General features: G+C 61.7%; 113 protein-coding genes and 7 tRNA genes (2 of these 120 cut by a window edge). 61 read left to right on the forward strand and 59 right to left on the reverse strand.

Annotated elements, in window-relative coordinates; translation table 11 throughout:
- Nucleotides 1-869 carry the 3' portion of a FecCD family ABC transporter permease gene (locus CHR90_RS10155; protein ID WP_094408887.1) on the forward strand. 148 nt of this gene lie to the left of the window's left edge, so only the last 869 of its 1017 coding nucleotides appear in the window; its start codon lies beyond the left edge, outside the window; its stop codon occupies nt 867-869.
- Nucleotides 866-1627 (forward strand): ABC transporter ATP-binding protein, encoded by a 762-nt coding sequence (locus tag CHR90_RS10160; RefSeq protein ID WP_094408888.1) that lies wholly within the window; start codon nt 866-868, stop codon nt 1625-1627. The genes CHR90_RS10155 and CHR90_RS10160 overlap by 4 nt, the downstream gene beginning before the upstream one ends.
- A gap of 11 nt (nt 1628-1638) precedes the next feature.
- On the opposite strand, the gene CHR90_RS10165 is transcribed toward CHR90_RS10160, so the two are convergent.
- The 7 genes from CHR90_RS10165 to CHR90_RS10195 all read right to left on the reverse strand — a co-directional run bounded on the left by CHR90_RS10165 (nt 1639) and on the right by CHR90_RS10195 (nt 9792).
- Complete coding sequence (locus tag CHR90_RS10165) at nt 1639-2376, reverse strand: alpha/beta fold hydrolase (RefSeq protein ID WP_094408889.1); 738 nt, start codon at nt 2374-2376, stop codon at nt 1639-1641.
- A 1-nt stretch (nt 2377) separates the two neighbouring features.
- Nucleotides 2378-3865 (reverse strand): M81 family metallopeptidase, encoded by a 1488-nt coding sequence (locus CHR90_RS10170; protein WP_094408890.1) that lies wholly within the window; start codon nt 3863-3865, stop codon nt 2378-2380.
- 5 nt (nt 3866-3870) lie between these two features.
- Complete coding sequence (locus CHR90_RS10175) at nt 3871-6513, reverse strand: valine--tRNA ligase (RefSeq protein WP_094408891.1); 2643 nt, start codon at nt 6511-6513, stop codon at nt 3871-3873.
- A 93-nt stretch (nt 6514-6606) separates the two neighbouring features.
- Nucleotides 6607-7230 (reverse strand): DUF2497 domain-containing protein, encoded by a 624-nt coding sequence (locus CHR90_RS10180; protein ID WP_094408892.1) that lies wholly within the window; start codon nt 7228-7230, stop codon nt 6607-6609.
- A gap of 87 nt (nt 7231-7317) precedes the next feature.
- Nucleotides 7318-8700, reverse strand: a complete 1383-nt coding sequence (locus CHR90_RS10185; RefSeq protein ID WP_094408893.1) for a TolC family outer membrane protein — start codon at nt 8698-8700, stop codon at nt 7318-7320.
- 79 nt (nt 8701-8779) lie between these two features.
- Nucleotides 8780-9109 carry a rhodanese-like domain-containing protein gene (locus tag CHR90_RS10190; protein WP_094408894.1) on the reverse strand — a complete coding sequence of 110 codons (330 nt, stop codon included), beginning with the start codon at nt 9107-9109 and terminating at the stop codon, nt 8780-8782.
- The gene (locus CHR90_RS10195; protein ID WP_094408895.1) at nt 9109-9792 is read right to left on the reverse strand and encodes a protein-L-isoaspartate O-methyltransferase family protein; all 684 of its coding nucleotides are present in this window, start codon (nt 9790-9792) and stop codon (nt 9109-9111) included. The genes CHR90_RS10190 and CHR90_RS10195 overlap by 1 nt, the downstream gene beginning before the upstream one ends.
- Before the next feature lie 203 nt (nt 9793-9995).
- Here CHR90_RS10195 and CHR90_RS10200 point away from each other — a divergent pair.
- The 3 genes from CHR90_RS10200 (at nt 9996) to CHR90_RS10210 (ending at nt 10365) form a co-directional block, all read left to right on the forward strand.
- Nucleotides 9996-10069, forward strand: a tRNA-Cys gene (locus tag CHR90_RS10200).
- A gap of 113 nt (nt 10070-10182) precedes the next feature.
- Nucleotides 10183-10257 (forward strand) — tRNA-Asn (locus CHR90_RS10205).
- Between the two features lie 33 nt (nt 10258-10290).
- Nucleotides 10291-10365: transfer RNA gene (locus CHR90_RS10210), tRNA-Asn, on the forward strand.
- A 28-nt stretch (nt 10366-10393) separates the two neighbouring features.
- Here CHR90_RS10210 and CHR90_RS10215 read toward each other — a convergent pair.
- Both CHR90_RS10215 and CHR90_RS10220 read right to left on the reverse strand, forming a co-directional pair.
- Nucleotides 10394-11191: an SDR family oxidoreductase gene (locus tag CHR90_RS10215; RefSeq protein ID WP_094408896.1), complete on the reverse strand. Its 798-nt coding sequence runs from the start codon at nt 11189-11191 to the stop codon at nt 10394-10396.
- Nucleotides 11188-11520 (reverse strand): nuclear transport factor 2 family protein, encoded by a 333-nt coding sequence (locus CHR90_RS10220; RefSeq protein ID WP_094408897.1) that lies wholly within the window; start codon nt 11518-11520, stop codon nt 11188-11190. The genes CHR90_RS10215 and CHR90_RS10220 overlap by 4 nt, the downstream gene beginning before the upstream one ends.
- Nucleotides 11521-11694: 174 nt before the next feature.
- On the opposite strand from CHR90_RS10220, the gene CHR90_RS10225 reads away from it, so the two are divergent.
- The 3 genes from CHR90_RS10225 (at nt 11695) to CHR90_RS10235 (ending at nt 13116) form a co-directional block, all read left to right on the forward strand.
- On the forward strand, nt 11695-11967 hold the full coding sequence (locus CHR90_RS10225; protein WP_273410963.1) for a winged helix-turn-helix transcriptional regulator: 273 nt from the start codon (nt 11695-11697) through the stop codon (nt 11965-11967).
- Between the two features lie 126 nt (nt 11968-12093).
- Nucleotides 12094-12705 (forward strand): PadR family transcriptional regulator, encoded by a 612-nt coding sequence (locus CHR90_RS10230; RefSeq protein ID WP_229671453.1) that lies wholly within the window; start codon nt 12094-12096, stop codon nt 12703-12705.
- An 81-nt stretch (nt 12706-12786) separates the two neighbouring features.
- Nucleotides 12787-13116, forward strand: a complete 330-nt coding sequence (locus CHR90_RS10235) for a DUF2218 domain-containing protein (protein ID WP_094408899.1) — start codon at nt 12787-12789, stop codon at nt 13114-13116.
- On the opposite strand, the gene CHR90_RS10240 is transcribed toward CHR90_RS10235, so the two are convergent.
- From CHR90_RS10240 to CHR90_RS10250, 3 genes are read right to left on the reverse strand one after another with little or no spacing between them, the layout of a single operon-like run.
- The gene (locus CHR90_RS10240) at nt 13113-13721 is read right to left on the reverse strand and encodes a MarC family protein (protein WP_094408900.1); all 609 of its coding nucleotides are present in this window, start codon (nt 13719-13721) and stop codon (nt 13113-13115) included. The two genes, CHR90_RS10235 and CHR90_RS10240, sit on opposite strands and share 4 nt — an antisense overlap.
- Nucleotides 13718-15043, reverse strand: a complete 1326-nt coding sequence (locus CHR90_RS10245; RefSeq protein ID WP_094408901.1) for a CYTH and CHAD domain-containing protein — start codon at nt 15041-15043, stop codon at nt 13718-13720. The genes CHR90_RS10240 and CHR90_RS10245 overlap by 4 nt, the downstream gene beginning before the upstream one ends.
- Nucleotides 15040-15576 (reverse strand): SixA phosphatase family protein, encoded by a 537-nt coding sequence (locus CHR90_RS10250; protein ID WP_094408902.1) that lies wholly within the window; start codon nt 15574-15576, stop codon nt 15040-15042. Before CHR90_RS10250 ends, CHR90_RS10245 begins: the two co-directional genes overlap by 4 nt.
- Before the next feature lie 71 nt (nt 15577-15647).
- On the opposite strand from CHR90_RS10250, the gene CHR90_RS10255 reads away from it, so the two are divergent.
- The 3 genes from CHR90_RS10255 to CHR90_RS10265 are packed head-to-tail and all read left to right on the forward strand — an operon-like array spanning nt 15648 to nt 17763.
- Nucleotides 15648-16307: an NUDIX domain-containing protein gene (locus CHR90_RS10255; RefSeq protein WP_094408903.1), complete on the forward strand. Its 660-nt coding sequence runs from the start codon at nt 15648-15650 to the stop codon at nt 16305-16307.
- A 23-nt stretch (nt 16308-16330) separates the two neighbouring features.
- Nucleotides 16331-17188, forward strand: coding sequence for a 3-mercaptopyruvate sulfurtransferase (gene sseA / locus CHR90_RS10260; protein ID WP_094408904.1), 858 nt, complete (start codon nt 16331-16333; stop codon nt 17186-17188).
- A complete protein-coding gene (locus CHR90_RS10265; RefSeq protein ID WP_170941370.1) occupies nt 17185-17763 on the forward strand; it encodes a GNAT family N-acetyltransferase in 579 nt (192 codons plus the stop codon). Before sseA ends, CHR90_RS10265 begins: the two co-directional genes overlap by 4 nt.
- Before the next feature lie 7 nt (nt 17764-17770).
- On the opposite strand, the gene CHR90_RS10270 is transcribed toward CHR90_RS10265, so the two are convergent.
- A complete protein-coding gene (locus CHR90_RS10270; RefSeq protein ID WP_094408906.1) occupies nt 17771-18190 on the reverse strand; it encodes a VOC family protein in 420 nt (139 codons plus the stop codon).
- Between the two features lie 117 nt (nt 18191-18307).
- Here CHR90_RS10270 and gcvA (CHR90_RS10275) point away from each other — a divergent pair, with 117 nt between their 5' ends.
- Nucleotides 18308-19225, forward strand: a complete 918-nt coding sequence (gene gcvA / locus CHR90_RS10275; protein WP_094408907.1) for a transcriptional regulator GcvA — start codon at nt 18308-18310, stop codon at nt 19223-19225.
- On the opposite strand, the gene mltG is transcribed toward gcvA (CHR90_RS10275), so the two are convergent.
- The 5 genes from mltG to fabD all read right to left on the reverse strand — a co-directional run bounded on the left by mltG (nt 19222) and on the right by fabD (nt 23778).
- Nucleotides 19222-20202, reverse strand: a complete 981-nt coding sequence (gene mltG, locus CHR90_RS10280; RefSeq protein WP_094408908.1) for an endolytic transglycosylase MltG — start codon at nt 20200-20202, stop codon at nt 19222-19224. The genes gcvA (CHR90_RS10275) and mltG overlap by 4 nt on opposite strands.
- Before the next feature lie 6 nt (nt 20203-20208).
- On the reverse strand, nt 20209-21474 hold the full coding sequence (gene fabF, locus CHR90_RS10285; RefSeq protein WP_094409255.1) for a beta-ketoacyl-ACP synthase II: 1266 nt from the start codon (nt 21472-21474) through the stop codon (nt 20209-20211).
- A gap of 189 nt (nt 21475-21663) precedes the next feature.
- Nucleotides 21664-21900 (reverse strand): acyl carrier protein, encoded by a 237-nt coding sequence (locus CHR90_RS10290; protein ID WP_094408909.1) that lies wholly within the window; start codon nt 21898-21900, stop codon nt 21664-21666.
- Between the two features lie 180 nt (nt 21901-22080).
- A complete protein-coding gene (gene fabG / locus CHR90_RS10295; RefSeq protein ID WP_094408910.1) occupies nt 22081-22821 on the reverse strand; it encodes a 3-oxoacyl-[acyl-carrier-protein] reductase in 741 nt (246 codons plus the stop codon).
- A gap of 12 nt (nt 22822-22833) precedes the next feature.
- Complete coding sequence (gene fabD / locus CHR90_RS10300) at nt 22834-23778, reverse strand: ACP S-malonyltransferase (protein WP_094408911.1); 945 nt, start codon at nt 23776-23778, stop codon at nt 22834-22836.
- Nucleotides 23779-24055: 277 nt separating this feature from the next.
- Between fabD and rpsF the strand changes: the two genes are divergently transcribed.
- The 5 genes from rpsF (at nt 24056) to CHR90_RS10325 (ending at nt 28300) form a co-directional block, all read left to right on the forward strand.
- Nucleotides 24056-24511 carry a 30S ribosomal protein S6 gene (gene rpsF / locus CHR90_RS10305; protein ID WP_094408912.1) on the forward strand — a complete coding sequence of 152 codons (456 nt, stop codon included), beginning with the start codon at nt 24056-24058 and terminating at the stop codon, nt 24509-24511.
- Between the two features lie 5 nt (nt 24512-24516).
- Nucleotides 24517-24753, forward strand: a complete 237-nt coding sequence (rpsR, locus tag CHR90_RS10310) for a 30S ribosomal protein S18 (RefSeq protein WP_094408913.1) — start codon at nt 24517-24519, stop codon at nt 24751-24753.
- 220 nt (nt 24754-24973) lie between these two features.
- A complete protein-coding gene (gene rplI / locus CHR90_RS10315) occupies nt 24974-25546 on the forward strand; it encodes a 50S ribosomal protein L9 (protein ID WP_094409256.1) in 573 nt (190 codons plus the stop codon).
- Between the two features lie 95 nt (nt 25547-25641).
- Nucleotides 25642-27153 carry a replicative DNA helicase gene (locus CHR90_RS10320; protein ID WP_094408914.1) on the forward strand — a complete coding sequence of 504 codons (1512 nt, stop codon included), beginning with the start codon at nt 25642-25644 and terminating at the stop codon, nt 27151-27153.
- Complete coding sequence (locus CHR90_RS10325; protein ID WP_094408915.1) at nt 27143-28300, forward strand: AGE family epimerase/isomerase; 1158 nt, start codon at nt 27143-27145, stop codon at nt 28298-28300. Before CHR90_RS10320 ends, CHR90_RS10325 begins: the two co-directional genes overlap by 11 nt.
- Here CHR90_RS10325 and CHR90_RS10330 read toward each other — a convergent pair.
- Nucleotides 28297-28560 carry a hypothetical protein gene (locus tag CHR90_RS10330; protein WP_094408916.1) on the reverse strand — a complete coding sequence of 88 codons (264 nt, stop codon included), beginning with the start codon at nt 28558-28560 and terminating at the stop codon, nt 28297-28299. The genes CHR90_RS10325 and CHR90_RS10330 overlap by 4 nt on opposite strands.
- A gap of 772 nt (nt 28561-29332) precedes the next feature.
- On the opposite strand from CHR90_RS10330, the gene CHR90_RS10335 reads away from it, so the two are divergent.
- Entirely contained in the window at nt 29333-31423 is a 2091-nt protein-coding gene (locus tag CHR90_RS10335) for a methyl-accepting chemotaxis protein (protein WP_170941371.1), read from the forward strand.
- A gap of 68 nt (nt 31424-31491) precedes the next feature.
- Here the strand turns inward: CHR90_RS10335 and CHR90_RS10340 are convergent, their stop codons facing one another.
- Entirely contained in the window at nt 31492-32589 is a 1098-nt protein-coding gene (locus CHR90_RS10340; protein ID WP_094408918.1) for a TRAP transporter substrate-binding protein, read from the reverse strand.
- A 377-nt stretch (nt 32590-32966) separates the two neighbouring features.
- Here CHR90_RS10340 and CHR90_RS10345 point away from each other — a divergent pair.
- Nucleotides 32967-33042 (forward strand) — tRNA-Lys (locus CHR90_RS10345).
- 63 nt (nt 33043-33105) lie between these two features.
- On the opposite strand, the gene coaD is transcribed toward CHR90_RS10345, so the two are convergent.
- The 4 genes from coaD to ssb all read right to left on the reverse strand — a co-directional run bounded on the left by coaD (nt 33106) and on the right by ssb (nt 37631).
- Nucleotides 33106-33642, reverse strand: a complete 537-nt coding sequence (coaD, locus tag CHR90_RS10350) for a pantetheine-phosphate adenylyltransferase (protein ID WP_229671452.1) — start codon at nt 33640-33642, stop codon at nt 33106-33108.
- 65 nt (nt 33643-33707) lie between these two features.
- Nucleotides 33708-36491, reverse strand: coding sequence for a DNA gyrase subunit A (gyrA, locus tag CHR90_RS10355; RefSeq protein WP_212668667.1), 2784 nt, complete (start codon nt 36489-36491; stop codon nt 33708-33710).
- A gap of 113 nt (nt 36492-36604) precedes the next feature.
- Nucleotides 36605-37042, reverse strand: coding sequence for a VOC family protein (locus CHR90_RS10360; RefSeq protein WP_094408919.1), 438 nt, complete (start codon nt 37040-37042; stop codon nt 36605-36607).
- 13 nt (nt 37043-37055) lie between these two features.
- Complete coding sequence (gene ssb / locus CHR90_RS10365; protein WP_094408920.1) at nt 37056-37631, reverse strand: single-stranded DNA-binding protein; 576 nt, start codon at nt 37629-37631, stop codon at nt 37056-37058.
- 154 nt (nt 37632-37785) lie between these two features.
- On the opposite strand from ssb, the gene uvrA reads away from it, so the two are divergent.
- From uvrA to trmFO, 3 genes are all read left to right on the forward strand, one after another.
- On the forward strand, nt 37786-40647 hold the full coding sequence (uvrA, locus tag CHR90_RS10370) for an excinuclease ABC subunit UvrA (RefSeq protein ID WP_094408921.1): 2862 nt from the start codon (nt 37786-37788) through the stop codon (nt 40645-40647).
- A gap of 153 nt (nt 40648-40800) precedes the next feature.
- On the forward strand, nt 40801-41403 hold the full coding sequence (locus CHR90_RS10375; protein WP_094408922.1) for an ATP-dependent Clp protease proteolytic subunit: 603 nt from the start codon (nt 40801-40803) through the stop codon (nt 41401-41403).
- A 4-nt stretch (nt 41404-41407) separates the two neighbouring features.
- On the forward strand, nt 41408-42772 hold the full coding sequence (trmFO, locus tag CHR90_RS10380; protein ID WP_094408923.1) for a methylenetetrahydrofolate--tRNA-(uracil(54)-C(5))-methyltransferase (FADH(2)-oxidizing) TrmFO: 1365 nt from the start codon (nt 41408-41410) through the stop codon (nt 42770-42772).
- 24 nt (nt 42773-42796) lie between these two features.
- On the opposite strand, the gene CHR90_RS10385 is transcribed toward trmFO, so the two are convergent.
- Both CHR90_RS10385 and CHR90_RS10390 read right to left on the reverse strand, forming a co-directional pair.
- Complete coding sequence (locus tag CHR90_RS10385) at nt 42797-43576, reverse strand: DeoR/GlpR family DNA-binding transcription regulator (RefSeq protein WP_094408924.1); 780 nt, start codon at nt 43574-43576, stop codon at nt 42797-42799.
- Nucleotides 43577-43674: 98 nt separating this feature from the next.
- Nucleotides 43675-43748 (reverse strand) — tRNA-Gln (locus CHR90_RS10390).
- 165 nt (nt 43749-43913) lie between these two features.
- On the opposite strand from CHR90_RS10390, the gene CHR90_RS10395 reads away from it, so the two are divergent.
- Nucleotides 43914-44771 carry a dienelactone hydrolase family protein gene (locus CHR90_RS10395; RefSeq protein WP_094408925.1) on the forward strand — a complete coding sequence of 286 codons (858 nt, stop codon included), beginning with the start codon at nt 43914-43916 and terminating at the stop codon, nt 44769-44771.
- Nucleotides 44772-44778: 7 nt separating this feature from the next.
- Complete coding sequence (locus CHR90_RS10400) at nt 44779-45555, forward strand: SDR family NAD(P)-dependent oxidoreductase (RefSeq protein ID WP_094408926.1); 777 nt, start codon at nt 44779-44781, stop codon at nt 45553-45555.
- Between the two features lies 1 nt (nt 45556).
- Here the strand turns inward: CHR90_RS10400 and CHR90_RS10405 are convergent, their stop codons facing one another.
- The 5 genes from CHR90_RS10405 to CHR90_RS10425 form a co-directional block, all read right to left on the reverse strand.
- The gene (locus CHR90_RS10405; RefSeq protein ID WP_094408927.1) at nt 45557-46117 is read right to left on the reverse strand and encodes a formyl transferase; all 561 of its coding nucleotides are present in this window, start codon (nt 46115-46117) and stop codon (nt 45557-45559) included.
- A 170-nt stretch (nt 46118-46287) separates the two neighbouring features.
- Nucleotides 46288-47067: an amino acid ABC transporter ATP-binding protein gene (locus CHR90_RS10410; RefSeq protein ID WP_094408928.1), complete on the reverse strand. Its 780-nt coding sequence runs from the start codon at nt 47065-47067 to the stop codon at nt 46288-46290.
- A gap of 13 nt (nt 47068-47080) precedes the next feature.
- On the reverse strand, nt 47081-48178 hold the full coding sequence (locus CHR90_RS10415) for an amino acid ABC transporter permease (protein ID WP_094408929.1): 1098 nt from the start codon (nt 48176-48178) through the stop codon (nt 47081-47083).
- A gap of 11 nt (nt 48179-48189) precedes the next feature.
- Entirely contained in the window at nt 48190-49389 is a 1200-nt protein-coding gene (locus CHR90_RS10420; RefSeq protein WP_229671451.1) for an amino acid ABC transporter permease, read from the reverse strand.
- A gap of 208 nt (nt 49390-49597) precedes the next feature.
- Nucleotides 49598-50638: an amino acid ABC transporter substrate-binding protein gene (locus tag CHR90_RS10425; RefSeq protein ID WP_094408931.1), complete on the reverse strand. Its 1041-nt coding sequence runs from the start codon at nt 50636-50638 to the stop codon at nt 49598-49600.
- Nucleotides 50639-51012: 374 nt separating this feature from the next.
- Here CHR90_RS10425 and metC point away from each other — a divergent pair, with 374 nt between their 5' ends.
- Entirely contained in the window at nt 51013-52203 is a 1191-nt protein-coding gene (gene metC / locus CHR90_RS10430; protein WP_094408932.1) for a cystathionine beta-lyase, read from the forward strand.
- A 33-nt stretch (nt 52204-52236) separates the two neighbouring features.
- Here metC and CHR90_RS10435 read toward each other — a convergent pair whose 3' ends face one another.
- The gene (locus CHR90_RS10435; protein WP_276526804.1) at nt 52237-52713 is read right to left on the reverse strand and encodes a Fur family transcriptional regulator; all 477 of its coding nucleotides are present in this window, start codon (nt 52711-52713) and stop codon (nt 52237-52239) included.
- A gap of 61 nt (nt 52714-52774) precedes the next feature.
- Between CHR90_RS10435 and hisI the strand changes: the two genes are divergently transcribed.
- Nucleotides 52775-53191: a phosphoribosyl-AMP cyclohydrolase gene (gene hisI / locus CHR90_RS10440; RefSeq protein ID WP_094408934.1), complete on the forward strand. Its 417-nt coding sequence runs from the start codon at nt 52775-52777 to the stop codon at nt 53189-53191.
- A 20-nt stretch (nt 53192-53211) separates the two neighbouring features.
- The gene (locus tag CHR90_RS10445) at nt 53212-54000 is read left to right on the forward strand and encodes a molybdate ABC transporter substrate-binding protein (protein WP_094408935.1); all 789 of its coding nucleotides are present in this window, start codon (nt 53212-53214) and stop codon (nt 53998-54000) included.
- On the opposite strand, the gene CHR90_RS10450 is transcribed toward CHR90_RS10445, so the two are convergent.
- Nucleotides 53972-54886, reverse strand: coding sequence for a LysR family transcriptional regulator (locus CHR90_RS10450; protein ID WP_094408936.1), 915 nt, complete (start codon nt 54884-54886; stop codon nt 53972-53974). The two genes, CHR90_RS10445 and CHR90_RS10450, sit on opposite strands and share 29 nt — an antisense overlap.
- 114 nt (nt 54887-55000) lie before the next feature.
- On the opposite strand from CHR90_RS10450, the gene CHR90_RS10455 reads away from it, so the two are divergent.
- A complete protein-coding gene (locus tag CHR90_RS10455; protein WP_094408937.1) occupies nt 55001-55480 on the forward strand; it encodes an ester cyclase in 480 nt (159 codons plus the stop codon).
- Nucleotides 55481-55537: 57 nt separating this feature from the next.
- On the opposite strand, the gene CHR90_RS10460 is transcribed toward CHR90_RS10455, so the two are convergent.
- The 6 genes from CHR90_RS10460 to CHR90_RS10485 form a co-directional block, all read right to left on the reverse strand.
- A tRNA-Arg gene (locus tag CHR90_RS10460) sits at nt 55538-55614 on the reverse strand.
- Nucleotides 55615-55635: 21 nt separating this feature from the next.
- Nucleotides 55636-55962: an ETC complex I subunit gene (locus CHR90_RS10465; RefSeq protein ID WP_094408938.1), complete on the reverse strand. Its 327-nt coding sequence runs from the start codon at nt 55960-55962 to the stop codon at nt 55636-55638.
- Nucleotides 55963-56001: 39 nt separating this feature from the next.
- Nucleotides 56002-56078, reverse strand: a tRNA-Pro gene (locus CHR90_RS10470).
- Between the two features lie 63 nt (nt 56079-56141).
- Nucleotides 56142-56627, reverse strand: coding sequence for a DUF192 domain-containing protein (locus tag CHR90_RS10475; protein ID WP_094408939.1), 486 nt, complete (start codon nt 56625-56627; stop codon nt 56142-56144).
- A 27-nt stretch (nt 56628-56654) separates the two neighbouring features.
- Nucleotides 56655-57779: an arginase family protein gene (locus tag CHR90_RS10480; RefSeq protein WP_094408940.1), complete on the reverse strand. Its 1125-nt coding sequence runs from the start codon at nt 57777-57779 to the stop codon at nt 56655-56657.
- Nucleotides 57780-57791: 12 nt separating this feature from the next.
- Entirely contained in the window at nt 57792-59231 is a 1440-nt protein-coding gene (locus tag CHR90_RS10485; RefSeq protein ID WP_094408941.1) for a sodium:proton antiporter, read from the reverse strand.
- 165 nt (nt 59232-59396) lie between these two features.
- Here CHR90_RS10485 and CHR90_RS10490 point away from each other — a divergent pair, with 165 nt between their 5' ends.
- From CHR90_RS10490 to CHR90_RS10550, 14 genes are all read left to right on the forward strand, one after another.
- Nucleotides 59397-60074 carry an SRPBCC family protein gene (locus tag CHR90_RS10490; protein WP_094408942.1) on the forward strand — a complete coding sequence of 226 codons (678 nt, stop codon included), beginning with the start codon at nt 59397-59399 and terminating at the stop codon, nt 60072-60074.
- A gap of 161 nt (nt 60075-60235) precedes the next feature.
- Entirely contained in the window at nt 60236-60727 is a 492-nt protein-coding gene (locus CHR90_RS10495; RefSeq protein WP_229671450.1) for a (2Fe-2S)-binding protein, read from the forward strand.
- A 53-nt stretch (nt 60728-60780) separates the two neighbouring features.
- On the forward strand, nt 60781-63156 hold the full coding sequence (locus CHR90_RS10500) for a xanthine dehydrogenase family protein molybdopterin-binding subunit (protein ID WP_094408943.1): 2376 nt from the start codon (nt 60781-60783) through the stop codon (nt 63154-63156).
- A gap of 12 nt (nt 63157-63168) precedes the next feature.
- Nucleotides 63169-63963 carry an FAD binding domain-containing protein gene (locus tag CHR90_RS10505; protein WP_094408944.1) on the forward strand — a complete coding sequence of 265 codons (795 nt, stop codon included), beginning with the start codon at nt 63169-63171 and terminating at the stop codon, nt 63961-63963.
- Nucleotides 63964-64079: 116 nt separating this feature from the next.
- Nucleotides 64080-64304: a hypothetical protein gene (locus tag CHR90_RS10510; protein WP_141210923.1), complete on the forward strand. Its 225-nt coding sequence runs from the start codon at nt 64080-64082 to the stop codon at nt 64302-64304.
- 60 nt (nt 64305-64364) lie between these two features.
- Complete coding sequence (locus CHR90_RS10515; RefSeq protein ID WP_094408946.1) at nt 64365-65279, forward strand: AAA family ATPase; 915 nt, start codon at nt 64365-64367, stop codon at nt 65277-65279.
- Nucleotides 65279-66451 (forward strand): vWA domain-containing protein, encoded by a 1173-nt coding sequence (locus CHR90_RS10520; protein ID WP_094408947.1) that lies wholly within the window; start codon nt 65279-65281, stop codon nt 66449-66451. The genes CHR90_RS10515 and CHR90_RS10520 overlap by 1 nt, the downstream gene beginning before the upstream one ends.
- A gap of 4 nt (nt 66452-66455) precedes the next feature.
- On the forward strand, nt 66456-66782 hold the full coding sequence (locus tag CHR90_RS10525) for an XdhC family protein (RefSeq protein ID WP_094408948.1): 327 nt from the start codon (nt 66456-66458) through the stop codon (nt 66780-66782).
- 3 nt (nt 66783-66785) lie between these two features.
- Nucleotides 66786-67481 (forward strand): XdhC family protein, encoded by a 696-nt coding sequence (locus tag CHR90_RS10530; RefSeq protein WP_094408949.1) that lies wholly within the window; start codon nt 66786-66788, stop codon nt 67479-67481.
- Nucleotides 67478-69106, forward strand: a complete 1629-nt coding sequence (locus CHR90_RS10535; RefSeq protein WP_094408950.1) for an NTP transferase domain-containing protein — start codon at nt 67478-67480, stop codon at nt 69104-69106. Before CHR90_RS10530 ends, CHR90_RS10535 begins: the two co-directional genes overlap by 4 nt.
- A 67-nt stretch (nt 69107-69173) precedes the next feature.
- Entirely contained in the window at nt 69174-69401 is a 228-nt protein-coding gene (locus CHR90_RS10540; RefSeq protein WP_094408951.1) for a hypothetical protein, read from the forward strand.
- Nucleotides 69402-69483: 82 nt separating this feature from the next.
- A complete protein-coding gene (locus CHR90_RS10545; protein WP_094408952.1) occupies nt 69484-70740 on the forward strand; it encodes an adenylate/guanylate cyclase domain-containing protein in 1257 nt (418 codons plus the stop codon).
- Between the two features lie 110 nt (nt 70741-70850).
- Nucleotides 70851-71066 (forward strand): hypothetical protein, encoded by a 216-nt coding sequence (locus CHR90_RS19220; protein WP_141210924.1) that lies wholly within the window; start codon nt 70851-70853, stop codon nt 71064-71066.
- Between the two features lie 133 nt (nt 71067-71199).
- Complete coding sequence (locus CHR90_RS10550) at nt 71200-71754, forward strand: dihydrofolate reductase family protein (RefSeq protein WP_094408953.1); 555 nt, start codon at nt 71200-71202, stop codon at nt 71752-71754.
- Here CHR90_RS10550 and CHR90_RS10555 read toward each other — a convergent pair.
- Nucleotides 71751-72047 (reverse strand): hypothetical protein, encoded by a 297-nt coding sequence (locus tag CHR90_RS10555; RefSeq protein ID WP_094408954.1) that lies wholly within the window; start codon nt 72045-72047, stop codon nt 71751-71753. The genes CHR90_RS10550 and CHR90_RS10555 overlap by 4 nt on opposite strands.
- Before the next feature lie 257 nt (nt 72048-72304).
- Here CHR90_RS10555 and CHR90_RS10560 point away from each other — a divergent pair, with 257 nt between their 5' ends.
- Nucleotides 72305-73615, forward strand: a complete 1311-nt coding sequence (locus CHR90_RS10560) for a pentapeptide repeat-containing protein (RefSeq protein ID WP_094408955.1) — start codon at nt 72305-72307, stop codon at nt 73613-73615.
- On the opposite strand, the gene dnaE is transcribed toward CHR90_RS10560, so the two are convergent.
- Nucleotides 73616-77095 carry a DNA polymerase III subunit alpha gene (gene dnaE / locus CHR90_RS10565; protein ID WP_094408956.1) on the reverse strand — a complete coding sequence of 1160 codons (3480 nt, stop codon included), beginning with the start codon at nt 77093-77095 and terminating at the stop codon, nt 73616-73618.
- A 172-nt stretch (nt 77096-77267) separates the two neighbouring features.
- Between dnaE and ribA the strand changes: the two genes are divergently transcribed.
- Nucleotides 77268-78407 (forward strand): GTP cyclohydrolase II, encoded by a 1140-nt coding sequence (gene ribA / locus CHR90_RS10570; protein WP_229671449.1) that lies wholly within the window; start codon nt 77268-77270, stop codon nt 78405-78407.
- A 28-nt stretch (nt 78408-78435) separates the two neighbouring features.
- On the opposite strand, the gene CHR90_RS10575 is transcribed toward ribA, so the two are convergent.
- The 3 genes from CHR90_RS10575 to CHR90_RS10585 are packed head-to-tail and all read right to left on the reverse strand — an operon-like array spanning nt 78436 to nt 80059.
- Nucleotides 78436-78837 carry an iron-sulfur cluster assembly scaffold protein gene (locus tag CHR90_RS10575; RefSeq protein ID WP_094408957.1) on the reverse strand — a complete coding sequence of 134 codons (402 nt, stop codon included), beginning with the start codon at nt 78835-78837 and terminating at the stop codon, nt 78436-78438.
- Nucleotides 78818-79264 carry a SufE family protein gene (locus CHR90_RS10580; RefSeq protein WP_094408958.1) on the reverse strand — a complete coding sequence of 149 codons (447 nt, stop codon included), beginning with the start codon at nt 79262-79264 and terminating at the stop codon, nt 78818-78820. Before CHR90_RS10580 ends, CHR90_RS10575 begins: the two co-directional genes overlap by 20 nt.
- A 12-nt stretch (nt 79265-79276) precedes the next feature.
- The gene (locus CHR90_RS10585; protein WP_094408959.1) at nt 79277-80059 is read right to left on the reverse strand and encodes a tetratricopeptide repeat protein; all 783 of its coding nucleotides are present in this window, start codon (nt 80057-80059) and stop codon (nt 79277-79279) included.
- A gap of 45 nt (nt 80060-80104) precedes the next feature.
- On the opposite strand from CHR90_RS10585, the gene CHR90_RS10590 reads away from it, so the two are divergent.
- Entirely contained in the window at nt 80105-80986 is an 882-nt protein-coding gene (locus tag CHR90_RS10590; RefSeq protein WP_094408960.1) for an SDR family oxidoreductase, read from the forward strand.
- A 48-nt stretch (nt 80987-81034) separates the two neighbouring features.
- Nucleotides 81035-81619, forward strand: coding sequence for a hypothetical protein (locus tag CHR90_RS10595; RefSeq protein ID WP_141210925.1), 585 nt, complete (start codon nt 81035-81037; stop codon nt 81617-81619).
- Between the two features lie 5 nt (nt 81620-81624).
- Here CHR90_RS10595 and CHR90_RS10600 read toward each other — a convergent pair whose 3' ends face one another.
- The 7 genes from CHR90_RS10600 to CHR90_RS10630 form a co-directional block, all read right to left on the reverse strand.
- On the reverse strand, nt 81625-82107 hold the full coding sequence (locus CHR90_RS10600) for a thermonuclease family protein (RefSeq protein ID WP_141210926.1): 483 nt from the start codon (nt 82105-82107) through the stop codon (nt 81625-81627).
- Nucleotides 82086-82541: a peptidoglycan-binding domain-containing protein gene (locus CHR90_RS10605; protein WP_094408963.1), complete on the reverse strand. Its 456-nt coding sequence runs from the start codon at nt 82539-82541 to the stop codon at nt 82086-82088. Before CHR90_RS10605 ends, CHR90_RS10600 begins: the two co-directional genes overlap by 22 nt.
- 75 nt (nt 82542-82616) lie before the next feature.
- Nucleotides 82617-83186: a DNA repair protein RecO gene (gene recO / locus CHR90_RS10610; protein ID WP_094408964.1), complete on the reverse strand. Its 570-nt coding sequence runs from the start codon at nt 83184-83186 to the stop codon at nt 82617-82619.
- 10 nt (nt 83187-83196) lie between these two features.
- Nucleotides 83197-84135 (reverse strand): GTPase Era, encoded by a 939-nt coding sequence (era, locus tag CHR90_RS10615; protein ID WP_094408965.1) that lies wholly within the window; start codon nt 84133-84135, stop codon nt 83197-83199.
- Complete coding sequence (gene rnc / locus CHR90_RS10620) at nt 84132-84830, reverse strand: ribonuclease III (RefSeq protein ID WP_094408966.1); 699 nt, start codon at nt 84828-84830, stop codon at nt 84132-84134. The genes era and rnc overlap by 4 nt, the downstream gene beginning before the upstream one ends.
- A gap of 6 nt (nt 84831-84836) precedes the next feature.
- Nucleotides 84837-85580, reverse strand: coding sequence for a signal peptidase I (gene lepB, locus CHR90_RS10625; protein ID WP_229671448.1), 744 nt, complete (start codon nt 85578-85580; stop codon nt 84837-84839).
- 40 nt (nt 85581-85620) lie between these two features.
- On the reverse strand, nt 85621-86514 hold the full coding sequence (locus tag CHR90_RS10630; protein WP_094408968.1) for a DMT family transporter: 894 nt from the start codon (nt 86512-86514) through the stop codon (nt 85621-85623).
- A 226-nt stretch (nt 86515-86740) separates the two neighbouring features.
- Between CHR90_RS10630 and hisN the strand changes: the two genes are divergently transcribed.
- Nucleotides 86741-87523, forward strand: coding sequence for a histidinol-phosphatase (hisN, locus tag CHR90_RS10635; RefSeq protein WP_094408969.1), 783 nt, complete (start codon nt 86741-86743; stop codon nt 87521-87523).
- On the opposite strand, the gene gcvA (CHR90_RS10640) is transcribed toward hisN, so the two are convergent.
- Nucleotides 87520-88398, reverse strand: a complete 879-nt coding sequence (gene gcvA / locus CHR90_RS10640; RefSeq protein ID WP_094408970.1) for a transcriptional regulator GcvA — start codon at nt 88396-88398, stop codon at nt 87520-87522. The genes hisN and gcvA (CHR90_RS10640) overlap by 4 nt on opposite strands.
- A gap of 114 nt (nt 88399-88512) precedes the next feature.
- Between gcvA (CHR90_RS10640) and CHR90_RS10645 the strand changes: the two genes are divergently transcribed.
- Nucleotides 88513-89115 carry a LysE family translocator gene (locus tag CHR90_RS10645; protein ID WP_094408971.1) on the forward strand — a complete coding sequence of 201 codons (603 nt, stop codon included), beginning with the start codon at nt 88513-88515 and terminating at the stop codon, nt 89113-89115.
- On the opposite strand, the gene CHR90_RS10650 is transcribed toward CHR90_RS10645, so the two are convergent.
- Nucleotides 89116-90744 carry a 3-(methylthio)propionyl-CoA ligase gene (locus CHR90_RS10650; RefSeq protein ID WP_094408972.1) on the reverse strand — a complete coding sequence of 543 codons (1629 nt, stop codon included), beginning with the start codon at nt 90742-90744 and terminating at the stop codon, nt 89116-89118.
- Between the two features lie 48 nt (nt 90745-90792).
- Entirely contained in the window at nt 90793-91755 is a 963-nt protein-coding gene (locus tag CHR90_RS10655; RefSeq protein ID WP_094408973.1) for a hypothetical protein, read from the reverse strand.
- A gap of 204 nt (nt 91756-91959) precedes the next feature.
- Between CHR90_RS10655 and CHR90_RS10660 the strand changes: the two genes are divergently transcribed.
- The 9 genes from CHR90_RS10660 (at nt 91960) to CHR90_RS10700 (ending at nt 99270) form a co-directional block, all read left to right on the forward strand.
- A complete protein-coding gene (locus CHR90_RS10660) occupies nt 91960-92784 on the forward strand; it encodes an MBL fold metallo-hydrolase (RefSeq protein ID WP_094408974.1) in 825 nt (274 codons plus the stop codon).
- Complete coding sequence (locus CHR90_RS10665; RefSeq protein ID WP_094408975.1) at nt 92784-93101, forward strand: hypothetical protein; 318 nt, start codon at nt 92784-92786, stop codon at nt 93099-93101. Before CHR90_RS10660 ends, CHR90_RS10665 begins: the two co-directional genes overlap by 1 nt.
- A gap of 45 nt (nt 93102-93146) precedes the next feature.
- Complete coding sequence (locus tag CHR90_RS10670) at nt 93147-93347, forward strand: YdcH family protein (RefSeq protein WP_094408976.1); 201 nt, start codon at nt 93147-93149, stop codon at nt 93345-93347.
- Between the two features lie 39 nt (nt 93348-93386).
- Nucleotides 93387-93590: a DUF2842 domain-containing protein gene (locus tag CHR90_RS19935; RefSeq protein ID WP_094408977.1), complete on the forward strand. Its 204-nt coding sequence runs from the start codon at nt 93387-93389 to the stop codon at nt 93588-93590.
- A gap of 215 nt (nt 93591-93805) precedes the next feature.
- Complete coding sequence (locus CHR90_RS10680; RefSeq protein ID WP_229671447.1) at nt 93806-95398, forward strand: peptide ABC transporter substrate-binding protein; 1593 nt, start codon at nt 93806-93808, stop codon at nt 95396-95398.
- Between the two features lie 93 nt (nt 95399-95491).
- On the forward strand, nt 95492-96409 hold the full coding sequence (locus CHR90_RS10685) for an ABC transporter permease subunit (RefSeq protein WP_094408979.1): 918 nt from the start codon (nt 95492-95494) through the stop codon (nt 96407-96409).
- A complete protein-coding gene (locus tag CHR90_RS10690) occupies nt 96406-97287 on the forward strand; it encodes an ABC transporter permease subunit (RefSeq protein ID WP_094408980.1) in 882 nt (293 codons plus the stop codon). Before CHR90_RS10685 ends, CHR90_RS10690 begins: the two co-directional genes overlap by 4 nt.
- A gap of 1 nt (nt 97288) precedes the next feature.
- Entirely contained in the window at nt 97289-98266 is a 978-nt protein-coding gene (locus CHR90_RS10695; protein WP_094408981.1) for an ABC transporter ATP-binding protein, read from the forward strand.
- Nucleotides 98263-99270, forward strand: a complete 1008-nt coding sequence (locus CHR90_RS10700; RefSeq protein ID WP_094408982.1) for an ABC transporter ATP-binding protein — start codon at nt 98263-98265, stop codon at nt 99268-99270. Before CHR90_RS10695 ends, CHR90_RS10700 begins: the two co-directional genes overlap by 4 nt.
- Nucleotides 99271-99449: 179 nt before the next feature.
- On the opposite strand, the gene CHR90_RS10705 is transcribed toward CHR90_RS10700, so the two are convergent.
- Nucleotides 99450-100931: a DEAD/DEAH box helicase gene (locus CHR90_RS10705; protein WP_094408983.1), complete on the reverse strand. Its 1482-nt coding sequence runs from the start codon at nt 100929-100931 to the stop codon at nt 99450-99452.
- A gap of 196 nt (nt 100932-101127) precedes the next feature.
- Here CHR90_RS10705 and CHR90_RS10710 point away from each other — a divergent pair, with 196 nt between their 5' ends.
- The 3 genes from CHR90_RS10710 to CHR90_RS10720 are packed head-to-tail and all read left to right on the forward strand — an operon-like array spanning nt 101128 to nt 103657.
- On the forward strand, nt 101128-101838 hold the full coding sequence (locus tag CHR90_RS10710) for an alpha/beta fold hydrolase (protein WP_229671446.1): 711 nt from the start codon (nt 101128-101130) through the stop codon (nt 101836-101838).
- The gene (locus tag CHR90_RS10715) at nt 101838-102776 is read left to right on the forward strand and encodes a nucleoside hydrolase (protein WP_094408985.1); all 939 of its coding nucleotides are present in this window, start codon (nt 101838-101840) and stop codon (nt 102774-102776) included. Before CHR90_RS10710 ends, CHR90_RS10715 begins: the two co-directional genes overlap by 1 nt.
- Nucleotides 102777-102778: 2 nt before the next feature.
- Complete coding sequence (locus CHR90_RS10720; protein ID WP_094408986.1) at nt 102779-103657, forward strand: ribokinase; 879 nt, start codon at nt 102779-102781, stop codon at nt 103655-103657.
- A gap of 45 nt (nt 103658-103702) precedes the next feature.
- On the opposite strand, the gene CHR90_RS10725 is transcribed toward CHR90_RS10720, so the two are convergent.
- Nucleotides 103703-104863, reverse strand: a complete 1161-nt coding sequence (locus tag CHR90_RS10725) for an iron-containing alcohol dehydrogenase (protein ID WP_094409261.1) — start codon at nt 104861-104863, stop codon at nt 103703-103705.
- A gap of 249 nt (nt 104864-105112) precedes the next feature.
- Here CHR90_RS10725 and CHR90_RS10730 point away from each other — a divergent pair, with 249 nt between their 5' ends.
- The gene (locus CHR90_RS10730) at nt 105113-105433 is read left to right on the forward strand and encodes a hypothetical protein (RefSeq protein WP_094408987.1); all 321 of its coding nucleotides are present in this window, start codon (nt 105113-105115) and stop codon (nt 105431-105433) included.
- A 66-nt stretch (nt 105434-105499) separates the two neighbouring features.
- Here the strand turns inward: CHR90_RS10730 and alaS are convergent, their stop codons facing one another.
- The 3 genes from alaS to CHR90_RS10745 form a co-directional block, all read right to left on the reverse strand.
- On the reverse strand, nt 105500-108151 hold the full coding sequence (gene alaS / locus CHR90_RS10735) for an alanine--tRNA ligase (RefSeq protein WP_094408988.1): 2652 nt from the start codon (nt 108149-108151) through the stop codon (nt 105500-105502).
- Nucleotides 108152-108292: 141 nt separating this feature from the next.
- Nucleotides 108293-109357, reverse strand: coding sequence for a recombinase RecA (gene recA, locus CHR90_RS10740; RefSeq protein ID WP_094408989.1), 1065 nt, complete (start codon nt 109355-109357; stop codon nt 108293-108295).
- A 141-nt stretch (nt 109358-109498) separates the two neighbouring features.
- Nucleotides 109499-110241, reverse strand: partial view of an ATP-binding protein gene (locus tag CHR90_RS10745; RefSeq protein WP_094408990.1) — the end only. Its footprint extends 817 nt past the window's final position; only the last 743 of its 1560 coding nucleotides appear in the window; its start codon lies off the right edge, out of view; its stop codon occupies nt 109499-109501.

Here is a 110241-nt window from a genome sequence, read left to right on the forward strand (position 1 = left end):
TTGCGCTGAACCGCATTCACGCGACCGTCATTTGGGATTACCGCCTCAGCCGTGCCTTGGTCGCCGCCTTATGCGGCGCCGGGCTGGCGCTCTGCGGGGCGGTGATGCAGGCGCTGCTGCGCAATCCGCTGGCCGAACCCTATGTGCTGGGGATTTCCGCCGGGGCTTCCACCGGGGCGGTGGCGATTGTCATTCTCGGGCTCGGCGCTGGGGCGGTCTCGCTGTCGGCCGGGGCGTTCGTTGGCGCTTTTGCGGCCTTCCTTTTTGTCGCCCTATTGTCGAACGGAACGCGCGCCGGGGCGGATCGCACAATCCTGGCGGGGGTTGCCGCCTCGCAATTGTTCAACGCCGCAACCTCCTATGTCGTTACCACCACGGGTAATGCCCAGCAGGCCCGCGACGTGATGTTCTGGCTGCTCGGCAGTTTCGGCGGGGTCCGTTGGCCGGAATTCACCCTGGTTGCCCTGATCGTCGGCGGCGGGCTTATCGCCTGCCTGCTCTATGCCCGCTGTCTCGACGCCTTCGCCTTTGGCGACGAGGTGGCTGCCGCCCTGGGGGTGAATGTGGCACGGGCGCGGATCGCCCTGTTTGCCCTGACCGCGCTGATGACGGCAACGATTGTCAGCATGGTCGGATCGATTGGCTTTGTCGGCCTCGTCGTCCCGCACGCCGCCCGCTTTCTGGTCGGGCCGCTGCATGTTCGCCTGCTCCCAGCCTGCGCGGCACTTGGTGCGATTTTTATGGTTTTGGCCGATATTGCGGCGCGCGTGCTGATCCCCCAGCAAGTTCTGCCGATCGGCGTGGTCACCGCCCTGGTCGGCGTGCCGTTTTTCTCGGTCATCCTCTACCGGCTGCAGCGGGCATCATGAGCATTACGGCGGAAAACCTATCGTGGGCTATCGGCGCCAAGCCGATTCTAAGGGGCGTGTCGCTGACCGTTCCGCCGGGGCAAACCCTCGGGTTGCTGGGGCCAAACGGATCGGGCAAAACCTCGCTGCTGCGCCTGCTGGCGGGCTTGAAACGACCGAATGCCGGGCGGGTGCTGCTGGAGGGGGCGGATATCACCACCCTGACCCGCCGCACCCTCGCCCGCCGCGTTGCCTTTGTCGAACAGCATGCGGCGACAACGGCAGACTTGCGCGTCGTCGATGTCGTGAAGCTCGGGCGCTTTCCCCATCGCTCGATCTTTGCGGGGTGGACGGCGGCCGATGAAACCGCCGTCCAGCAAGCGATGGCGCGCGCGGGCATCGCCGCAAAAAGCACCGCGCGCTGGCAAACCCTCTCGGGCGGGGAAAGGCAACGCACTCATATCGCCCGCGCCTTAGCGCAAAACCCGTCCGAGCTTCTGCTCGACGAGCCGACCAATCATCTCGATATCCAGCATCAGATCGGCCTGTTGCGGCTGATCACTAGCCTATCGCTGACCAGCGTGATCGCCCTCCACGATCTCAACCATGCCGCCATGTTCTGTGACCGGCTGATCGTGATGCAGGCCGGGCAGATTATTGCCGCCGGTGACCCGGCGAGCGTGCTAACGGAAGCGCTGCTGAAGGATATTTTCGCGGTGGAGGCCCGGGTCGAAACCTCCCCCCACCACGGCAAACCGCATATTCATTATTTGCGCTAAAGGGGGCCCGCTTAAGCCGCCTGCCAAAAAAGCTTTAAGGCCTGGGCGAAGGCTTCCGGTTGTTCAGCCATCATTAGATGGCCCGTCTCCGGAATAATCGTAACCGCCTTGGCACCGGCTTCGGCCCAATCCGGTACGTCCCACCCGGCGCGGGACCTCGCCCCCGCGACGAGATGCACGGGCTTCTCCACCAAAATCTTCCGCCAAAGGTCAAGATAATTGGGCTGTTCCGTCGCCGCAACGACGGCTTGGGCTTGGCGCTGTACCGTCTCGGCGGTCTGATGGGCCAGCCAACTTTCCGCCAATGCCAGGGTGGTTTCGGTCAGAGGAACCCCTGCACCAACGATCCAAGCACCCGGGTCGGCACGATAGCCTTCAATGATCGGCTCGACCTCCGCTAACGGCATTCGAGCGATTTTACCTGACCAAAAAGCATCTTTCAGCGTGAAGTTTCCTTCAACGCTGGTCAGAGTTTCCACTAGAGCCGGGAAGCGTGCCGTGAGCAGGGCGGCAACTGCCCCGCCAACCGAATGGCCAACAAGATGGACTTTCGTAATCCCGGCGGACCGTATAGCCGCCGCAACATGATCGGCTTGCTCGCTAAGGCTCCAGGCCGCCAGCGGTGCAACGGTGGGACCATAACCAATCAGGTCCGGTGCCAAGACAGAATATTCGACCAACCCAGCCGTTAAGCGGACATCTCGCAGATGACCGAACAAACCATGCACAAAAACAACGGGAAACGCCATTTTACCCCTCATGCGGTGTCGGCCTTAGCCGGACACCGTCGCGAATTTCTCTGTAAGGTAGATCGGCGGGATTGGCGGTTACGAGTCCTGGCGCGACAACCACCAGGATTTCGGACGCAATCGGCTGAAAGGCGGCGCGGAAATGCACCGAGCTTTTCAGCACCAGCACCGGGCAATCCTGGGGGGTAATGCCAAGATGGGTGAAAATCGCCTGGGTGGACGGTTGCTGGCGGGCCGACCCCAGCGCGATGCGCGTGCCCTCAACCTCGATCAACGCCATCGGGCCGAGGTTGAGCGTGCCGCCCTCCCACATCGGTCCGGTCCCCGGAAACGTGCCGGAGCCAAGGGCCAGAACTTTCCCGGTAACCGGCACGGGCTGATCGCCCGGCGTGCCCCGCCCACCGAGATCGACCGAGATGACCGCGCCCACACCTGCCGCCGTCGCAGTCAGCACCGCCGCCGGATCGTAAAACAGGCCGACGGTGACGCCCGGCAGCTTGCGCGCCAGAATCTCGCGCAGCAGACCCGTGGTATCGCCCGAGCCGCCGCCACCAGGATTATCCTGCGTATCGGCCAGGATGATCGGGCCAGATTGCCCGCCCTGCTGCACCTGCCGCGCCGTGTGATCGAGCGCGTCGGCGATGGTCCATAGGCCCGCCTCGGCATAGGCGCCCTCGGCGTCGAGTAAGGCTTGGAACAGCCGATCCGCCGCCGCGTCGGCGTCGGCCTGCGTTTTGGCGTAAGCGAGGATCGTCGGGCCGGTTTCCGGCGAATCGGAGAGCGGGAAGCCGGGGCAATAGGATAAATCCGCCCCGGTTTCGGCCTCGATCTGTTCTAGCAATCGGAACAGCCCTGCAGTGGGTTCGGCAAAACTACATTGCGCCGTGATCGGGATCAGATAGGGCGACGCCCGCAGCGCTTTACCGCCCCAGCCGCGCGTTTCCAATAACCGGGCTGCCGTGCGGGCACCGGTTTCCAGCATATCGACGTGGGGATAGGTACGGAACGCGGTCAGGAAATCCGACTGTTCCACCATCAAGCGGGTCACATTGGCATGTAGATCGAGGCACCCAACCAGCAGCGCCGCAGGCCCAATCACCGCCCGGATGCGGCGCAGGAGTTCGCCCTCGCCGTCCGGAAAGCTCTCGGTCACCATCGCGCCGTGCAGATCGAGGAACACGGCATCGACCGGGCCTTGCGCGATCAGATCGTTGATCATCTGCGCCGAAATTCGCTCGAAAGCGTCGGCCGTGACCGGGCCGGACGGTTCTGTGACCGTCCACAGCAGCGGGATGAGCGCCGCCCGGCGCTTCAGCGCTTCGCGGATGAAGCCCGCAATCGGCACCATCTCGCTGCCCACGGTGTCGAACAGCGCATCGCCACGGGTCAGCGCGGGCCAGCCGGTCGCCGTCAGGAAATCCTGATAGGTGGCCCGGCTGGGGGCAAAGCTATTGGTCTCGTGTTGGAAACCGCCGATAGCAATGCGCATGGCGATTACAGCGCTGCCAACCGGGCGAGCGCAGTATCGAGCCGGGCGATCAGTGCTTGAGCGTCTGCCAACCGTTCCCGGTTTTCTTCGATGACGGCGGGATCGGCCTTGGCGATGAAATCGGCATTGCCGAGTTTCTTCTCGATCTTCCCAGCCTCCTGCTCCGCCTTGCCTTTTTCCTTGGTCAAGCGGGCGCGTTCGGCGGCGGGGTCGATGGCCCCCGCCAGATCAAGCGCGAGGGTGGCCTGACCTTCGACAACCTGCACCGAGGTCGCGGTCGCCGTCCCGTTGCCAAGACCGGCGACGCGGGCGAGTCGCTGGATCACCGGCTTATGGGTTTCCGCCCAGCGCGCAGTTTCGCCCGACAAATCGGTGAAGAGGGCCGCAAGCTCGGTCCCCGGTGGCACGTTCATTTCCGCCCGCAGACCCCGGATTTGCGAAATGAGACCGATCACCCAGGTCATTTCCGCTGCGGCAGCCGGATCGATTAAGCTTTGCGGCAGGTCGGGCCAGCGAGCGACCAGCAGCTTTTCGCCGCTGCCGCCGGACAGATGCTCCCACAGCGCTTCGGTCAGGAAGGGCATAAAGGGATGCAGCAGGCGGGCGATCTGTTCCAGTGCCCACGCCGTCGTTGCCTTAGTTTCGGCGATCAACGCCGCGTCCTCGCCGGTCAAAATCGGCTTGGTAAACTCGACGTACCAGTCGCAGAAGCTGCCCCAAGCGGTGGAATAGAGCAGGTTCGCGGCATCGTTGAAGCGATAAGCGGCAATCGCCTCGTCCAGCTTCGCGCGCAGCCCGGCAAGCTCACCGATGATCCAGCGGTTAACCGTGCCCTTCGCTGCCGCCGGATCGAAATCCGCCACGCGGGCGCAGCCGTTCATCTCGGCAAAGCGCGTGGCGTTCCACAGCTTCGTCGCGAAATTGCGATAACCTTCAACGCGCTGCGTGGACATCTTCACGTCGCGCCCCGGCGCCGCCATCGCCGCCAGGGTGAAGCGCAGGGCATCGCAGCCGTATTTGTCGATCAGGTCGAGCGGGTCGATGACATTGCCCTTCGACTTCGACATTTTCTGGCCCTTTTCGTCGCGGACCAGCGCGTGAATATAGACCGTGCGGAAGGGCACATCGCCCATAAAGTGCATGCCCATCATCATCATGCGGGCAACCCAAAAGAAGATGATGTCAAACCCCGTCACCAGCACGTCGCCGGGGTAATAGCGCGCTAAATCGGCCGTCTTCTCCGGCCAACCGAGGGTGGAAAACGGGAAAAGCGCCGAGCTGAACCAGGTATCCAGCACGTCGGTATCGCGGGTTAAGGCCGTTGCGGTCCCGTAATGAGCATCGGCTTCGGCTTGGGCTTCCGCTTCGGTTTCCGCAACGAAAATCTTACCGTCCGGGCCGTACCAAGCCGGAATCTGATGCCCCCACCAGAGTTGGCGCGAGATACACCAGGGCTGGATGTTCCGCATCCATTGGTAATAGGTATTCGTCCATTGCTCCGGCACGAATTTGGTGCGGCCAGTTTCAACGGCTTCTAGGGCGGGTTTCGCCAGGGTCACGGCGTCGCAATACCATTGGTCGGTCAGCCAGGGTTCGATGACCACACCCGAGCGGTCACCGTGCGGCACCATATGAGTGTGCGGTTCCACTTTGACCAAAACACCCAACTCTTCAAACTCTTGCACCAGTTTCTTACGGGCTTCGAACCGGTCCATGCCGCGATAGGCTTCCGGCGCGTTATCATTCAGCCGCGCATCGCGGTCGAAGATATTGATTAAGGCCAGCGCATGGCGCCGACCAACCTCGAAATCATTGAAATCATGGGCCGGGGTCAGCTTGACCGCGCCGGTGCCCTTTTCCGGATCGGAATACTCATCGGCCACGATCGGAATGCGGCGCCCGACCAGCGGCAGGACGACATACTTGCCGATAAAATCCTTATAGCGCTCATCCTCGGGATGCACCGCCACACCGGTATCGCCGAACATGGTTTCCGGGCGCGTCGTCGCGACCGTGATAAATTGATCCGTCCCCTCAATCGGATACTGAAGGTGCCAGAGATTGCCCTTCACTTCCTTGGGTTCGACTTCAAGGTCCGAGATGGCCGTATGCAGCTTCGGGTCCCAGTTCACCAGGCGCTTATCGCGGTAGATCAGCCCGTCGCGGTAAAGATCAACGAAGACCTTGCGGACGGCGGCCGACATGCCCTCGTCCATCGTAAACCGTTCGCGCGCCCAGTCGGCGGACGCCCCAAGACGGCGCAGTTGATGGACGATGGTGCCGCCCGATTCTTCCTTCCAGTCCCAGACCTTCGCGATGAAAGCGTCACGCCCCATCTCTACCCGGCGCTTGCCCTCGGCTTCCAGCTTCCGTTCGACCACCATCTGCGTCGCAATCCCGGCGTGATCGGTGCCCGGTTGCCACAGCGCATCAAAGCCGCGCGCCCGGTGGTAGCGGATCAGAATATCCTGCAAGGTGAAGGTCAGCGCGTGGCCCATATGCAGGCTGCCGGTTACGTTCGGCGGCGGCATCATGATGGTATAGGGCGTCTGGTTCCCGTTCCCCGTTGCCGCAAACCCGCCGCTTTGCTCCCACATCGGATAGAAACGGCTTTCGAGATCGGCGGGCGTATAGGTTTTTTCGAGCATCGGGGAACCTTCGTGTATCGGGATCAAGACGGCAAAACGGCCGCAGAGCTTACGCCCGCGCGGCCGTTGCACCTTAAAGATAAGCGGTAAGACTTAGCGGCGGCGACCGGTCGCGGCGAGGCGTTGGATTTCCTCGCGGACCATCGTTTCCACCATCGGCGGCAGGTTGCGGTCCAGCCATTCGCGCAAGACCGGCTTCAGGGCCTCGCGCACCAGTTCATCGAGCGTCGGATTGCCGCCACCCGACGCGCGCATGACGGCGGCGGCCGGCGATTCATCCTCGTCCATGTCCTGCAATTTTGCGAAGGCGCGGCTGGCGGCGCTCGCCGTATCGGGGGACATCAGCGCATCGTCATCAAAGCTCATGCTCGCTGCCTTTTTGCCGCTATCGAACATCGGGGCCACGGCCACCGGGGCATCATCATCCTTGGCCGAGGGTGTTGGAACATCGTCGAAGTCCATCGAGAAGGTCGGCTTCGGGGTTTCAGCAGCTTCCATACCGAGACTCCGCGCGACTTCCAGATCGTCTTCGTCCTCATCCATGTCAGCGCGCTGCGTCAGGGTGAACACATCGGCGGACATCGTTCCAGCAGCCGGAGCCTCGGCGTCATCCGCCGCAGCATCCTGACCACTCTCCCCATCTTCCGATATGATACGGCGGATGGAGGCGAGGATTTCCTCCATCGACGGTTCTTGATGGGGTTTCGGGTCGCTCATCGCTTCCTCATGCCAAGCAAACACTTATGGCAGTGACTTTAGTCAAAGCTTTGACCGTTTGCCAATCGGAAGAATCGAATTTTGCGTTTATTCCTGGCCGATATCGGTACCAAGCCACTTCCCGTCGACCGCGCGGAAGTTTTCTTCCGCGTCATACAGCGGGACTGCCAAGCCTAATTGACGCGCCGTCAGACGCCCGGTGGACAGCAGCAGCGTATAGGCCGCCACCTGCTCGTCACGCTGCGAGCGGACCATGCTGACGCGGGCGTTCAGCAGTTCTTGTTCGGCGTTCAATACATCGAGCGTCGTGCGCGACCCGACCACTGCTTCCTGACGCACGCCTTCAAGGGCGATTTCATTGGCGCGAATCTGCGCGGCCAGCGATTCGATACGCGCCCGGGCCGACATCATCTGTTCGAAGGCCTGGGTGGCCTGTTCGACCGCCGAGCGGCGCTGCACGTCGATATCGGTCTTGCGCTGCCCTGCCGTCTGTTTGGCGGCACGAACGCGGGAATAGGTGCTGCCGCCTTCGTAAAGTGGCGCCTGCACTTGCAGAGTTAGGCTGGCCGATGCGGTCCGATCAACGCCGATCTGCTGATTGTGGCGACGGCTGATATCCCCAACCAGGCTGACGGTCGGCAGCAGTTCGCCGCGTACTTCGTCCACCGTCAGCTTGGCCGCGCCTTCGTCATATTGCGCCGCAGTAATCGCCGGATTGCTGGACTGCGCCAGTTCCCGAGCTTCGGCCAAGGTCGTCGGCAGCAGTTGCTGCGGCACGGTCGGCGGCGTCAGATTGGTCGGCTCTAGCCCGGTCGAGCGTGCAAAGCTGGCCTTGGAGGAGCGAAGCTGGCCTTCTGCCGCCTGCTTATCGGCAATCACGCTGGCCAGACGGGCTTCGGCTTGGCTCACGTCGGTACGCGTGACTTCGCCAACGCGGAAGCGGTCTTGCGCCGCTTGAAGCTGCTGCCGAAGCACCAACTCGTTGTTAGAATTCAGCTCAACCACCGCCTGATCGCGGATAACATTCAGGTAGAAGGTCGCCGTATCGAGAAAAATCTGCTGCTCGGCACCGATCAGGCGCTGGCGCTCGGCCTGGATTTCATTCTTCGCCCGTTCGGTCCCCGCTTCGGTACGGCCGCCGCGATAGAGCGGCTGCGACACCGACAAGCCGTAGCTCTTGGGCGTTAGGGTTTCCTTATTGGTGCGGGTCGAAACCTGTTCGGTCCGCAAGCGCCCCACGGCGGCATTGGTCGACACCTGGGGGCGCCAGCCCGCCTGCGCCTGCGGCAGGCGTTCGTCGGTCGCACGCAACCGGGCGCGGGCCGACAGAAGCTGCGGATTGGTCTGATAAGACTGGATAAACGCCTGATCCAGCGTTTGCGCCATAGCGGGGGCGGCCCCCATCGTTCCAGCCAATAAAGCGGCGGACAGGCTAGCAAACAGAAAACCGCGACGCGCAGAGAACAGCATTTTCGACCTCTCCGATCCGAACCCCGCCCTCTCTTAGGCAGGGTTTCAGGCGACCATAAACCGTAATAGCGGTTACAGATTAGTAGCGCGGAAGGCTCGGGTCAATCTCAATGGCCCACCGATCAATCCCGCCCGCAACATTAACCGCGTTATCGTACCCTAATTCCCGCAGAAAACGGGTCGCCTGTAAAGAGCGACCACCGTGATGGCAGAGAAGCGCCACCACTCCTACGCGCGGCACGGCATCAACCTGCGTTGGCAAGGTGCCGAGTGGAATAAGGCGAGAGGATGGCAGCGCCACCAAATTAGCCTCCCACGCCTCGCGCACGTCGATCACGGTCACTTCGTCCCCGGCGTCCAGCCAAGCCGCCAGGGTTGCGACGTCGATCTGGAGGGGAAGCGCGGTCATCAGAAGACGAACTGCGGCTTTGGGGCAAACTCGGGCAGCAGCGGGGTTGCGGAGTCGAACAGGATGCGCGGCGCAACAACGCCCCCCTGCTTCACGTAGAGCACGGCCTTGCCCATCGGCTGTACCCCGCCCCCAGCGACTTCCGACTTTTCGACCGCAACCAAACGGCCCCCCTCGGCCAACAGATCAAGCAACGCCGCCGGAACCTGCGGCACGGCGCCCGATACGAGAATGACATCGAAACCGCCCGATGCCAGCCCTTCGGTCTGCGAGAGCACCCCATCCAGCGGCGCTTCGACAAAAGTCACCGGCACGTTCGCCGAGGCCAGGGCCCGGCGCGCGAGATCCAGCAGACTGGCGCGGCTATCGACCGCCGTGACCGATCCCGCGAGATGGGTCAGCAAGGCCGCGCCATAGCCGGTGCCCGTGGCAAAATCGAGTGCCCGATCCGTTTTCTTCACATCGGCGGACTGCAGCAGCCGCCCGATGATCATCGGCTCCAGCAGATAGCGGCCCGGCGCGACGGTCAGATCTTCGTCGATATAGGCGACCGGGCGCAGCGCTTCCGGCACGAAAGCTTCGCGCGGCACGGTGCCCAGGGCAGCGATCACAGACGGGTCGATCACCTTATTGGTGCGCACTTGGCATTCGATCATGTTTGCGCGAGCGGCTGCGTAATCCATCGGCCTCAAATCCAATCTCGAACCGCCAAACGGGGCGGCATCCCGATAGCGTTATAGGCCCGCCCCCTCGCTTGTGCAACGCAAAGCCGCGTGAATAAAGAGGGTTCCTGTCACCTCTTCCAGCCGAAACCCCCTTGACCAGAAAGAACCTTCGGGCTACACCGCGCATCCGCATCGGTTCGACCGGACGGGCGCACCCAGAGGGCCGGGTGGCAGAGTGGTCATGCAGGGGACTGCAAATCCCCGTACAGCGGTTCGATTCCGCTCTCGGCCTCCAAATGCGCCAGTTCAGACGAGCCGGACAAGACCGGAAGGGCACCGATGAAAATCGGCCTTGGCAGACCGAAAAGGGTTTGCTACACACCCCGGACTTGACGCAATGGCGCCTTATCCCAGGTAGCTCAGCGGTAGAGCAGGCGGCTGTTAACCGCCTGGCCGGGGGTTCGAATCCCTCCCTGGGAGCCATCGCATGAATGCGTCGCGTATGCACTGGGTTGATCCCAGGTAGCTCAGCGGTAGAGCAGGCGGCTGTTAACCGCCTGGCCGGGGGTTCGAATCCCTCCCTGGGAGCCAGTGCACACCCCCAAAAAATCAAGTGATGCTATATCGTCGCGATGGTTCCGCCGTCGATGATATATTCTGTGCCGTGGAGTGATGCCGCACGATCACTGACGAGGAACCCGACAAGTTCGGCTACCTCCTCGGGCCAGGCGGGACGGCCAATCGGAATTCCGCCCAAAGCATCCAGAATAGTCTGCCGCGCGGCCTCAGGCCGAATATCGCGGCGCGCCGCAATCTCCTGCACCATCGCATCCGCCGCGCTCGTATAGATCCAGCCGGGCGCGACAGAGAGAACGCGAACACCCTGCGGCCCCATTTCCTTTGACAATGCTTTCGAGTAGGTCGTCAGGGCTGCCTTTGCCGCTGCGTAAGCCGTTGTTGCATCGGGAAGGGGCAAGCGGCGCTGGATGCTGGAGATGTGGAGAACAACCCCACGGCGGCGTGCAGCCATTGTCGGCACCAGTGCCCGGTCAAGCCGAACGGCGGGAAGAAGATTGAGGCCAAAGGCTTCCTGCCAATGCGCGTCTGTAAGGACGGAAAAACCGCCCCCCGGTGCGCTCGATCCCCCAAGATTATGAACCAGAATATCGACCGAGCCCCCCTGCTGTGAAAGCCGTGTGACGAGGGTTTCCACACCCGCCGCCGTCGAAAGGTCCGCCAGAATGACCTCGGTGGCCATCGCCTCGGTTGGCATCGTGCGCGCAGAAACGATCACCGAAGCCCCAGCCGCCGCCAGCTTCCGCGCAATCGCCGCCCCCGCCCCTTTTGTACCGCCGGTCACCAAGGCGCATTTCCCTAACAGCTCGCGCGGATCGGACGAGAACTGCGGCCTCATCATTGTCCAATCTCCAGCCGGTCGATCAACCCATCCACCAACCCGAACCGGAACGTCAAATCAATCGGGCTTCCAGGGAAATTGCCGCTCACTAAGGCGGTTAACAACACGCTACCATCGACCGACAGCAGGCCCTTCGGGGTTATCGTGGCGCTGTAGCGGTCTAGCGCCATCTGCTTCCAAACCTGAATAGCGGTACGGCCCCGTATGTCCTGCCCGTCGTCCTTGACGCATGCCGTCGCGGTAAACTGCAGGGCTGCGATCTCGGCGTTGCCTGCATTATTAGCCGAAAGATACGCGGCGACAGCCGGGGGAAGCGTTATACTGGTCATTGCACAGTTTTCCTTTATTTAAGACAGTCAAAAATCGGCAATCTTCTAAGAAGAATGTGGAGACAGGAGCGTCCTATGACAAGAACGCACAAAAAAGTTGGGGACTTACCTCAAAGTAAGCGCCCTGAATACACGCATCATAGCGCCGCCACGGGTGTAGAAGCTGCCTTACGGGTGCTCGACGGCCGCTGGAAACTGCTTATTCTCTTCAATCTGTTCGGTGGGAAGACCTTGCGGTTTTCAGAGCTAGAGCGCGCCATCCCCGGCATATCGCAAAAAATGCTGACGCAGCACCTGCGCCAGCTGGAAGCCGATGCCATCCTAACCCGCCACGTTCATCCCGAAGTGCCGCCGCGCGTTGAGTATCAGTTGACCGACTGGGGCCAAGCGCTCTGTCCGGCGCTCGACGAAATTCTGCGGTGGATCGAAGCCAAGCCCGCAGACTAAGCGGCGGCGCCTCCTCGCCCCTCCCTCCAAGCCACCTCGCGCCGTTCTGGCAATGCGCAGACCATCTTGACAAAAGATATCTAAGATATATCTTGATAGCACTAAGACACTCACTGGAGACATGAGATGCATTTTTTTGAACGGATGCGCGACCATTTCGAGCGCGGGCACCATTTTGGTCCCGGCGGCTTCGGGCGGCATGGCTTTGGCCGGGGCGGGCGCGGCGGCTTCTGGGATTGGGGCGGGGACGAGGGCGATCATGGCCGCGGTGGCCGGCGCCGGGTTCTCGACGCCGCCGAATTACGCACGGTGCTGTTGAAGCTGATCGCCGATCAACCCCGGCATGGCTACGACCTAATCCGCGCGATTGAAGAATTGACCGGCGGGAGCTACGCCCCCAGCCCCGGCGTCGTTTACCCCGCCCTGGCCCTTCTGCAAGACCAAGGCTTTATTGTCGAAAATAGCAGTGAGGGCACGCGCAAGGCCTTTGCCGCCACGGAAGAGGGCATGACCCATTTGGCCGAAAATGCCGAAACGGTCACCGCCCTTTTCGCCCGCCTAACTGACATGGCGGCCCCGCAGGACCGCGCCGACGGTATTCCCATCCGCCGGGCCATGCATAATCTGCGCGCTGTGCTAAAGCACCGGCTATTCCGCGAGGAAACCGACCCGGAAACCTTACACGCCATCGTCGATATTCTCGATGACGCGGCCCGCAAAATCGAACGGCTACCGTGAGGGCCTCGCGGTTAACCCGTCTTCGGAAGCGGCTTGGCTTTACCGCCCCGCTTCCGCCCTCCCATCAGGATCAAGAGAATAATGACCCAATACCACAGCACGGCCCGGTTGGAGACGACCAACGGCAGCCGTTACCTCCAGCAACTATGCAAACATTGGAGCCATAATCTGACCGTTAGCTTTACGCCAACGGAAGGGTCCGTGATCTTCCCCCGGAACGCGCGCGGTGCCGATTGGCCGGGGGATGCAACGCTGCGCCTCGCCGCCAACGAAACGGGCCTTGAGTGTCATCTCGACGCCAGTTCCGCCGATCAACTGGCCGCCTTGAAAGGCGCGGTTGAACGGCACCTTGATCGGTTCGCCTTCCGGGAAGCGCCGCTGCGCTTTGACTGGGCCGGCCAGCCGTCTTAACCGAAGGTCAGCTTCAGCCCGTCCAAGATTGACTGGGCCGATAGGGCGGCCAACAGCAGCCCCATCACGCGGCTGACGACCAGAATCCCCGTTCGCCCCAAGGCCCGGCGCAACAGCGTGCCGAATAGCATCACGATCAGGGTAAGGCCGAGCACGGCGGCGATCACGGTCGCCACGCGAAGCTCATCAAGCCACCCGGCGTTGCCGCTGCCCATCAACATCACCGCCAGGATCGACCCCGGCCCGGCAATCCCCGGCATCGCGACCGGGAAGACCGCCACCTCACTAACGATAACCGCCCGTTCCTCGTTCGGCACATCTTCATGCCCATCGAAGATCATCTTCAGCGCGACGAGAAACAGGATGACGCCGCCCGCAATGCGAAAGGCGGGGAAGCCGATGCCAAGCTGGGTCAACAACGCCTGGCCGATCACGAGAAATAGGATCAAGACCCCGCAAGAAATCGCCACCGACAGCCGCGCCACCCGGCGGCTGTCGGCGCTATTCATCCCGGCAATCGCCGCCAAATAGATCGGCAGCACGCCGATCGGATCAATCACCACAAAGAGGGTGATGAAATCCGCTATCCAGGCAGAGAGAGTCATGTCGACGCCTCCCAAAACAGTGGCAGGTCCGCGACCTCCGCCCAGAGTTTGCCGATGCGGTTGCGATGCCGCAGGGTTCGCCCGTCCGACCAAGCGATCAACAAACCTGCGGCGAAGGCCCCGTCCTTCTCAAGGGTCGGCATCATGCCATGAATAAGGCCCCGGGCGGTAACGCCGTCGTTTAGCGTCCCAAGGGCATCTTGCAGAGCGCCCAGATGATTTTCCCAGGCTAAAACTTGCTTCTCATCGAAAATAGTCTTCGTAAAATCAATTAAATATCGAAGTTTCTTAACCTTAATTCTCAGATCATGGAGGCCGGGGACATCGATCCGATCCAGCCGGTTCCCCTGGCGGGATACCCGGCGCCACCGGTCGGCGAGCAGGGTGCGCGCAACCTCTGTCGCCGCCGGGCCGGAAGGGAGCATCGCCGCCGCTTCGTCCCGCCAGCGTAAAACATCGAGCAAAAACGCGGTGGTTTCCCAATTGGTGATCGTGCCGCCCAATAGCCCCGCCTCATGCATCCGGCGGGCGGTGGCGACGGCGGCCAAGTTCGCCCAACCCGGCTCGAGCGGAAAATCCCGCTCCGCCCGCACCAGGGTTTCGGCGCGGAAAACATCCAGATCGCGGACGCCCCCCAACCGCCGAGCCAGATCGCCCGCCCGCCGCCGCAAATCTTCCGCCCGCTCCGGCGCACCGACCCCAGCGCCGAATAACGGCAGTGCCGCCCGAAGGCGCCGTAGCGCAACGCGGGCCTGATGGATCGCCACCGTCTCCTGCTGCCACGCAACAGCCGGCAGATGCAGCAGCAACGCCTCAATCACCGTATCGAGGATCGCCGCCAAGACCCGCCCAGCCGTCATGTCGGGGGTTAGACGCAGTTTTTCAGGCTTGGGAAGAGGGTCTCCCCCTAAACGGCGATACCCTTCCGCCACCGGATCGAAATCCGGCAGCGGGATCGGGTCGGCCCGTCGCGCCTCGCCGTGCAAGGCCTCGACATCCCAACGCGCTTCAATGGCCCCGACCGGGACGCGGAGACGCACCGCCGCGTCCGTTCGCCCATCAGGAAACTGCCAGAACACATGCTCCAGCAGCAGCGGCCCATCGTGCCAGCGCGTTCGGGTCAGGTCGAACAGCGGCATCAGCCCTGCCGCCACCGTCTGCCGGGGCGAGAGCAGCAGCGGCGCCCCCCGATGCTGCTGGTCGGGCGTATCGACGACGCACCAGGTTTCCGGTGCCCCGACCTTGCGGAACCGCCGCCAGGCCGGACGCTTCAAAATCTCGTCCAGCGCTGCCGCCTTCAACCCAAGCCAGAGCGTGCTCATGCCCCCGTCTCCTCACCCTCGTCCCGGGGATAGCGCAAATGGGTCAAGCGGTTGTGATGCCACACGACTTGCTGCCAACTCTCCACAGGGCACTCGAAGACGGCCAGGGCCGCCGTGGGAAACTTCAGCGATAGTTTATCGCGCAACGCAAGATCGGTCGCCTCGCTGACGAGGCCGAGGGCGAATTCGTGCAGCCCGTCGTTATGGCCGATAACCAGCAAGGTTTCCGCGGCCTCGCCTTCCTGTTTTACAACGGCCAACAGCCGGTCGGGATCGGCGAGGTAGAGGTCTTTGAAGTAGCGCGCGCCGGGCACCCCCGCCCCAAGCCCTTCGGTCAAGAGATCCCAAGTTTCGCGGGTGCGGGTTGCGGTGGAACAGAGAACCCGGTCCGGCACAAGGCTAAGAGCGCGAAACACGTCGCCAAGCTGCCGGGCGGCGCGCTGGCCGCGGAGGTTCAGCGGGCGCGCATGATCCGATTGGCTAAGATCATCCCAGGATGATTTCGCATGCCGCAGAAGGACCAATCGGCGCATTGCCCGTTCTCCTTACGATACCGCTGCCGGACGGGGTTCCGGCACGCACTTTGATTGGGTAGGGTTCTAGCATGAAGAGAGACATTCGCCAGCCCATGCCGCACCCGGACGTGATCGTCGAAAAGCGCGATGCAGTCTTCCAAGGCTATTTCCAGGTCGATCGCTGGCAGTTGCGCCATCGCATCGACGGCCACGCCTGGTCGCCGCCGCTGGTGCGCGAAGTTTTCGAACGCGGCCATGCGGTTGCCGTTCTGCCTTATGATCCGGTGAAAGAGAAAATCGTGGTGATCGAACAGTTCCGCATGGGATCGCTGGCCGCCGGGCGGGATCCATGGATGCTGGAAATCGTTGCCGGGATTATCGAACCCGATGAAATCGCCGATCCCGTGGCCGTCGCCGCCCGCGAATGCTGGGAGGAGATCGGCACCGAGGTTAGGGATCTCTTCGAAGTTCTCACCTACCTGCCCTCGCCCGGCGCCGTGTCGGAAACCGTGACGCTTTATTGTGGCCGAGTGGATAGCGACCTCTTGCCACAGGCCGCCGGAAATACCGACGAGGGGGAATATATCCGCATCCTTACCTTATCGTTCGAGGAGGTTGACGCGGCGCTTGCCGCCGGGCGGTTCGAAAATTCCCTGATGCTGATCGCCGCACAATGGTTGCTGCTGAACCGGAAAAAGGTTCAAGATCATTGGCGGGTGCCGGAGAGCGCCCCGGACAAGCAAGCCTAAGGACTGGCAGGAGGACCGGGCACATGACAACGCGATCGGCTTTCGTATCGACCGGCTGGCTGGCGGAGCATCTTTCCGATCCGACGCTGCGGATTTTGGATGCCACCTATTTCCTGCCAGGCGTGCCGCGCAATGCCGAGGCGGAGTTTTTGGAACGCCATATTCCCGGCGCCCAGTTCTTCGATATCGACGGGCACAAGGATTTCGAAAGCGACCTGCCCCATATGCTGCCCGACCCCGATAGTTTTGCCGAAGCGATGACCGATATGGGCATCGGCAATGACTGCACAGTCGTTTGCTACGACAGCCACGGTTTGATGAGCGCGGCCCGCCCCTGGTGGATGTTCCGCACCTTCGGGCACGATAAGGTCTTCGTGCTCGATGGCGGGTTGAAGAAATGGCTGGCGGAAGGCCGCCCGACCGAGAGCGGGCCGGTCACCCCGCCCACGGGCCGGTTTCACGCCCGTTTTCGCCCGGAACTGGTCAGCGACCGCGATGCCGTCTTGACCGCCCTCGACATGCCCGCCGTGCAGATCATCGACGCCCGAAGCGCCGGGCGCTTCGCCGCGACCGAACCCGAACCGCGCGCCGGTCTAGCCGGGGGCCATATGCCCGGGGCGCGCAATGTTCCGTCGGGGACGCTGGTCAATCCCGACACCGGCGAGATTCTCTCGAAAACCGACCTTACCGCGCGTTTTATCGCCGCCGGGGTGGATTTGAAACGCCCGATCATCACCTCCTGCGGGTCGGGCGTCACCGCTTGCCTGCTGGCCATTGGCCTGTACGAACTTGGGCGGGCCGATGTTTCGGTTTACGATGGGTCATGGTCGGAATGGGGCAGCTATCCGGGCCTGCCGATTGCCACGGGGGATGCGGCGTGAACCTTGCCTCGGTCGGCGATCCGGGGGAGATCGACGTCAAGATCACCCATCTCGAAATGCTCGCACCCCCGGCAGGCACGGCACTGCCGCAACCGGTTCTGCCGCTGCCTTTGGTGCTAATGGCGGCGCGCAAGCCCAATTTGCGCTTTTATCGGTTTCTCTACGGCAGCGTTGGTGACCCCTGGCTGTGGTACGAACGCCGCAAGATGCCCGATGATCAGCTCGCGGCGATCCTGACCGATCCGGCCGTTGAAGTGACCGTCGCCTATATCGGCGGGGTTCCCGCTGGCTATTTCGAGCTCGACTCCCGCAAGAGTGGGGAGGTGGAGCTTGCCTATTTCGGGCTGGTGCCGGAGTTTATTGGCCTAAAACTCGGCCCTTATCTGTTGGATTGTGCCGTGCGCAAAGCCTGGGCAAAGGGGCCGAAACGGGTCTGGGTGCATACGTGCAGCCTTGATCATCCCAAGGCTCTCAGCCTGTATCAGAGAGCCGGGTTCGTTCCCTTCGCTGAAGAATCGCACCGTATTCCCAATCCCGCCGCGCTGATCGCCGCCGGGCGCCAGCGCGGGGACTGAAGGCCGCCTATTTCGCGAAAAGCTGGCCCATATCGCGGAAAGATTTGAATTCCAGCGCGTTGCCTGCGGGATCAAGGAAGAACATGGTGGCCTGTTCGCCAACCTGCCCCTTAAAGCGGATGTAAGGTTCGATCACGAACTTAATGCCCGCCGCTTTCAGCTTGTCAGCAAAGGTTTGAAACGTCTCCCACTCAAGCACGACGCCGAAATGCGGCACGGGTACATCGTGACCATCGACCGGGTTATGGTGCTTATCCGCCCTTTCCGGCGCGAGATGGGCGACGATCTGATGCCCGAACAGATCAAAATCAATCCATTGATCGCTCGACCGCCCTTCTGGGCACCCCAGGACCGTACCATAGAACTGCCGAGCAGCCGCCAGATCATCGACCGGGAAAGCGATATGGAAGGGGGTAACTTTTGTCATGAAGCCTCTCCTAAAACGGGGCGCGGTGCCGCCTACCCTGCTTGTTTCCCGTGATTCCAATGGGTGTGCAAACGAGTTTTTGGTGGTCTATCCTTCTAAAAACTCATAGCGTTGACTATGCGTTTGCGCCGCCTGCCCTCCCTCAATGGGCTTCGAACCTTCGAAGTCGCCGCCCGGTTAGGGTCTTTCACTCTGGCGGCCGAAGAGTTGCGCGTCACCCAAAGCGCCGTAAGCCGCATGGTCGCCAGCTTGGAGGCAGACCTCGGCATCCCCTTATTCGAACGGCAAGGGCCGCGTTTGACCGTTACCCCGGCGGGGATCGACTATCAGCATGCTATTGCCGCCGCGCTTAGCGATCTTGAAACCGCCACCGAGCGGCTGCGCTATGGCGAGGAGGGCGGGCCGATTGCTGTTAGCACGCTGCATACCCTCGCCTTCCGCTGGCTGGTGCCGCGCTTACAGCGGTTCGAGGCCGCCCATCCAGGCCTAAGCATCGATATAAGCACCGGCGACCGGCTGGCGAATTTCGCGACGGAGCCGGTGGATATCGGCATCCGCTATGGTTATGGCGATTGGCCGGGCTGCACAGTGCATTTCCTAATGCCGGAAACCGTTAGCCTCTTTTGCGCCCCAAGCCTGCCTACCCGCCGGGGCGGGCTGACGCAGCCCGATGATCTGCGTCATCATCGGCTGCTCTATCATTCGACCCGGCCGCAGGCGTGGCCGGATTTCTTTGCCGCCCTCGGCCTGCCGCCGCCGCTGGTGCCGCCATCGGGCCCGGGGTTCGAGCATTTTTTTATGATCATCGAAGCCGCCGTCGCCGGGATGGGGATTGCCCTTTTGCCGGAGTTTCTGGTGCAGGATGATTTAGTCCAGGGACGCTTGATCCGGGCCTTGCCGGTCAGTGTCCGCAATCCGCGCGCCTATTATCTGGTTCATGCTAAAGGGGCCGAGCGCCGTGCGAAGGTTGCGGCCTTCCGCAATTGGCTGCTGGACGAAGCGGCGCCCTATCGGTCAGAAACCCCAGCGCCTTAGGGCTTTCGGCTCTTCTCGATTTGCCGCCATTTGGCGACATTGCGGTTATGCTCGTCCAAGGTCTTGGCGAAGGCATGCCCGCCGGTGCCATCGGCAACGAAGTAAAGGTCTTCCGTCACCATCGGCTTTGCCGCCGCCATCAGCGCCGCACGACCGGGATTGGTGATCGGCCCCGCCGGAAGCCCAGCGCGGGTATAGGTGTTCCACGGCGTATCGGTATCAAGATCGGCCCGGGTTAGCGTCTTCGTTGCCCCGCCGCCGCCGACCACCCCGTAGAGCACCGTCGGGTCCGACTGAAGCTTCATACCCTTCCGCAGCCGATTGATGAAAACGCCCGAAATCCGTTCCCGCTCCGCCGCGACCCCGGTTTCCTTTTCGATCATTGAGGCGAGAACCAACAATTCTTCCGGGGTGCGCAAGGGAACCGATAGATTGCGACTGTTCCATGCCTCAGAAAGTGCTGCCTGCATCGCCGTTTGCAGGCGTTTGACCATCTCGGCCCGCCGGTCGCCGCGCTGATAATGATAGGTTTCGGGCAGCAGTGTCCCCTCCGGCAAACTATCAGCCATGCCGCCCTCCAGACCATCCGCCGTGCGGATCAGGTCTAGGATTTGGGCAGAGGTCAGCCCCTCGGGCACCGTCAGGCGCCGCACCACCGTTTTACCCGCACGCAACTGTTCAAGAATGGCTGCCAGACTAGCCCCGGCGGGAATCTCATATTCGCCCGAACGCAGGGCACGCGGATCGCGCCGTAATTGGGTTGCCGCCATCAACAACCAGGGTTTTTCGATAAACCCCTGTTCCAACAGCATTTGACCTATGGCGTCTGATCCCAGCCCGCGCGGGATATAGATAACCTTCGCCCCTTGGGTCGGCCCCGGGCGGTCGATCTCGCCCTGCACCCAATTGAAGGCGAAAGCCAAAAGGGCGCCCGTAAAAACGAGCGCCCCCAGCAGGATCGATAATAGCCTGAGCAAGCTGCTTTACACGCCCGGCCCGAAGACCAGCGACGCATTGGTGCCGCCGAAACCGAAGGAGTTCGAGAGCGCATAGCGCACGTCCCGCTTCTTCGCCTTATGGGGCACCAGGTCGATATCGCAGCCTTCAGACGGGCTATCGAGGTTAAGCGTCGGCGGCACGATCTGATCACGCAGGGCAAGGATCGAGAAAATCGCTTCCACAGCCCCCGCCGCCCCGAGCAGATGGCCGATGGCCGATTTGGTCGAGGACATGGAGAGGTTATAGGCGTGATCGCCGAACAGACGCTTCACGGCGCCGAGTTCGATTTCATCCCCCAGCGGCGTCGAAGTGCCGTGGGCGTTGATATAATCGATCTTATCCGGCGACAGGCCCGCCCATTTGAGGGCCGACTGCATCGCGCGGAAGCCGCCGTTCCCGTCCGGCGCCGGGGCCGTGATGTGATAGGCATCGCCCGACATGCCGAAGCCCAGGACTTCCGCATAAATCTTCGCACCGCGTGCCTTGGCGTGCTCCAGGCTTTCGAGGACGACGACGCCCGACCCTTCGCCCATGACGAAACCGTCGCGGTCCTTGTCCCACGGGCGGGATGCTTTGGTCGGTTCGTCATTGAAGCTGGTGGACATCGCACGCGAGGCGGCGAAACCGGCAAAGCCGATGCGCGACATCGCCGCTTCCGTACCGCCGGCGACCATCACCTCGGCATCGCCCAACGCGATCAGCCGAGCCGCATCGCCGATGGCGTGCGCGCCGGTCGAGCAGGCCGTCACAACGGCGTGGTTCGGCCCCTTGAAGCCCCACCGCATCGAGATATGCCCCGAGGCGAGGTTGATCAAATTGGCCGGAATATAGAAGGGGCTGAGGCGGGTTGCACCGCGCTCGTTCACCAGCAGCGCGCCTTCGGTAATCCCGATCAGACCACCGATGCCGGAGCCGACCATGACGCCGGTGGCTTCACGGTCCGCATCGGTTTCAGGCTTCCAGCCCGAATCTTCAATGGCTTCCTGCGCTGCCGCCATCGCGTAGATGATAAAGTCGCTCATGCGGCGCCGGTCTTTAACCGGCACCACGGCGTCGATATCGAAATCGCCAGGGCCGCCGTTGCCGCGCGGAATGATGCCGCCCACTTTGGCGGGAATATCGCTGACGTCGAAATGCTCGTCGACGCGCTTTAGGCCCGACTGACCATCGAGCAGCTTCGACCAGACGTGGCTGACGCCGGTACCGAGCGGGGTCACCATGCCGAGGCCGGTCACCACCACGCGTTTCAGGGAGATTTGCTTTTCAGTGCTCACGTGCGTTCTTCGCCTTTCGCCGTCGAAACTGGGTCGGTTATCGAACCGCCCCCTGGCGCCCCTTGAGGTAAGAGCCGCTTTCGGAGGTCCGAAACCGGCTCTTGTCTAACTCTGGCCGCTCATGCGCCGTGCAGGCTTGAAAGCGTTCCGGAAAACCGGAAGGCCTTAGGCGTTCTGCTTTTCGATGAAGTCGATGGCGTCCTTCACCGTCAGGATCTTTTCGGCGGCATCATCCGGGATTTCGACGCCGAATTCTTCTTCGAACGCCATGACCAGTTCCACCGTGTCCAGGCTGTCCGCGCCGAGATCGTCGATGAAGCTGGCATTGTCGGTGACCTTGGCTTCGTCCACGCCCAGATGCTCGATGACGATCTTCTTAACGCGTTCGGCGACAGTGCTCATTGCGAATTATCCTCAACAGTAACCAATGATCGTTCCGTGTAGCCGGTCTGGGCAGGCCCGACAAGCCCTTCCGTACCGCGCCGCACGTGGGGCGTTTTCGGTCCGAAAGCCGCCCCGTGTAACACACTTCCGCCCCCCACGCCAGTGCTTCCCGGCACCGATAGCGGGCAGAAAAGCGGCTTAAAGCATCGCCATCCCGCCGTTTACGTGCAGGGTTTCGCCGGTGACATACCCGGCTTCCGGCGAGGCGAGATACACGACGGCCGAGGCGATTTCCTCCCCCGTTCCCATCCGCCCGAGCGGAATAGCGCCCAGCAGTTTCTGCTTCTGGTCGTCCGGCAGAACCTCGGTCATCGCGGTTTCGATGAAGCCCGGCGCCACGCAGTTGACGGTAACATTGCGGCTGGCAACTTCCTGGGCCAGCGACTTAGAAAAGCCGACCAAGGCCGCCTTGGAGGCCGCATAATTGGTCTGCCCAGCGTTGCCGGTAGCGCCGACGATGGAAGTAATGGAGATGATGCGCCCGAAGCGCTTCTTCATCATCCCGCGCAGCACGGCGCGCGACAGGCGCATGGCGGCGGTCAGGTTCACGTCGAGCACCGTCTGCCAATCGGCATCCTTGAGACGCAGTAACAGTTGGTCGCGCGTCAGCCCGGCGTTGTTCACCAGAATATCAACCCCGCCCGTCGCCGCTTCGGCGGCTTTGATCAGCGTATCGGCGGCGTCCGGCTGCGATAAGTCGGCGGTCAACACATGGGTACGCTCGCCGCCCAAGCCCGCCGCTACCTCGGCCAGAACAGCTTCGCGGGTACCAGTCAGAATAACGGTTGCCCCTTGCTTGTGCAGGGCCGCCGCGATGGCGCGGCCAATGCCGCCGCTCGCACCTGTGACGAGGGCGGTTTTGCCGGTGAGATCGAACATTGTTCTTCTTTCTTAGAGCGTCTTCAGGAAGGCATCGACGTCCGCCGGGCCGTTCACAGCCACACCGGTCGCATCCTTAGCGATGCGCTTGACAAGGCCGGTGAGCACTTTGCCCGAGCCAAGCTCGACGAACTCGCGGATGCCCATACTATTCGCCATATGTAGAATGCTCTCGCTCCAGCGCACACGGCCCGTCACTTGTTCGACAAGGCTTTGGCGGAGCTTGGCGGGGTCTTGCTCTGGCCGGGCGGTAACATTGATCACCACCGGTAGGCTGGGGGCGAGGAAAGCGACCTCGGCCAGGGCATCGGCCATGGTATCGGCGGCGGGCTGCATCAGACGGCAGTGGAAGGGCGCCGATACCGGCAGCGGCAGGGCGCGCTTCACGCCTTTTGTCGGCGCAAAGGCAACGGCGCGGGCAATCGCGCCCGCCGTTCCCGACAAGACGATCTGCCCGCCGCCATTATCATTGGCGATGTCGCAAACTTCGCCTTCGGCAGCCGCATCGGCGATTTCTTGCGCGACCGACAGTTCAACGCCGAGCAGCGCCGCCATCGCCCCGGTCCCCAGCGGAACGGCCTTCTGCATCGCCTGCCCCCGGCGCTTCAGCAGCCGGGCGGTATCGGCAACGGTCAGGGCGCCAACGGCGGCCAGCGCCGAATATTCGCCCAAGGAATGCCCGGCGACGGCGACGCCAAGGTCGGCCAAGCGTTTGCCGGTTTCGGCTTCGAGCACGCGGGCGACCGCCAGCGAGGTCGCCATCAGCGCGGGCTGAGCGTTCTCGGTCAGCGTCAGCTCCCCTTCTGGCCCCTCCCACATCAAGCGGGAAAGGTTCTGCGACAGGGCGGCATCCACCTCGTCGAACACAGCACGGGCGACGGGGAAAGCCTCCGCCAGATCCTTCCCCATGCCAACAACTTGGCTGCCCTGCCCTGGAAACAGAAAGGCTCTGGTCATGATCGGGCGTATCCTCGCGGTTCTTAATGTCGCGCGTTTGTCATACTTCATCCTGACCTGTCAAGAATTCGCTGATCATTACGGTTTTTTTGTGCAGGGATTCGCTTGCATCGCGGACGGAAGACGCTATAGTCCGCGCTCCCTCGCCGGACCCTCTTTTGGACTCCGGCAGGCTCCTTGCTGATCTGTTTCGGCAGGTCAGCTGGGCGCGGGGAGGCCCGGAGGCTTAGGCCAACGGGGGAATCCGCGCCGAATCAGCCATAAGGAGAGCAGGTTTATGCCTTTGTATGAAAGCGTGTTTATCGCACGTCAGGATATCTCCGCCGCCCAGGTGGAAACGCTGGCCGCTACGTTTGCTGGCATCGTCACCGCCGAAGGCGGCGCGGTTGCTAAGCAAGAATATTGGGGTCTGCGCAATCTCGCCTTCAAGATCCGTAAGAACCGCAAGGGTCATTACGTGCTGTTCAATCTCGATGCCCCGGCTCCCGCCGTGCTCGAAATGGAACGCAACATGCGGATCAACGAAGACGTCATCCGGTTCATGACCGTGCGCGTCGATGAACTGGAAGAAGGTCCGTCGGCCGTTCTGTCGAACCGTGGCGAACGCAGCGAGCGGGGCGAACGCGGTGAACGGGGCGAGCGCGGTGATCGCGGCGACCGTTACGAACGCGGCCCGCGCCGCCGGGATGATGATGACCGCGGCCGTGGCGCCGACGATCAGGTTGGGGAGTAAGACTAATGCAAGCTGGTGGTCGTCGTCCGTTTTTCCGTCGCCGCAAGTCCTGCCCGTTCTCCGGCCCGAATGCGCCGAAGATCGACTATAAGGACATCAAGCTGCTGCAGCGCTTCCTGTCGGAACGCGGCAAGATCGTCCCGTCGCGCATCACCGCCGTGTCGGTGAAGAAGCAGCGCGAACTCGCTCAGGCGATCAAGCGCGCCCGCTTCCTTGGGTTGCTGCCGTATCTGATCGGCTAAGTCGCGACTAAAGCCTTCCGGCCGGGCTGGTTTTCCAGTCCGGCCGCCGCGCTGCCCCGCCTTGCGGACAGCAAGCCCTGATCGAAGGGCGCAGTAGCCGGTTTTGCGGCGGCTCTGCGGTACGGTTTCCGAGGGAAACCCATCCGTGGGGCATAGCCGCTGGAAGGGTTCATCATCTCCCCGCCCCTGCGCGGGTTTGGAAATCGTAAAGGAAACCATCATGGTTGCTCTCGTTCTGCTCGAACGTGTCGAAAACCTCGGCCAGATCGGCGATGTCGTCAACGTTCGCCCGGGCTATGCCCGTAACTATCTGCTGCCGCAGAAAAAGGCCCTCCGCGCCACGAAGGCGAACCTGGAAGCCTTCGAAGCCCGCAAGGCCCAGATCTTCGCCGACAATCTGAAGCGCAAGGAAGAAGCCGAAGCCGCCGCTGCCAAGATGGAAGGGCTGAAGCTCGCCCTGGTCCGTCAGGCCGGTGAAAGCGGTCAGCTTTACGGTTCGGTCAATGGCCGCGACGTGTCGGAAGCCACCACCGAAGCCGGTTTCACCATCCATCGCAACCAGGTTGTGATCGACACCCCGATCAAGACGACGGGCGTGCATTCGGTGCGCATCACCCTGCATCCGGAAGTTTCGGTCGGCGTGATCATCGCCGTCGCCCAGACCCGCGAAGAAGCCGATGCGCTGCTGGCTGGCCGCGACCTGCGCGCTGAAGCCGCCGCTGACGAAGCCGCTGACGAAGCCGCGTTGGCCGCTGAATTGGCCTCGGCGGCTGCGGCCCGCGAAGCCGAATAATTTCGGTTTCACGGCGCGAGCCTTTAAGGCCGCCTCGGTTTTTGCCGGGGCGGCTTTTTTGCTATTGAAGGGGCGCTTAGGTATAGTACCGCATCATGGATGATTATCCGCTACCCGACGACTATCCGACCGACGCCGCCCCAGGGTCTGGCCTGCCTGCCGTTCAAACCGAACGGCTCGGCCTGCCCATCCGCCTGCCGCCCCATAATGATGAGGCGGAAATGGCGCTGCTGGGCGCCATTCTGCACAATAATCGCGCTTTTGAACGGGTGATCGAGTTCCTGCGGCCGGAGCATTTTGCCAACCGCGTCCACGGTAAGATTTTCGAAGCGGTCGGCAAGCTGATCGACCGAGGGCAGATCGCCGACCCGATTACCCTGAAGCAATATTTCGAAGCCCATCAGGATTTGGCCGAGATCGGCGGGTTTCAATATCTGATGACCTTGGCCTCCTCCCTCGTCTCGGTCATCAATGCCGAAGATTATGGCCGGGTCGTCTATGAGCTCTTTATCCGCCGCCAGTTGATTGAGATTGGCGAGGAGGCGGTTAATCTCGCCTTCAGCCCAGCGCCCGATCAGGACGCGCGCAAGCAGATCGAAATCGTCGAACAGCAGCTCTTCAACCTCGCGACCATCGGCGATATCGAAAGCGGCTTCCAGCCCTTCCATCAGGCGATCACCGCGTCCCTGCGCATGGCCGAAGCGGCTTTCCGGCGCGACGGCAAGCTCGCGGGTGTACCGAGCGGGCTGCGTGATTTGGACCGGCTGCTCGGCGGGCTGCATAATTCCGATCTGGTCATCCTCGCCGCACGCCCGTCGATGGGGAAAACCGCGCTGGCCACCAATATCGCCTATAATGCCGCCCGCGTTGTGAAGGACGAGGAGACGCAGCGGAAACATTCGGTGGCGTTCTTCAGCCTCGAAATGTCGTCCGAGCAGCTTGCCACCCGTGTTCTGGCCGATGTGGCGCAAATTCAATCGCACCGCATCCAGCGCGGCGAATTGCAGCCCGACGATTTCGAACGGTTGGTTATCGCCAGCCAGCAGCTCGAACGGCTTAGCCTCTTTATCGACGACACCCCCGCCCTGTCGATTACCGCCGTCCGTACCCGCGCGCGGCGCTTGAAGCGGCAATCGGGCCTTGATCTGATCGTCGTCGATTACCTGCAACTGCTGCGCGGGTCGGACAGCCGCAGCGACAACCGCGTGCAGGAAGTCTCGGAAATCACGCGCGGCCTGAAGGCCATCGCTAAAGAACTCGATGTTCCCGTCATCGCCCTGTCGCAGCTTTCGCGTCAGGTCGAAAACCGCGAAGACAAGCGCCCGCAATTGGCCGACCTGCGCGAATCCGGCTCCATCGAGCAGGATGCCGACGTGGTGATGTTCATTTACCGCGAAGAATATTATCTGGCGCGCAAGGAACCCGCCGAAGGCACCGCCGAACATGACGCCTGGCAGGCGGAAATGGAGCGCTTTCACAATCGCGCCGAAATTATTATCGCTAAACAGCGCCACGGCCCTATCGGTCGCGTCGTCGTCCATTTCGACGGCAATACCACGCGCTTCAGCGATCTTGCCGAAAGCGGACATCTACCCGATGAATATTAAATCGACCGCCCAGGATTGGGCCGACCGCTGCCGGGCATGGCTGCGAGACGCGCATCTGCCTCTCTGGGCCAAGTACGGGGTTGACCGGGCGGGCTGGGGCTTCCACGAACGGCTCGACGCGGCAACCCTTGCGCCGACCGGCCCCGATCAGCGCCGGTCGATGGTCTGCGCCCGGCAGCTCTACCTGTGGAGCGCCGCCAGCCGGGCCTTTGGGCTTGCCGAACACCGCGCCCTTGCAGAGCGGGCCTATCAAACCCTGGTCGAACGGTTCCCCGACCGGGAAAATGGCGGCTGGGTTTTTAGCCTAAAATCCGACGGCAGCCTGCTGGACGGTCGCAAGGATTTTTACGCCCACGCCTTCATTCTCTTCGCTCTAGGGCATTACGCCCCCATCGGCGCGCAAGGGACGGAAGCCTTAATGCTCGCTCGGGTCACCTGGGGGCTCCTGCAAAAGAAGCTCATGCGCCCGCAAGGCTGGCTCGCCGCCGAGGCATCAAGCCATTGGCATATCGGTAGCGACCGGCTGGTGCAGAACCCGCACATGCACTTGTTCGAAGCGCTGCTAACCCTAGCCGAGGTTGACCCCACAGGGGGCTACGATCGCGGGGCGCAGCATTTGATCACCCTCTTCGAAACCCGGCTTTTCGATGGGACGCTCGGCGAGTTTTTCGACGCCGATGGTCGAGCGAGTGGTGCAGAAGGCCAGATTTTAGAACCCGGCCACCATTTCGAATGGGCGTGGCTGCTGCGCGACGCCGCGCGGGTTCTCGGCGAACCCCGCCTTGTGCCTCTCGCTGACCGCCTAACCCATTGGGCCGAGAGTACCGGAACCGATACTACCCACGGCGGCACTTATGACCAGATCAGCCGGACGGGCGATATTCTACAGCCCGATAAGCGCATTTGGCCGCAGTCGGAAGCGGTTAAAACCTATGCAACAGCCTATGCCGCAGCCCCGTCCGCCGAGACGCTTGCGCCGCTACTCGCGCGCCTTAGCTTTCTCTTTGATTACTATCTGCTGCCGGACGGGCGTTGGCACGAGCATCTTCGCGCCGATTTAACCCCCATCGCACCCTATTTGCCCGCCAGCACCCCCTATCACATCGCCTTCGCGCTGCTGGAAGCCCTGAAAGCCCTCGAAGCCTAAGTGCTTTCCGGTGTGGGCGCCGACCAAACGAGATTGGGGCGACTGAACGGCTTTAGGTCCATCCGATAGGCACGCGCTTCTTCCTCCGCCAGATGGGCGGCGGCTTCGATGAAGCTGGCAACGGCGCCTAATCCCGCCTGATCGGCTTCTTCGGCCAAGGAATTGAGGCATGCCGCAATCGCCGCCGCCGTGCGGGCGGTGTGATGCGCGCTCATGCCCACTAAAGCTGGGCCGCTGCCCTGATCGGAATGGTCATACATCGTACACCTCCTGTCCCGGACAGGAATTAAACCGGTAAAATCATCAAAAGCCAATAGAATTTATCCCGAATATATATGTATTCAATCATCGTCTTGTAACATTAAATTAAATTTCCCTGTTATAACAAATATAAATCGACCAATCCGTCGATGTACTCGCCAACAGCGGGTGAAAGTTTACACTTGCGGCATCAGAATCCCCTCCCCTCCTTACACGCCGTTACAGTGCAATCAAAGTCTATAAACACTTTTTAGTTGATTATAAGAACGCCGGAGCGTCTTTAAAAAACTTTTGCGGCGGCCAGTTCGAATATCCCGATAGGTGGGAGCAAACGCTAGGACTTACACGGGCTTTTCCCTATTTTCGATCTGGGGTACGGGCTGCGACGATCCGTCTCCGCAACAGGGTATCGCAGGCTTGGGTTTCGCAGACAAAATACGCATGTTATCGCTATAATATTCAAAAGAATTTGACCAGAAAGTCAGATCATCCGTGCAGAAGATCAACGATAATATCTGCCTCAGGCGCATCAAAATTATCTGTTACTTAAGGATTTAATTTCAAAATTTTATTCCAAAGTAAGACCTGTTGGAGAAATTTGGTCTTTTTTTTGCTTAGGGAATGCCAACGCACGCGAAGAAGCGATGACAAGCCTGTGATAGGCTTGTTACAGTTTCCGTAACTTAGCTTACAGTTGCATCGGCGGGCGATGCGGTCGGGAGGCCCATTCAACGCCGGATTAAAGGGGGACACATGGCTCGTGGGGGAGTTATGGGGATCCGAGGCCGGTTGATTACCGGTTTCGCCGCCATTGGGGTTGTTTTTGCGGGAATGGTGGCCTTCACCATTCAACGGACGGAAACGAACCGCAGCGTCGTCGATCAGATGGTGCGAAGCCGCGTTCCATCGGCATTGGCGGGGCAGAAGCTGGCCGCGTCGGTTTACGGTAGCCTTGAAAGTCTAAGGGCCTATATGGCCCTGCGCGAGCGGAACCGGCTTCTAGCCTGGCAAGCCGCCTGGGTTCGTATCGCCAACGAGCGTGAAGCAATTGCCGAGCAATTGACCCAAGCCCATCTGACCGATGGCGAGCGCGCCGACTGGGATCGGCTAACCGCCGCGCTGACCCCGCTCGAAGCCGCCCAGAAGGAGGTCGTCGCCCTCCTCGGCACGCCCGAGGAAACCAAGGGGATGACGCTGTTTACCGAAGAAGCGCAGCCGCAGATCGCCCGTGCCATCGCTATGGCCCGCACGCTGATCGAAGACGAAGCGCGCACCCCAGAAGGCGGGCCGCGTAAGGCGCTGCTGGAAACCTTCGCCCATATTCGCGGGGAAGCGGTCCAAGTTCTCGCCTCGCTACAAACCTATCTGATGACGGGCAGCCCCGAGTATAAGCAACAGTATGAAAGCGTCTGGCAGAGCTTATCCGCCCGAATTCAAAGCCTGGATCGTCAGCAGGAGTTGATGACCGGCAGCCAGCGGATGGCAGGCGCGTCGCTGAAGCAGCTTATGCTGCAAATTCAGCCTCTCGCGACCGAGTTGATCGAGCTGCGCCAGCAGGCGGCCTGGAATCAGGCCGATTATCTGCTCAATACCAAAGTCACGCCGCTGATCGATAAGTTGATGGATCAATTGGAGGGGCGGCAGGATGCCATGGGCCTGCGGTCCGGTGGTTTTATCACGGTGCAAAGCCGAATGGTGGAGCTAGAGGCGGATACGGTCGCCGACTCGGCCCAGGAGTTGCGCCAAACCCTAATCTTGCTGCTGATCGGCACCCTTTTGCTGACTGTGCTGATTGTGATCGCCACGCAGCGCGGCATCGTTCCCCCGTTGACGCAGATGACCGAGGCGATGACCCAGCTCGCCAATGGCGTGCTGAATATCAAAATCCCCGCCCTGGGACGGCGGGACGAAGTGGGCCGCATGGCCGCCGCGGTCCAAGTTTTCAAAGAAAACGCCGAGCGCGTTCAAGCGATGGAGCAAGAAGCCGAAGCCCAAGCCCGCCGGGTCGAGGAGGAAAAACAGGCGGCGATGGCGGCAATGGCAACCGAGTTCGAGAACTCCGTCGCGGCCATCGTCACCAGCGTCTCTTCAGCAGCAGATCACATGCGCGCCAGCGCCGAATCCCTCTCCGATACGGCGGCACAAGCGCTAACCCAAACCCATACGGTCGCCGAAGCCGCCGAACAGGGCAGCCATAATGTTCAAACCGTCGCCAGCGCGGCGGAAGAACTGACGGCCTCAATCCAGGAAATCGCCCGCCAAGTGACCGAAGCAAATCGCGTCGCCCAGCAGGCGGTTGATGAAGCCGGAACGACGAATAATGGTGTGCAGCAGCTTGCTATTGCTGCCGTGCGGATTGATGACGTCGTCCGCCTCATTCAAGCGATCGCCGAGCAAACCAACCTCTTAGCCCTGAATGCGACGATCGAGGCCGCGCGGGCGGGCGACGCAGGGAAGGGTTTTGCCGTCGTGGCGAATGAGGTGAAGGCATTGGCCAGCCAAACCGCCAAGGCCACCGAGGATATTCAGGCACAGATTGGCGCCATTCAGCGGGAAAGCAGCCAATCGGCCAAAGCGATCCAGTCGGTTGCCGGAATCATCGGCTCGATCAGCCATATCACCGCTACCGTCGCTGCAGCCGTGGAGCAACAAGGGGCCGCAACGCGGGAGATTACGCGCAATGTTCAGGAAGCCGCCGACGGCACGCGGCTGGTATCCGATAATATTATGGCCGTGCGATCAACGGCGGAAGCCACCGGGGCCTCGGCCTCGCAAGTTCTAAGCGTTGCGGGCAACCTATCGCAGCAGGCGGGTATTCTAAGGTCGGCGGTGCAGGACTTTGTTGCCCGTGTCCGGGCCTAGAGCAGTTCGCACAGCTGCGATCCAAGAAAAAAGGCGGGGAAATTTTCCCCGCCTTTCGTACCTTCAGCCTATTTTTTCGGCGGCTGGCCGCCACCGGAATAGACGAAGTTATCAAAGGTGTTTTCAGCGACCCGGAACCAAGCGTATTGGTCTTCGCGGAACGCTTTCCACGGTTCGTAGATCTTCTTGAACTTTTCGTTCTTGCTCGCGACTTCCTCGTAAAGATCGAACGCCGCTTTATAGCAGGCCGCCATCACTTCACGCGGGAACGGACGCAGCAGCGCGCCACTGCCGACCAGCTTGCGCAGGGCCAGCGGGTTTGCGGCGTCGTACTTTGCCAGCATGTAATTGTTGCCATCGGCGCACGCCGTTTCCAGCGCCTGCTGATAATGCTTCGGCAGGGCCTGGAACTGGGCATCATTCACCAGCATCGACAACTGGGCGCCACCTTCCCACCAGCCCGGATAGTAGTAATACTTGGCGACCTTGTAGAAGCCGAGCTTTTCATCGTCATATGGGCCGATCCATTCGGCGGCGTCGATAGTGCCCTTTTCCAGCGCCGGATAAATATCACCGCCCGGGATTTGCTGCGGCACAGCGCCAAGCTTTGCCAAGACCTGCCCGGCGAACCCGCCGATGCGCATCTTGAGACCCGACAGGTCTTGCACGGTCTTGATTTCCTTACGGAACCAGCCGCCCATCTGCGCGCCCGTATGCCCCAGCGGGATATTGTAGACGTTATAGCCCTTAAAGAAGTCGCGCAGCAGTTCAAGCCCGCCGCCCTGATACTGCCACGCCATTTGCTGGCGGGTGTTCAGACCGAAGGGGACGGCCGTATCGAACGCAAAGGTCGGGTCCTTCCCAACGTAATAATAGCTGGCGGTATGGCCGCATTCGACCGTATTGGCCTGCACCGCATCCAACACCTGCAACGCCGGAACCAGCTCGCCGCCCGCGAACACGCGGATCTGGAACTTACCATCGGTCATTTCGGCAACGCGCTTCGCGGTATGTTCCGCCGCCCCGAAGATCGTATCCAAGCTCTTCGGAAAGCTCGAGGCGCAACGCCACTTCACTTCGGGGTAGCTCTGCGCAATCGCGGGCGCAGCAATCGTCGTTGCAGCCGCCCCAATCCCTGCGGCCTTCAGAAACTTACGTCGTTCCATAGATCTCTCTCCCCAAAGCTCTCTTTATCTGTTGGTCTTCTCTATCGGTCCGGCTTTGCACCGTTACCATCCCGGCCTGGCCACCCTTTGCGACGCGATCGTCGGGTCATCTGCAAATCGCATGGCACCTATGCCGAGACAGACCCTAACACCGGGACTGTGAAAAACACAAGATTCGTTTCACTTAAGGACGATTGCAGCAATCCTCTTAGTCTCACCCCCTAAGTGCCACCATCAACAGTGATAACCATGTTGGAATTTACGAGTGTTCCCCTGATCTACCCTGCGCCCCAGGCCCTAAGGAGGGCTGATTCATTCGCCCCCTAGCAAGGCTTGACCCCTCGCCCGCCCCCGCTTATGGTGCGCCACCCCAAAGGGAGCTCGTAGCTCAGCCGGTAGAGCACGTGACTTTTAATCATGGGGTCCCGGGTTCGAATCCCGGCGAGCTCACCATTGGGTTAAAGCAAATCGCCCCGCGTTCATATGGACGCGGGGCGATGCTTTTTATGGTCTTGATTAGTCGGCTTGTTCAGCGAACCGGGTCTTAAGCGCTTCCACGATGCGTGGGCTGACGAAACGGGAAATATCGCCGCCCAATTTGCCGATTTCTTTGACGAAGCGGGAGGAGACGAACTGTTGCCCGTCTGCCGCCATCAAGAAGACCGTCTCAACCGCCGGATTCAGCTTGGCATTCATCCCCGCCATCTGAAACTCATATTCGAAGTCCGAGACGGCGCGCAGACCGCGCACGATCTGATTAGCACCATGTTCGACGGCAAAATTGATCAACAGACCTTCAAAGGGCACCACCGTGATCCGATGGCCTTCGGGGAGGGCCGCCACTTCACTGCTCAGCAGATCCACCCGCTCGGTCAGGGAAAAGAGCGGGCCTTTCCCGGCATTCTTAGCGACACCGACAATCAGCCGATCACAAATGCGCGCGGCCCGGCGGATGATGTCGATATGACCAGAGGTAACGGGGTCAAACGTCCCCGGATAAACAGCGGTGCGCAGGCCTTCGTCGGCGCTGGGCGTGGTCGATGCCGAAGTCACTGGGTCCCCTCCCCAAAAAAGGCTGCCAGTCCCCACCGGCAGCCTTTGCTTCTGCTGAAAGACGGTTAAACCAGCAAGGACGGCGGTGCCCCGTCGGCGGGCGGAGCATCACTGCCCTCGCCGTCTTCAGTTTCTTCGCCGGTATCGTCGAGACGGGTGACGGACACCACCCGTTCGGCGGTTTCGACCTTGAATAGGGTCACGCCCTGGGTCTTGCGCCCAGCGATGCGGATACCCGCCACCGGAATGCGGATCAGCTGCCCGCCGTCCGTCACCAGCATAATCTGATCGCTTTCGCTGACTGGGAAAGCCCCGACCACCGGCCCGTTCTTCTGGGTAATATCCATCCCAGCGATCCCCTGACCGCCGCGCCCGGTTTTGCGGTATTCGTAAGCCGAACTGCGCTTGCCAAAGCCGCGCTCCGTGACCGTTAGCAGGAATTGCTCCACGGCTTGCAGTTCCTGGAAGCGGTCGTCGGTCAGATTGACCTGTTCGGCCAGAAGATCGGCTTCATCATCCACGCTGGTTTCGACAGCGGCATCATCCCCCGCAGCCCGGCGGAGCGCCGCGGCCCGGCGCAGGTACGCATCACGCTCTTCCACGGTCGCCTGCACGGCATCGAGCACGGCCATCGAGATAACGGCATCCTCATAGGCCAAGCGGATACCGCGCACCCCGGTCGAGGCCCGCGATTGGAAGACGCGGATATCATCGACCGAGAAGCGGATCGCTTTGCCAAGGCGGGTCGAGAGCAAGACGTCTTGATCGTCGCGCGCCACGGAGACGCCGATGAGGTCGCCCAGGCTATTGCCGTCCTCATCCTCTAGCTTCATGGCAATCTTGCCGTTCGACTTGATATTGAGGAAGTCGGACAGAGCATTGCGGCGCACTTCGCCCTTGGAGGTGGCGAAGAGGATGGTCAGGCCTTCGCGTTCTTCCACATCCGGCAGCGGCAGGACGGTAGCGATGCGCTCGCCCGGCTGCAACGCGGGCAGCAGATTCACCATCGGCTTACCCCGGCCCTGCGGGGTGCTTTCCGGCAAGCGCCACACTTTGGTTTCGAACGCGCGGCCCTTGGTGGTGAAGAACAGCACCGGCGTATGGGTATTGGCGACGAAGACCCGTTCGACGAAATCTTCCTCGCGCGTCGCCATCCCGGCGCGGCCCTTGCCACCCCGGCGCTGCGACCGGTAGGAGGACAAGGCCACGCGCTTGATGTACCCAGCGTGGCTGACGGTTACGACCATATCTTCGCGCTGGATCAGCGCTTCGATGTCGTAATCGACTTCCGAATCGTCGATCTGGGTTTTACGCGGCGTGGCGAATTCGGTTTTGATCGCCGTCATTTCGCCGCGGATGATGTCGAGCACGCGCGAACGGTTGGCGAGAATATCGAGGTAATCCTTGATCTGCTCGCCGAGATCGCCGAGTTCGGCCGCGATCTTATCGCGTTCCAGCCCGGTCAGGCGTTGCAGGCGCAGGTCCAGAATAGCGCGGGCCTGGGTTTCCGACAGGCGGTAGGTGCCGTTATCGGCAACCTTATGATCGGGATCGTCGATCAACGCGATCAGCGGCGCCACATCCTTGGCGGGCCAATCGCGCGCCATCAACTGTTCGCGCGCCACCACAGGATCGGGCGCGGTGCGGATCAGATGGATCACATCGTCGATATTGGCGACGGCGATGGCCAGACCGGCCAAAACATGGCCGCGTTCGCGCGCCTTGCGCAGCTCATAGGCCGTGCGACGCTGCACCACTTCCTCGCGGAAGGCGCAGAAGGCGACGATGACCTCTTTGAGGCTCATCATCTCCGGGCGGCCGCCGTTGATCGCCAGCATATTGACGCCGAAGCTCGATTGCAGCGGCGTATGGCGATAAAGCTGGTTTAGCACCACGTCTGACGAGGCATCGCGCTTCAACTCGATAACGACGCGCACCCCGTCGCGGTCGCTTTCGTCGCGCAGGTCCGAGATGCCTTCGATGGTCTTGGCATTGACCAGTTCGGCAATCTTTTCCAGCATCTTGGCCTTGTTCACCTGATACGGAACTTCCGTAACGATGATGGCCTGCCGGTCCTTCTTGAAGGTCTCGATTTCGGTTTTCGCGCGCATCACGATGCTGCCGCGCCCAGAGCGATAGGCATCCATGATGCCGCCACGCCCTAGGATGATGCCGCCGGTTGGGAAATCCGGCCCCGGCATAATCTGCATCAGCGCTTCCACCGGAATATCCGGGGCGTCGAGATAAGCGATGCAGGCGTCGATCACTTCCCCAAGGTTATGGGGCGGGATATTGGTCGCCATCCCGACCGCAATACCGCCCGCGCCATTCACCAGCAAATTCGGAAATTCTGCCGGCAGAACTGTGGGTTCAACCTCGGTATTATCATAGTTCGCCTGGAAGGATACCGTATCGCGGTCGATATCGCGCAGCAGATGATCAGCGGGTTTTGACAGGCGCGCTTCCGTGTAGCGCATCGCCGCCGCCCGGTCGCCGTCCATCGAACCGAAGTTGCCCTGGCCGTCGATCAGCGTCAGGCGCATGGAAAAATCCTGCGCCATACGCACCATCGCGTCGTAAATCGCTACGTCGCCGTGCGGATGGTATTTACCGATCACATCCCCGACGATGCGGGCGGATTTGCGGTAGCCCTTATTCCAATCGTAGCCCTGTTCCTTCATCGAAAACAGGATGCGGCGATGCACCGGCTTCAACCCATCGCGCACATCGGGAAGGGCGCGCGCCACGATCACGCTCATGGCGTAATCGAGGTAGGAGCGACGCATTTCCTCTTCGATCGTGACGGGGACGATATCGAAACTCGGCGGTAGCAGCGGCGGATTGGTCAAAACTTACTTCCCTAATCGCTTACGCGGCCCTCTGGGCCTAAAGTCGGTGCGCACCCTAGCAAGTCTTGCGGCTGCGAACAATCGTTCCGCCCGCATGCCCCTGCCCGTGGCCCCTATGACAAAAAACGCTCAGCGTCTTCAACGGTGAAGGCCACTTGCTGACCGTAGGCAAGCTCCAACGTATTGCCGTCCGGATCGACGAGCATCGCCCAATAACCGACCGGCGGGCCGGAGTCCTGCGGCGGACGACGCAGGCACCCCGCCGCTTGCGCCTGGGCGCACAGGCGATCCACCTCAGCCCGCGAAGCGCACGCAACACCGAGATGCCCGAAGGGGCCGAGCGGCGTATCCCTGGTTTTCGGCGATTCGACCAGCACGATGACGAACGGTCGGGTGAGATCGGACAGCCAGGCAACCGCTCGACCGCTCTCCGCGTCGATCCTGTGATGCACGACGGCCATCGCCGCATAGGTTTGATAGAACGCCACGCTGGCCGCCAGATCGCGCACGGCGAAGGCGACATGGGTTAGCCCGAGATCGTGGCGTTCCATTTATCTTGTTGGCTTAGAACGGAATTTCGTCGTCGATGTCGCCGCCGCGCCCAAAGCCGCCGCCCGACGAAGAACCGCCGCCGAAACCACCCCCAGAGGATGAACCGCCGGAAGAACCGCCCCGCCCGCCGCCATAACCGCCACCCGAGGAGGAGCCGCCGCCGTAGCCGCTGTCGCCGCCCCCGAAGTCACCGCCCGAGGAGCCGCCACCGTACCCGCCTTCACCGCCGCCCTCGCCGCGCCCGTCGAGCATGGTCAATTCGCCACGGTACTGCTGAAGCACGATTTCGGTCGTATATTTTTCCTGGCCGCTCTGATCGGTCCACTTGCGCGTCTGCAACTGGCCTTCCAGATAGACCTTGGCGCCTTTCTTCAGGAAGCGTTCGGCGACATCGGCCAAGCGGTCGTTAAAGATCACCACCCGGTGCCATTCGGACTTTTCGCGCCGTTCCCCGGTCGCACGGTCGCGCCAGCTTTCCGACGTGGCGACGGAAAGTTGGACGATTTTGCGCCCATCCTGCATGCTGCGCACTTCGGGATCGCGCCCCAGATTGCCGACCAGAATGACCTTGTTGACGCTGCCCGCCATACCGACCTCACATAAATTCCGTACTGCGGTCTTGCCGCTCTCGGCGGTCAGCCTATAGACGAATCCCAGGGCTGTCATTACCCGCAAGTTTCGGAGTCTTATAGCCCAGTTTTGCGCTTGCGCGTACTTTTTTTGTTCTGTTATATGGGTTCCCATGCACCAGAAAATCTCTGTGCGCGGCGCGCGCGAACATAACCTTAAGAATATCGACGTGGATATTCCGCGCGATAGCCTCACCGTTATCACGGGCCTGTCGGGGTCGGGGAAATCCTCCCTGGCCTTCGATACGATCTATGCGGAAGGCCAGCGGCGCTATGTGGAAAGCCTGTCGGCCTATGCCCGGCAGTTTCTGGAACTCATGTCTAAACCCGATGTCGATCTGATCGAAGGCCTATCGCCCGCGATCTCCATCGAACAGAAGACCACCAGCCGCAACCCGCGTTCCACGGTCGGCACGGTGACGGAGATTTACGATTATCTCCGCCTGCTCTTCGCCCGCGTCGGTATTCCCTATTCGCCTGCGACCGGCCTGCCCATCGAAAGCCAGACCGTCAGCCAGATGGTGGACCGCATTCTGGCGATGCCGGAAGGCACCCGCCTCTACCTCCTCGCCCCGGTCGTGCGCGGCCGCAAGGGTGAGTATAAAAAGGAGATGCAGGAATATCAGAAGCGCGGCTTCCAACGCGTGAAGGTCGATGGCGAAGTCTATGATATCGATTCGGTTCCGGCGCTCAATAAGAAGCTGAAGCACGATATCGAGGTAATGGTGGACCGCGTGGTCGTGCGCCGCGAACAAGAGGATCTGCCGACCCGTCTCGCCGATTCCATCGAAACCGCGCTGGAACTGGCGGACGGGTTGCTCTACGCGGAAAATGCCGACGATCAAAGCCGCACGGTTTTTTCGGCGAAATTCGCCTGCCCGGTGTCCGGTTTCACCATCGACGAGATCGAACCGCGCCTCTTTTCCTTCAATAATCCCTTCGGCGCCTGCCCGACCTGCGACGGTTTGGGCGTGAAGATGCAGTTCGAAGCGGCACTCGTCATCCCGGATGAGGAGTTGACCCTTGCCACCGGCGCGGTCGCGCCCTGGGCCAATTCCACGTCGCAATATTATACGCAAACGCTGGAAAGCCTCGCCCGCCACTTCAAGGTATCGCTGGCAACCCCTTGGAAAGATTTACCGGATGCGGTGCGTAATACCATCCTACACGGCAGCGGCAAGGAAGCGATCCCCCTGCGGTTTTCCGATGGTAACCGCACCTATGAAACCAATAAGCCTTTCGAAGGCCTATTGCCGAACTTGGAGCGGCGCTGGAAAGAAACCGAAAGCGCCTGGGTGCGCGAGGAGTTGGAGCGCTTCCAAGGCTCCCAACCCTGCGAAAGCTGCGGCGGTTTCCGCCTGAAGCCGGAAGCGCTGGCGGTGAAGATCAACAGCCGCCATATCGGTGAAATCACGGCGCTTTCCATCGCCGAAGCAGGGCGCTGGTTCAGCGGATTAGCCGAACATCTGACGCCGAAGCAGCAGGAAATCGCCGCGCGTATCCTGCGTGAGATCAACGACCGCCTGGGCTTTCTCAACAACGTCGGGCTGGAATACCTCACGCTCTCGCGCAATTCCGGCACCCTGTCGGGCGGCGAAAGCCAGCGCATCCGCTTGGCGTCGCAGATCGGTTCCGGCCTCACCGGCGTGCTCTATGTACTGGACGAACCGTCCATCGGGCTGCACCAGCGCGACAACGACCGGCTGTTGGCCACCCTGCGGCGGCTGCGCGACCTCGGCAATACCGTGGTCGTGGTGGAGCATGACGAAGACGCCATCCGGGCTGCCGATTATCTGATCGATATGGGACCCGGCGCCGGGGTGCATGGCGGCGAGGTAATCGCCGCTGGGACACCGGCCGAGGTGATGGCGAATGAAAAAAGCGTGACGGGACAATATCTTGCCGGTCTTCGCGCAATTGAAATTCCCAGCGAACGCCGTAAGGGGCGCAAGGGCGAAAAGCTGGTGCTGCGCGGCGCGCGGGGCAATAACCTTCAGAACGTAACGGCAGAAATTCCGCTCGGCACCTTCACCTGCGTCACCGGCGTATCGGGCGGCGGTAAATCAACACTCATCATCGAAACGCTCTATAAGGCTTTGGCGCGCAAGCTGAACGGCGCGCGTGACCTGCCCGCTGACCATGACGGGATCGACGGGATCGAGTTCATCGATAAGATCGTCGATATCGACCAATCGCCGATTGGGCGCACTCCCCGCTCGAACCCGGCCACCTATACCGGTGCCTTCACGCCGATCCGCGATTGGTTCGCGGGCTTGCCAGAGGCCAAATCGCGCGGTTATGGGCCGGGGCGCTTTTCCTTCAACGTCAAAGGCGGACGCTGCGAAGCCTGCCAAGGTGACGGGCTGATCAAGATCGAAATGCACTTCCTGCCCGATATTTTCGTGCAGTGCGACAGTTGCAAGGGCCAGCGCTACAACCGCGAAACCCTGGATGTGCGCTTTCGCGGCAAATCCATCGCCGATGTGCTGGCGATGACGGTGGAGGAAGGGGCGGAGTTCTTTAAGGCCGTTCCCTCCGTCCGCGATAAGCTGCTGACGCTAGAGCGCGTTGGGCTTGGCTACGTTCAAGTCGGCCAGCAGGCGACCACATTGTCGGGCGGCGAAGCGCAGCGGGTGAAACTCTCGAAAGAACTCTCCCGCCGCTCGACGGGCCGCACGCTCTATATCCTCGACGAACCAACCACCGGCCTGCATTTCGAAGACGTGCGTAAGCTCTTGGAAGTGCTGCACGCCCTAGTCGAACAGGGCAATACGGTCTTGGTGATCGAACATAATCTCGAGGTCATCAAAACCGCCGACTGGGTGCTCGACCTTGGGCCAGAAGGCGGGTCCGGCGGCGGACGGATCGTCGCTAAAGGCACGCCGGAGCAGGTGGCCGCGAACCCGGATAGCCATACGGGCCGCTATCTCGCCCCCTATCTTGCGACCAAAGCCGCCAAGAAGAAGCGGGCCTAACTGTCAGCAATCCTCAGCGTCGGTCGTTTTCCCGGCGCGGCAGCCTTATGTTTGAAAGACTTCCCGGCACTGCCGGATAAAAACGAGGATGACCCGCCGTCCCTACCCCGCTAGGCTGGCGGCCAGGATCATCCGGGTGCGCGGAGCAGAGATATGCAATTTGCCTTTGGACTGGACGACGAAAAAGACCCGAAGAAGCCGGAAGAGGCCAAACCCTCCGAGGCGATGGAAGAGCGGCTGTTTAAGGCCCGCTCCGTCTTTATCTTCGGTCAGATCGATATGAAGCTGGCCAATGCCGTGACCGCGAAGATGATCGCCCTGGCGCAGGATGGTAAGGACGAAATTCGCGTCTTCATCAACTCGCCGGGTGGGCATCTCGAATCGGGCGATACCATTCACGACATTATCAAATTCGTCGATTGCCCGGTGAAGATCATCGGCACCGGCTGGGTTGGCAGTGCGGCGGCCCATATCTATCTGTCGGCCCCGAAGGAAAACCGCCTAGCCCTGCCGAATACCCGCTTCCTGCTGCATCAGCCGAGCGGCGGCGCGGGCGGCCAGGCCAGCGACATTGCAATCCAGGCCAAGGAAATCATTAAGGCCAAGGCCCGCATTCAGAAAGTGATCGCCGAAGCGACCGGGCAACCGCTCGAAAAGGTGATCAAGGATACCGAGCGCGACCATTGGATGCCCGCCGACGAAGCGGTGGAGTATGGTGTGGTTGGCCGCATCATCACCAGTATGGGCGCGATCTAACGGGATGAGCCTATCGCCTGTTCATGTGATTGGGGGGGGCCTCGCCGGGTCGGAAGCCGCGTGGCAATTGGCCGAAGCCGGGGTGCCGGTGGTGCTGCACGAAATGCGGCCCCTCCGGCGCACCGACGCCCATCAGACCGACCATTTGGCGGAGTTGGTCTGTTCCAACTCCTTCCGATCGGACGATGCCGAGTATAATGCAGTCGGTGTGCTGCACGCCGAACTGCGGCAAGCGGGATCGCTAATCTTCCGGGCCGCGGACGCCCATCAGGTACCCGCAGGCGGCGCGCTGGCCGTGGATCGCGACGGGTTTTCCGCCGCCGTGACGGAGGCGATTGCCGCGCACCCGCTGATCACGCTGGAACGGGGGGAAGTCACCGGTCTGCCGCCCGCCGACTGGCAGGATGTGATCATCGCGACCGGGCCGCTCACCTCGGCCCCCTTGGCTGAGGCCATCCGGGCGCTGACCGGGGAAGAAAGCCTCGCCTTCTTCGATGCCATCGCCCCCATCGTCCATAAGGACAGTATTAACTTCGAGATCGCTTGGTTTCAGTCCCGCTATAATAAAGAGGGGCCGGGCGGTACGGGGTCGGATTATATCAACTGCCCGCTTAATAAAGAAGAATATGAGGCTTTTCTCGCCGCCGTTCTAGCGGGGGATAAGACCGACTTCAAAGAGTGGGAAAAGGATACACCCTATTTTGATGGTTGCTTGCCCATCGAGGTGATGGCAGCACGCGGGCCGGAAACCCTGCGCTTCGGGCCCATGAAGCCGGTCGGTCTCGATGATCCGCGCACCGGGCGCTGGCCCTATGCCGTGGTGCAACTGCGCCAGGATAACAAACTCGGCACGCTCTATAATATTGTCGGTTTCCAGACCAAGCTGAAATATGCCGAGCAAGCGCGCGTGTTTCGGATGATTCCGGGGTTGGAGAATGCCGAATTTGCCCGCTTGGGCGGGCTGCACCGCAATACTTTCCTCAATTCCCCGCGCGTGCTCGACGGCCAATTGCGCCTGAAGGCCGATCCGCGCCTGCGCTTTGCCGGGCAGGTCACGGGGGTTGAGGGCTATGTGGAAAGCACGGCCATCGGTTTGCTGGCGGGCCGGTTTCTGGCGGCGGAAAAGCTGGGCCGTCCGGTCCTGCCGCCGCCGCCAACCACCGCGCTAGGGGCTTTGCTGACCCATATCACCGGCGGCGCGAATGCTGAAACTTTTCAGCCCATGAACATCAATTTCGGCTTATTTGCCGATCTACCCGCCGACCCCAACGTCAAGAAGCAGCCGAAGGGCCGCGAGCGTAAAGCCGCTTTCGCCCGCCGCGCGCTGGCCGATTGCGCGGCTTGGTTAGGCGCTAGAAACGCAGCGTGAGAGAGGCCGGGGACTGCTCCCGGCCTATTCTTCCCCTTCGCTATCCGTTTCGATCACCGTCACGCCTTCCGCCTCGCAGCGGGCGCGCAGCGGCCCCGACAGCAGCCGGTCGGTTACGAAAGTATCGATCTGCCCGATGTGGCCGATGCGCACCGGCGCGCTGCGCTCCAGCTTTAACTGATCGGCGACCAGAATAACCTTGCGGGCATTGGTCATGATTTCCTGGCTCACCCGGACTTCGCGGTAATCGAAGTCCAGCAGCGCGCCATCATCGTCGATGGCGGAACAGCCGATGACCGCTACATCAACCTTGAACTGGCGGATGAGCTCGACGGTAGTATCGCCGATGACTGCGCCATCGGCCCGGCGCACCGCGCCGCCCGCGACAATGACGTCGATCCCGGTGGACGGGTACAGCATCGCGGCCACGGTCAGATTGTTAGTGATCACCAGCAGCCCGGACCGATGGGTCAAACAGCGCGCCACTTCCTCTGTCGTCGTGCCGATGGTGATGAACAGCGAGGATTTATCCGGGATCAGCGCCGCCGCCGCTGCGCCAATGGCGCGCTTCTGATCGGCGGCTACCAGCCGCCGGGCCTGATAGCCAAGGTTTTCCACCCCGGACGCCAGCATCGCCCCCCCGTGGACGCGCATCAGCAGCCGGGCTTCACACAGATCGTTGAGATCTTTGCGGATGGTCTGCGGCGAAACGTCGAACCGGGCCGCCAGTTCCTCCACACTCACCCGCCCGTTGGTCTGGGCTTGGGTCAGAATTTCATTTTGCCGCGTGGACAGGGACACCATGACGCCCAAACTCCCAAATGCGCACCCAAATAGCTTTACACCCCCGGGTATATGCGCCGAGAGTGCTTCATAAACTATTGAATTTTATTAGTAAATTTTGGCTGGGGGACCAGGACTCGAACCTGGATTGACGGAGTCAGAATCCGCTGTCCTACCATTAGACGATCCCCCAGCAGCACGCTGCCGATGCGCCGCATCACGCGGTGGCGGGTAACTAGCATGGGTTTAGCGGCTGTGCCAAGAAAAAATCGTTTATCACTGCTAAGGTGTCATCCACCCTGGTAAAACTACCGTACTGACAGAAGAAGCTAATTTCGGCTTCGCAAGGGAGGCCCCAATGGACGATGTTAAGCTGGTAACGCCGAAAACTGATGTTAGCCGCCGAGGATTCGTTGTCATGAGTAGCCTTGCCGCCGGGTTCGCCCTGGCCGTTCAGCCGGTTCAGGCACAGACCCAGATTACGACCGATACGAACGGGCTTGAGGCGGGGGAAGTGTCGATCCCGACCGGAACCGGCCCGATCCCGGCCTATCGCGCCCAACCCCAAGGTGGGAAGAACTTGCCGCTGGTGCTGGTCGTACAAGAAATTTTTGGCGTGCATGAGCATATTAAAGACGTCTGCCGCCGTCTGGCGAAACTCGGGTATTGCGCCATCGCGGTCGAACTGTTCGCCCGCCAAGGCAATGTTGCGAATGCTGCGATGGAGCAGATCCGCCCCATCGTCGCCGCCGTTCCCGACGCCCAGGTCATGAGCGACCTCGATGCCGCCGTGGCCTTCGCAAAAGCCAGCGGCGCTGTGGATACCAGCAAGCTCGCGATTACCGGTTTCTGCTGGGGCGGTCGCATCACGTGGCTCTACGCTGCCCACAACCCCGGGGTAAAGGCCGGCATTGCCTGGTATGGCCGGGTGGTGGGCGATAAGACGGCCTTGCAGCCGGCCAATCCCATCGATGTTGCCGACAAGATTAAAGCCCCGGTCCTGGGCCTCTATGGCGGGGCCGATCAGGGCATTCCGGTTGCCAGCCTCGATCAATTGAAGGCCGCTCTCGGGCCGAGCACGAAGTCGGAATTCGTCGTTTATCCCGATGCGCCGCACGCCTTCCATGCCGATTATCGCCCGAGCTATCGGGAAGCGGCGGCAAAAGATGGGTGGGGCCGCCTTCTCGCCTGGTTGAAAGCCAACGGGGTTGCCTAAGGGCATCATGACGCGCGGGGGGCCAGTCCCCCCGCGTTGCCTGCTGATCACCGGCGCCTCTAGCGGGATTGGCGCCGCCTTGGCCGAAGCCTATGCCGCCCCCGGGGTAACGCTGCGGCTGACCGGGCGAGACGCCACCCGGCTCGCGCAGGTTGCTTATCAGTGTACCGCTGCCGGGGCTGTTGTAGAAACGACCGTGCTCGACGTGACCGACGCGGCCGCAATGGCAGCGACCGTGCTGGATTGGGATGCTGCGGTGCCCTTCGATCTGGTCATCGCGAATGCTGGAATTTCTGCCGGATCTGGGGCCGGACTTGAGTCTGAAGCCGATTTGCGGCAGGTCACCGACATTAATGTCATCGGCACGATCAATACCCTTGCCCCGCTTCTGCCCCGGCTGACTGCACGCCAACAGGGGCACGTTGCTGTGATGGCCTCCTTGGCGGGATATCGCGGTCTTGCGGGGGCCGCCGCCTATTGCGCGTCGAAAGCCTGGGTGAAAGCCTATGGCGAAGCCCTGCGGCTAACCCTGGCCCCACTCGGCGTGCGGGTTTCGGTGATTTGTCCAGGCTTCGTTAAAAGCCGCATCACGGACCAGAACAAGTTTCCGATGCCGTTCCTCATGCCCGCGCCCCGCGCTGCGCAGATTATAAAGAGCGCCCTCGCCGCCAATCGCGCCCGCATCGCGTTTCCCTGGCCGATGGCCGCCGCCATCCACCTGATTGCCGCCCTGCCCGCCGCGTGGGCCGACAGGCTGCTGCAGCGCCTCCCCCAAAAAACCTAGATCAGCCGACCAACTGGGGGCGTTTAAGCGCTTCGGCCTGCCGCCGGGTGCGGCGCGGTCCCTGCCATTGTTGCCAACGCGCAACCGGAATATTGGGCAAGGCAGCAAGATCCGGGGCGAACCGTTGCAAGAGCGCCCAAGCCGCGCCATAAGCCAGCTTTTCGAAAGCATGCTGCTCGTAAGGGGCTTGGGTCCGCTTCAGCTCGGTCCCAAGGATAGGACCGGCATCAACCTGGGCCGTCATCCCATGCAAAGTTGCCCCAAAAACGGGCGCGCGATCTTCTGCGGCAAAAAGCGCGGGCGCCCAGCCCGGATACGCCGGGCTTCCCGGATGCAGATTGAAAGCGCCATATCCCGTTGTGGCCAAAAGCGTTTCTGGGACGATGTCGGGAAACTCGAAACTGATGATCCGGGCTTTCGCGAGGGTCCGACCCGAGAGTTTTGACAGCGCACGTTTATGAATACAATGAGAGAAATGAAGAGATGGATTCCATTCCTGAAGCAGCTTGCGGATCAAGCGCGCCTCTAACTCAGGACAGAGCAGGATAAGGGAATCAAACATGGTTAATTTTCTTTCTCCCAGGCTCTATTTTATGCAGATGCACGGAAAAAGACTCAACTGTTGAGAATCACAGCCCAATATCATTCTATTTTAATCGGTTTTTAGTTAAGTGCAGAAAAACAAAAAAGGGCGCTGAAACAGCGCCCTTTCAGATAGAAATCAGATTACTCTTAATGGTTGAGAATCTGACTCAGGAACAATTTCGTGCGATCCGACTGCGGGTTGTTGAAGAATTCGTCGGGCTGGTTCTGCTCGATGATTTCCCCACGATCCATAAAGATTACCCGGTCGGCCACCGATTTTGCGAAGCCCATTTCGTGGGTGACGCACAGCATCGTCATGCCTTCTTCGGCGAGCGAAATCATAACGTCCAGCACTTCCTTGACCATTTCAGGATCAAGGGCCGACGTCGGCTCATCGAACAGCATGATTTTCGGGGACATGCAGAGCGACCGCGCAATGGCGACGCGCTGCTGCTGCCCGCCAGAGAGCTGCCCCGGGTATTTATGGGCCTGATCTGGAATGCGCACCCGCTCCAGATACTTCATGGCAATGGCTTCGGCATCCTTCTTGGGCATTTTCTTAACCCAAATCGGCGCGAGGGTGCAGTTTTCCAGCACCGTCAGATGCGGGAATAGGTTGAACTGCTGAAACACCATGCCGACTTCGCGCCGAATAACCTCGATGTTCTTCACATCATTGGTTAATTCGGTGCCATCGACGATGATATTGCCCTTTTGATGCTCTTCCAGCCGGTTGATGCAGCGGATCAGCGTCGATTTACCCGACCCCGAAGGGCCGCAAATGACAATCCGCTCGCCCTTGGTGACCGACAGGTTGACGTCACGGAGCACGTGGAACTCGCCATACCACTTATGAACGTGGCTGACTTCGATGATGGTCGGCGCCGACGACAGAAGCTCGCGCCGCGCTTGGCGTTGAGGGGTCATTGCATATCCTCGATCAACGGCTGGTGGCTTTGCTCAGGTCGCGTTCCAGCCGCTGGCTGAATTTCGACATGGTAAAGCAGAAAGCGAAGTAGATCAGCGCGATATAGACGTACATTTCCACATAGAAACTACGCCACGGCGGATCGTTTACCGCGATCTTGCCTGCATTCAGCAAATCGACAAGACCAATGATGATGACCAGCGACGTATCCTTAAACGTCGAAATGAAGCTGTTCACCATCGGCGGAATGACGAGACGCAGCGCTTGCGGCAACACGATCAGGCGCATCTTGGCCCAATAGCCAAGGCCGAGCGCATCCGCCGCCTCATACTGGCCCTTGGGAATGGCCTGCAACCCCGCGCGCACCACTTCGGCCAGATAGGCGGCCAGGAACATGGTGAAACCGATCTGCGCCCGCAGCAGCTTATCCACCGTCACCCCTTCCGGGAAGAACAGCGGGATCATGACCGAGGCCATGAACAGCACCGAGATCAGCGGCACGCCACGGATCAGTTCGATGTAAGCAACGCAGAGGCTGCGGGCGACCGGCATATCCGACCGCCGCCCCAGCGCCAGCACAATCCCGATGGGATAAGCGACGACGATGGCGACGACGGACATCATCAGGGTCAGCGGCAGGCCGCCCCATTGTTCGTGGCTGACAAACTTGAGGCCAAGAACACCGCCCCACATCAGGATGGCCCAGATAAAGACTTGAGAAACCCAAGCCCAAATCAGCGCCTTACCCCAGAAGCGGCGGAAGCAGCTAAGCCCAATCAGCCCGAGAAACAGCAGAATGGCGACTGCCGGGCGCCATTGTTCGTCGTAGGTATACCGACCGAACAGCGTAAAGCGGTTCTTTTCGGAAACGACCGCCCAGCAGGCGCCAACGCCTTCCACTTGGCAATCCTTCGGCGTACCGCTCCAGACAGCCTTAAAAAGGGCCCAAGGCAGGATAGCCTGCAGGATATAGACGATGAGCGCGAAACAGGCGATCGTCAGAACGGAATTGAACGGTGAATTGAACAGATTGGCGCGCAGCCAGCCGATAACCCCTACTTCGGTAACGGGCGGCTTTTCGATGGGCGCACTGGTCGTTTGAACACTCATGGCGGCCCCCCTTAGCGCTCAATCAGCGCAATGCGCTTGTTGTACCAATTCATGAACGCCGAGATCGACAGGCTAACGGTCAAATAGGCGGCCATGATCAGGGCAACACCCTCGATCCCCTGCCCGGTCTGATTGATCGTCGTATTGAGGATCGAGACAAGGTCCGGGTAGCCGATAGCAACCGCCAGCGAGCTGTTCTTGGTCAAATTCAGATACTGGCTAGTCATCGGCGGCACGATCACCCGCAGCGCCTGCGGCAGAATGATCAGACGCAGGGCACGACCGTTCGGCAACCCAAGGGCGCGCGACGCCTCCCACTGGCCTTTCGGCACCGAGAGGATACCGGCACGTACATTTTCGGCGATAAAGGACGCGGTATACGTGACAAGGCCAATCAGCAGGGCGATCATTTCCGGCGATAGCGTCCCGCCGCCCCGGAAATCGAAGCCCCGCAGTTCCGGCTTCTCAAGGGTCAACGGAGCGCCCGTCACCAGCCACAGCAGCGCCGCAGGACCGATCAGCAGACCAACCGTCGGCCAGAAGACCGGACGAAGCTTACCCGTGGCTTCCTGATGCCTTGCCGCTGCTCGCCGCCACAGGAAGGCGCCAATGATCCCCACTAGGACCAACAACCCCATCCAGCCGTATATCGCGTGATCGACGATGTGCGGGACCCGCAGCCCCTTCTGACTCAGAAAGACATAATCGGGCACTAGCTTTAGGGCCTGCCGTACGGGCGGTAGCGCCTCGCTAACCAGCGAGTACCAAAAGAAAAGCTGCAAAAGCAGCGGAATATTGCGCAACCCTTCCACGTAAACCGATGCCAACCGGGCAACAAGCCAATTGGTCGATAAGCGTGCAACGCCAATAACGGTGCCAAGGACGGTCGCCAAGGCAATCCCGATCACCGAGACCAGCAAGGTATTGATGATACCGACCCAAATTGCGTGCAGGTAAGTGTCCGCAGCGGAATAAGGGATGAGCGATTCACCGATGGAGAACCCTGCTTCCCGGCCTAGAAAGCTGAAACCGGTCGCGATCTTGCGCTGTTCCAGATTGGCCAGCGTGTTGTGAACAAGGTACCAGCCAACGGCTAGAACCCCGAGAACGATCAAAATTTGAAAAATGACTGCGCGAACGTCGCGGTCGTTCCAGAAAGCCGTTTTAGGCTTTTCCGTCACCGCGGTTGCTCCGCTTCGCCGATCCGTCATGGACATCTCCCCGGCGTCAGCTTTTGGTGTTCATCGAACGGCCCGATGATTGTATGCGCCCATACAGACTGCATACAAACAATCATGCAATTCACATGCCGAAAGGACTGAATAGACGAAAGGCGCCAGACCCGAACCTGCGCAGCGCGCGGACCCAGATCGGCGCCCTTCTTGTGACCGAAGCCCTTAGGCTTCGGGGGGCGCGTGCTTAGCGCACCGGAATGGCGTACTGCAGACCACCCTTAGTCCACAGCGCGTTCAGGCCGCGTTCCAGCTTCAGCGGGGTGGCCTTACCGACGTTGCGTTCAAACACTTCGCCGTAGTTACCGACCTGCTTGACGACGTTATAAGCCCATTCTTCCGACAGATTCAGGTTCTTGCCCATGCCCGGCGTAACGCCGAGGAAGCGCTTGATCGCCGGATTGTCGGACTTCTTCAGATCGTCGGCATTGCTCTGAGTAACGCCGAGTTCTTCGGCTTCAACCAGCGAGGTCACCGACCAGAAGACGATATTGTACCATTCGTCATCGCCCTGACGGACGGCCGGGGCCAGCGGTTCCTTCGACACGAGTTCCGGCAGGATCACGTAATCATCGGCATTGGCGGCACGGGCGGCGCGGGTCGAGGCGAGGCCCGAGGCGTCGGTGGTGTAAACATCGCAACGACCGGCGAAGAAGGCGGCTTCCACTTCGGCCAGTTCCTGAATGACGACCGGCTTGAAGTCCATCTTATTGGCGCGGAAATAATCCGCGAGATTGAGTTCGGTCGTCGTGCCCGGCTGCACGCAAACGGTGGCGCCGTTCAGTTCCTTAGCGCTCTTCACGCCGAGCTTCTTCGAGACCATGAAGCCCTGACCGTCGTAATAGGTCACCGGACCGAAGTTAAGGCCCAGCGACGTATCGCGGGTCAGGGTCCAGGTGGTGTTACGGGCCAGCAGGTCGATTTCGCCCGACTGCAGAGCGGCGAAACGCTGCTGCGCGTTCAGCGGGAAATACTTCACCTTCTTGGCATCGCCGAGCACTGCGGCGGCAACCGCCTTACAAGTGTCGACATCAAGGCCGGTCCAATTGCCCTGGGCATCCGGGGTCGAGAAACCCGGCAGGCTGGTGTTCACGCCGCAGTTGACGACGCCGCGCTGCTTCACAGCAGCCAGAGTGCCGCCCGTCTGGGCCTGGGCTGCGCCCGCTGCCAGCAGCGCAACCGCACCGGCGGCCAGAACGTTGGCGAACGTGAAGGTCTTGTTGCTCATTCCCTCAACTCCTCATTCCCGACTTGCGGGGCCTGTTCACGAAAAACTGGTGTCTTTAACCGGGTCACCGACCGAAACCGTCCCCTTCCCTACGAGTCCGATCTTCTGTCGGCGCTGGCGTTAGCCGCCAAAGCACCTAGGAAGGTTTTTTCCAGAATATCGAGGTTCGGTCAATCATCTTTAGACAGATTGCGAAAAATTTCTGACACATTTCGCCGCAGGCTGAATCACACTTAGTTTCAGGGGAAAATAACAGGGGCTTGGCGACGCGGCTCGCCTGTGTCTCTATCAAGATAGACTAAAACCACGGGCTTGGGAAATCGTGGATTCGCTGGCTATTCTTGAAAAGATAGTCACTATAACTGAGGGTTATAATGTCGGACTCCAAAAACTTCCGGGATGCAACGCGCCTAACCACCTTGGGACGCGATCCCGCCGCCTATGATGGGGTTGTCAGCCTGCCGGTCCATCGGGCATCGACCATTTTGTTCCCGACGCTGGCAGATTTTGAAAAGAGCGCCCTTGCTCCCACTGAAACCGGGCGGACCACCTATGGGCTGAACGGCACGCCGACAACCTTTGCGGTCGAAACTGCGGTGGCCGAGCTTGAGGGCGCACACGGCGCCTGCGTCGTCCCCTCCGGCCTTGCCGCGATTACGGCGACGCTGCTGGCGGTTTTGAAGGCGGGTGACCATCTGCTGATCACCGATAGCGCCTATGGCCCCGGGCGGCGCTTTTCCAATCATGTGCTGAAGCGCTTCGGCGTCGAGGTCGATTATTATGATCCGCTGATCGGCGGCGACATAGCCCGCCTGTTCAAGCCGAACACCAAGGCGATCCTGACCGAATCCCCCGGTTCCTACACGTTTGAAATTCAGGATATTCCGGCGATTGCCGCCGCCGCCCATCAGCACGGCGTGCTGGTGTTGATGGATAATACCTGGGCCACGCCGCTTTATTTCAAACCCTTCGCACATGGGGTCGATATCTCGATCCAAGCGGCGACGAAATATATGTCGGGCCATTCGGACCTGCTGGCGGGCACCATCACCTTTACGAAAGAATGTGAGCCGCTGATCCGCCAGACGGTGCGCGATCTCGGTATTTCTCTCGCGCCAGATGATTGCTATCTGCTGCTGCGCGGCATGCGGTCGATGGCGGTGCGCCTGAAGCATCAGGAACAGGTCGCCCTCGCCCTCGCTGATTGGCTGGCAGGCCGACCGGAAGTGAAGCAGGTTCTCCACCCCGCCCGCCCTGACTGCGCCGGTCACGCCCTCTGGAAGCGCGATTTCACCGGCGCCAGCGGCCTGTTTAGCATCATCCTGCATCCGATTGAAAAACCGGCGCTTGCCGCCTTCCTCGATCATCTCACAATCTTTGGGATGGGCTTTAGCTGGGGCGGGTTCGAAAGCCTGATCGTGCCCTGCGACCCGCGCCCGATCCGCACTGCATCGGCTTGGACCGAGCCGGGGCAGTTGATCCGCATCAGCGTTGGGTTAGAGCATATCGACGATTTGAAAGATGATTTGGCCGCCGGGTTTGCCCGCATGGCGGCGGCCCGCTAAACGATGCGGGGGCGGGTCGCGCCGCCCCCTGCGTCACGCCGCCGATTGGGCCGTCTGGCAGGTTTGGCAGAGGCCGGTTAGTTCCAAGGTTCGCCCGATAATCCGAAAACCGCTTTGCTGCGCGAGATCGGCCAGAGCAGCCGTCAGCGCTGGGGTTTCCTCCCGCTCCTCTACCGTTCCGCATTGGGTGCATATCAAATAAAGCGCCTGATGCGGATGGTCGGGCGACGGGCAGCCAATGAAGGCATTGCGCGACTCGAGCCGATGGATCAGCCCCTGTTCGGTCAGAAACTCCAGCGCACGATAAACCGTTGGCGGCTGAGCGTTAAACCCCTCCAACCGCAGCACGTCGAGCATCGCATAGGCGCCAACCGGCTCGTGACTGCGCCAGATCAGTTCCAGCACGCGGCGGCGGACGGGGGTCAGGCGCACGCCGCGCTGCGCGCACAGGCTTTCCGCCCGGGTCATCGCGGTAGCGATACACTTGCCGTGATCGTGATCGGTTGCCAAACCCTGCGCCCCTCTGCCACTCTCTTGCGCTATCATAGTGAGACTTAAGGAAACTGCCTATATGTCCGCCGCCGAAATTGCGCCCTTACTCGATGCCATAACCTTCGACGCCAATGGACTGGTGCCCGTGATCGCCCAAGCGCACGGCAGCGGCGAAATTTTGATGATGGCCTGGATGAACCGTGATGCAGTGGCCGAAACCCTAACAACCGGGCGGGTCTGCTATTGGTCGCGCTCGCGCCAAAGCCTATGGCGCAAGGGCGAAACCTCCGGCCAAGTGCAGCAGTTGATCGAACTGCGGCTCGACTGCGATGGCGATTGTCTCTTGGCAGTCGTGGTACAAGAGGGGGTGGCCTGCCATACCGGGCGGCGGTCATGCTTTTTCAACAAGGCCAACCCGGAAACCGGCGCCTGGGACGTGACCAGCCAGCCCCTAATTTCGCCACAAGATCTCTATAAACACGGCACGTCGCACTAAGAAGAAGAAAGGGATTTCGGATGGTTGGGATTGCGCGCCGCGCCGTTCTTGGCGGGCTGACCGCGCTGGCCCTCGGCACTGCCGTGCCGGTGTTCGCGCAAGGCAAGCCCGCCCCGCGCCCCGCCGGACAGGTTATCTTGGCGCCGTTTCAATTGATCGAACCGATCAAAGAAATCCTGTCCCAAACCGCGCCAAAGCGCCCGATTACGGTCAAACCCGCCAGCGCGGGTGATTTGATGGCGCTGTTGGATACCGAGGCCGCCGCCGATCTCGTCCTGACCGACGATCCCGACCAGCGTCGCACGTTGCTAGAAGCCGGACGCCTTGATCTTGCTGGGGAAACCAACTTTGCCCGCGACCGGATCGTGCTGCTCGCGCGCAGCGAACGGGCAACCCCGATCCGCCTGCGCCCGGGCGTCAATCTGGTGGTGCCGCTGGAAGGCAATCTCATCGGGGTGATGACAGGGGCCAACGATGCGTTATCTCGCCAGACCCAGGCTTTCCTGGACCGTTTGAAGCTCGACGCGCCCTCGGTCGCGCTGCTGCAATCCTTCCCGTCGCTGGCCGATTTGGCCTTGGCACTGGATGACGGGCAAATCCCAGCAGCCTTTGTCCCGGCGAGCTTGCTGACCCACCGCCCCCACCTCGAACTCTCCGGCACGGCCCCCGCCGATATCGAAGAAACGATCCGCTATAGTCTCGATATCGTCGCCGGGCGTGACCGCCCCGAAACCCGCGCCCTACGCGATGCGCTCACTGGCCCGTTGGCCGTCAGCCTGCTCACCCGGCACGGGTTGATGAAGCCTTAAGCCGCTTTCCTTCTTCAGCAGCAATAAACTCGATGAAACGACGGGTCAGGCTGCCCTGGGATGCGTTAGACGGCCAAACCGCGTAAAGGCCGAGTGGGTTAGCCTGCCAATCTGGAAGAATTCGCCGCATCCGGCCCACCGCCACATCGGCCTCCCCCAGAAAATCGGGCAACAGCACAATCCCAGCCCCAGCACGGGCAAGGTGATAGAGCGCGGTTGCACTGCTGGCCCGGGCACGGGGCACAATCACCAGGTCGACGTCACCATAGGCTGGATGGAATAACCGGCCCGGTTGCACCACCCCCTGCAAGGTCAGCCAATCCCACGCAGCGAGGTCATTCGGATGGGTTGGTTGCGGCCACCGGGCCGCATAGACATCCGAGGCATAGAGGTGCCGGTTCACCATCCCGAGCTTCTGGGCCTTCAGGCTGCTGTCGGCAAGCGATCCGAGACGCAGGGCAAGATCAAACCCCTCGTCAATCAAACGGACCCGCTGATCACTGAAATCAAGCGCCAGGGATACTTTGGGAAAGCTGCGGATAAACATCCCAATATGATCAATCCAAGGGCTGAGGGCCAAAATTGCTGGCACGGCAATGGTTAGGGAGCCGACCGGTTCCTCGGCATCGCTGGCAAGACCATCCAGGCCGCGCTCTGCCGCCACAAGCATGGCTTTGGCCGCCTCCAGCAAGGCCTGCCCCTGTGCCGTCAAGCGTAAGCTACGGGTCGTTCGATAAAAAAGCGCGACACCGTAACGCTGTTCAAGCCGCTGAATATGATGGCTTACGACCGAGGGAGATAAACCGAGCGCGAGGCCAGCGGCACGAAACGATCCCAGTTCTGCAGCGCGAGCGAAAACGGCCAGGGCCCGGAGTTGATCAAGCATCTATTTTGTCGACCAATCAATTCGAATTAGCTCAGATTATCGAATAATATGTCTTCGGGCAAACTCTCCACTAAAGCGCGCCACGGGGGCGTGCCTGATAAGGGAGTTTTCAGAATGCGCTCAGTAAAAGCCGTTTTTGCCGCCGCAGGCCTAGCGGCCGGACTTGCCGCGACGCCGGTCGAGGCGAATGATCGTGCCGCCGTTGACGGTTTCTATCAGCTTCTCAACAGTCTTTCCGCCGGAAACATCGCGGCCCGTGCCGAAGCCGTCCTTGCCCCCGATTGGCAGAGCATCGGCGACTACTCGGGCACGTCGAAGTCACGCGATCAGATTGTTGGTCAGTTTGGCAGCTTTGCAACCCTGATGCCCGATCTTAAATGGGACGTCAAAGAAGTTCTACAAAGCGGCAATCGCTACATCGTGCGCAGCCAAGCAACGGCCACGCCCGCCGGACCGTTCATGGGGGTTCCGGTCAGCGGTAAATCCTTTAACATCATGGCGATCGACATTCATACCGTCGAGAACGGTAAAATTAAACAATCCTACCATGTGGAAGATTGGGCCTCGGCCCTGCGTCAGCTCTCGGCCAAATAGCATCGGGTTTAGGGGGACCGTCTCGCTCCTGCCTGAAACTTTGGCAGGGGCGAGAGTTGGCGCGCCCGGAGGGAATCGAACCCCCAACCAACCGGGTAGAAGCCGGTTGCTCTATCCTGTTGAGCTACGGGCGCCCTGCCCTTTCGGGAGGATTACTACCAGCGGATGCGACCGGGGCGGAAGTTATCGGCGTAGGAGCGGATTTTCAAGCTCGGCGCTTGCGGCTCGGTAATCGTCGCCGCAAGACCATTGCGCTGGGCATAGGCCACCGCCTCTTCTTTGCTGGCGAAGGTCAGCTTCACCTGCGCCTGCGTATCGGCCCCCGACACCCACCCCATCAAGGGTTCCGGCACGCGCGCGGCGCCGGGTTCGAATTCCAGCACCCAGGATTTCGTGCGGGCCTTACCCGATTGCATGGCATTCTTCGCCGGACGGTAGATACGCGCAGCGGGACGGGCGGTGGCGACGACGGGCAAAGACATGGGCTTCGGCTCTTCCGCAAAAGTGGGCCGCCTGCCGGTTGGTCGGGGCGAGAGGATTTGAACCCCCGACATCCTGCTCCCAAAGCAGGCGCGCTACCAGACTGCGCTACGCCCCGACGACCGGCAAGGCCGCTGGGGGTTTTGTAACGGGTCAATTCTTCCGGTGCAACCTCGGAAAGTTAGGGCGTACCCAAGCCCGGATAAACGACAAGGTCGCCCGGCTTGATCCCGAGGCGCGCGGCACTGCCGCCTTGCAGTTCCAAAACCGCCTTCACCCGCCCGCCGGAACTGATCGTCGTTTCGGACAAAGGCACCGCCCGTTCTTGAATGCGATGGATGCGGCCATCGGCTTTGATGAACAGCATATCGAGCGGAATCAAGGTATTGGCCATCCACATAGCGAGTTCCTGTTCCTGCGGGTGCAGGAACAGCATCCCGGCATCGGACGCTAGGTTGCGACGATACATCAGCCCCTGCTGCATTTGCGCGGGGGTGAGGGCGAGTTCGACGGTGAAGCGCAAATCGCGCCCCTGGGTGCGGATGGTCAGCGGCGCTTTTTCGAAGCTCTGGGTTCCCTGGGCCACCAAAGTTTCCGCCGCGACGGGCGCCGGAACCGCAGCCACTGCTAGCGCCACACCGAGAATCGCCCCGAAAATCACGCGCATCGTCTGTCTCCTGTCAGCCTGCCTTCCCTATAGCCCAGCGCGCTGGGCCTCCGCCAGCAGCCAGTCGATGCCCTGGGAGATCTCCGGGCGGATGGGGCCGGGGCGCGGCGGATCGGCGAGCGTGGTAAACCAATCCTCCGGCGGATTACGGCCCATGCGATGATCCCAAAACAGACCGCGCATCAGCGTTTCGGCAGCGGGCGGCAGGCGGTCGGGTACGGAATACCCATTGAGCGTCCCCCACAGGCCCGTCCAAGCGCGCGTGACCGACCAAGGATTATACCCGCCACCGCCCAGAATCACGGCCCGAGGCGCCAACCCCCGCCCCGCCGCCACCGCCCGCCAGAGTGCGCCGTTGGAGAGGCTGAGACGGCTCAGCGGGTCTTCGGTCAACGCATCCGCCCCGGCCTGGATAACGACGACCTGCGGCGCAAAGGCCTCGCCGAGCGGCAGCACGAGCCGTGCAACAATGGCGTCAAGCTCGCTATCGTTAAACCCTTCGGGCACCGGTAGATTGAAGGCCGATCCCTCTGCCCGGTCGGTCAGCGCGCCGGTGAAAGGCCAGCGCTTATCCTCATGGATGGAGAGGCACAGCACGCGCGGCTCACCGGTAAACGCCACTTCAACCCCATCGCCGTGGTGGGCGTCGAAATCAAGATAGAGCAGCCGACTAAACCCAAGATCGAGCAGCCGCAGCAGCGTTAGGACCGGATCGTTGAAATAGCAAAAGCCGCTCGCCTGCGCTGCCCGCCCATGATGGGTGCCCCCGGCAGGGGAATGAATGCAGCGCGCCCCCTGGGCAATCAGGTCGGCGGCAGTGATCCCCGCCCCCGCGGCCGTTGCCGGGCGGCGAAACATCTCTGGGAAAATCGGATTGCCCGCCCGGCCAATGTTAAAGCGCTCCCGCACGTCCACTGGAGCGGCTTGGGCGGCTTCGGCGCTTTGAACGGCGGCGATATACTCGGGATCGTGAAAACGGGCGAGTTGTTCCGGCGTTGCCTGCGGCGAATCGATATAGCGCGCCGGATCAAACCAGCCGAGCGCCTTGATGAGATCGAGGGTGGAGGAGACCCGGGGAATGGCCAGCGGGTGCCGCCGACCATAGCTTGAGTCCCGGTAAATCTCCCCCGCAATCAGGATCGGCTGATCCATGCCCCCTCGGCGTCAATGGTTGAAGAAAATCAACGTCACGACGATGAAGGTAGGAATGAGCAGGATGGTTGACCAGGCCATGTAACCAAAGAAACTCGGCATCTTGACGCCACGATGCTCCACCACCGCCTTCACCATGAAGTTCGGGGCATTGCCGATATAGCTATTGGCCCCCATGAAGACCGCCCCGGCGGAAATGGCGGTCAGCGTCGTCGCCATCGGCCCCATCAACTGCACGGGATCGCCGCCCGCGAGGTTGAAGAACACAAGGAAGGTCGGCGCATTATCGAGGAAGCTCGACAAGATGCCCGTCAGCCAGAAATAGCGCCCATCGTTCGGTACCCCGCCCGGCTGGGCAAAGGCTACCAAATCGGCCAAGGCCCCATCGGCCCCGGCGCGCAGAATCGCAATGGCGGGAATAATCGTGATGAAGATGCCGATGAAGAGTTTCGCCACCTCCGCCATAGGCCCCCAATTGAAGTGATTTTCCTCGCGGATACCGTGGCGGGTGTACTTTAGCGAAGCAAAAATCACGGCCAGCAGCGCCGCATCGCGCAGCAGTTGCTGCCCCGAAATCGGCACATGGAAAATCGTAATGGCGGTGCCGAGGTTATAGAGGCCCGACAATAGCACCGCCGCGACGATTGCCATCAACAGCGCAATATTGCGCAGGCCCTGGATGGTCAGATTATCCCGCTCATGATCGCCCGCCGCGTGAACCTCCGGCGCTTCTTTGCGATAGGCCAGCGTATCAAGCAGGTAGAAGACCACCAGCAGGATCCCCCCGGCCACCGCCATCGGCGCCAGCATATGTTCGGTGAACCAGAAGAAGCTAACGCCCTTGAGGAACCCTAGGAACAAAGGCGGATCACCTAGCGGGGTCAGCGAGCCGCCGATATTGGCCACTAGGAAGATGAAAAACACGAACACATGGGTTTTATGTTGGCGCTTGGCGTTGGCGTGCAGCAATGGGCGGATCAGCAGCATCGCCGCGCCGGTGGTTCCCATAAAGCCCGCAATCAGCGTTCCGAATGCCAGCAATGCCGTATTCGATCCCGGCGTGCCGACAAAGCCGCCGCGTAGACGCACCCCGCCCGCGACGGTGAAGAGGGCCGTCAGCAAAATGATGAACGGCACGAAATCGAGCAACAGCACATGCAGCAGCTCATAGGCCGCCACCGGCACGCCGATGAACCCAGCGCAGGGAATCAGGAAAAGTGCGGCCCAACCGGCGGCAATCTTGCCGTGGTGATGGTGCCATAGGTCCGGCGTTAACAATGGGCAAAGGGCGATCGACAGAAGAATTCCGGCAAAAGGCAAGGCCCAGAGGCCCGATAGGCCCGCGCCGGACAGGGTGGGCGCCCCGTCTGCGGCGAGGGCAGGCGCCGTTACGATCATCGTGGCCATAAGCACCGCAAGCCCGAAGCGGCGGTTCGCCGTGCGGCTGAGCATTCCTCTTCCTCCCTGTTTTCTCGTTCTTGGAGACGATTGCATAGATTTCCCTTGGGCCATAGCGGATGCCGCCGCCCGGATCAACGGAACTTAAGGCTCAGCCCCCCTTGAAGCGGCTAGCCCCGAAAGCTAGGCTGAAGGCCGATCGTTTCAGCGGAGAATAAAATGGACCTAACCGGCGAAACCATCATTGCGGCCCCGCGCGCGCGGGTGTGGCAGGCCCTGAACGACCCCGAGATTCTGAAGCAGGCCATCCCCGGCTGCGAAAGCGTCGATAAACAGTCGGATACAGAATTCGCCGCCAAGGTAACGGCGAAGATCGGCCCGGTAAAAGCCAGCTTTACCGGGCAAGTGACGCTGCTTGATCTCGACCCGCCCAACGGCTACCGCATTCAGGGCGAGGGCAAAGGCGGCCCGGCGGGCTTTGCCAAGGGTGGCGCCACCGTGCGGCTGGAGGATGTGCCGGAGGGAACCAAGCTGCTCTATACCGTCGATGCGCAAATCGGCGGCAAGCTGGCGCAAATCGGCTCCCGCCTCATCGACGGGGCGGCCAAGAGCCTTGCCGGGGAGTTTTTTCAGAAATTCAATAGCTTGGTCAGCGCCGCCGCGCCGGCCGTCGCCGATGCTGAAGAGGCTGGCGAGGCGGCAGCCGATGATGGGGCTATCGACGACGTGCCGCCGCCGCCCGCCGAAACCGCCTCCCCCGCCACCGCCGACGAAGCCAAAGCCATGGATGAAGTGGCTGAAATCGTCGATGAGGAAGTGAAAGCCCTCGCGCCCTGGTTGTGGATTAGCGGGTTGCTGCTGATCCTAGCCGCGCTGCTTGTCGCGGTTGTGGCTTGAAATCGTAACATAAAGAAACCACAGTAGTTTTCGACATCGGGCGGCGAGAAGGCGGGCATCGGATAATATTGCACCGCACAACCGATAATAGGCAGCGCAGCACAAATTATTGCGCTGCCGTTCTCGGGCCGCCGATAACCTCGGGAAGGGAGGGTTTGGGTGTGACCACTGTTTCTGTGACCTTGACGGTAAACGGCAAGAAGGTCAGCGCCGCCGTCGAACCGCGCACGCTGCTGGTGCAGTTTTTGCGCGAGCATCTGCATCTGACCGGCACGCACGTCGGCTGCGATACCAGCCAATGCGGCGCTTGCACGGTGCATGTTAACGGCGACTCGGTTAAAAGCTGCACGATGCTGGTGGCGCAGGCCGATGGCGCCGATATTCGTACCATCGAAGGCATGGCTTCCCCCGGGACACTGCACGCCGTGCAAGAAGCCTTCCGCGAGCATCATGGGCTGCAATGCGGCTTCTGCACACCGGGTATGGTGATGAGTTCGGCGGATCTGCTGACGAAAAACCCGAACCCCAGCGAACATGAGATTCGCACTTGGCTGGAAGGCAATATCTGCCGCTGCACCGGCTATCACAATATCGTCAAAGCGGTGCAACACGCCGCCGCGACCCTGCGCCAAACCGCGCACGCTGCTGAATAATCAATCTAACAATAACCAGCAGCTTGAATCAGTCCGAGTTTAGGGAGGACGGAATGTCTGTTTCCACCATCGGCGCGTCGGTGAAGCGGCGCGAGGACAAGCGGTTTCTAACCGGCAAAGGCAATTATACCGACGATATGAACCGACCGGGGCAGGCCTACGCCTATATTCTGCGCTCGCCCCATGCCTATGCGCAGATCAACGGAATTGATCTTACGGCGGCCAAGGCCGCGCCGGGCGTCGTGGCGATTTTTACCGGCGAGGATATGAAGGTCGGCTCCATCCCGTGCGGCTGGCAGGTCCATTCCAAGGACGGCAGCCCGATGAAGGAGCCACCGCACCCGGCGTTGGCGCAGGGGTTTGTGCGCTATGTGGGCGATCAGGTGGCGGTTGTCATTGCCGAAACCTATACCGAAGCCAAAGACGCCGCCGAATTGATCGATGTGGACTATGCGCCACTTCCGGCGGTCGCGGACGGAAAGAAGGCCGTCGAAGCGGGCGCGCCCGCCGTTTGGCCGGATGTTGCGCCCGATAACGTCTGCTTCGATTGGCATATTGGCGATAAAGCGGCCACCGACGCCGCCTTTGCCCAAGCCAAATGGGTGGCAAAGCTCGATCTGGTGAATAACCGCCTGATCCCGAATGCGATGGAGCCGCGCGCCGCCATCGGCGATTACGATGCGTCGACCGATCAGCATACGCTCTACACCACCTCCCAGAACCCGCACGTCATTCGCCTGCTGATGGGCGCCTTCGTGCTGGGGATTCCCGAAGCAAAGCTGCGCGTCGTCGCCCCCGATGTCGGCGGCGGGTTCGGGTCGAAGATTTTTCATTATGCCGAAGAAGCCATCGTTACCTGGGCGGCCAAGCAGTTGGAACGTCCGGTGAAATGGACGGCGGAACGGTCGGAAAGCTTCATGACCGACGCCCACGGTCGCGACCATCATTCCCATGCCGAATTGGCGCTGGATGCGAGCGGTAAATTCATCGGCCTGCGCGTGGCGACCATCGCTAATATGGGCGCCTATCTCTCCACCTTCGCACCTGCCGTACCGACCTATCTGTCGGGCACGCTGATGGCTGGGGTCTATACGACGCCTGCCATTTACTGCGAGGTGAAAGCCGTCTTCACCCATACCGTGCCGGTCGATGCCTATCGCGGCGCGGGCCGCCCGGAAACCACCTTCCTGCTGGAACGGTTGGTCGACGTGGCGGCAGAAGTCACCGGAATCGACCGGGTGGAGTTGCGCCGCCGTAACTTCATTCCGGCGGATGCCTTCCCGTATCAGACCCCCGTCGCCCTGCAATATGACAGCGGCGATTACGCGGGCTGCCTCGACAAAGCGCTGGAGAAAGCCGATTGGGCGGGCTTCCCGGCCCGCAAGGCGGAAGCTGCGGCACGCGGCAAACTGCGCGGGATCGGCATTTCCACCTATCTTGAAGCCTGCGGCATCGCTCCCTCGGCGGTTGTCGGCAGCCTGGGGGCGCGGGCGGCGCTCTATGAGGTTGGCAGCGTGCGCGTGCATCCCACCGGCTCCGTCACCGTCTTTACTGGCACCCATTCGCACGGCCAGGGCCACGAAACCACCTTTGCCCAATTGGTCGCCGATCAACTGGGGATTCCGATTGAAAGCGTCGATATTTCCCACGGCGATACGGACAAGGTGCCGTTCGGTATGGGCACCTATGGGTCGCGCAGTCTCGCGGTCGGCGGGTCGGCCATCGTCAAGGCGGTCGATAAGGTGATCGCTAAGGGCAAGCGGATCGCCGCCCATCTGCTCGAAGCTGCCGAGGCCGATATTGTTTTCGAAGACGGCAAGTTCACCGTCGCCGGGACCGACCGCAGCAAGGCCTTCGGCGAAATCGCCCTCGCCGCCTATGTGCCGCATAATTACCCCATCGAGACGGAAGAGCCGGGGCTGGAAGAAACCGCGTTCTACGACCCGAAGAACTTCACCTACCCCGGCGGCACCCATATCTGCGAAGTGGAAATCGACCCGGATACCGGCGTGACCCAGGTGGTGAAATTCACCGCCGTCGATGATGTGGGCCGGGTGATCAACCCGATGATCGTCGAAGGTCAGGTGCAGGGCGGCGTCGTCCAGGGCATCGGGCAAGCGCTGCTCGAAACCTGCGTCTATGGCGACGATGGACAGCTTCTGACCGGCTCTTTCATGGACTATTGCATGCCGCGCGCCGACGATGTGCCGTTCATTACGGTCGATCACCACACTACCCTCTGCACCCATAACCCCTTGGGGGTGAAAGGCTGCGGCGAGGTTGGGGCCATCGGGTCGCCCCCGGCGGTAATCAATGCCGTGGTCGATGCCCTAAAGCCCTATGGCGTCAGCCATATTGATATGCCCGCAACGCCGGAGAAAGTTTGGCGGCTGATCCAGGCGGCCCAGCCCGCCGCAGCAGCGGAATAAGGAGAGAGACGCATGTACGCTTTCGATTTCACCCGTCCCGCCTCCGTCGCCGATGCGGTTGCCGCGCTGAAGGGCGATGCGGACGCTAAACCCTTGGCGGGCGGCATGACGCTGATCCCGACGCTCAAGCAACGTCTCGCCCAGCCGACGGCCTTGATCGATCTCGGCGCACTGCCCGATCTAAAAGGCATCCGGCGCGAGGGGGATACGCTGATCATCGGGGCGATGACCCGGCATGCCGATGTTGCCGCCTCCGATGTCGTCAAGGCCGCGCTACCGGCCCTAGCCGCCCTGGCGGATGGGATTGGCGACGCCCAAGTGCGCCATCGCGGCACACTGGGCGGCTCGATCGTCAACCATGACCCGGCGGCGGATTACCCCTCTGCCGTCCTCGGCCTCGGCGCAACCGTCGTGACCGACCGGCGGCAGATCGCGGCGGATGATTTCTTCACCGGCCTGTTCGCTACCGCGCTGGACGAGGGGGAAATCGTCACCGAAGTCCGCTTCCCGCTGCCGAAACGCGCGGCTTACGTGAAGTTCCCCAATCCGGCATCGCGCTATGCCGTGGTCGGGGTTTTCGTTGCGGAAACCGCAGGCGGCGTCCGCGTCGCCGTGACCGGGGCTGGGCCGGGCGTGTTCCGGGCGACGAATTTTGAGGCGGCCTTAAACGGCTCCCTCACTGCCGCCGCGCTCAACGGGGTCACCTGGCCCGCCGACGACCTCAACAGCGACATTCACGCCAGCGCGGAATACCGTGCCCATCTGATCGGCGTGCTGGCGAAACGCGCCGTGGCCGCCTTAGGGTAAGGATGGTTGGGGGGCGGTGCGCCCCCCTTTTTTCCTGACGCTAGAATTTCTCCCGCTGAAAAGCGCATACTCCGATCCAATGTATGGTGGGTGCCACTCAGCAGCGGATAGCCAAAATGTCCAATGTCACCAACGAGCTTATTCTGGAGCATCTCAAGGCTATTCAGGGAAAGCTGAGCACAATGGCTGACGATCTAACCGATCTTAAGACCGACGTGCGGGGCCTCAAAACCCATATGGCTGGGTTCATGCAGTCGGAAGTCGCCCAAGACAGCGCGCTCGCTTCGATCCGGCTGCGGCTGGAGCGCATCGAACGGCGCCTCGATATTTCGGATACTTAAAAAAGTGCAGGGGTAAAATCCCCACTCCCACGCAGCGAACAAGACGAACCGGAGCCTTTTGTGACCTCTCCCACCCCGCTGCCGTCGTCCGTCGATGATGCCCTCGCCTTTCTAACCGATCAGAGCTACGTCGCGGACCGCGCGCTGGCGACGGTGCTATTCCTGGCCCTGCGGCTGGGGCGGCCCTTGCTGCTGGAGGGGGAAGCCGGGGTCGGCAAGACGGAGATTGCCAAGGTTCTGGCCGCTGGCCTCGGGCGGCGGTTGATCCGGCTGCAATGCTATGACGGGCTGGACCTCGGTAGCGCCTTTTACGAATGGAACTACCCGAAGCAGCTTCTCGCAATCCGGCAAGCCGAAGCCTTAGGCGACGCGCCCACGCTCTATTCCGAAGCGTTCCTGATCCGCCGCCCGCTTCTGGAGGCCCTGTCGCCGCAACCGGGCGGCGCGCCGGTGCTATTAATCGACGAGCTCGACCGTGCCGACGAGCCGTTCGAGGCGTTTTTGCTGGAGCTTCTGTCGGATTTCCAGGCGACCATCCCGGAACTTGGCACGCTCCGGGCACCGGAACCGCCCTTGGTCATCGTCACCTCCAACCGCACGCGGGAAATTCACGACGCGCTGAAGCGCCGCTGCCTCTACCATTGGGTCGATTATCCCAGCGCCGAGCGCGAGATTGCCATTTTGAGGGCCAAGGCCGGCGGGATTGCTGAGGCGCTCGCCGCGCAGATCGTCGGGTTTGTGCAGCGCTTGCGCGGGCTTGACCTGTTCAAATCCCCGGGCGTCGCCGAAACCCTCGATTGGGCGCAGGCGCTGGTACAACTCGATGCTATCGCCTTGACGCCGGAGGTGATCGACCAGACCCTCGGCGTGCTGCTGAAATATCAGGATGACATCGCCCGACTGCGCGGGTCGGAGGCGATGCGCCTGCTGACCGATTTGCAAGCCGAACTGTCGCAAAAGCCGCTGGGGCGCTGATGGCCGGGCAAATCGGCGTCACCCTCCTCAATTTTGTTCGCCTGCTGCGCCGTGCGGGACTGCCGGTCGGCCCGGCCCATGCGCTCGCCGCCGTCGAGGCCGCCGCTGCGGTAGGGCCGGACCGGCGCGAGGATCTTTATTGGGCGCTGCACGCCACCCTCGTGCGCAAGCGGGAGGAAACGGCGATCTTCGATCAGGCCTTTCACCTCTTCTGGCGCAATCCCCGGCTGCTTGAAAAAATGATGGGCCTGCTGTTGCCCAACCTTCAGTTAGAGGGCGGCGGCACCCCGCCCCCCGATTTGGCGGCCCGATTGGCGGAAGCCTTTTCCCATCAGCCGCCGCGGGAAACCGAAACGACCCCCGATGAGCGGGAGGAAATCAGCGCCAGCCTCTCCGCCTCCACTCAAGAAGATTTGCGCCCCCGCGATTTCGAGACCATGACCCTGGCCGAACTCGACGCGGCGAAAGCCGCGATGACGCGGCTTAGGCTCAGCTTTCCGCCGACCCGCTCCCGCCGGATGCGGCGCGATCCGCGCGGCGGGCGGTTCGATGGGCGGGCCACCTTGCGCGCGGCGGCCCGTAGCGGCGGCGATCTGCTGCTGCCGAAATTTACCCGCCGCCGCTGGCAACCGACACCGATTGTCGTGCTCTGCGATATTTCCGGCTCGATGGAGCGCTACGCCCGCGTGCTGCTGCATTTTGTGCACGGGCTAAGCCAGGATCACGACCGTGTTTCGGCCTTCGTCTTCGGCACGCGCCTAACCAATATCACCCGTGCCCTACAGCACCGCGACGTCGATGAGGCCGTGACCGCCGCCGCCCACAGCGTTGTTGATTGGTCGGGCGGCACGCGCATTGGCGCGGCGCTAGAACGCTTCAACAAGGATTGGGCGCGGCGGGTGCTGGGGCGGGGCGCAATCGTGCTGCTAATCACCGATGGGCTGGAGCGCGACGATCCCGGCCTGCTGGCCGCCGAGGCCGCGCGCTTGCGTCGCTCCTGCCGCTGGTTGATCTGGCTGAACCCTCTGCTACGGTATGAGGGCTTTGCGCCGCGCGCCCAAGGGGTGCGGGCGCTACTGCCGAATACCGACGAGATGCGCCCGGTTCACTCCCTCGATAGTCTCGCCGCCCTTGCCGACGCCCTGACCCGCCCGATCCCAACCCGGAGGTGACCCCATGAGCCTTGATCCCGAAGACGTGCTGACCCAAGCCGCCACCTGGGCAAAGGCCGGGGAGGGTGTGGCCCTGGCCACGGTCATCGCCACCTGGGGTTCGTCCCCGCGCCCGGCGGGCAGCCATCTCGCCATCGCCGCCGATGGCCGGTTCATCGGCTCGGTCTCCGGCGGCTGCGTTGAGGGCAGCGTTATCGAGCAGGGGCTTGAAACCATTGCCGATGGCGAACCGCGCCTCCTTACCTTCGGGGTTAGCGACGAGGCGGCTTGGTCGGTTGGCCTCGCCTGTGGCGGTACGGTGAAAATCTACGTCGAGCGGATCGAGGTCTAACCCATGCGCCTGTCGCTTTTGGAAAAACTACTGACCGCCCGCGCCGAAAACCGGCCCGTGGCCCTGGTGACCGATCTCGCCACCGGACTGCAAACCCTGGTGCACGAGAAAGTCGTGGAGGGCGATTTCGGCGTTACCGCCGAGGAAAGCGAGGCGATTGCCGACCTTATCGCCACCGAAAGCAGCGCCCTGGTCGGCGATTCGCATTTTGTGCAGAGTTTCGCGCCCCCCGCCCGACTGGTGTTGGTCGGGGCCGTCCATATCGCCCAAGCACTGATTCCGATGGCGCAGGCGCTGGGGTACGGCGTCACCGTCATCGACCCGCGCCAAGCTTTCGCGACGCCGGAACGCTTTCCCGCCATAGCCCTATCGACCGACTGGCCCGACGAAGCTTTGGAAACGTTGATGCCCGATAGCCGCACCGCTATCGTCACCCTTACCCACGATCCGAAGCTCGACGATCCCGCCTTGCAGGCGGCCTTGAAATCCGATGCGTTCTACATCGGCGCGCTGGGGAGCCGGAAGACCCATGCCAGCCGCGTACAACGCTTGACGGAGGCGGGCTTCACCGACGCGGACATTGCGCGCATCCAAGGCCCGGTCGGGCTGCCGATCGGCGCGAAGACGCAAGCCGAAATCGCCCTGTCGATCCTGGCGCAGATCACGGCGGCCCGGCGGCTGGGAAAGACTGTTCTGTGATCTTCGGCCCGCGCCCGACCCTGGACTGTTCTGGCGCCTTGCTCGCCCATGCCGTGCCGCCGTTCAAGAAAGGCCACCGGCTGACGGCGACAGATTGCGCCCAGCTCAGCGATGCAGGGCATGACAGGCTGATCGTCGCCACCCTGGCCCCCGGCGATTTGCACGAGGATGAGGCCGCCGCCGCGATTGCCAACAGCATTACCGGGCCGGGTCTGCGCGCCGATCCGGCCTTTACCGGGCGGGTTAATCTGTTCGCCGAAACGGATGGGCTGCTGCGGGTGGATCGGGCGGCCATCGATGGGTTCAACGCCCGTGATGAACGGCTGACCCTGGCAACGCTCGCCGATTTTGCCCCGGTTCGGGCGGGCGATATGGTCGCCACCGCGAAAATCATTCCTTTCGCCGTCCCGGAGCGGCTGGTCGGCACGGCCCTCGCCGCTTTGCCGTCGGAGGCCCTGCGCCTCGCACGGTTCCAGCCGATGCGCCCCCTGCTGCTGCATACGCTATTGCCGGATACGAAACCCAGTCTCGCCGAAAAAGCCCATCGGGTGACCGAAGCGCGGCTGCTCGCCCTCGGGTCCGCCCTGCCCCCCGTCCGCACCCTGCCGCACCGACCGGAGGCGGTGGCGGCGGCCGTAAAGCAGGCGGCGGCGGAGGGGTTTGATCCCATCCTGATCATGGGCGCCAGCGCCGTCGCCGACCGGGCCGATGTGCTGCCTGCCGGGATCACGGCAGCGGGCGGTACGGTTCTGCACGTCGGCATGCCGGTTGATCCAGGCAATCTGCTAATCTTGGCCGAGATTGGCGGCACGCGGGTTCTGGGGCTGCCGGGCTGTGCCCGCTCCCCCAAGCTGAATGGGTTCGACTGGATTTTGCAGCGTTTCGCGGCGGGGGTCAGCGTCGGGCCGGGGGACATCCGGGCATTGGGCGTCGGCGGGCTGCTGATGGAAATCCAAAGCCGCCCGCAGCCGCGCGCCGCAGAACTACCTGCAAAAGCTGCCCCGCGCCTCGGGGCACTGCTGCTCGCCGCCGGTCAATCGCGGCGCATGGGGACCGACAGTAAATTGCTGCTGCCCTTCCCCGACCGGCCGATGGTGGCGGTAACAGCGGAACGCCTACGCGCAGCGGGGATTTTTGATCCGATCCTGATCGTGACCGGTCATCGCGGGGCAGAGGTCCGGGCCGCCGTCGACGCCGACGATGCGGGGCCGATCCAATGGGTCACTGCGCCCGACTATACCGAGGGCCTGAGCCGCTCGCTGATCGCCGGGGTGACGGAGGCGCTGCGCTTGCCGCTCGACGGGCTGCTGATCGCGTTGGCCGATATGCCGCTGATCGATACCGATGACCTGCGCGCCTTGGCGGCGGCCTTCGCCCCTGATCAAGGCCGATCGATCATCATTCCCACGGTCGAGGGTCAACGCGGCAACCCCACCCTATGGGCGCGCCACCTGCTGCCGGAGATGCTGGGCCTTGACGGCGATCAGGGGGCCAAGCGGCTGATGCAGACTTTCGCCGACCAGGTGGTGGGCGTGCCGCGTGCCAATCCCGGTCTGCTGGTTGATCTTGATACGCCGGAAGCCTATCGAATCGCCCTGGCCGGGTTACGGGTGCCTACACCGTAATGCGAAGGAATTTGCAGTTTCTTTAGAATTGGTTATAGTAAGTTTATCAAATAGAGGATGAACGCGCATGGCCGAGCGTATTCAAGGACCGATTACCGAACGCGGACTGCAGCTTGATACGCGCGTCGGCGGCCTACGCACGCCCGAAAAGGTCGAAAAGACCAACGAACGCGATAAACGCCGTTGGCGCCCAAAGATCCCGACGATGGAAGAGTTGCAATCGATCTTCATCGACGGGCAAATCCTGCTGCCCCTGCGGTATTTTCGCGGCCACTATCTGGATATTCTCGTTTAACCTCCCTATCTGTCGGAACGCCGCGTTAGCGTAACACTGTTAAGCGGCGCCGGTCGTTGAGACAAGATGGGATGACGCCGCCATGGGTTCCGCCAGCAACGGCATTGCCGAACTTTTTTGTTCCCGCGAAAAACTGCTGGGACCGGACGATGGCTGGAGCCTCGCCCCTGTCGCCGAATGGCTGCTCACCGAAGGGCAGCGCGCCGATAATGCCGAAGGGCTGGTCGCCGGGTTAACCGATCGGTTGCTGGCCGTTGGTTTTGCCTTCGACCGGCTGCGCGTTTCCGTCGAGACCCTTCATCCGCAGTTGATCGCCTGGTCCGTTTCGTGGTTTGCGGGGCAAGGCACCAGTATTTTCCTGGCGCCCCACGGTATTAGCCTGCGCCAGGATTTCTCCGGTAGCCCCATTCAACACATTAGGGCCGGGGGCGATGAAGTGCGCTACCGCCCCCGTCACGGGCTGCAGCCGGGTAATCAGGCCGAGTTTATGGCCGATCTGGTGCAGGAGCAGATTTCTGATTATATCGCGCTGCCGATGGTGTTTTCCAACGGCATGCGTAATTTCATCAGTTTCGGTACCAAAGCGGCAAGCGGGTTTAGCGACACGGATCTCGCCAAACTGCGCGCCCTGACCCTGTTCCTGGCCCCGCTGTTTGAAACGCTGGAACTGCGCTTCCTCTCAAAAACCCTGCTGGAAACCTATGTTGGCCCGCGGACCGCCGATAAAGTGCTGGCAGGATCGATCAAACGCGGCGATAGCGAGGTCATCCAGGCGGCCATCTGGTATTCCGACCTGCGAAACTTCACTGGCCTGACCGAAAGCCTGCCCCCAGCGAAGCTGATCGAGCTTTTGAACGAATATTGCGAACATGTCGCCGCCGCCGCCGAACCGCGCGGTGGGGAAATCTTGCAGTTCATCGGCGATGCCATCCTGATCGTCTTCGCGGCGGATGGGCAAGACACCCTGCGTACCGCCGCCAATAATGCCATCGACGCTGCGATTGATGCGTTCAACGGTCTGGCCGTCGTCAATCACCGGCGGCAGCGGCGGCAGGAACCGTCGATCCGCTTCGGGGTTGGGTTACACGTCGGCACCGTTACCCACGGCAATATCGGCTCTCCCAGCCGTCTGGCGTTTAACGTCGTCGGTAGCGCCGTCAATCGCGCCGCCCGGCTGGAAGCGAAGACTAAGGACTTCAATACACCGCTGCTGTTTTCGGACGATATGGCGGCGCTGCTCGCCCATCCGACGCGCAAGCTGGGCGATGTGCCGATGCGCGGGATTGCCGGGCTTCAGCCGGTCCATACCCTCGATCCACCGATTGATGCAGAGGTTTAAGAAAACCTCGTAATACACTGTTTTTAATCAAAATATATTGACGAAAGATATAGCAAGGCGCAGTGTTTCCCCACGGCAGCCGGATCGGCTGCCCCGCCACGGAGGAAAACATGGCTGAGCATATCGTCTACACTGTCGAAGCGCGCAGCCGGTCTGGAGCGGATAAGCGATTTGGGGTTTTCATGGACCGGCGGACAGCAGAATGCTGGACCAAAAAGCTGGGCGAAGAAGTCGATGTCGTGATTACCGAGTCCTATCTGTGGGACCGACGCCATAATCACAATCTGGGTGCGGGACTGGCAGCCGCCGCCCCGATCCAAATGTAATCATCCGGTTTCGGGGCCATCGCCCCGGCACCAATCGGGGCCTTTCGCGAATGGGATTTCACTCCCTGCCCCGGTCTAAGCGGGCCGATCCTGTGATCGGTCCGCTTTCTTCACTTTGGATAGGGGGATTGCCATGCCGCCCCGGCCCCAGGTTTCTGTCTTTATCGCCACGAGCCTCGATGGGTTCATCGCCCGGCCCGATGGTAGCCTGGACTGGTTAGAGGCAGCTAATCGCAGCATTCCCCCGGGGGAAGATTGCGGCTATGGCGCTTTCATGGCGGGGGTGGACACGCTGGTGATGGGGCGGAAGACCTTCGAAACCGTCAGCGGCTTTCCCGAGTGGCCCTATCCTGGGAAGCGCGTCATCGTTCTGTCAACGCAAGCAGACGCTGTACCAGCCGCCTTCACCGACCGCGCGACCCGCCGCGCCGCTGCGCCCGAGGCCCTACTGGCGGAGTTAGCGATCACCGGGGCGCGGCATATTTACCTCGACGGCGGCGTGACGATCCAAAACTTCTTGCGGGCCGGATTGGTGGACGACATCACGATCACCCTGATCCCACTGCTGCTCGGCGCGGGCCGTCCGCTCTTCGGGGGGCTCGAAGCCATCCAAGCGCTGACTTTGACCGCAAGCCGCGCTTACCCCTTCGGGTTCGTCCAAAACAGCTACCGCGTGATCCGGGATTAAGACGCCAGCCTAAGCGCGGTGATCGTCGTGGTGCTCGGGTCTTTGACAAGACCATCGACGACAAGATTGACCCCAAGTTCGGCAATCGAGCCCACCCCGTTCGAGGTGGCGAGCTTTTCCATTTTCTCTTTGAGATTGATGGCCGCCGACGCCTGATTGGCGTGGGCAATGGCGCGATGTTCGCCTGCCGAGGTCTTCAGGAAAATTTCGACAACATCTTTTCCATCCGAGCCGATGCGGGCGCGGATTTCCTTGATTGTGCCTGTGATGCTGTGATGCTCGACGCCGGTCAAGTCGCAGCCCTTCCCTGAATCTTCCAGAGAACAGAATAGCGTAACTTTCAGAAGTTCCTAGCAAAACTTACGCTGCCCCCCTGCGTAACGTTTGCACAACGCAGCGCACAAAATTAAGTTGCGCTTCCCTTCCAGAGACCGTTAAGAGAGATATAATCGCCAAGGGCCGAAGAAGGGCTGGACAGCCCCCCGGGTTTCGGGTGTGCTGAAAGCCGTGCCCGTTGAACAAACAGGTTTTTTCAGGTTGAGAGATTAAGATGGCCGCCCCCCTTCAGCGTCGGGTCTTCGACCAAGCGACCCTTAATCACTTCCTCGATCTTTACGAGCGGTCAACGCGCGGTCCCGCCTTTGCCGAACGGCCTAGCTTTCTTGCCTGTGATTTCTCCGGGCTCGATTTCTCGGGCCGCGATCTGACCAATTTCAGCGCTATCGGCTGCCGCTTTGTGAATGCCGACCTATCGCGCGCGAACCTTAGTTTCGCCAACCTCTACGCGGCAGATTTGCGCGGCGCGATTCTGAAAAATGTCGATTTCACCCGCGCTGATCTGCGCGGCGCATGCCTGCGGTCCGCCGATCTGGGCGGCGCCAATCTGCAGGAAGCGTCGCTGGAACGCGGGGCCTTGTTCTTCGCCTCCATCGACGGCGGCTTCCGCGATACCGCCGTGCCGGTGAAAAGCGCCTACTACCGCCAAATCCACCATCTAGCGCCAGAACCGATCCGCGATACCGATATGCGCGGCGTTATTCTGGAACATGCGGATATTTCGGATAGCGATCTATCGTTCACCGACCTCACCGGTGCCAATCTGATCGGCGCTAACCTCACCCGCTCTAACCTGACCGGCGCGCGCTTTTTCGGCGCTAACCTGACGGGGGCGAAGCTCCAAGGCGCTAAACTGCGCCAGACGAATTTCGTTACGGCGATCTATGAGCCGTCGCAGTTCAAGGATTGCGATATCTCCGGCACGGTTTTCCCGCGGGAAATGCCACAGTTCGACGCCGAATTTCCGCGCATGCTGGCCCGCCATACCCGCTGGGTGCAGTCGCTTGGGTCGGAAGGCGAGCGGCTCGATTTCACGATGATCGACCTGCGCGGCAAGAAGTTCGATGGGCTGGACCTGTCGGCTGCGGTCTTTACCCTGTCGCTGCTCGACGAAGCTAGTTTCGTCGGCTGCTATATGGCGATGGCGGAATTGAACGGCGTCAGCGCCCGCAAAGCGCGCTTCGACAAAGCCGACTTGCGCGGCTCGAACCTGACGCGCGGTAATTTCACCCAGGCTAACTTTCAGGGGGCGAACCTTGGCATGATGGATATTGCCGGGATGCACCCGATGAGCGTGCCGACGCGGCTAACCCAATCCTGCATCATGGCGGCTAATTTCGATGGGGCGATCCTAACCGGCGCCGATCTGGAGCTGGCCGACGCGACCGAAGCCCGCTTCACCTCCGCCAATCTGGCGGGCGCCGTGCTGATCAATACCTATTGCTACGGCGCCAATTTTCGCGGCACGAATTTCGATAATGCCGTGCTGACCCATGTGCGCGGGTTGGAATTCTCGCTAACCTAATCAAAGCTCCTCGACATCGACAACGCCGGGCAACGATTTTACCATCGCCCGCAAGGCCGGGGTAACCGCGAACCCACCGGTCAGCGGAATTTCGACGTCGCACTCTTCCAAATCCAGCAACAATGAAATCCGTCCGCGCCCCCGGAACTGGTCACCGCTGTCGCGTAGGATTTTCTTGAGGTCCGCCACCGGGCTTTCATCGGCCAGATAGATGCGCATGCCGGAGACGGTATTTTCCGTCGCCGCATCCAAAAGCCCGACCTGCTGGGCCAGCAGCTTGACCCCCTCGCCCTCCAACCGCGCTTCGACATGCAATAACAGAGGCTTATTAGCGTCCAACATCTCCCGCGATACGGCCAGAACTTCCGAAAACAACGTCACCTCATAGGAGCCGCTGGCGTCGGAAAGCTGGACGAAAGCCACCCGGCTACCGCGCGCCGTGGTGATTTCCCGCCGCCCCAGCACGATCCCGGCCACTTTTACCCGCTGCGGTTCACCTGGACGAATCTTATGGGTGAAATCGGCGGCGCGGGTAATCCCAAGGCGCTTCAAGGCCCGCTCGTACACATCCAACGGATGGGCCGATAGGTAAAAGCCGACCGCATCAAACTCTTTCTGCAAGCGTTCGTGCGGCGGAAAATCGAGCACATTCGGCAGCGGCAGCGGCGGCGCTTCTACCGCCCCGGCCCCGCCGCCGAACAGGCTAACCTGATTGCTGGCTTTCTCTTCCGTCAGCAACTGGGCGTGGCGCATCACCGCCTCCGCCGCCCCGAAAACACGCGCCCGGTTTTTATCCAGCGAGTCGAAAGCGCCCGCCAACGACAGGTTTTCAATCTGGCGCTTATTCAGCGTTTTTGGGTCGAGTCGGGCGGCGAAATCCTGCAAGGATTTGAACGGTCCGCCCTTGGCCCGTTCCGCCACCAGCGCCTTCATCGCCTGATCGCCCACATTCTTTACCGCCGCCAGGGCGTAGCGCACAGCAAGTTTACCATCGGCCAGGGTTTCGACACTGAAATCCGGGGCGGAGGCGTTGACATCCGGCCCGAGCAGCGGAATGCCGAGGCGGCTGAGTTCCTGACGAAAGACATTGAGCTTATCCGTATTGCTCATATCGTACGTCATAGAAGCGGCGAAAAATTCAACCGGGTAGTTCGCCTTCAGGTAAGCCGTTTGGTACGACACCAAGGCATAGGCTGCCGCATGGCTTTTATTGAAGCCGTAGCCCGCGAATTTTTCGACCTGATCGAAGATCATCGAGGCTTGCTTGGGATCGACGCCATTCGCCTTGGCCCCAGCGCAGAAAGTTTCGCGCTGGGCGTCCATTTCGGCCTTGATCTTCTTGCCCATCGCCCGGCGCAACAGATCGGCGCCGCCGAGCGTATAGCCCGATAGCGCCTGGGCGATCTGCATCACCTGTTCCTGGTAGATGGCAATCCCGAAGGTTTCCTTCAGAATGCCTTCCAGCAGCGGATGCAGGTAATCCGGCGTCTCCCGCCCGTGTTTGCGGTTGATATAGCTTGGAATATTATCCATCGGACCGGGACGATAGAGCGCCACGACGGCGATCAGATCTTCCACACGGTCAGGGCGAAGGTTGCGCAGCACGTCGCGCATCCCCGAACTTTCAAGCTGGAACACGCCGGTAGCGTCGCCCCGGCTCAGCATCTTATAGGTCGCCGCATCATCCAGTGGGATTTGGGCGAGGTCGATGGTAATCCCGCGCTGGGCGATCAGTTCCACCGCCCGCACCAAAACCGTCAGCGTCTTAAGACCGAGGAAGTCGAACTTCACCAAGCCCGCCTGTTCAACGAACTTCATGTTGAACTGGGTGACCGGCATAGTGGAGCGCGGATCGCGATACAGCGGCACCAATTGGTCCAACGGCCGGTCGCCGATCACAACGCCCGCCGCGTGGGTAGAGGCGTGACGGTATAGGCCTTCCAGCTTTTGGCCGATGGCGAGCAGGCGGGCTACCTGCTCATCCGAATCGCGCATCTGCTGAAGCTGGGCCTCGCCCTTGATCGCCTCCTCCAGCGTGACTGGATTCGCCGGGTTGTTCGGCACCATTTTACAGATACGGTCGACCTGACCATAGGGCATGCCCAACACGCGCCCAACGTCACGCAGCACGGCGCGCGCCTGGAGCTTCCCAAAGGTGATAATCTGGGCCACCCGGTCGTGCCCATATTTCTCCTGCACATAGCGGATCACCTGATCGCGGCGGTCCTGGCAGAAGTCGATATCAAAGTCCGGCATCGATACGCGCTCGGGGTTCAAAAACCGCTCGAACAGCAGCCCGAAACGTAGGGGGTCGAGATCGGTAATCGTCAAAGCCCAGGCAACCGCCGATCCAGCGCCCGACCCACGGCCCGGCCCGACCGGAATCCCCTGGTCCTTCGCCCATTGGATGAAGTCGGCCACGATCAGAAAGTAGCCGGGAAAGCCCATTTTGATGATGACGTCCAGTTCGAACGCCAGTCGGTCCCAATAGGGTTTCGCCGCCGCCTCCCGCGCCGCCGCGTCCATTTCGGGCGTAAAGACCCCCGACTCCAGGCGCTTGCGCAGCCCCTCTTCGGCCATCACCCGCAGCTCAGACGGTTCGTCCCGGCCCTGGCCACTATCGAAGGCGGGCAGGATCGGTTTGCGCAACGGCGCCGAAACGGCGCAGCGCTGGGCGATGACGGCGGTATTGAGGATCGCCTCTGGCAGATCGGCGAACAGCGCCCCCATCTGCTCCCCGGTCTTAAAATAATGCTCCGGCGTTAGGCGGCGGCGGTCGGAATGTTCCAACGTCACCCCATCGGCGATGCACAGCAGCACATCATGCGCCTCGTACATGCCCGGAGTGGCGAAATAAACGTCATTGGTCGCCACCAAGGGAATATCGTGGGCATAGGCGAAATCGACCACCCCCGGCTCCACCAGCGCCTCGCGCGGGTCGCCGTGGCGCTGGAGTTCAAGATAGAGCCGGTCGCCGAAAATCTCCTTCAGCCGCAGAACCGCCGCTTCCGCCGCGTCGCGTTGGCCGTCGTGCAGCAGCCGCCCGATCCAGCCGCCAACCCCGCCGGTCAGCGCGATCAGCCCCTCAGCATGCTGCGCCACCAACGCCAGCGACACCTGGGGCGTCTCGTGGCTTTCAGTTTCAAGAAAAGCGTGGGAGACGAGCTTCAGCAGATTCTCATAGCCGCCCATATCCTGGCACAGCAGCAGCAGCGGGTCGGGCGGCAGCGGAAGGCCGGGCCGCGTTACCCCATCGGTACGCCGCACGTGCAGGATCGCCCCCAGGATCGGCTGAACGCCAACATCGGCCGCCGCCTGCGAGAATTCAATCGCCCCAAACAGGTTGCCGGTATCGGTCACCGCGACGGCGGGCATTTTGGCCCCAGCGGCGAGCTTCACCAGCTCCTTCATCTTGATCGCCCCTTCCGAGAGCGAATACGCCGAATGGGTGCGGAGGTGAACAAAAGGGCTATGAGACATGCGCCCATTGTAATCCAGCCGCCCTGCATCCGCGTAGAGGATTTGCAAGTAGATCGGCTAGCAGCCCTTGTTGATGCCGGTCGGGCTTGTTATCTGTCTCTCAGGGGTTACCGCCGTTCAGTCCCGGTTAGGCTCGGCGGCGGGCTTGCCCCACCGGAAAGGAAACGCGAAAGTGCAGCGCATCCTGCTTGCCGATATCGAAGGAATGATGACCGATACCGCCCGCCCCGATCTTAGTGCTTCGCTTGCGGATCGGCTGACGGTCGAACGCGCGGTTTCTGACCTGCGACGCTCCACGCCGGTGATCATCACCGAAAACGCCCAGGCTTGGCTGGTTCTGCCAACCGAAGCGGCGACGGCGGGGGCGATGATCGAATTGCTGCCCGACGGTGCCCCGCTAACCCTGGTGCTGACCGCCAACCGCGCCGAGGCGTTGGGATTGATGGGCGACGACGCCCTGATCGCCCGCCGCCTGCGCTCCCCCTATGAAGCCGGTCTGGCCGATCCGACCCATCCGGCGGGGTCGGGCGCCCCAGGGGCAATGCCGCTGACCATCGAAGCGCCGCTACCGGCCATTGCCGATGCCGCGATCCGGCTGATGAAGGCCGCGCAACTGCTGCCCGCCGCGCTGATCGTCCCGCTCCCCGCACCGATTTCGGGCTTGATGAGCCTGCCACGGTCCTTGGTTCTCGAAGCCACTTTGCAGGGCGACCCGCGCCTGCGCCGCTTGTCTGACGCGCGGGTGCCACTCACGGGGGCGGAGAAGACGCGCATCGTCTCCTTCCGCGACCAAGTGACCGGCATTGACCATCTCGCCCTGCTGATTGGGGAACCTTTGGGGCAAGACGCGCCGTTGGTGCGCCTGCATTCCTCCTGCATCACCGGTGACCTGCTGGGGTCGCTGCGCTGCGACTGCGGCGAACAATTGCGCGGCGCCATTACGGCAATGAACGACGCTGGGGGCGGTATCCTTCTCTACCTGCAACAGGAAGGCCGGGGCATCGGCATCGTCAATAAGTTGCGGGCCTATGCCTTGCAGGACGATGGCCTCGATACGGTCGATGCCAATACCGCCCTTGGGTTCGAAAATGACGAACGCGATTTCGCCATCGCGGCGGAGATGCTGCGGCAGTTGGACGTGCCCGCCATCCGCCTGCTGACCAATAACCCCCGCAAGGTCGGCCATCTCGCCGGGTTCGGCGTGGAAGTGCGGGAACGGGTTCAGCACGCCTTCCCCGGCAATCCGCACAATCGCAACTACCTCGCCGCCAAAGCGCGCAAAGCAGGGCATCTGCTACCGGTTGAGGAATAAACTAAATCCCAGCAGGGGCAATCGCCTTCTAAAACGCCTTTTGAAAGACCCGCAGCGGCAATAAAACCGAGCCGTGCCGCTGTGGAACCGCCCGTGCCGGGATCAAAGGCGCCAGCCAATCATAGGCGTCCGGCAACGGATCGGCTGATTTCAGAAGTGTTTCAAGCACTTGAGCCGTCTCGTTAATCTCCGTAGCCCCCCAACCGACCACCCGCTTGCCGATCAGGGCGGCGCTGGCCTGCCCTAGGGCGCAAGCCTCCACCTCCCAGGCAAACCGCTCGACCCGGCCCGCTGCAAGCCGTACTGACAGCGTAATCCGGCTGCCGCAGACGGGGCTAACCGCCGTCACCGTAAGCGCGGGCGGCGGCAGGTGGCCAAGATGGGGAATCTCGGTTGAAAGTTGAAAGATTTCAGCCGTGTAGGGAAGCATTCTCACCCAGGGCGGCTTGGGCCGTATCGAAAATCCGCCGCACCATCGACAGTAACCCGTTGCTGCGGCTGGGGCTGAGATGCTGGGCGAGGCCAATGGCCTTGATGAAATCCGGCGGGGTTTGCAGAATTTCCTGTGGGGTGCGGTCGTTATAGACCGACAGCAGCACGGCAATCAGACCGGCGGTAATCACCGCATCACTGCCCGCCTGAAAATGCAGCCGCCCGTCGCGGACATCGGGAACGATCCAGACTTGGCTTTGGCAACCGCGCACCTTATGGGCCTCGGTCTGAAACTCGGACGGCAACGGCGGCAAACCCTGCCCAAGCTCGATGATATATTGATAGCGCTCCTGCCAATCGGGCAGCGCCTCGAAGGTTTCGATCAGTTCGGCCTGCGCCTCAGAAATTGGCAGAAGATGCGTCATTTCAGTTAGTTCCTACGGCTTCTTCACGTCGATTTGTTCCAGCCCGGCGCGGGCTTGATCCCCGGCGGCGCTCTCGGGCGCCAGCGCCAGCACGCGCAGCCAATCGGCGCGCGCCCCCGGCTTATCGCCCTTCATCGCCTTCACCGCCCCGCGTTCCGCCAGCGCGTCGGGCGCATCGGGCCGCAGCGTGAGCGCGCGAGCGATATCTTCTTCCGCCAAGTCTGCCGTACCGATTTGGCGGTAGGCAGCAGCACGAAAAACCAGCGCCTCGCTGCGCCGGGGGGCAACCTCGAGCGCCAGATTAAGATCGTCCACCGCTTCCCACGGCTGTTTCAAATCCAGACGGACCATCGCCCGGTCGATCAAGAAATCGGCATCACGGGGGCGGCGTTTCAAGGCCTCGGTCTGCAAGGACAGCGCGCGGTTCGGATCGCGCGCCAGCAGCCATGCCTGCGCCGCCTGGGCATAGAGATCGGGCGCCAGATCGGCCCGCCGCGCGGCCGCCTCATGGGCCAAAGCTTCGAGATCGGGGGCGGCATAGTCCGGGCGGCCATAGCGGATCATCGCGACAGCGGCGCAATGCCGGGCCGCCAAACCGCCGCCCTGTTCGGCCCAAGTACGCGCTATTTCATGGGCTTGCAGCGGATCGCTGGCGGTCGTGCGCAGGCAATTTTCATAGCGCGCCGCCTCCGCCCCCCCCAGCGCCAAGGGCCGTTGCGCGGGCTTCTGCGTTGCCGCCTGGGCGCCCGCTGCCAGCAGAAGAAGGCCGAGAGAGACTTTCGCCGCAAAATGCACGATTGCTTCCTTGGGATTTGAACCATCGCAGCCTATATAGGCCTCATGACCGAGGCTCAAGATGCTTTGCCCCCGCTTTTCTGTTTTGGCTACGGCTTTTCTGCCCAGGCTGCCGCGCGTTTATGGCAAAGCCGGGGGGGCCGGGTCATCGGTACAACGCGCGACGCCAGCAAGCTGAAGGCGATGCGGGCGGAGAATATCGAAGCCCTGTTGTTCGATACGGTGCCCGCCGATAGCCTGCTAACGGCTGGGGCCATACTCTCCTCTGTCGCGCCGTTGGACGATGGCAGCGACCCGGTGCTGGCGCGTTATGGCAGCGTGCTGGCCGCGAGTGCGGCGCGCTGGATCGGCTATCTCTCCACCACCGGCGTCTATGGCGAGGCGGAGGGCGGTTGGATCGATGAAACCGCCCCGCGCGCGCCAACGACCGACCGGGGCCGCCGCCGCGTGCAGGCAGAAGATAGTTGGCTGGCCCTGCACCACGACCACGGGCTGCCGGTACACCTGTTCCGCCTTAGCGGCATTTATGGGCCGGGCCGCTCGGCCCTACAAACCGTGCTGTCAGGCCGGGCGCAACGGATCGACAAACCTGGGCAAGTGTTTAATCGCATCCATGTCGAGGATATTGCGACAACCCTTTGGGTTTCTTGGGAAAAACCCAATCCGGGGTGCGCCTATAATCTCGCAGACGATGAACCCGCCCCGCCGCAGGATGTGATCGCTTTCGCCTGTGACCTTGCTGGGGTGCCCCTACCGCCGCTAGTGCCCTTTGAAGCGGCGCAACTCTCGCCGATGGCGCGCAGCTTCTATGCGGAAAACAAGCGTTTAAAAAACGCGAAAATTAAGGCGGAATTAGGCGTTAGCCTGCGCTTCCCCACCTACCGCGAGGGGCTGACGGCGGAATGGCAGACCCGCGCCAAAGGTTGAGCAGTTTCGCTTGCAGCCGGGCCGCTGGATGGCCATATGGGTACCATCATGATAAGCAAGAAGAAACTGATCCCGGCCCTCGCCGCAGCACTTCTGCTGCTGCCGAGTTGTGCCCCCTCGGGCATGTCGCGCGTCAGTCAGACCGATATTAGCAGCGCCTATACCCGCACCGATCTGTCGGTCGCGGCGGCCCGTGGTCCCGTGCCGGTGATTTTCAGCGGAACCATTCCTGCCACCGATCAAAGCAAGGCAGAAGCGGCACTGCTGGCCGCCCTACCGCGCTATTATGTTGCGGGTCTCACCTGGCGCCCCGCTACGGCCAACGACGCTGGCACCCGGCTGGTTTTCGCCTTCGGGGCCGAACCGATTTTCCCGCCGGACCGCCTGTGCGGCCTGGCGCCGCGCCTCACCCTGACGCCCCCCTCGGCCAGCACGCCAATCCAGGTGGCAGCCGCCTATTGCCGGGGACCGTCGGCCCTCTCCTCGACCGTTGGCGATGTGATCGATCCAGCGGGTATAACAGGGGAGCGCGCTGCCAACCTGATCAGCGGCATGGCCAATGCGCTGTTGCCGCTGCATACCCCGGGCGACGATGATTTTCGCCGCCCGCTGTTCCTGCGCACGGGCAGCTAAGCTTTTTAGCCCTTTTTTGTGGCTTTCTTCGGGACTGATCCGCACGACGCAGGCACAGGCACCCGTTCGGCCATTTTGAACCCCGCCGCCTCCGCCCGCTGCTGCTGCACCTGATAGCGGCCTTTGCTGCGGGCGGGGCAATCAATGGCCATTCCCGCCTCCACCAACAAGGCTGAAACGTCTAGCCCCTCGATCTCGCAGACGCCGGGGCGGGCGTTCTCCTGCTTCTCAGCAGTCGGATCAAAGTGGCAATAGACCCGGCGCGCCGCGATGCGGCGGTGCAACCAGCCGCGCGCTTCAATTTCGACTGGGCTGCCGAGCGGTGCCGTCGCGATCCCATGCAGGCGGATCGTCTCCACCCCAATCCGCACGGTCGCCGCGCCGACAATTTCGGGGAAGCCTTCTACCGTCTCCGGCGAAACGGCCGCCGGGGCACAGCCTGCCATCAGTGCGAGCGCCAGCGCCACTAGGATTGCAGGCGTTGCCATTGGTCCGCCGTCACTTTGCCAGTAGCCGGTGCCCCGACCGAGGATTGCCAGGCTTCCACTGCCCGCCGCGTCTTGCTGCCCATCTTGCCATCCAGCGGCCCGGGATCAAAACCACGCGCCTTCAAGGCCGACTGCAATTGACGGACCGAAGGGACCACCGCAACCGTCTGGCCGCCGCCGCCCGGCATCGCCCCGGGGGTATTGATCAGCGACATGGCAGGGGTTCCCGCGCATTTCGCCGCTAGGATTGAACAGTTCCAGAAATACCCCGGCGGTTTGCCGGTCATCGTCCCGCCCGCCGAATATTCGCAGGTACAGGTGGTTTCCGCCTGACAGGCGCGGGCGCCGAGCGTGCTGGGACTACAGGTCTGCGCCTGCGCCGTGCCCGCCGCCAGCCCCAAAACGACGCCAGCCAACAATTGGGTGAACCGCATAAAAGCCTCCCCCGAAGAGCAATCTCGCGGCGAGTGTAGCGCGGTGTATCACAGGCTTGGAGAGGCAGTGTTTGCCTAGCGCAAGCGCGGCTGCAAGGCGCTGATCAGCAGCGTGCGCGCCACCGGTAGCGGTTTGCCGAGGCTTTTGGCGGCCTCGGTCAGCGCCGGGCCGATGCGATTGAGCCGGTCAAGCCCTTCGCCGAAGTCCCCGCCGGGATGCAGGCCGGTTTCGCGCAGCAGACACTCTTCAAGCCGCCCATAATGTTCCAGCCATTCATTGCCGCCCAGCCCGTCGATGAACAGTAGCGCCGCTTCATAAACCTCCGGCACGGGCATGCGTTCGGGCAGCAGACCATCGAGCAAGGCCGTCGCGGCGGAAATCGCCAGCAGTTTCGGCGGCGCGCCGAAATGGCGCAAGGCCGGGGCTTCGGCAGGCTCCAGCGCCCAATAGCCAAGACCGCCCTCGCTGCGGCTATTCCATCCGGCAATCACCCGGGTTCCCGGCTGGCGCCAAGGTGCCTTCGCCCCCGACCCGCGATGAAAACCGAGGTGCCGCCCATATCCATCGGTCAGCACGCTCAGCACGACGCCGGACTCGCCCTGGGGCCGGAGCGATAGGATAATCCCCTCATCGCGCCAGCGCATCGCCCGGGCCTCAGGCTTTGAAGTTCAGGCCGATGGCAGAATAGATCGACCGGTCTTCGGTCCAATTTTCCCGCACTTTCACGTGCAGGAACAGATGCACCGTGCGCTCGAAATGCTTCATCATCTCGCGCCGGGCAGCTTGGCCGATGGCTTTGATCTTCTGTCCATTGGCGCCGATGACGATCATTTTCTGGCCGGGCCGCTCCAGCGTGATCGTCTGTTCGATGCGCACTGACCCATCGGGGCGTTCCTGCCACTGATCGGTCTGCACCACCAACGCGTAAGGCAGCTCGTCCTGCAATTGCAGGAACAATTGTTCGCGCGTCAGCTCCGCCGCGATCAGGCGCAGCGACGTATCGGCAAGCTGATCTTCGGGATAATGCCACGGCCCGGCGGGCACGCGCTTGGCCAAGTCTTGCAACAGATCCTTAACGCCCGACCCCGACAGGGCCGAGACCATGAAGGTCGCGGCAAAATGCACCCGCTCGTTAATCATTTTTGCGAGGTCGAGCAGTTTCGGGCGCTCAACCAGATCGACCTTGTTCAGCACCAGCAGCAGCGGCGCCTTGGCTTTCGACAGTCCCTCGAGGATCGCTTCCTGTTCGGCGTTGAGGCCCTTGCGCGCGTCGATGAGATAAAGGATCGCATCGACATCCTGCGTGCTATCCCACGCCGCCGAGATCATCGACCGTTCCAGCCGCCGCTTGGCGCCGGAGAAAATGCCCGGCGTATCGACCAGCACGATCTGCGCCTCGCCCGACATGGCAATCCCCAGGGTGCGGGCGCGCGTAGTTTGCGCTTTCGGCGTGACGATGGAGATTTTAGCGCCGACCAGAGCATTCAGTAGCGTCGATTTCCCGGCGTTCGGCGACCCGACGAGCGAGACGAACCCGCAGCGGGCATTTTCGGGGCCGGTATCCCCGGTGGTCAGCGGCGGCACATCGGTCATTTCGAAACTTTACTCAGCATGGCCGCGGCGGCTCCTTGTTCGGCAACTTTCTTCGACGGTCCGCGCCCGGTGGCCGTGCCGTGGCCTTCAATGCGCACAGCAACGTCGAAGACGGGGGCATGGGGCGGCCCATCCTGGGCGACAACATCATAGGCGGGCAACGGCAAACCGCGCCCCAGCGCCCATTCCTGAAGTTTGGTTTTATTATCGGTCGGCGGCGCCGACCGAACGGTCAGCAAATCCTGCCAGAAATGTTGAATGAACCCGCGCGCCGCCGGAAGCCCGCCGTCAAGATAGAGCGCGGCAATCACCGCCTCCATCGCATCGGCGAGAATATTGGCGTTCAGCCGATGGTTATCTTTCTGATCGTTCTTAGCGAAAACGATATAATCGCCCAAGCTCAGTTTCTTGGCGATGTCCGCCAGCGCGTCGCGCTTAACCAGATGGGCGAGGCGACGGGCGAGATCGCCTTCCGCCTCGTTGCGGGCATGGAACAGGGTTTCGGCGATGATCAGGCCGAGCACCCGGTCGCCCAAGAACTCCAGCCGCTCATTCCCCCGGTCATTGCGGCCGACCGCCGAGGCGTGAATCAGCGCCTGCGCCAAAAACTCCGGGTTCTGAAAACGATAGCCAATCGCCTCCATCAGCCGCGTTTGCGGCAGATTGGGGGCGGTCATCCGGGCGCGGGACGTCATGAAGGCTTAGTCCATCCCCTGCCCGATGCGACCGAAGCGCAGGGTCCACGGCAGTTCCCAGAAGCGGAACAGCGACCCATCGACCGACAGCCAAATGATCTGCGCCTTGCCGACGAGATTTTCGACCGGGACATAGCCGACCGACGCGCGACTATCTTCCGACCCGTCGCGATTGTCGCCCATCATAAAGAGATGACCCGCCGGAACTTCGAAAACGCGGGTATTATCCATCGGACCATTGTCCGACTGTTCGATGATGATGTGCTTCGTCCCGGTGCCCGGCAGGGTTTCTTCGTACCGGCGGGTGCGGACGGTATAGCCGGATTCGGTGCGGTAGACGTAATCATCGAGATAGCGGCGCTCGACCACCTTATCGTTGATATACAGCCGCCCTTCGCGCATCTGAATCTTATCGCCGGGCAAGCCGATCACACGCTTGATATAATCGGTCTTATTGTCCTGCGGCGTCTTGAAGACGGCAACATCGCCACGCGCGGGCAGCGTGTCGGACGTGCGGCCGGAGAAAATCGGCGGGCTAAGCGGGAAAGAATGGCGGCTATAGCCATAAGAATATTTGGTGACGAACACATAATCGCCGACCAGCAGCGTTGGGATCATCGAGCCGGACGGGATATTGAACGGTTCCGCCAGAAAGGAGCGAATCCCAAGGGCGATCACCACGGCAATCGTCACCTGACGGATAACATCCCACCAGCCGCCGCTTTTGCTGGCCGCCGAATTCTTGGACACGCCTTGGTTCATCGCTTCTCAATCCACCGTAGGAGTGGCCTTATTTGGCCACCCGGGCTTCGCGATACAAGATATAGAGTCCGCTGGCAATAACGATCGCGCTGCCCGTCACCACCGCTTGGGTCGGCAGAACGCCCAAAACGACCGCCTCGATCCCCACGGCCCATAGCATCGCCGTATAATCGAACGGGCCAACAACCGAAACCGGGGCTAACGTAAAAGCCCGCGTCATCAAAACCTGCGCGACCCCGCCAATGAGCCCAACGCCGACCATCACGGCGACATCGTGAAAACTGGTCGGCCAAATTCCGATAAACGGCAGGGACGCCGCGCCAAGCAGGGTCGTGAAGCTGGTAAAATAGAAAACCGTTACCACCGACGGCTCGCTATTGCCGATCCGCCGGATCAAGACGCTGACGATCGCATAGGTAAAAGCGCCAATAACGGGCAGCAGCGACCAGAGCGTAAAACTATCGCCGCCCGGCTGGACGATATAGAGCACCCCGGCAAAGCCTGCAGAAACGGCCAACCAATGGACAAGCCGCACCTTATCCCCGCCCAAAACCCCTGATAGCGCCGTCATAAAGAGCGGTGCGGAAAAGCCGAGCGCGACGACGCCCGAGACCGGCAAATATTTGTAGGCGGTGAAGAAGCAGATCATCGAAATCGTGCCAAACAGGCAGCGCAGCACATGCAGCTTCGGGTTACGGGTGCGCAGAATGCGGAACCCCCCAGCGCGCTGCAAAATCCATAAAACCGGGATCAGGGCAAAAAGACTGCGGGCAAACAGAATCTGAAACGTGTGATAGCCCGAGGTCGCCATCACTTTGATCAGAAAATCCATAATGGTGAACAGCCCCGCCGCCCCGCACATGCAGGCAATGCCGGTTAATACCGCCTCGCGCGACGATTGCGCCGAAAGCGCCTGGGTCATACCGCACCATTCCGTGTGAAAGAGGAGGAGAGCAAAAGTGCCGCAGGGGGTGCCCTAGGCGCCGATTTTCTGCTTTTTCCCAACCATGATGCGTGTATCGTGCGCTGCGATTGGTTGCAGCGTCAATCATCAAAAGCCGCTTGTTGATGCAGGGATTGCACATCTGATGAGCAGGCTTGCGGGATCGACGTTCTTGTTTTATTCTAAGCATCGTTCCGAGGATTCCATGTCCCTGCCCGCCGTTCTACCCGCCTGGCTTGAAACCGCTGTTGCGTTGGCCGATGCTGCCCGCCCGATTGCCAACCATTATTTCCGCTCGCGCCTGTCGGTGAACAGCAAGGCCGATCAATCGCCGGTCACCATTGCCGACCAGCAGATCGAAGCGGTAATGCGGGAGATTCTGGCCAAAGCCCACCCGGATCACGGTATTCTGGGGGAAGAACATGGGCCGGACCGCACCGATGCCGATTTCGTCTGGGTGCTCGATCCCATCGACGGTACCCGCGCATTCATCTGCGGGGTGCCGACCTTCGGAACGCTGATCGCGCTGTGCTATCGGGGGCAGCCGATCCTCGGGGTCGTCGATCACCCGGCCCTCGGCGAACGCTGGGTCGGCGGCACGGGTCTGCCGACCACCTGGAACGGCGAACCGTGCCAGACCCGCGCCTGCACGCGCTTGGCCGACGCCTATCTGTTCGCGACCAGCCCGGATATGTTCAAGGGCGCCGACGCCGATAGCTTCACCCGGCTCACCAGCCGCGCCAAGGAACGCCGCTACGGTCTCGATTGCTTTGCCGCCGGGTTGATCGCGGGCGGCCATATCGATGCGATGGTCGAAACCTCGCTGCAACCCTATGATTACTGTGCCCTGGCGCCGGTGATCGAGCAGGCGGGCGGCAAGATCAGCGATTGGACCGGAAAGCCGCTGACCATCCATAGCGATGGCCGCATCGCCGTCGCCGCCACCGCCGCGCTGCACGGGGAAATCCTGGCGGCACTGGCTGGTTAAGACCCGAAACTGCTGCGCGCCTCGGCAAGGAGCCAGTCCCGAAACAGCGGGGCGCTCGGGTGCTCGCGGGCGCGCGCCTTCCACACCAACCAATAGCTATAGTCGCTTGGCAGATCGGGGATGAAGGGCGTCACCAGCCGCCCGTCGGCCAGCGCATCGGCAGCAAGACTGCGGCGAACCAGGGCGACGCAGCCGCCCTGCACTGCGTCTTGGATCACCAAGGCCGCATCGTCATAGACCGTGGGCGACAGGCTCGGTATCGTCTGCCCAGCCACCGCGAACCAGCGGCGCCAATTCTGCTTTGGGGTGTCGGACACCAGCCGAACCCGCGTAAGGTCGGCGGGCGTCTGAAGCGTGGCCGCAACAGCGGGCGTGCAAGCCGGAACTAGGCTTTCGCCCCCCAACCGAACTGCCTCGGCCCCCGGCCAGCCCCCAAGGCCGGAGCGCAGGGCGAGATCGAAGCGGTCGTCGGTAAAATCCCACAAGGCCACCGCCGAGGTCACGCGCACATCGACCCCCGGCACCGCTGCATAGAAGCGCGGCAGGCGCGGCAGCAACCAGCAGGCTGCCAGCGACGGCAGCACGGTGAGATGCAGCGGGCCTGCCTCTGGGGCGCGGACCTCGGCCGTCGCCGCGCCGATCAGATCCAGCGCGTCGGCGATCCGGTCCCGGTAGCGCCGCCCCGCCGCCGTTAGGGTTAACGCATGGCCCCGCCGTTCGAAGAGAGGGGCACCGAGCGCGGTTTCGAGCTGGCGAACCTGATGGCTGATCGCCGCCTGGGTTACATGAAGCTCCTGGGCCGCAAGCGTAAAATTCAAATGCCGCGCCCCGGCCTCGAAGGCCCGCAAAGCGCCCATCGGCGGCAAGCGGCGCATGGATCTTCCCCTAATATTCCTTATCGAGAGACTTAAAATAACCCGTTTTGCGAAACGGCGGAACCGGCCTTTAGTGGGGCTATCCCCGCCCCTTTTTACGAATGGATGATCCCCATGCTTGGCCTTGAAACCGCCGCCCTGCTGACCGGTTATGCCGCGCCGCTGATCGTCAGCCCCGGCCCCGGCAATACATTATTGACCAGCGCCGGGGCACGTTTAGGGGTTTCCGGCGCGGCGCGCTTCTGGATCGGCTTTGAGATCGGCAATCTGCTGCTCTGTCTACTGTACGGCCTAGGCTTCGGTACGCTGTTACACGGCGCCCCCGGCGTCCACCTAGCCCTAAAATGGGCCGGAACCGCCTATTTGCTGTATCTCGCTTGGGGGTTCGCCCGGGCGGCCTTGGCCCGAGATGCGATGGCGGAGGCGACCGCCATTCCGTTCACGCTGACGCGCGGCATCGCCAGCGTTCTGATCAACCCGAAAATCCATTCGATGATCGCGGTCATGATGGCGCAATTCCTCGATCCGCAGGCACCGTTGGTCGGCCAGACCGTGCTGATCGGGCTACTGTTCACCGCCATCAGCATCCCCTGCCACTTTCTATGGCTCTTCGCGGGGCAAGCGATCCTGCGGCGCTTTACCTCGCGCCGGGCGAGGATCGTGCAGAATGGCGCTTTCGCCCTCTGCATGATCCTCGTGGCGATTGGTCTTCAGTAATCAGGCCGTCGCCGCCGCGAAATAATGCTGGGCGAAGTCTTCGCGCAGTTTCGTCTTCAGCAGCTTGCCCGTCGCCGTATGCGGCAGTTCGGTCACGAAGACCACATCGTCCGGCAGCCACCATTTGGCGATCTTACCGTCGAAGGCGGCCAGCACCTCGTCCCGCGTCAGGCTGCTGTCGGGCTTGCGGACACAGATCAGCAAGGGCCGCTCGTCCCATTTCGGGTGCTTAAGCCCAACGGCAGCGGCCTCGGCGATCCCCGGTAGGCTGGCGGCGATATTCTCAAGCTCGATGGTGCTGATCCATTCGCCGCCCGATTTGATCACATCCTTGCTGCGATCAACGATCTGCATGCGGCCATCAGGATCGATGGTGGCGACATCGCCGGTCATAAACCAGCCATCGCGGAAAGCCGGATCGGCCTCCACCCCAAAATAGCCGCTGGCGATCCAATGGCCCTGAATCCACAAATCGCCGAAGGCTTTGCCATCGTGCGGCAGCGATTCGCCATCGGCACCGGTGATGCGCAGATCGACGCCGGAGACGACGCGCCCCTGCTTCACCTGCCGCGCCACTCTCTCCTGCGGCGGCAGGGCCTGTTCCTCGGGCGTGAGATTATTGGCAGTGCCGAGCGGGCTGGTCTCGGTCATGCCCCAAGCGTGCAGAACATAGGTGCCGAGATCGGCAAACTCCTGAATCATGCCAGCCGGGCAGGCCGCGCCGCCGATCACCACCCGGTCAACCCCATCCAGCCGCTGACCGCTGGCCTTGAGATGATCGAGCAGCATGCGCCAAATGGTCGGAACCCCAGCCATCAGCGTTACGTTTTCGGCGGCAATCAGTTCGGCCATCAGCGGCCCGGCGAGACCCGGCCCCGGCAGCACCAGCTTCGCGCCGATCAGCGGCGCCATATACGGCACGCCCCAGGCATTGACGTGGAACATCGGCACGGCGGGCAAAATCACCGACGACCGCGACACGTTGAACACATCCGGCATGGCAATCGCATAAGAATGCAGCAGGCTGGAGCGATGGGTATAGAGCACACCCTTGGGATTGCCCGTGGTGCCGGAAGTATAGCAGAGGCTGGAGGCCGTGGTTTCCGGGAACTCCAGCCAATCGAAGATGCTCGGCTGCCCGGCGATCCACTCGTCATAGCAAATCGCGTTTGGCAGGCTGGTCTCCGGCATATGGGCGCGGTCGGTTAGGATCACATAGGCTTCGATCTTTGGGCAATGGGCCGCCAGTTTTTCCATCAGCGGCACGAAGGTCAGATCAAGGCAGAGAATGCGGTCCTGGGCATGATTGATGATATAGGCGATCTGATCGGGAAACAGACGCGGATTGATCGTGTGGCAGACGGCGCCGATCCCGGAGATGCCGAAATAAAGTTCGAGATGCCGGTAGGTGTTCCACGCCAGCGTTCCGACCCGGTCGCCGAGCTTGAGACCGCAGCCGGTCAGCGCATGGGCCAATTGCCCAACCCGGGCGTAAGCGTCGGCATAGGTATATCGGTGAATATCGCCTTCGCACCGACGGCTTACGATTTCCTGCTGGCCGTTCCACCGCGCCGCATGCGCCATCAGCGGCGCGATTAGCAGCGGGCGGTTCATCATGGCTCCCAGCATTTGTTGCCTCCCCCTTACGTTATAGTTAGGGGAAGTTTACGCGAAATTCTAAACCGCGACCACCCGTTCCTCCGCCTCATCCCAGCGAAACTGCGGCGGGGTTTCCAGCAGGCATCCGCCCACCCAGCGGGGCCGACTACCGAACTGCAAAGCATCCATTTGGCCCATCACGACCGCCCCACCCCGGGCGGTGAGACGGTGGCGCCCATCCGACTGTTCCAGCAGACTAATGGGGGGACGGCAGAGATCGCGCAGGACGGGAAAAAACATCATATCGCCCAGCCAAGCGGCATCTTCCTGGGCGCAGACCGAGGCGAAAATCGCCCGCTCCGTCTCAGCTCCATTCACAACCGCGCGCAAGGCAAGGCGTTCGGTCTGGCTCAGCCCGTCGCGCAAACCAGGTAAATTGGCTAGATGACGGCGAATGGCCGCCGATAAATGCGGCAGCGCAACCCCTTCCGGCTTACGGTCGGGATCCTCGAGAATGATCGCCAAAGCCTCCAGCGGGCGTGGATCGGGCGCGCACCACAGTTCCCACAGATAGCTTGCCAGTTTGAGTTCCGGCACCGTCACCCGGCGGCGAGCGGCGAATAGATGCGCCAGCGCATCCGGCGACTGATGCCCCAGAAAATCATCGGCCTGCACCAACGATAAGGCCCGGTGCGGATGATCGGCGAACCAGGCGAGCAGCCGCATCAGGATCGATTGGTCAAAGAGATCATGCTCCACCCAGATCACCACTTCCGGGTAATCGTCGGCACGGGCAATCGCCTTATCCTGATCGATCAACTGCCCCAGCACGGCGGCCAGAATCTCGCCGTAGCGGTCGGCCAGAAAGCGGGCACGGGTTGCCCGATAGGTTTCTTCGGTCAAACCTTCCGGCGTCGGCCCGTCGCACACTGGATCGACCCAGGCGAGGAAATCGCCGCCGATCCCCGATACCCGCAGGGGTTGCGCTAGATCGGAGCCACAGCGGATATGCAGGACAGGCGCTAACTCTTTGGAATTCATAATCCTATCCAACCTTTAAGCTACAACTCTTCCGGGCTGGTCGGCCTTTAGACCGGCGTGGGGCAGAGGGTAGCACAAAATACCGGCACAAAAAATTAACGCTAATCTCTTTTAATATCGGGTCGATAGCGTAATATCCGGGTTTCAGGGCGTCGGCTATGATGCTATTAAGAAATTGGTTTTCCCGCGAAGAAGCCGGATCGGATGGAACTTAAAGTCACCTTTTGGGGCGTTCGAGGGAGCTTCCCCTGTGCCACACCGCAGCACATGCTGTACGGTGGCAATACGTCCTGCGTCTCGGTGGAGGCAGGTGGCGAGGTTATTATCCTGGATGCAGGCACTGGGCTCTGGCAGCTCGGCAAGTATCTGGTCGCCAATGGGGTCCAGGGGGCGACAATGCTGATGTCGCACACCCATACCGACCATATTATCGGCTTCCCCTTCTTCGCCCCAGCTTGGATCGGCTCGTTCCATCTCGATATTTTCGCGGGGCATCTGCGCGATAATGGCGGCGTTCGGTCGGTTTTCGCCGAACAGATGCGCGACCCGATTTTCCCGGTTTCGCTATCCCATATGGCCGCGAATATGAGTTTCCACGACTTCGAGGCGGGGGACGATCTCGTTGTCGGCAATAGCGTGCATGTAAAGACCGCACGGCTTAATCACCCGAACGGGGCGACCGGCTACCGGATTTCGGCGGGCGGGCGCAGCGTTTGCTATGTCACCGATACCGAACATTACCCGGGGCGCCGCGATCCGAACGTCATGGATCTGGTGCGCGACGCCGATGTGATGATCTACGACTCGACCTATTCCGACGACGAATATGCGCGCGGGCGCGTGGGCTGGGGGCATTCAACCTGGGAAGAAGCGATCCGCATCGGGCAGGATGCCAATGTTGGGCGCGTCTATATCTTCCACCACGATCCCGACAATACCGACGATAAAATGGCCGCCATCGAACGGCAGGCCCGCGCGGTGTGGGACCGGGTAACAATCGCGCGCGAAGGCATGGCGATCGAGCTATAATGCGTCGATACGTCAGCTTACTTTCCCTATTTACCCTCCTGGGCTGCACGGCGGCTCCTGCGTGGGAGAAAGCGGGCATTGGCCCCGAAACGCGGGAAAAGGATCTTGCCGCCTGCCGTCAGGAAATCCGCTATACGAGCGACGAAGCCCGCCGCCGCGATGCCCGAATTGCCGCAGCGCGGGGGGAAATCAGCAGCGGGCGCAGCAGCGCCTATGATAGTCTGCGCGGCGATTTAGATGCATCTACGGAACGACGCCGGGAAAGCAAAGCTTTAGCCGATTGTATGCGGGCCAAGGGCTATACAAACCGGTCCTGAGTCGCTATATTACATTTTTATTGCGCTGCACTGGGTGAGTTCACAATGATGAGCCGCTACGCGCAGGTCGAGGCCCTGCGTATGGTCCATAACCAGCTTGATCTGGAAGTTCAGGAAGAGGCCCAACGCCCGTTCCCGGATGATGGGAAGCTGCGTCGGCTCAAAAGCCAGAAACTCCAGATCAAAGACCGCATTTCCCGGCTTATGGCGCAGCGCGGTCTGGCGATGCGGGCGGTTTTGCGCTAGAACCGCCCCCGGTTCGAACCAGCAAAGGCCGCCGCTGTCATGCCCGCTTCCCTCCGCCGTCTTCTTGGGGCCTTGGGCATCCTTATCTTTCTATTCCTATATGTCGTCGCGGTCGTGAACCTGCGATTTTTGCTGCCGCACAGCCTTTGGCTTGATCTGATTTACTATCTGATTTTCGGCATTCTATGGGTTTGGCCCGCTTTGCGAATCGCCAAATGGAGTCATCGCACCACTCAGCTCTAATATTTCTAAATTATTGCTTCCGCATCTGCAAATATCATAAAATTCCGCCTATATTTTCATCTCACAGCTTATTGCGCGCGTAACGAAAAGCTGCTTATTGTCGTGCTGCGTGCAGTGAAATCCTAAGGGATTCCTGCTGCTCAATGGCCCCGTCCTGGCGATAAGACCGATAATAGCCGGGGCCTTTTCGTTCACACCTCTGGGGGATGTTTTATATGGTTAAGTTCCGTTCGCTCGCCTTGGCCCTTGGTCTGTCCACGGCGTTGGTTTCCGGTTTTGCCCAAGCGCAGATGACGTTGCGCGTCGCCAATATGGGCGAGCCGGATACGCTGGATCCGCAGAACATGTCGGGCACGTGGGAAAACCGCATCGCGGGCGATCTGTTCCTCGGCCTGACGACCGAAGCCGCCGATGGCACGGTTATTCCGGGGACCGCTGAAAGCTGGTCGATCAGTGCTGACGGCACCGTCTATACGTTCAAGCTGCGCGCTGATGCCACTTGGTCCGATGGCACGCCGGTGACGGCCGAAGATTTCGTTTTCGCCTATCGCCGTATCATGGACCCGAAGCGCGCCGCCAAATACGCCTCGCTGCTGTACCCGATCAAGGGGACGGAGGAAGTTAATTCCGGCAAGGAAACCGATTTCACCAAGATCGGCGCCAAGGCCATCGACGCCAAAACGCTGGAAATCACCCTTAAAGAACCGACCCCCTATTTCCTCGAACTTCTGACCCATTACACCTCCTTCCCGCTGCCGAAGCATGTGGTGGAAAAGGCCGGTAATGATTGGGTGAAGCCGGGCACGATGGTGACCAATGGCGCCTATATGCTGTCGGCCTATACGCCGAACGATAAGGTGGAACTGGTCAAGAATCCGAAGTTCTACGACGCCAAAAACGTGAAGATCGAAAAAGTCATCTTCACGGGGAACGAAGACCGCACCGAAATGGAAAAGCGTTTCCGGGCCGGTGAAATGGATCTTGTTACCGATATTAACCCGGCCCGTATCGATACACTGACGCGCGAACTGCCGAACGAACTGAAGATCGCCCCCTACCTCGGGCTTTACTACTATACGTTCAACTCGGCCAACGGCCCGACGAAAGACCCGAAGGTCCGTAAGGCCCTGTCGATGGTCGTCGACCGCGATATCATCACCCAGAAGGTCTCCAAGGCTGGTGAAATCCCCGCCTTCGGGATCGTGCCGCCGGGCATCTCGAACTATGGTCAGGCCTTGAAGACCGATTGGGCCGATAAGCCCAAGGCCGAACGGGTGGCCATGGCCAAGAAGCTGATGGAAGAAGCCGGTTACGGCCCGGGCAAGCCGCTGAAGCTGGAACTCAGCTACAACACGTCCGAAGGTCATAAGAATATTGCTATCGCCGTGCAGAGCATGTGGAAGCAAGAACTGGGCGTCGAAGCGGAACTGGTTAACCGCGACGTGAAAGTCCACTATAACACGCTGCGCGACGGCAACTTCCAAGTCGGTCGTGCGGGTTGGATTGCCGACTATAACGATCCGCAGAACTTCCTATACCTGCTGGAAACCCGTACCGGTTCCAACAACTACGGCAAGTTTTCCAATGCCGATTACGACAAGCTGATGCTGGAAGCCGGCACGACGGTGGACCTGAAGAAGCGCGCCGAAATCATGGCGAAGGCCGAGCGTATTGGGATCGATCAGGATGCCCTGATGCCGATCTACTTCTACGTCTCGAAGAACCTCGTGTCGCAGAAGCTGAAGGGCTTCGTGTCGAACACGAAGGACATTCATCGCAGCCGCTGGATGGAGATTGTCGCCAACTAACGGCGACGCCGACCTCTGGATTGGGAGCGGCTGGACGCTAGGTCCGGCCGCTCTCCAGTTTTAGAGCCGCACTCCTTCGCGGGGGATACCCTTATGAGCCGTTTTGTGTTGAACCGCCTGTTCAGTGCGGTGCCGACCCTTTTTATTGCGATCGCCATCGCCTTTTTTATGATGCGCGTCGCCCCGGGCGGCCCGTTCGACAGCGACCGCCAGCTTGCGCCCGCCATCGAAGCGAATCTGCGCAAAGCCTACCATCTCGACGAACCCCTCTATATGCAGTTTGGCCGCTATCTGGTCGGGCTCGCGCAGGGGGATTTCGGCCCCTCTTTCAAATATCAAGACTTCACGGTCGGTCAGTTGATCATGAAGGGCTTACCGATTTCCCTATCGCTCGCCCTAGGGTCGGTGCTGATCGCGACAACGGCGGGCATCCTCATCGGGATGATCGCCGCGTTCCGGCAAAATTCACGCATTGATCACGTGGCGATGGCTGGGGCAATGGCGGGGATTGCCATTCCGAATTTTGTCATGGCGCCCTTGCTGACCCTGCTGCTCGGCGTCCATCTCGGTTGGCTGCCCGTTGGCGGTTGGGGCAAGCCGGAGCAGGTGATCCTGCCGCTGTTCGCCCTCGCGCTGCCGAAGATTGCCTATGTTGCGCGCCTGACCCGCGCCTCGACCATCGAAGTGCTGCGGTCTAATTTCATCCGCACGGCCCGCTCCAAGGGTCTACCAAACCGGCTGATTCTGGCGCGGCATGCGCTGAAGGCGTCGCTGATGCCGGTCGTCTCCTACCTTGGCCCGGCAACGGCGTCGGCCATCGTCAGCGCGGTGGTGATCGAATCGATCTTCGGTATCCCCGGCATCGGGCGCTATTTCGTGCTGGGAGCGCTGAACCGCGATTATACGCTGGTGATGGGTATGGTCGTGCTGTACGCCGCCCTCATCCTTCTCTTCAATTTGCTTGTGGACCTGCTCTACGGGCTGCTCGATCCGAAGGTGCGGTTCGAATGACCAGCATCACCTCCCCCGAAACCGAAATCGCCGGGCGCAGCCTGTGGCAAGATGCGTGGCGCCGCCTGCGCCGCAATCATGCCGCGCTGGCCGGGCTGTTCATCCTCGGCTTCATCACGATTCTGGCTATCGTTGGGCCGAATCTGTCGCCGCATAATTACGATACGGTCTATTGGGACCAGATGGGCGCCCCGCCGTCGCTTGCGACTTGGCACCTGTTCGGCACCGATGTGAACGGGCGCGATATGTTTGTGCGCACCCTGTACGGCGCCCGCATCTCGCTGCTGGTCGGTATCGTCGCCACCCTGGTCAGCCTCTTGATCGGCGTTACCTATGGCGCCATCGCGGGCTATGTCGGTGGGCGGATCGATAATGTGATGATGCGTGCGGTGGATATTCTCTATTCACTGCCGTTCATGTTCTTCGTCATTCTGCTGTTCGTCTTCTTTGGCCGGAATATCGTACTGATTTTCCTTGCCATCGGCGCCGTCGAATGGCTGGACATGGCCCGCATCGTGCGCGGTCAGACCCTAAGCCTGAAGCGCCGGGAGTTTGTGGAAGCGGCCCGCGCCGTCGGCGTCAGCGATGCCACGATCATCCGGCGCCACATTATCCCCAACGCCCTCGGCCCCGTTATCGTCTATGCGACGCTGACCGTGCCGCGCGTTATCTTGATCGAGAGCTTCCTGTCGTTCCTCGGCCTCGGGGTGCAAGAACCGATGACAAGCTGGGGCGTGCTGATTTCCGAAGGCACGAAGGTGATGGAGGATCAATCCTGGATTCTGATCTTCCCCGCCGTCTTCCTAGCCGCGACGCTGTTTGCGCTCAACTTCATCGGCGACGGGCTGCGCGACGCGCTCGATCCCAAGGATCGTTGATATGAGCAACGCTGTTCTGGAGGTTAAAGACCTCACCACCCGCTTTGCCACGCCCGATGGCGAGGTTTCAGCGGTCAATTCGGTCAGCTTTTCGGTTGGGCCGGGCGAGCGCGTCGGTATTGTCGGCGAGAGCGGTTCGGGCAAATCCCAGACCTTCATGTCGATCATGGGGTTGCTGGCGCTGAACGGGCGGTCCACCGGCTCGGTCAAGCTCAACGGGCGGGAGGTGCTGAACCTGCCGCCAGATGAGTTGAACCGCATCCGGGGCAAGGAAATGGCCATGATCTTCCAAGATCCCATGACCTGCCTGAACCCCTATCTGCGCGTCTCCCGCCAGCTTACCGAAGTTCTGGTGCAGCACCAGGGCCTGTCGGAAGTGGCGGCCCGCGAGAAAGCGCGCGGCATGCTCCAGCGCGTCGGCATCGCCGACGTTGATCGGCGCTTTGATATGTACCCGCACGAATTTTCGGGCGGGATGCGCCAGCGGGTGATGATTGCGATGGCGCTGCTCTGCTCCCCCGATCTGTTGATCGCCGACGAGCCGACGACTGCGCTGGACGTGACCGTGCAGGCGCAAATTCTCGATCTGTTTGTCGATCTTCAGAAAGACAATCAGAAAACCGCCCTGTGCATGATCACCCACGATCTCGGCGTTATCGCCGGTCTCTGCGATCGGGTGATCGTCATGTACGGCGGGCGGATCGTCGAACAGGGGCCGGTGAACGAGATTTTCTACGCGCCGAAGCACCCCTATACGCAAGGGCTGCTGGGGGCGATGCCGAGCTTCGACACGGTGCCGCGCTCGGCCCTGCCGACCATTACCGGCCAGCCGCCCAATCTGCAAAACCTGCCGAAAGGCTGCGCCTTCGCCCCGCGTTGCCCGCAGGCCTTCGACCGCTGCCACACCGACCGTCCGACTTACAAGGATCTCGGCGGGCAGCGCGGCTGCACCTGCTTCCTGACGGAGACTGCGGCATGAGCACCGCTCCCCTGCTGTCCGTGCGCGATTTGCGCGTGGAATTCACCCTGCCCGGCGGCGGCCTGTTCAGCGATCCGCGCAGCCTGAAGGCCGTCGATGGCATCAGCTTCGACCTCCAGCCGGGGGAAACCCTGGGCGTCGTCGGCGAAAGTGGCTGCGGAAAATCCACCCTGGGCCGGGCCGTGCTGCGCCTGATCGAGCCGACGGGCGGCAAGGCCCTGTGGCTCGGGCAGGATATGCAGGCCTTGGGATCGAAAGCCCTGCGCGACGTGCGCAAGGATATGACGATCATTTTCCAAGATCCGCTGGCGGCGCTTGACCCGCGCATGACCGTGGAACAAATCATCGCCGAACCGTTGGTCACCTTCCACAAATCACTCGGCAAGGACGAAATCCGCCGCCGGGTGCGCGAGATCATGAGCCGCGTCGGTCTGTCGCCCCAGCACGTCAACCGCTATCCGCATGAATTCTCGGGCGGGCAGTGCCAGCGTATCGGCATCGCCCGGGCGATGATCCTGCGCCCGAAGCTGGTGGTGTGCGACGAGCCGGTGTCGGCGCTCGACGTGTCGATCCAATCACAGATCATCAATCTTTTGATCGATCTGCAAAAGGAACTCGGCCTGTCGCTGATCTTCATCTCGCACAATCTATCGGTGGTGAAGCATATCAGCCACCGGATCGCGGTTCTGTATTTGGGCCGACTTGTGGAAATGGGGCCAGCGGAGGAGGTGTTCACCGCCCCGCGCCACCCCTATACCCGCGCCCTTATCTCCGCCGTGCCGATGCCGGACCCGGAGAAGGAACGCGCCCGCAAGCGCATCGTGCTGACCGGCGACCTACCCTCGCCGCTCAACCCGCCCAGCGGCTGCACCTTCCGCACCCGCTGCCCAGACGCGCAAGACGCCTGCGCGGGCGACCGCCCGACGGTCGAACCCGTGACGGCGGATCATCAGGTGGCGTGCCGGAGATGGCGGGAGTTGGCGGCGTTTAATCCGCTGGTGTGAGGGTGCAAGGTTAGGGGCTATTCGCCCCTAACAACCCCAAGCTAAGGGCTTAGGCCCTTAGCGATCACCTCTATTCTATTGAGATAAATAAAAAAATCCCGCCTCTACCAGAGAGCGGGATCTCGAAAAGCACCAGCACATCAAGGCAACGCTGGGGGCACGAGGCCCCCAAATGCGTGTCACGCCGCTGGCGGCACCCGCAGCATGAAGGCGGGCACATGGTCGCCGAAGCCTAGAACGGATGGGCCGAGGTCGTCGCGGCGGTCGCGGCGCGGGCGGTCGGTGTCACGGTCGCGGAAGCTCGGTTCCCGCTCCCGGCGCGGACGCTCGAAACGGTCGCGGGACGGGCGTTCGGGCCGTTCCACCGCTTCGGACGGCGCAACATCGCGGCGATGCACAGCGGCCTTGGTGCCGTGGAAGGGTTGCGGCTGACCGCCAGCGTCGGGCTTGCTGGTACCGCGAGCGTCATCGCGCTTCGGGGCACGGCGACGGCGCTTGCGCTCCGCAGCCACTTCTTCGTCGCTGAGCAGTTCGAGCGTCTCGGTCCCCTCCAGCGTCAAGCGCGGGATTGGCTTATTGATGATGCCCTCAATCGCCGCCACGAACTTGGTATCGTCGGGCTTAGCGAAGGTGAAAGCCTTGCCCAGATTGCCCGCGCGCCCGGTGCGACCGATGCGGTGAACATAATCTTCGGCATGGATCGGCACGTCGAAATTAAAGACATGGCTGAGCATAGCCACGTCGATCCCGCGCGCCGCAACGTCGGACGCCACGAGGATTGTCACCTCGCCCGCCTTGAATTTTTCCAGCATCTCCGTCCGGGCGCTCTGGGTCATGTCGCCATGCAGCACCCCAGCGTTGAAACCGTGCTTCTTCAAGGATTTGCCGACAATATCGACATCGCGCTTGCGATTGCAGAAGATGATCGCGTTGCGCACCTCTTCCGACCGCAGCAACTGCCGCAGCGCCGGGCGCTTATCTTCATCTTCAACGACAATCAGCCCCTGTTCCACCGTTTCCGCCGTCGTCGATTGCCGGGCGACGGTGATTTCCTTCGGGTTTTGCAGAAACGCATCGGCCAGCCGTTTAATTTCGGGCGGCATGGTGGCGGAGAAAAACAGCGTCTGGCGCAATGGCGGCAGCAGCGACACGATTTTCTCGACATCCGGGATGAAGCCCATGTCCAGCATACGATCGGCTTCGTCGATCACCAGGATCTTCACATCGTTCAGCAGAATGCGCCCGCGCTCGAAATGATCGAGCAAGCGACCGGGCGTGGCGATCAGCACATCGACGCCGCGGTCCAGCGCCTTTTCCTGATCGCCGAACGCAACGCCGCCGATCAACAGCGCCATACTGAGTTTGCTGTATTTACCGTATTTTTCGAAATTCTCGGAAACTTGTGCGGCAAGTTCGCGCGTCGGCTCTAGGATCAGCGAGCGCGGCATGCGCGCCCGGGCCCGGCCATTGGCCAAGATATCGATCATCGGCAGGGTGAAACCAGCCGTTTTACCGGTCCCGGTCTGGGCGCAGCCCAAAATGTCCCGGCCCATCAAAACCTGCGGGATCGCCTGGGCTTGGATGGGGGTTGGGGTGGTATACCCCGTATCGGTGACAGCCTGGACGACTTCCGGGCTAAGGCCAAGGTCAACAAACGACATGCGGCGGAAATCTGCCTTCGTCAAAGAAACCGAAAAAACGGCGGGGGATTGTCTGAGGCGCATTATCGCTTCCCGCACCGGCAAGTCAAATAAAAGCGCTGGTTTGGGCCGCCTAACAGGCGTGTTTGTCCGAAGATTGGCAGGCGCCACTGCTTTCGCTAGGGTGCGCGCCGCTGTTTTCAGAAACGAGGCGCCCGTGTCCGACCTGCCTGAATTGATTTTTTGCCCGGGGCTGCTGTGTGACGAAGCCCTGTGGCGCCCGCAAGCGACCGCTTTGGGCGGGCGTCTGGCAATGCGCGTGGCGGATACGACGAAGGACGATACGATTGCGGGAATGGCGGCCCGGTTGCTGGCCGATGCGCCGCCGCGCTTCGCCCTCGCCGGGCTGTCGATGGGCGGCTATCTGGCCCTCGAAGTCTTGCGCCAAGCCAGGGAGCGCGTGACCCGCGTAGCCCTGCTCGACACTTCCGCCCGCCCGGATACCGAAGAGCAGCAGGAACGCCGCCGCGCCCTGATGCGCATGGCCCAGGTGGGCCGCTTTAAAGGCGTAACGCCCCGCCTGCTGCCGCTGCTGATCCACCCGGATCGGATGGAGGATGCGGCGCTGGTCGAAACCATTATTGGCATGGCACAACGCATTGGCCGGGAGGGTTTTCTGCGCCAACAGAACGCGATTTTAACCCGGGCCGACTCGGTGCCCGATCTGCCGGGCTTCACCTGCCCTGCCCTTGTCATTGTCGGGCGGCAGGACGCGCTGACCCCGCCGGAACGGGCGGAGGAAATCGCTGCCGGTCTGCCGAACGCCAAACTGGTCATTCTGGAAAACTGCGGCCATCTCGCAAGCTTGGAACAACCCGATATCGTCGCCGATCTCTTCGAAGATTTCTTCCTGACGGAGGCCGCTTAATGCCCGCGCACAAGCTCATCATCGACTGCGATCCCGGTCTTGACGACGCCATCGCCCTGCTGCTGGCCTTTGCTAGCCCGGAACTCGATGTGCTGGCCATTACCGTCGCGGCGGGCAACGTTGGGTTAGAGCGGACGGTGACCAACACCCGTCAACTGGTTGATCTGGCGGGCGTTTCTGTGCCAATCCACCCCGGTTGCCCGGCGCCGCTGTTCCGCCGGTTGGAAACGGCGGCCCATATCCACGGCGATAGCGGTATGCGCGGGGCAGAGCATCTGCCGCCGCCGCAGGCCCCGGTTTCGGACGAGCATGCCGTGCAGGCGATCATCCGTCTGCTGCGCACCCATGCCCCCGGCGAAATCATCCTGGCCTGCACGGGGCCGCTGACCAATCTCGCTGCCGCCTTGATCCAGGCACCGGATATCGCGCCGCGCATCGCCCGCATCGTCGTGATGGGGGGCGGCGTGGCGCAGGGCAACGCCACCCCCGCCGCCGAGTTCAACTTTCTGACCGATCCCCATGCGGCGGACATCGTTTGCCGCAGTGGCGCACCCCTCGAGATTATCCCGCTCGATCTGACTTGGCAGGCGGAGGCCAGCCCCGCCCGCCTCGCGCCCTTGACCGGCGTTCAAACCGCCATCGCCCAGACCACCCTGTCGATGATGGCCGCCTATGGCCGTCGCGGTCGCCATGTCGATAGCGATGGCCCGCCGCTGCACGATCCCTGCGTTATCGGCCATATCCTGTGGCCGGACCTGATGACCGGCAAAACCGGCGGCGTTTCGGTCGATGTGCTGCCCGGCCCTAACGAGGGGCGCCTGACCGCCGATTGGTGGGGTGTCGCCAAGCCGCCGCTGCCGCAAGCAAAGGTGTTGCTGGATATCGACGCCGATGCCTTCTTCGCCCGCCTGTGCGACCGTTTACTGCGGTATTCCTGACGATGATCACGGTTTTCGGCTCCATCAATCTCGATCTTGTCGTGCGTGCCGCGCATCTGCCGCAGCCGGGTGAAACCGTGCTCGGGGGCGCCTTCGCCGCCCATCCCGGCGGTAAAGGGGCGAATCAAGCCCTCGCCGCCCGCCGGGCCGGGGCCGAGGTTCGCCTGATCGGGGCCGTTGGCGCCGATAGTTTCGCCGCGCCAGCCCTGGCCTTGCTGAAAGACGGCGGGGTCGATCTCAGCGGCGTGCGGACGCTCTCCGGGGCTTCAACCGGCGTTGCTTTGATTGCCGTGGAAGAAGCGACGGCAGAAAATCAGATTCTCGTCGCCTCCGGCGCCAATGCCGCTGTGCAGGCGCGCGACCTCCCGCCGCTCGGCCCACAAGATTGGCTGCTGCTGCAAGGCGAACTCGACCTTGGCGAAACCCTCGCCGCCGCCGACATTGCCCGCGCCGCCGGGGCGAAAGTAGTTTGGAATCTCGCCCCGGTTCCCCCCCAGGACCTGCCCGGCGATCTCGACGCCCGCGTCGATCTGCTGATCGTAAATGAAGGGGAGGCTGAAGCCCTGACCGGGCACGCCCCCCCGGACGCGGCGCTCGCTGCTTGGCCGGGCGACGTTGTCATCACCCTCGGCGCGGCGGGGGCGGTCGCCCGCTTTTCCGGCCAGATAATTCGCGCCCCGGCTAAGCGCATCACCCCCGTCGATACGACCGGCGCGGGCGATGCGACCGTCGGCGCCCTGCTCGCCGCGCTCAGCCGGGGAGTCGCCGCGCCCGACGCCCTGCGCTTCGCCCTCGCCGCCGGGAGTCTCGCCTGCCTGACCCAGGGCGCCCAGCCCAGCTATGCGACGCGGGAAGCCATTGAGACGTTCGCGCGGTCGTGAAACGGAGGCGGGATCAGGGGCCGAGCAGCCCCCAATCCCCCGAGCTTACCCCCGATAGGCGGCGTCATAGAGCGTGACGATTTCCGCCGCCGTCGGCACACGCGGGTTATTGCCGGGCGACCCGGAGGCCAGGGCCTGTTCAGCCATGCGCGGCATGAGATCGCGGTAGCGCGCCTCGTCAATGCCATAGGCCGCCGGGCTGGGCACCGTTAGATCGCGGTTGAGCGCGGTTAAGGCCTCAAGCAAAGCCGAAACGGCGGCCTGATCGCCCTCCGCCGCCGTTGCCAGACCGAGCGTGCGGGCAACCGTCGCATAGCGGTCCAGCGCCGCCGGAGCGGAAAAGGCCGTGACCACCGGCAGCAACATCGCGTTCGACAGGCCGTGCGGCACATGGAAGAAGGCGCCGATAGGGCGGCTCATACCGTGGACCAGCGCGACCGAGGCGTTGGAAAAAGCGAGGCCCGCCAGCGTCGCCCCGCGCATCATCGCCTCACGCGCGGCATGATTGCCCGGCTCGAAGCACGCGGTACGCAGGTTCGGATAGATCAAGCGCATGGCTTCCAGCGCATAAACATCGCTGAGCGGCGTTGCCTTCTTGCTAACAAAGGCTTCGATTGCATGGGTCAGCGCGTCGATACCCGTATCGGCGGTCAGGCGCAGCGGCTTGGTCAGCGTTAGTTCGTAATCGACAATAGCGGCGCGCGGCAAACAGGCGAGGCCCATGATGAGCATTTTCTCGTCGGTCGCCTCGTCGGTGATCACGGCAAAGCGGGTTACCTCCGACCCCGTGCCCGCTGTGGTCGGGATACACACGATGGGCAGATCGGCCTTATCGGCGCTGGCGGGCACCTTATAGTCACGCATGGCGCCGCCGCCCGCCGCGAGCACCGCCATTGCCTTGGCCGTATCCATCGGGCTGCCGCCGCCGATGGCCAACAAACCATCGTAGGCCCCCTCCTGCAGACGGGTAACGCCTGCTTCCACAACAGCCACCGTTGGATCGGGCACGGTTTCGTCAAACCGCCCCGGCGCCATTCCGCCTTTATGAAGGAGTGCTTCTATCTCACCCACAACCCCGGTCTTCACTAAAAACCCATCGGTTACAATCAATGGGCGCGTAATTCCCAAGCGCTGCAGAACCGTTACCGTCTCGTGGCGGGAACCCCCGCCCATCACAACGAGCTGCGGTGTCATAAGGCTGAACATTTTCCCCTCCCTGATTTTATTCACTCGATAGATAGGCACCTGCCAAAAAACCAAAATGCTGCAGATGCTAAGTAGCCTTTCTTCACTTTTCCCCAGAAAAGCGCCCGATTATCCGCTGAATTTAAAGGAGTTTCAATTATGATAAATGAATGGTAAATTTTTCACTTGCTCTGCTTCGCATTTGCAGCGATCCTTAAAGTGAAATTTCCGCAGGGTTTTGGCGGCTTTTGACGATATGGGATTTAGATCATGAGCGCTGACATTGTTCAGGTGAATTTTAAACTGAAGCGCATTGTCGCAAACGATAATATTGATCCGAACCGCGTCAAAAAGGTCAACCTATCAGCCACAATCGCCCGTCTACGCGCTTCCGCCGCCGCATCGGCAGCCTCGACTCAGGCGATGCGGCAAGGGGCGGCGCGTCTACGGGAAGCGTCGGCCCGGATGGAGGAAGAAACGCGCAATCTCGCCTCCAGCCTTAATAATCTGTCCAACAGCCTGAGCGCCCTCCCCGTCTCGCAGATTTTCAACCAGTTGCAAGCTATTCGGGAGCTTTCGGCCGAAGGCTAACCATCGCTTCAGCCGCTTCAAAACGACAACGGGGGAAGATCATCTCTTCCCCCGTTTTCTATGGTGCTAGGCCGTCGCCAACGCCCCGACCTTCTCCCGAACCGCTGCGAAGGCGGCATCGATCAAGGCGGCATCCGCCCCGCCCGCTTGGGCCATATCGGGACGACCGCCGCCGCCCTTACCCCCCAGGGCTTCCGCCCCGACGCGCACGAGATCGACCGCACTCACCCGCTGTGACAGGGCCTCGGTCACGCCGATGACCAGCGAGACTTTTCCCGCCTCATCCGCCGCCGCAACCACCACGATCCCATCGGTCAGATCTTGCTTCAACTGGTCGACCATGCCTTTGAGTTCGCGGGCCGGGACGCCATCAGCCCGGCGGGCAATAAAGCTCACCCCGGCCAGGGTTTCGACAGCGGCCGCGCCCTGGCTGCCACCCGTCGCCAAAGCCTTGCGGGCATCGAGCAACTCCCGCTCCAACCGGCGACGCTCCTCGACCAGCGCCGCAACGCGCGCCGGAACCTCGGCCACGGTGGTCTTTAACGTGCCCGCCGCCGCCGATAGGGTCGCTTCCTGCTGCGCGAGATAGTCGAGCACGGCTTGGCCGGTGATGGCTTCGAGGCGGCGCACCCCTGCCGCAACCGCGCTTTCGCCAAGGATCTTGAACGCGCCGATATCCCCCGTGCTGCGCACATGCGTGCCGCCGCAGAGTTCGACCGAGAAGCGCGTACTGTCCCCGCCCATCGTCACCACGCGGACTTCATCGCCATATTTTTCACCAAACAGCGCCATCGCCCCCTCGGCGATAGCATCGTCCGGCGTCATCAGGCGGGTGCCAACGGGGGTATTGAGGCGGATGCGGGCGTTCACCTCCCGCTCCACATCCTGCACCTCGTCCGCCGTCAGCGGCTTCGGGTGGCTGATGTCGAAGCGCAAGCGCTCTGCCGCGACCAGCGACCCCTTCTGCGTCACATGGTCGCCCAGGCGGCGACGCAACGCTTCATGCAGCAAATGGGTGGCCGAGTGATTGGCGCGGATCTGGTTGCGGCGCGCGGCATCGACCGTCGCCGTCACCCCATCGCCAACCGCAAGGCTACCCGCCGCCACCACGCCGAGATGGACCCATAGATCACCGACGCGCTTTTGCGTATCGGTAACGCGGACGAGACCGCCTGCGAGCGTCTGGATCATCCCCTGGTCGCCCTGCTGACCGCCCGATTCGCCATAGAACGGCGTTTGATTGACGATCACCGCGACTTGGGTACCCGCCGCCGCCGTTGTCACCGGGGCACCATCGGCGACAATCGCCAGCACCTGGGCCTCGGCACTATCGGTGGCATAGCCGAGGAAGTCGGTTGCCCCATGCTGATGGCGGAGATCGAACCAGAGCTTATCGGTTGCCGCTTCCCCAGAGCCGGACCAGGCCGCCCGCGCCTTCTCACGCTGGGCCTGCATCGCTTGTTCGAAACCAAGGGTATCGACCGTCCGTCCCTGACCGCGCAGCACATCCTGCGTCAGGTCGAGCGGGAAGCCATAGGTATCATAGAGGGTAAAGGCGACATCGCCCGCCAGGGCCTGACCATCGCCGAGCTTGCTGGTTTCATCTTCCAGCAGCTTCAGCCCCCGATCCAGCATTGCCTTGAAGCGGGTTTCTTCCAGCTTCAAGGTTTCGGTCATCAGCGCCCCGGCACGGTTCAGCTCGGGGTAATGATCGCCCATTTGCTTTTGCAGGGCCGGAACCAACCGCCACAGGTGCGGATCGCGGCACCCGATCAGATGCGCGTGGCGCATGGCGCGGCGCATGATGCGCCGCAGCACATACCCCCGACCCTCGTTCGACGGCAGCACGCCATCGGCCATCAGGAAGCAGGAGGCGCGCAGATGATCGGCGATCACGCGGTGCGACACTTTATGCGGCCCATCGGGGTCGGAACTCGCCGCCTGGGCCGAGGCTTCGATCAGCGCCCGCATCAGGTCGATATCGTAATTATCGTGCTTGCCTTGCAGCACCGCCGTCACGCGCTCCAGCCCCATGCCGGTATCAATCGACGGGCGCGGCAACGGCAAACGCGATCCATCCGCCTGCTGCTCGAACTGCATGAACACAAGGTTCCAGATTTCGATGAACCGGTCGCCATCCTGTTCGGCGCTACCCGGCGGGCCGCCCCACACTTTAGCGCCGTGATCGAAAAAGATTTCCGAGCATGGACCGCAGGGGCCGGTATCGCCCGCCGACCAGAAGTTATCGCTGGTGGCGATCCGAATGATTTTATCGTCGGTCAGCCCGGCAATCTTCTTCCACAGCCCATGCGCTTCGTCATCGTCATGATAGACGGTGACCAGCAAGCGCTTCGGATCAAGGCCAAACTCGCGCGTGACCGTCGTCCACGCGAGTTCGATGGCCCGTTCTTTGAAATAATCGCCGAACGAGAAATTACCGAGCATTTCGAAGAACGTATGATGGCGGGCCGTATAGCCAACGTTCTCGAGATCATTATGCTTACCGCCCGCGCGCAGACATTTCTGCGACGTGGTGGCGCGCACGTAATCGCGCTTTTCCGTACCGGTGAACAGATTCTTGAACTGCACCATCCCAGCACTGGTAAAGAGCAGCGTTGGATCGTTCCGGGGCACGAGCGGGCTCGACTCCACGACCGCATGGCCCTGGCTGCCGAAATACGAAAGGAATTTAGCGCGAACGTCGTTGGTAGTTTGCATGGCCTTCCCGTTGGCGATCCGGCGCGCACGCCGCCCGCTCTCACTCACACGCAGGTCTTGCCTTGTAGCGCGGGCAAGGCGGGCTTGTCCATGCCGCTAACGGCGAGAGGCGTTCCAATGCGGAACGCCCCCGCCCGACGCCTAATCGCCCGAAGTATCCGGCGCCCCCATCATCGCATCGGCAACCCCCGAGGCATTGGCGCGGATCGCCTGTTCGATGGTATCGGCGACGCTGCCATTCTCCCGCAGGAAAGTTTTGGCGTTTTCCCGCCCCTGGCCGATGCGCTGACCATCGTGGGAGAACCAAGCGCCCGACTTCTCCACAATCCCGGCCTTAACCCCGAGATCGATAAGTTCACCGACCTTCGAAACGCCTTCGCCATACATGATATCGAACTCGACGACGCGGAACGGCGGCGCCATCTTATTCTTCACCACTTTCACGCGGGTTTGATTGCCGACCACCGTATCGCGGTCCTTGATCGCGCCGATGCGGCGGATGTCGAGACGGATCGAGGCATAGAACTTCAGCGCATTGCCGCCCGTCGTGGTTTCCGGGTTCCCGAACATCACGCCGATCTTCTGGCGAATCTGATTGATGAAGATCACCATGCAGCGCGATTTGGAAATCGTGCCGGTGAGCTTACGCAGGGCCTGGCTCATCAACCGTGCCTGGAGACCGACGTGCGAGTCGCCCATTTCGCCTTCAAGTTCGGCGCGCGGCACCAGGGCCGCGACGCTATCGACCACCAGCACGTCGATGGCGCCAGAACGCACAAGCGTATCGGTGATTTCCAGCGCCTGTTCCCCGGCATCCGGCTGCGAGATCAGCAGCTCGTCGATATTCACGCCGAGCTTGCGAGCATAGGTCGGGTCGAGTGCATGCTCGGCATCGACGAACGCGCAGGTGCCGCCTGCCTTCTGGGCTTCGGCGATGACGTGCAGCGCCAGCGTCGTCTTACCCGAGCTTTCCGGCCCGTAGATTTCGATGATGCGCCCGCGCGGCAAGCCGCCGATGCCCAGGGCAATATCCAGCCCCAGGGAGCCGGTGGAGATCACTTCCGTGTCCACCGCCTGCTCGCGCTGGCCCAGTTTCATGATCGAGCCTTTGCCGAAGGCGCGTTCGATTTGCCCGAGGGCGGCTTCCAAAGCCTTGTTCTTGTCCATGATGTCTTTATCGATAAGGCGCAGTTGCGCGACGGTCATGATGAATGCCTCCCGGTTATTCCACAGCCCTCACGGCGATGCAACGCGGGCCAGGCCAAGGCTTCAACGGCCAGGGGATGCCCAAGACCGGACTATAAAGAGAACAAACGGGAGTTTCAAGAACGTTCTCAGAACAAACGCTTATCCCTGCCCGGGCATCCGTTCTGCTACTTTCGCCGCTAACTGCTTGAGGCTGAAAGGTTTTTGCAAGAAAGCGATATCCCCGAGCGCCGTTAATTGTTCACGCAGGTCGCCATCGGCGTGGCCGGAAACGCAAATCACCGGCAACCCTGGAAAACTGTGCCAAATTTCGCGCACCATACTCGGGCCATCCATCCCCGGCATCACCACATCGGTAATCAGGAGGTCGGGCCGCGTCAGCCCGCCCCGCACAAGATCTAGCGCGGCTTCCGCCGATTGCGCTTCGGTGACGTGATACCCTTTGCTGCGCAGCGTGCGGGCGGCAAAGGCGCGCACCGGGTCTTCATCCTCCACCAACAGGATCGCCCCGCGTCCACCGCCCGCCGCGTCGGGGGCGGCCATCTCGGTCGGCGCCTTCTCCCGGCTGACCGGAACGGCCTGCGGTTCCTCGAGCGGGGCGACGCGCGGCAGATAAATCGTAAAGGTCGTGCCCACGCCAATCGTGCTATCGACCTTAATGAACCCACCCGTCTGCCGAACGATGCCATAGACCGTCGAGAGGCCTAAGCCGGTACCGGAGCCGACCGGCTTTGTCGTGAAGAAGGGTTCGAAAATCCGCGCCTGCACATCCGGCGGCATGCCGGAACCGGTATCGGTCACCGAGATCACCACGTAATCGCCGGGGGCCATCGTTTCATGCCCCATCCGGCGGGCGAATTTTACCGTTTCGATCATAGTGGCAA

The organism is Elstera cyanobacteriorum (assembly GCF_002251735.1).
Taxonomy (GTDB): Bacteria; Pseudomonadota; Alphaproteobacteria; order Elsterales; family Elsteraceae; genus Elstera; species Elstera cyanobacteriorum.

What these genes read in the sequence shown, in the direction of transcription:
- CHR90_RS10160 (WP_094408888.1), top strand. Translation starts at nt 866, where the DNA reads ATGAGCATTACGGCGGAAAACCTATCGTGGGCTATCGGCGCCAAGCCG.
- CHR90_RS10165 (WP_094408889.1), bottom strand. Translation starts at nt 2,376, where the DNA reads ATGGCGTTTCCCGTTGTTTTTGTGCATGGTTTGTTCGGTCATCTGCGA.
- CHR90_RS10170 (WP_094408890.1), bottom strand. Translation starts at nt 3,865, where the DNA reads ATGCGCATTGCTATCGGCGGTTTCCAACACGAGACCAATAGCTTTGCC.
- CHR90_RS10175 (WP_094408891.1), bottom strand. Translation starts at nt 6,513, where the DNA reads ATGCTCGAAAAAACCTATACGCCCGCCGATCTCGAAAGCCGTTTCTAT.
- CHR90_RS10180 (WP_094408892.1), bottom strand. Translation starts at nt 7,230, where the DNA reads ATGAGCGACCCGAAACCCCATCAAGAACCGTCGATGGAGGAAATCCTC.
- CHR90_RS10185 (WP_094408893.1), bottom strand. Translation starts at nt 8,700, where the DNA reads ATGCTGTTCTCTGCGCGTCGCGGTTTTCTGTTTGCTAGCCTGTCCGCC.
- CHR90_RS10190 (WP_094408894.1), bottom strand. Translation starts at nt 9,109, where the DNA reads ATGACCGCGCTTCCCCTCCAGATCGACGTCGCAACCCTGGCGGCTTGG.
- CHR90_RS10195 (WP_094408895.1), bottom strand. Translation starts at nt 9,792, where the DNA reads ATGGATTACGCAGCCGCTCGCGCAAACATGATCGAATGCCAAGTGCGC.
- CHR90_RS10215 (WP_094408896.1), bottom strand. Translation starts at nt 11,191, where the DNA reads ATGATGAGGCCGCAGTTCTCGTCCGATCCGCGCGAGCTGTTAGGGAAA.
- CHR90_RS10220 (WP_094408897.1), bottom strand. Translation starts at nt 11,520, where the DNA reads ATGACCAGTATAACGCTTCCCCCGGCTGTCGCCGCGTATCTTTCGGCT.
- CHR90_RS10230 (WP_229671453.1), top strand. Translation starts at nt 12,094, where the DNA reads ATGCATTTTTTTGAACGGATGCGCGACCATTTCGAGCGCGGGCACCAT.
- CHR90_RS10235 (WP_094408899.1), top strand. Translation starts at nt 12,787, where the DNA reads ATGACCCAATACCACAGCACGGCCCGGTTGGAGACGACCAACGGCAGC.
- CHR90_RS10240 (WP_094408900.1), bottom strand. Translation starts at nt 13,721, where the DNA reads ATGACTCTCTCTGCCTGGATAGCGGATTTCATCACCCTCTTTGTGGTG.
- CHR90_RS10245 (WP_094408901.1), bottom strand. Translation starts at nt 15,043, where the DNA reads ATGAGCACGCTCTGGCTTGGGTTGAAGGCGGCAGCGCTGGACGAGATT.
- CHR90_RS10250 (WP_094408902.1), bottom strand. Translation starts at nt 15,576, where the DNA reads ATGCGCCGATTGGTCCTTCTGCGGCATGCGAAATCATCCTGGGATGAT.
- CHR90_RS10255 (WP_094408903.1), top strand. Translation starts at nt 15,648, where the DNA reads ATGAAGAGAGACATTCGCCAGCCCATGCCGCACCCGGACGTGATCGTC.
- sseA (WP_094408904.1), top strand. Translation starts at nt 16,331, where the DNA reads ATGACAACGCGATCGGCTTTCGTATCGACCGGCTGGCTGGCGGAGCAT.
- CHR90_RS10270 (WP_094408906.1), bottom strand. Translation starts at nt 18,190, where the DNA reads ATGACAAAAGTTACCCCCTTCCATATCGCTTTCCCGGTCGATGATCTG.
- gcvA (WP_094408907.1), top strand. Translation starts at nt 18,308, where the DNA reads ATGCGTTTGCGCCGCCTGCCCTCCCTCAATGGGCTTCGAACCTTCGAA.
- CHR90_RS10290 (WP_094408909.1), bottom strand. Translation starts at nt 21,900, where the DNA reads ATGAGCACTGTCGCCGAACGCGTTAAGAAGATCGTCATCGAGCATCTG.
- fabG (WP_094408910.1), bottom strand. Translation starts at nt 22,821, where the DNA reads ATGTTCGATCTCACCGGCAAAACCGCCCTCGTCACAGGTGCGAGCGGC.
- fabD (WP_094408911.1), bottom strand. Translation starts at nt 23,778, where the DNA reads ATGACCAGAGCCTTTCTGTTTCCAGGGCAGGGCAGCCAAGTTGTTGGC.
- rpsF (WP_094408912.1), top strand. Translation starts at nt 24,056, where the DNA reads ATGCCTTTGTATGAAAGCGTGTTTATCGCACGTCAGGATATCTCCGCC.
- rpsR (WP_094408913.1), top strand. Translation starts at nt 24,517, where the DNA reads ATGCAAGCTGGTGGTCGTCGTCCGTTTTTCCGTCGCCGCAAGTCCTGC.
- rplI (WP_094409256.1), top strand. Translation starts at nt 24,974, where the DNA reads ATGGTTGCTCTCGTTCTGCTCGAACGTGTCGAAAACCTCGGCCAGATC.
- CHR90_RS10320 (WP_094408914.1), top strand. Translation starts at nt 25,642, where the DNA reads ATGGATGATTATCCGCTACCCGACGACTATCCGACCGACGCCGCCCCA.
- CHR90_RS10325 (WP_094408915.1), top strand. Translation starts at nt 27,143, where the DNA reads ATGAATATTAAATCGACCGCCCAGGATTGGGCCGACCGCTGCCGGGCA.
- CHR90_RS10330 (WP_094408916.1), bottom strand. Translation starts at nt 28,560, where the DNA reads ATGTATGACCATTCCGATCAGGGCAGCGGCCCAGCTTTAGTGGGCATG.
- CHR90_RS10335 (WP_170941371.1), top strand. Translation starts at nt 29,333, where the DNA reads ATGGGGATCCGAGGCCGGTTGATTACCGGTTTCGCCGCCATTGGGGTT.
- CHR90_RS10340 (WP_094408918.1), bottom strand. Translation starts at nt 32,589, where the DNA reads ATGGAACGACGTAAGTTTCTGAAGGCCGCAGGGATTGGGGCGGCTGCA.
- CHR90_RS10360 (WP_094408919.1), bottom strand. Translation starts at nt 37,042, where the DNA reads ATGGAACGCCACGATCTCGGGCTAACCCATGTCGCCTTCGCCGTGCGC.
- ssb (WP_094408920.1), bottom strand. Translation starts at nt 37,631, where the DNA reads ATGGCGGGCAGCGTCAACAAGGTCATTCTGGTCGGCAATCTGGGGCGC.
- uvrA (WP_094408921.1), top strand. Translation starts at nt 37,786, where the DNA reads ATGCACCAGAAAATCTCTGTGCGCGGCGCGCGCGAACATAACCTTAAG.
- CHR90_RS10375 (WP_094408922.1), top strand. Translation starts at nt 40,801, where the DNA reads ATGCAATTTGCCTTTGGACTGGACGACGAAAAAGACCCGAAGAAGCCG.
- trmFO (WP_094408923.1), top strand. Translation starts at nt 41,408, where the DNA reads ATGAGCCTATCGCCTGTTCATGTGATTGGGGGGGGCCTCGCCGGGTCG.
- CHR90_RS10385 (WP_094408924.1), bottom strand. Translation starts at nt 43,576, where the DNA reads ATGGTGTCCCTGTCCACGCGGCAAAATGAAATTCTGACCCAAGCCCAG.
- CHR90_RS10395 (WP_094408925.1), top strand. Translation starts at nt 43,914, where the DNA reads ATGGACGATGTTAAGCTGGTAACGCCGAAAACTGATGTTAGCCGCCGA.
- CHR90_RS10400 (WP_094408926.1), top strand. Translation starts at nt 44,779, where the DNA reads ATGACGCGCGGGGGGCCAGTCCCCCCGCGTTGCCTGCTGATCACCGGC.
- CHR90_RS10405 (WP_094408927.1), bottom strand. Translation starts at nt 46,117, where the DNA reads ATGTTTGATTCCCTTATCCTGCTCTGTCCTGAGTTAGAGGCGCGCTTG.
- CHR90_RS10410 (WP_094408928.1), bottom strand. Translation starts at nt 47,067, where the DNA reads ATGACCCCTCAACGCCAAGCGCGGCGCGAGCTTCTGTCGTCGGCGCCG.
- CHR90_RS10415 (WP_094408929.1), bottom strand. Translation starts at nt 48,178, where the DNA reads ATGAGTGTTCAAACGACCAGTGCGCCCATCGAAAAGCCGCCCGTTACC.
- CHR90_RS10420 (WP_229671451.1), bottom strand. Translation starts at nt 49,389, where the DNA reads ATGACGGATCGGCGAAGCGGAGCAACCGCGGTGACGGAAAAGCCTAAA.
- CHR90_RS10425 (WP_094408931.1), bottom strand. Translation starts at nt 50,638, where the DNA reads ATGAGCAACAAGACCTTCACGTTCGCCAACGTTCTGGCCGCCGGTGCG.
- metC (WP_094408932.1), top strand. Translation starts at nt 51,013, where the DNA reads ATGTCGGACTCCAAAAACTTCCGGGATGCAACGCGCCTAACCACCTTG.
- hisI (WP_094408934.1), top strand. Translation starts at nt 52,775, where the DNA reads ATGTCCGCCGCCGAAATTGCGCCCTTACTCGATGCCATAACCTTCGAC.
- CHR90_RS10445 (WP_094408935.1), top strand. Translation starts at nt 53,212, where the DNA reads ATGGTTGGGATTGCGCGCCGCGCCGTTCTTGGCGGGCTGACCGCGCTG.
- CHR90_RS10450 (WP_094408936.1), bottom strand. Translation starts at nt 54,886, where the DNA reads ATGCTTGATCAACTCCGGGCCCTGGCCGTTTTCGCTCGCGCTGCAGAA.
- CHR90_RS10455 (WP_094408937.1), top strand. Translation starts at nt 55,001, where the DNA reads ATGCGCTCAGTAAAAGCCGTTTTTGCCGCCGCAGGCCTAGCGGCCGGA.
- CHR90_RS10465 (WP_094408938.1), bottom strand. Translation starts at nt 55,962, where the DNA reads ATGTCTTTGCCCGTCGTCGCCACCGCCCGTCCCGCTGCGCGTATCTAC.
- CHR90_RS10475 (WP_094408939.1), bottom strand. Translation starts at nt 56,627, where the DNA reads ATGCGCGTGATTTTCGGGGCGATTCTCGGTGTGGCGCTAGCAGTGGCT.
- CHR90_RS10480 (WP_094408940.1), bottom strand. Translation starts at nt 57,779, where the DNA reads ATGGATCAGCCGATCCTGATTGCGGGGGAGATTTACCGGGACTCAAGC.
- CHR90_RS10485 (WP_094408941.1), bottom strand. Translation starts at nt 59,231, where the DNA reads ATGCTCAGCCGCACGGCGAACCGCCGCTTCGGGCTTGCGGTGCTTATG.
- CHR90_RS10490 (WP_094408942.1), top strand. Translation starts at nt 59,397, where the DNA reads ATGGACCTAACCGGCGAAACCATCATTGCGGCCCCGCGCGCGCGGGTG.
- CHR90_RS10500 (WP_094408943.1), top strand. Translation starts at nt 60,781, where the DNA reads ATGTCTGTTTCCACCATCGGCGCGTCGGTGAAGCGGCGCGAGGACAAG.
- CHR90_RS10505 (WP_094408944.1), top strand. Translation starts at nt 63,169, where the DNA reads ATGTACGCTTTCGATTTCACCCGTCCCGCCTCCGTCGCCGATGCGGTT.
- CHR90_RS10510 (WP_141210923.1), top strand. Translation starts at nt 64,080, where the DNA reads ATGTCCAATGTCACCAACGAGCTTATTCTGGAGCATCTCAAGGCTATT.
- CHR90_RS10520 (WP_094408947.1), top strand. Translation starts at nt 65,279, where the DNA reads ATGGCCGGGCAAATCGGCGTCACCCTCCTCAATTTTGTTCGCCTGCTG.
- CHR90_RS10525 (WP_094408948.1), top strand. Translation starts at nt 66,456, where the DNA reads ATGAGCCTTGATCCCGAAGACGTGCTGACCCAAGCCGCCACCTGGGCA.
- CHR90_RS10530 (WP_094408949.1), top strand. Translation starts at nt 66,786, where the DNA reads ATGCGCCTGTCGCTTTTGGAAAAACTACTGACCGCCCGCGCCGAAAAC.
- CHR90_RS10540 (WP_094408951.1), top strand. Translation starts at nt 69,174, where the DNA reads ATGGCCGAGCGTATTCAAGGACCGATTACCGAACGCGGACTGCAGCTT.
- CHR90_RS10545 (WP_094408952.1), top strand. Translation starts at nt 69,484, where the DNA reads ATGGGTTCCGCCAGCAACGGCATTGCCGAACTTTTTTGTTCCCGCGAA.
- CHR90_RS19220 (WP_141210924.1), top strand. Translation starts at nt 70,851, where the DNA reads ATGGCTGAGCATATCGTCTACACTGTCGAAGCGCGCAGCCGGTCTGGA.
- CHR90_RS10550 (WP_094408953.1), top strand. Translation starts at nt 71,200, where the DNA reads ATGCCGCCCCGGCCCCAGGTTTCTGTCTTTATCGCCACGAGCCTCGAT.
- CHR90_RS10560 (WP_094408955.1), top strand. Translation starts at nt 72,305, where the DNA reads ATGGCCGCCCCCCTTCAGCGTCGGGTCTTCGACCAAGCGACCCTTAAT.
- dnaE (WP_094408956.1), bottom strand. Translation starts at nt 77,095, where the DNA reads ATGTCTCATAGCCCTTTTGTTCACCTCCGCACCCATTCGGCGTATTCG.
- CHR90_RS10575 (WP_094408957.1), bottom strand. Translation starts at nt 78,837, where the DNA reads ATGCTTCCCTACACGGCTGAAATCTTTCAACTTTCAACCGAGATTCCC.
- CHR90_RS10580 (WP_094408958.1), bottom strand. Translation starts at nt 79,264, where the DNA reads ATGACGCATCTTCTGCCAATTTCTGAGGCGCAGGCCGAACTGATCGAA.
- CHR90_RS10590 (WP_094408960.1), top strand. Translation starts at nt 80,105, where the DNA reads ATGACCGAGGCTCAAGATGCTTTGCCCCCGCTTTTCTGTTTTGGCTAC.
- CHR90_RS10595 (WP_141210925.1), top strand. Translation starts at nt 81,035, where the DNA reads ATGATAAGCAAGAAGAAACTGATCCCGGCCCTCGCCGCAGCACTTCTG.
- CHR90_RS10600 (WP_141210926.1), bottom strand. Translation starts at nt 82,107, where the DNA reads ATGGCAACGCCTGCAATCCTAGTGGCGCTGGCGCTCGCACTGATGGCA.
- CHR90_RS10605 (WP_094408963.1), bottom strand. Translation starts at nt 82,541, where the DNA reads ATGCGGTTCACCCAATTGTTGGCTGGCGTCGTTTTGGGGCTGGCGGCG.
- recO (WP_094408964.1), bottom strand. Translation starts at nt 83,186, where the DNA reads ATGCGCTGGCGCGATGAGGGGATTATCCTATCGCTCCGGCCCCAGGGC.
- era (WP_094408965.1), bottom strand. Translation starts at nt 84,135, where the DNA reads ATGACCGATGTGCCGCCGCTGACCACCGGGGATACCGGCCCCGAAAAT.
- rnc (WP_094408966.1), bottom strand. Translation starts at nt 84,830, where the DNA reads ATGACGTCCCGCGCCCGGATGACCGCCCCCAATCTGCCGCAAACGCGG.
- CHR90_RS10630 (WP_094408968.1), bottom strand. Translation starts at nt 86,514, where the DNA reads ATGACCCAGGCGCTTTCGGCGCAATCGTCGCGCGAGGCGGTATTAACC.
- hisN (WP_094408969.1), top strand. Translation starts at nt 86,741, where the DNA reads ATGTCCCTGCCCGCCGTTCTACCCGCCTGGCTTGAAACCGCTGTTGCG.
- gcvA (WP_094408970.1), bottom strand. Translation starts at nt 88,398, where the DNA reads ATGCGCCGCTTGCCGCCGATGGGCGCTTTGCGGGCCTTCGAGGCCGGG.
- CHR90_RS10645 (WP_094408971.1), top strand. Translation starts at nt 88,513, where the DNA reads ATGCTTGGCCTTGAAACCGCCGCCCTGCTGACCGGTTATGCCGCGCCG.
- CHR90_RS10650 (WP_094408972.1), bottom strand. Translation starts at nt 90,744, where the DNA reads ATGCTGGGAGCCATGATGAACCGCCCGCTGCTAATCGCGCCGCTGATG.
- CHR90_RS10655 (WP_094408973.1), bottom strand. Translation starts at nt 91,755, where the DNA reads ATGAATTCCAAAGAGTTAGCGCCTGTCCTGCATATCCGCTGTGGCTCC.
- CHR90_RS10660 (WP_094408974.1), top strand. Translation starts at nt 91,960, where the DNA reads ATGGAACTTAAAGTCACCTTTTGGGGCGTTCGAGGGAGCTTCCCCTGT.
- CHR90_RS10665 (WP_094408975.1), top strand. Translation starts at nt 92,784, where the DNA reads ATGCGTCGATACGTCAGCTTACTTTCCCTATTTACCCTCCTGGGCTGC.
- CHR90_RS10670 (WP_094408976.1), top strand. Translation starts at nt 93,147, where the DNA reads ATGATGAGCCGCTACGCGCAGGTCGAGGCCCTGCGTATGGTCCATAAC.
- CHR90_RS19935 (WP_094408977.1), top strand. Translation starts at nt 93,387, where the DNA reads ATGCCCGCTTCCCTCCGCCGTCTTCTTGGGGCCTTGGGCATCCTTATC.
- CHR90_RS10680 (WP_229671447.1), top strand. Translation starts at nt 93,806, where the DNA reads ATGGTTAAGTTCCGTTCGCTCGCCTTGGCCCTTGGTCTGTCCACGGCG.
- CHR90_RS10685 (WP_094408979.1), top strand. Translation starts at nt 95,492, where the DNA reads ATGAGCCGTTTTGTGTTGAACCGCCTGTTCAGTGCGGTGCCGACCCTT.
- CHR90_RS10690 (WP_094408980.1), top strand. Translation starts at nt 96,406, where the DNA reads ATGACCAGCATCACCTCCCCCGAAACCGAAATCGCCGGGCGCAGCCTG.
- CHR90_RS10695 (WP_094408981.1), top strand. Translation starts at nt 97,289, where the DNA reads ATGAGCAACGCTGTTCTGGAGGTTAAAGACCTCACCACCCGCTTTGCC.
- CHR90_RS10700 (WP_094408982.1), top strand. Translation starts at nt 98,263, where the DNA reads ATGAGCACCGCTCCCCTGCTGTCCGTGCGCGATTTGCGCGTGGAATTC.
- CHR90_RS10705 (WP_094408983.1), bottom strand. Translation starts at nt 100,931, where the DNA reads ATGTCGTTTGTTGACCTTGGCCTTAGCCCGGAAGTCGTCCAGGCTGTC.
- CHR90_RS10715 (WP_094408985.1), top strand. Translation starts at nt 101,838, where the DNA reads ATGCCCGCGCACAAGCTCATCATCGACTGCGATCCCGGTCTTGACGAC.
- CHR90_RS10720 (WP_094408986.1), top strand. Translation starts at nt 102,779, where the DNA reads ATGATCACGGTTTTCGGCTCCATCAATCTCGATCTTGTCGTGCGTGCC.
- CHR90_RS10725 (WP_094409261.1), bottom strand. Translation starts at nt 104,863, where the DNA reads ATGTTCAGCCTTATGACACCGCAGCTCGTTGTGATGGGCGGGGGTTCC.
- CHR90_RS10730 (WP_094408987.1), top strand. Translation starts at nt 105,113, where the DNA reads ATGAGCGCTGACATTGTTCAGGTGAATTTTAAACTGAAGCGCATTGTC.
- alaS (WP_094408988.1), bottom strand. Translation starts at nt 108,151, where the DNA reads ATGCAAACTACCAACGACGTTCGCGCTAAATTCCTTTCGTATTTCGGC.
- recA (WP_094408989.1), bottom strand. Translation starts at nt 109,357, where the DNA reads ATGACCGTCGCGCAACTGCGCCTTATCGATAAAGACATCATGGACAAG.